General features: G+C 59.4%; 94 protein-coding genes and 2 pseudogenes (1 of these 96 cut by a window edge). 54 read left to right on the top strand and 42 right to left on the bottom strand.

Annotation, left to right across the window (positions count from 1 at the left end):
• The first annotated feature begins 21 nt into the window (after positions 1-21).
• The 5 genes from carB to HMPREF0326_RS12560 all read left to right on the top strand — a co-directional run bounded on the left by carB (position 22) and on the right by HMPREF0326_RS12560 (position 6,217).
• Positions 22-3,264, top strand: a complete 3,243-nt coding sequence (gene carB, locus HMPREF0326_RS12540; protein WP_008684869.1) for a carbamoyl-phosphate synthase large subunit — start codon at positions 22-24, stop codon at positions 3,262-3,264.
• A gap of 3 nt (positions 3,265-3,267) precedes the next feature.
• Positions 3,268-4,398 (top strand): glutamine-hydrolyzing carbamoyl-phosphate synthase small subunit, encoded by a 1,131-nt coding sequence (gene carA / locus HMPREF0326_RS12545; protein WP_008684867.1) that lies wholly within the window; start codon positions 3,268-3,270, stop codon positions 4,396-4,398.
• A 157-nt stretch (positions 4,399-4,555) separates the two neighbouring features.
• Entirely contained in the window at positions 4,556-4,990 is a 435-nt protein-coding gene (locus tag HMPREF0326_RS12550) for a hypothetical protein (protein WP_008684865.1), read from the top strand.
• 46 nt (positions 4,991-5,036) lie between these two features.
• Complete coding sequence (locus tag HMPREF0326_RS12555) at positions 5,037-5,279, top strand: glycine zipper domain-containing protein (protein WP_020990587.1); 243 nt, start codon at positions 5,037-5,039, stop codon at positions 5,277-5,279.
• Positions 5,280-5,437: 158 nt separating this feature from the next.
• Positions 5,438-6,217, top strand: coding sequence for a 4Fe-4S dicluster domain-containing protein (locus tag HMPREF0326_RS12560; protein WP_008684863.1), 780 nt, complete (start codon positions 5,438-5,440; stop codon positions 6,215-6,217).
• 163 nt (positions 6,218-6,380) lie between these two features.
• On the opposite strand, the gene HMPREF0326_RS12565 is transcribed toward HMPREF0326_RS12560, so the two are convergent.
• Together HMPREF0326_RS12565 and HMPREF0326_RS12570 are read right to left on the bottom strand one after the other, a co-directional pair.
• Positions 6,381-7,058, bottom strand: a complete 678-nt coding sequence (locus HMPREF0326_RS12565) for a nucleotidyltransferase family protein (RefSeq protein WP_008684859.1) — start codon at positions 7,056-7,058, stop codon at positions 6,381-6,383.
• A gap of 31 nt (positions 7,059-7,089) precedes the next feature.
• Complete coding sequence (locus HMPREF0326_RS12570; protein WP_008684857.1) at positions 7,090-7,941, bottom strand: class I SAM-dependent methyltransferase; 852 nt, start codon at positions 7,939-7,941, stop codon at positions 7,090-7,092.
• Positions 7,942-8,346: 405 nt separating this feature from the next.
• Between HMPREF0326_RS12570 and HMPREF0326_RS17625 the strand changes: the two genes are divergently transcribed.
• Complete coding sequence (locus HMPREF0326_RS17625) at positions 8,347-8,691, top strand: transposase (RefSeq protein WP_198012626.1); 345 nt, start codon at positions 8,347-8,349, stop codon at positions 8,689-8,691.
• Positions 8,655-9,506: an IS3 family transposase gene (locus HMPREF0326_RS12575; RefSeq protein WP_035073572.1), complete on the top strand. Its 852-nt coding sequence runs from the start codon at positions 8,655-8,657 to the stop codon at positions 9,504-9,506. Before HMPREF0326_RS17625 ends, HMPREF0326_RS12575 begins: the two co-directional genes overlap by 37 nt.
• Positions 9,507-9,896: 390 nt before the next feature.
• Here HMPREF0326_RS12575 and HMPREF0326_RS12580 read toward each other — a convergent pair whose 3' ends face one another.
• Together HMPREF0326_RS12580 and pyk are read right to left on the bottom strand one after the other, a co-directional pair.
• The gene (locus HMPREF0326_RS12580) at positions 9,897-10,946 is read right to left on the bottom strand and encodes an HD-GYP domain-containing protein (RefSeq protein ID WP_008684854.1); all 1,050 of its coding nucleotides are present in this window, start codon (positions 10,944-10,946) and stop codon (positions 9,897-9,899) included.
• A gap of 2 nt (positions 10,947-10,948) precedes the next feature.
• Positions 10,949-12,367, bottom strand: coding sequence for a pyruvate kinase (pyk, locus tag HMPREF0326_RS12585; protein WP_008684852.1), 1,419 nt, complete (start codon positions 12,365-12,367; stop codon positions 10,949-10,951).
• A 327-nt stretch (positions 12,368-12,694) separates the two neighbouring features.
• Between pyk and HMPREF0326_RS12590 the strand changes: the two genes are divergently transcribed.
• The 16 genes from HMPREF0326_RS12590 (at position 12,695) to HMPREF0326_RS12665 (ending at position 31,745) form a co-directional block, all read left to right on the top strand.
• Positions 12,695-13,093, top strand: a complete 399-nt coding sequence (locus HMPREF0326_RS12590; protein WP_332248507.1) for a division/cell wall cluster transcriptional repressor MraZ — start codon at positions 12,695-12,697, stop codon at positions 13,091-13,093.
• Positions 13,094-13,110: 17 nt separating this feature from the next.
• Positions 13,111-14,097, top strand: coding sequence for a 16S rRNA (cytosine(1402)-N(4))-methyltransferase RsmH (gene rsmH / locus HMPREF0326_RS12595; RefSeq protein WP_008684849.1), 987 nt, complete (start codon positions 13,111-13,113; stop codon positions 14,095-14,097).
• Positions 14,097-14,405 (top strand): hypothetical protein, encoded by a 309-nt coding sequence (locus HMPREF0326_RS12600; protein ID WP_009301482.1) that lies wholly within the window; start codon positions 14,097-14,099, stop codon positions 14,403-14,405. The genes rsmH and HMPREF0326_RS12600 overlap by 1 nt, the downstream gene beginning before the upstream one ends.
• Positions 14,406-14,475: 70 nt before the next feature.
• Entirely contained in the window at positions 14,476-16,599 is a 2,124-nt protein-coding gene (locus HMPREF0326_RS12605) for a penicillin-binding protein (protein ID WP_008684846.1), read from the top strand.
• Positions 16,600-16,633: 34 nt separating this feature from the next.
• Positions 16,634-18,100, top strand: coding sequence for a UDP-N-acetylmuramoyl-L-alanyl-D-glutamate--2,6-diaminopimelate ligase (locus tag HMPREF0326_RS12610; protein ID WP_008684844.1), 1,467 nt, complete (start codon positions 16,634-16,636; stop codon positions 18,098-18,100).
• A gap of 65 nt (positions 18,101-18,165) precedes the next feature.
• Entirely contained in the window at positions 18,166-19,563 is a 1,398-nt protein-coding gene (locus HMPREF0326_RS12615; RefSeq protein ID WP_008684842.1) for a UDP-N-acetylmuramoyl-tripeptide--D-alanyl-D-alanine ligase, read from the top strand.
• On the top strand, positions 19,553-20,629 hold the full coding sequence (mraY, locus tag HMPREF0326_RS12620; RefSeq protein WP_008684840.1) for a phospho-N-acetylmuramoyl-pentapeptide-transferase: 1,077 nt from the start codon (positions 19,553-19,555) through the stop codon (positions 20,627-20,629). The genes HMPREF0326_RS12615 and mraY overlap by 11 nt, the downstream gene beginning before the upstream one ends.
• 18 nt (positions 20,630-20,647) lie before the next feature.
• Positions 20,648-21,958, top strand: a complete 1,311-nt coding sequence (murD, locus tag HMPREF0326_RS12625; RefSeq protein WP_020990590.1) for a UDP-N-acetylmuramoyl-L-alanine--D-glutamate ligase — start codon at positions 20,648-20,650, stop codon at positions 21,956-21,958.
• The gene (gene ftsW / locus HMPREF0326_RS12630; protein ID WP_008684835.1) at positions 21,955-23,130 is read left to right on the top strand and encodes a putative lipid II flippase FtsW; all 1,176 of its coding nucleotides are present in this window, start codon (positions 21,955-21,957) and stop codon (positions 23,128-23,130) included. Before murD ends, ftsW begins: the two co-directional genes overlap by 4 nt.
• Complete coding sequence (gene murG / locus HMPREF0326_RS12635; RefSeq protein WP_020990591.1) at positions 23,112-24,188, top strand: undecaprenyldiphospho-muramoylpentapeptide beta-N-acetylglucosaminyltransferase; 1,077 nt, start codon at positions 23,112-23,114, stop codon at positions 24,186-24,188. Before ftsW ends, murG begins: the two co-directional genes overlap by 19 nt.
• Before the next feature lie 383 nt (positions 24,189-24,571).
• Entirely contained in the window at positions 24,572-25,945 is a 1,374-nt protein-coding gene (murC, locus tag HMPREF0326_RS12640; protein WP_008684832.1) for a UDP-N-acetylmuramate--L-alanine ligase, read from the top strand.
• Complete coding sequence (murB, locus tag HMPREF0326_RS12645) at positions 25,938-26,828, top strand: UDP-N-acetylmuramate dehydrogenase (RefSeq protein WP_008684829.1); 891 nt, start codon at positions 25,938-25,940, stop codon at positions 26,826-26,828. The genes murC and murB overlap by 8 nt, the downstream gene beginning before the upstream one ends.
• The gene (locus HMPREF0326_RS12650; RefSeq protein ID WP_008684827.1) at positions 26,813-27,703 is read left to right on the top strand and encodes a cell division protein FtsQ/DivIB; all 891 of its coding nucleotides are present in this window, start codon (positions 26,813-26,815) and stop codon (positions 27,701-27,703) included. Before murB ends, HMPREF0326_RS12650 begins: the two co-directional genes overlap by 16 nt.
• Before the next feature lie 35 nt (positions 27,704-27,738).
• Complete coding sequence (ftsA, locus tag HMPREF0326_RS12655) at positions 27,739-28,974, top strand: cell division protein FtsA (protein ID WP_008684826.1); 1,236 nt, start codon at positions 27,739-27,741, stop codon at positions 28,972-28,974.
• A gap of 44 nt (positions 28,975-29,018) precedes the next feature.
• The gene (gene ftsZ, locus HMPREF0326_RS12660; protein ID WP_008684825.1) at positions 29,019-30,338 is read left to right on the top strand and encodes a cell division protein FtsZ; all 1,320 of its coding nucleotides are present in this window, start codon (positions 29,019-29,021) and stop codon (positions 30,336-30,338) included.
• Between the two features lie 951 nt (positions 30,339-31,289).
• Positions 31,290-31,745 carry a DUF4822 domain-containing protein gene (locus HMPREF0326_RS12665; protein ID WP_020990592.1) on the top strand — a complete coding sequence of 152 codons (456 nt, stop codon included), beginning with the start codon at positions 31,290-31,292 and terminating at the stop codon, positions 31,743-31,745.
• Between the two features lie 743 nt (positions 31,746-32,488).
• On the opposite strand, the pseudogene HMPREF0326_RS17630 reads toward HMPREF0326_RS12665, so the two are convergent.
• Positions 32,489-32,584: pseudogene (locus tag HMPREF0326_RS17630) on the bottom strand ((2Fe-2S)-binding protein); the annotation flags it as partial.
• A 902-nt stretch (positions 32,585-33,486) separates the two neighbouring features.
• Between HMPREF0326_RS17630 and HMPREF0326_RS16930 the strand changes: the two are divergent.
• Positions 33,487-34,251 (top strand): hypothetical protein, encoded by a 765-nt coding sequence (locus tag HMPREF0326_RS16930; RefSeq protein WP_020990593.1) that lies wholly within the window; start codon positions 33,487-33,489, stop codon positions 34,249-34,251.
• Here the strand turns inward: HMPREF0326_RS16930 and HMPREF0326_RS16320 are convergent.
• Positions 34,243-34,997, bottom strand: a protein-coding gene (locus HMPREF0326_RS16320) for an IS5 family transposase (protein ID WP_147568323.1) whose coding sequence is annotated in 2 segments (ribosomal slippage) — positions 34,243-34,673 and positions 34,673-34,997 — 756 coding nt in all. Because the reading frame shifts where the segments join, the coding sequence is not laid out codon by codon here. The genes HMPREF0326_RS16930 and HMPREF0326_RS16320 overlap by 9 nt on opposite strands.
• 366 nt (positions 34,998-35,363) lie before the next feature.
• On the opposite strand from HMPREF0326_RS16320, the gene HMPREF0326_RS12675 reads away from it, so the two are divergent.
• The 5 genes from HMPREF0326_RS12675 (at position 35,364) to HMPREF0326_RS12695 (ending at position 42,014) form a co-directional block, all read left to right on the top strand.
• Positions 35,364-35,789 (top strand): hypothetical protein, encoded by a 426-nt coding sequence (locus tag HMPREF0326_RS12675; RefSeq protein WP_147568324.1) that lies wholly within the window; start codon positions 35,364-35,366, stop codon positions 35,787-35,789.
• 1,475 nt (positions 35,790-37,264) lie between these two features.
• Positions 37,265-37,843, top strand: a complete 579-nt coding sequence (locus HMPREF0326_RS16935; protein WP_147568325.1) for a hypothetical protein — start codon at positions 37,265-37,267, stop codon at positions 37,841-37,843.
• Between the two features lie 2,434 nt (positions 37,844-40,277).
• On the top strand, positions 40,278-40,874 hold the full coding sequence (locus HMPREF0326_RS12685) for a DUF134 domain-containing protein (protein WP_008684819.1): 597 nt from the start codon (positions 40,278-40,280) through the stop codon (positions 40,872-40,874).
• Positions 40,871-41,548, top strand: coding sequence for a hypothetical protein (locus HMPREF0326_RS12690; RefSeq protein ID WP_008684818.1), 678 nt, complete (start codon positions 40,871-40,873; stop codon positions 41,546-41,548). The genes HMPREF0326_RS12685 and HMPREF0326_RS12690 overlap by 4 nt, the downstream gene beginning before the upstream one ends.
• Positions 41,549-41,636: 88 nt before the next feature.
• Positions 41,637-42,014: a hypothetical protein gene (locus HMPREF0326_RS12695; protein WP_035060759.1), complete on the top strand. Its 378-nt coding sequence runs from the start codon at positions 41,637-41,639 to the stop codon at positions 42,012-42,014.
• A gap of 62 nt (positions 42,015-42,076) precedes the next feature.
• Here the strand turns inward: HMPREF0326_RS12695 and HMPREF0326_RS12700 are convergent, their stop codons facing one another.
• From HMPREF0326_RS12700 to lysA, 3 genes are read right to left on the bottom strand one after another with little or no spacing between them, the layout of a single operon-like run.
• Positions 42,077-42,970, bottom strand: a complete 894-nt coding sequence (locus HMPREF0326_RS12700; protein ID WP_008684817.1) for a DUF2156 domain-containing protein — start codon at positions 42,968-42,970, stop codon at positions 42,077-42,079.
• Positions 42,971-43,026: 56 nt separating this feature from the next.
• The gene (locus tag HMPREF0326_RS12705) at positions 43,027-44,415 is read right to left on the bottom strand and encodes an MATE family efflux transporter (RefSeq protein WP_008684816.1); all 1,389 of its coding nucleotides are present in this window, start codon (positions 44,413-44,415) and stop codon (positions 43,027-43,029) included.
• A gap of 38 nt (positions 44,416-44,453) precedes the next feature.
• Complete coding sequence (gene lysA, locus HMPREF0326_RS12710) at positions 44,454-45,734, bottom strand: diaminopimelate decarboxylase (RefSeq protein ID WP_008684815.1); 1,281 nt, start codon at positions 45,732-45,734, stop codon at positions 44,454-44,456.
• Positions 45,735-46,691: 957 nt separating this feature from the next.
• On the opposite strand from lysA, the gene HMPREF0326_RS12715 reads away from it, so the two are divergent.
• Both HMPREF0326_RS12715 and HMPREF0326_RS12720 read left to right on the top strand, forming a co-directional pair.
• Positions 46,692-47,114 (top strand): FKBP-type peptidyl-prolyl cis-trans isomerase, encoded by a 423-nt coding sequence (locus HMPREF0326_RS12715; RefSeq protein ID WP_008684812.1) that lies wholly within the window; start codon positions 46,692-46,694, stop codon positions 47,112-47,114.
• Between the two features lie 32 nt (positions 47,115-47,146).
• A complete protein-coding gene (locus HMPREF0326_RS12720; RefSeq protein WP_008684810.1) occupies positions 47,147-49,339 on the top strand; it encodes a glutamine synthetase III family protein in 2,193 nt (730 codons plus the stop codon).
• A gap of 189 nt (positions 49,340-49,528) precedes the next feature.
• Here HMPREF0326_RS12720 and HMPREF0326_RS17445 read toward each other — a convergent pair whose 3' ends face one another.
• Positions 49,529-49,795, bottom strand: a complete 267-nt coding sequence (locus HMPREF0326_RS17445) for a hypothetical protein (RefSeq protein WP_008684809.1) — start codon at positions 49,793-49,795, stop codon at positions 49,529-49,531.
• A 1,115-nt stretch (positions 49,796-50,910) separates the two neighbouring features.
• On the opposite strand from HMPREF0326_RS17445, the gene HMPREF0326_RS12730 reads away from it, so the two are divergent.
• From HMPREF0326_RS12730 to trpA, 6 genes are read left to right on the top strand one after another with little or no spacing between them, the layout of a single operon-like run.
• A complete protein-coding gene (locus HMPREF0326_RS12730; RefSeq protein ID WP_008684808.1) occupies positions 50,911-52,365 on the top strand; it encodes an anthranilate synthase component I family protein in 1,455 nt (484 codons plus the stop codon).
• Positions 52,346-53,938, top strand: a complete 1,593-nt coding sequence (trpD, locus tag HMPREF0326_RS12735) for an anthranilate phosphoribosyltransferase (RefSeq protein WP_008684807.1) — start codon at positions 52,346-52,348, stop codon at positions 53,936-53,938. Before HMPREF0326_RS12730 ends, trpD begins: the two co-directional genes overlap by 20 nt.
• On the top strand, positions 53,928-54,818 hold the full coding sequence (locus HMPREF0326_RS12740; protein ID WP_008684806.1) for an indole-3-glycerol-phosphate synthase: 891 nt from the start codon (positions 53,928-53,930) through the stop codon (positions 54,816-54,818). The genes trpD and HMPREF0326_RS12740 overlap by 11 nt, the downstream gene beginning before the upstream one ends.
• On the top strand, positions 54,808-55,437 hold the full coding sequence (locus HMPREF0326_RS12745) for a phosphoribosylanthranilate isomerase (protein ID WP_008684805.1): 630 nt from the start codon (positions 54,808-54,810) through the stop codon (positions 55,435-55,437). The genes HMPREF0326_RS12740 and HMPREF0326_RS12745 overlap by 11 nt, the downstream gene beginning before the upstream one ends.
• Before the next feature lies 1 nt (position 55,438).
• A complete protein-coding gene (gene trpB / locus HMPREF0326_RS12750; protein ID WP_008684804.1) occupies positions 55,439-56,617 on the top strand; it encodes a tryptophan synthase subunit beta in 1,179 nt (392 codons plus the stop codon).
• A 2-nt stretch (positions 56,618-56,619) separates the two neighbouring features.
• On the top strand, positions 56,620-57,387 hold the full coding sequence (gene trpA, locus HMPREF0326_RS12755) for a tryptophan synthase subunit alpha (RefSeq protein WP_008684803.1): 768 nt from the start codon (positions 56,620-56,622) through the stop codon (positions 57,385-57,387).
• 346 nt (positions 57,388-57,733) lie between these two features.
• On the opposite strand, the gene HMPREF0326_RS12760 is transcribed toward trpA, so the two are convergent.
• From HMPREF0326_RS12760 to HMPREF0326_RS16960, 6 genes are all read right to left on the bottom strand, one after another.
• Positions 57,734-58,069, bottom strand: coding sequence for a hypothetical protein (locus HMPREF0326_RS12760; RefSeq protein ID WP_008684802.1), 336 nt, complete (start codon positions 58,067-58,069; stop codon positions 57,734-57,736).
• Between the two features lie 519 nt (positions 58,070-58,588).
• Positions 58,589-61,234 carry a hemagglutinin repeat-containing protein gene (locus tag HMPREF0326_RS12765; RefSeq protein ID WP_020990596.1) on the bottom strand — a complete coding sequence of 882 codons (2,646 nt, stop codon included), beginning with the start codon at positions 61,232-61,234 and terminating at the stop codon, positions 58,589-58,591.
• 12 nt (positions 61,235-61,246) lie between these two features.
• Complete coding sequence (locus HMPREF0326_RS16950) at positions 61,247-61,645, bottom strand: hypothetical protein (RefSeq protein ID WP_147568326.1); 399 nt, start codon at positions 61,643-61,645, stop codon at positions 61,247-61,249.
• A gap of 183 nt (positions 61,646-61,828) precedes the next feature.
• A complete protein-coding gene (locus HMPREF0326_RS16955; protein ID WP_147568327.1) occupies positions 61,829-62,221 on the bottom strand; it encodes a hypothetical protein in 393 nt (130 codons plus the stop codon).
• Between the two features lie 17 nt (positions 62,222-62,238).
• Complete coding sequence (locus HMPREF0326_RS12770; protein WP_008684799.1) at positions 62,239-62,577, bottom strand: hypothetical protein; 339 nt, start codon at positions 62,575-62,577, stop codon at positions 62,239-62,241.
• A gap of 144 nt (positions 62,578-62,721) precedes the next feature.
• Complete coding sequence (locus HMPREF0326_RS16960) at positions 62,722-63,108, bottom strand: hypothetical protein (RefSeq protein WP_147568328.1); 387 nt, start codon at positions 63,106-63,108, stop codon at positions 62,722-62,724.
• 70 nt (positions 63,109-63,178) lie between these two features.
• Between HMPREF0326_RS16960 and HMPREF0326_RS16965 the strand changes: the two genes are divergently transcribed.
• A protein-coding gene (locus tag HMPREF0326_RS16965; RefSeq protein ID WP_147568320.1) for an IS5 family transposase occupies positions 63,179-63,936 on the top strand; the annotation gives its coding sequence in 2 pieces (ribosomal slippage) (positions 63,179-63,503 and positions 63,503-63,936; 759 coding nt in all).
• A 113-nt stretch (positions 63,937-64,049) separates the two neighbouring features.
• Here the strand turns inward: HMPREF0326_RS16965 and HMPREF0326_RS15620 are convergent.
• From HMPREF0326_RS15620 to HMPREF0326_RS12810, 15 genes are all read right to left on the bottom strand, one after another.
• Complete coding sequence (locus HMPREF0326_RS15620) at positions 64,050-64,397, bottom strand: chitosanase (RefSeq protein WP_147568329.1); 348 nt, start codon at positions 64,395-64,397, stop codon at positions 64,050-64,052.
• Positions 64,398-64,501: 104 nt separating this feature from the next.
• Positions 64,502-64,648, bottom strand: a complete 147-nt coding sequence (locus tag HMPREF0326_RS16970; RefSeq protein ID WP_156896233.1) for a hypothetical protein — start codon at positions 64,646-64,648, stop codon at positions 64,502-64,504.
• Between the two features lie 184 nt (positions 64,649-64,832).
• Positions 64,833-65,279, bottom strand: a complete 447-nt coding sequence (locus HMPREF0326_RS16975) for a hypothetical protein (protein WP_147568330.1) — start codon at positions 65,277-65,279, stop codon at positions 64,833-64,835.
• A gap of 8 nt (positions 65,280-65,287) precedes the next feature.
• Positions 65,288-65,719, bottom strand: a complete 432-nt coding sequence (locus HMPREF0326_RS17450) for a hypothetical protein (RefSeq protein ID WP_008684797.1) — start codon at positions 65,717-65,719, stop codon at positions 65,288-65,290.
• 130 nt (positions 65,720-65,849) lie between these two features.
• Positions 65,850-66,338, bottom strand: a complete 489-nt coding sequence (locus HMPREF0326_RS16985) for a hypothetical protein (protein WP_147568331.1) — start codon at positions 66,336-66,338, stop codon at positions 65,850-65,852.
• Positions 66,339-66,823: 485 nt separating this feature from the next.
• Entirely contained in the window at positions 66,824-67,267 is a 444-nt protein-coding gene (locus tag HMPREF0326_RS16990) for a hypothetical protein (RefSeq protein WP_147568332.1), read from the bottom strand.
• An 8-nt stretch (positions 67,268-67,275) separates the two neighbouring features.
• Positions 67,276-70,776 (bottom strand): hemagglutinin repeat-containing protein, encoded by a 3,501-nt coding sequence (locus tag HMPREF0326_RS12790; RefSeq protein WP_020990599.1) that lies wholly within the window; start codon positions 70,774-70,776, stop codon positions 67,276-67,278.
• A 527-nt stretch (positions 70,777-71,303) separates the two neighbouring features.
• Positions 71,304-71,942, bottom strand: a complete 639-nt coding sequence (locus HMPREF0326_RS16995; protein WP_009301313.1) for a hypothetical protein — start codon at positions 71,940-71,942, stop codon at positions 71,304-71,306.
• A 57-nt stretch (positions 71,943-71,999) separates the two neighbouring features.
• Positions 72,000-72,467 carry a hypothetical protein gene (locus HMPREF0326_RS12795; protein ID WP_147568333.1) on the bottom strand — a complete coding sequence of 156 codons (468 nt, stop codon included), beginning with the start codon at positions 72,465-72,467 and terminating at the stop codon, positions 72,000-72,002.
• Between the two features lie 29 nt (positions 72,468-72,496).
• Positions 72,497-72,931: a barstar family protein gene (locus HMPREF0326_RS16340; protein ID WP_008684795.1), complete on the bottom strand. Its 435-nt coding sequence runs from the start codon at positions 72,929-72,931 to the stop codon at positions 72,497-72,499.
• A gap of 159 nt (positions 72,932-73,090) precedes the next feature.
• On the bottom strand, positions 73,091-73,309 hold the full coding sequence (locus tag HMPREF0326_RS17000) for a hypothetical protein (protein ID WP_009301314.1): 219 nt from the start codon (positions 73,307-73,309) through the stop codon (positions 73,091-73,093).
• A gap of 75 nt (positions 73,310-73,384) precedes the next feature.
• Complete coding sequence (locus tag HMPREF0326_RS17005; protein ID WP_009301315.1) at positions 73,385-73,672, bottom strand: hypothetical protein; 288 nt, start codon at positions 73,670-73,672, stop codon at positions 73,385-73,387.
• A complete protein-coding gene (locus HMPREF0326_RS15625; protein ID WP_020990600.1) occupies positions 73,669-80,520 on the bottom strand; it encodes a hemagglutinin repeat-containing protein in 6,852 nt (2,283 codons plus the stop codon). Before HMPREF0326_RS15625 ends, HMPREF0326_RS17005 begins: the two co-directional genes overlap by 4 nt.
• A gap of 98 nt (positions 80,521-80,618) precedes the next feature.
• Complete coding sequence (locus HMPREF0326_RS12805; RefSeq protein ID WP_008685964.1) at positions 80,619-82,370, bottom strand: ShlB/FhaC/HecB family hemolysin secretion/activation protein; 1,752 nt, start codon at positions 82,368-82,370, stop codon at positions 80,619-80,621.
• A 400-nt stretch (positions 82,371-82,770) separates the two neighbouring features.
• Positions 82,771-83,061, bottom strand: a complete 291-nt coding sequence (locus HMPREF0326_RS12810; protein WP_008685961.1) for a hypothetical protein — start codon at positions 83,059-83,061, stop codon at positions 82,771-82,773.
• A gap of 124 nt (positions 83,062-83,185) precedes the next feature.
• Here HMPREF0326_RS12810 and HMPREF0326_RS12815 point away from each other — a divergent pair, with 124 nt between their 5' ends.
• From HMPREF0326_RS12815 to HMPREF0326_RS12865, 11 genes are all read left to right on the top strand, one after another.
• Positions 83,186-83,569 carry a NirD/YgiW/YdeI family stress tolerance protein gene (locus HMPREF0326_RS12815; protein ID WP_009301915.1) on the top strand — a complete coding sequence of 128 codons (384 nt, stop codon included), beginning with the start codon at positions 83,186-83,188 and terminating at the stop codon, positions 83,567-83,569.
• A 57-nt stretch (positions 83,570-83,626) separates the two neighbouring features.
• The gene (locus HMPREF0326_RS12820) at positions 83,627-84,016 is read left to right on the top strand and encodes a NirD/YgiW/YdeI family stress tolerance protein (RefSeq protein ID WP_009301916.1); all 390 of its coding nucleotides are present in this window, start codon (positions 83,627-83,629) and stop codon (positions 84,014-84,016) included.
• A 107-nt stretch (positions 84,017-84,123) separates the two neighbouring features.
• Positions 84,124-84,477 carry a NirD/YgiW/YdeI family stress tolerance protein gene (locus HMPREF0326_RS12825; RefSeq protein WP_009301917.1) on the top strand — a complete coding sequence of 118 codons (354 nt, stop codon included), beginning with the start codon at positions 84,124-84,126 and terminating at the stop codon, positions 84,475-84,477.
• A 65-nt stretch (positions 84,478-84,542) separates the two neighbouring features.
• A complete protein-coding gene (locus tag HMPREF0326_RS12830; RefSeq protein ID WP_008685952.1) occupies positions 84,543-85,259 on the top strand; it encodes a response regulator transcription factor in 717 nt (238 codons plus the stop codon).
• Positions 85,256-86,710 carry a sensor histidine kinase gene (locus HMPREF0326_RS12835; protein ID WP_008685943.1) on the top strand — a complete coding sequence of 485 codons (1,455 nt, stop codon included), beginning with the start codon at positions 85,256-85,258 and terminating at the stop codon, positions 86,708-86,710. The genes HMPREF0326_RS12830 and HMPREF0326_RS12835 overlap by 4 nt, the downstream gene beginning before the upstream one ends.
• Complete coding sequence (locus tag HMPREF0326_RS12840) at positions 86,707-87,909, top strand: MdtA/MuxA family multidrug efflux RND transporter periplasmic adaptor subunit (RefSeq protein ID WP_008685941.1); 1,203 nt, start codon at positions 86,707-86,709, stop codon at positions 87,907-87,909. The genes HMPREF0326_RS12835 and HMPREF0326_RS12840 overlap by 4 nt, the downstream gene beginning before the upstream one ends.
• 235 nt (positions 87,910-88,144) lie before the next feature.
• Entirely contained in the window at positions 88,145-91,312 is a 3,168-nt protein-coding gene (locus tag HMPREF0326_RS12845; RefSeq protein WP_232221563.1) for an MdtB/MuxB family multidrug efflux RND transporter permease subunit, read from the top strand.
• On the top strand, positions 91,309-94,575 hold the full coding sequence (locus HMPREF0326_RS12850; protein ID WP_008685939.1) for an efflux RND transporter permease subunit: 3,267 nt from the start codon (positions 91,309-91,311) through the stop codon (positions 94,573-94,575). Before HMPREF0326_RS12845 ends, HMPREF0326_RS12850 begins: the two co-directional genes overlap by 4 nt.
• A 152-nt stretch (positions 94,576-94,727) precedes the next feature.
• Positions 94,728-96,380, top strand: coding sequence for a diguanylate cyclase domain-containing protein (locus HMPREF0326_RS12855; RefSeq protein WP_008685938.1), 1,653 nt, complete (start codon positions 94,728-94,730; stop codon positions 96,378-96,380).
• Positions 96,367-97,518, top strand: a complete 1,152-nt coding sequence (locus HMPREF0326_RS12860) for an aminotransferase class I/II-fold pyridoxal phosphate-dependent enzyme (RefSeq protein WP_008685937.1) — start codon at positions 96,367-96,369, stop codon at positions 97,516-97,518. Before HMPREF0326_RS12855 ends, HMPREF0326_RS12860 begins: the two co-directional genes overlap by 14 nt.
• A gap of 5 nt (positions 97,519-97,523) precedes the next feature.
• A complete protein-coding gene (locus tag HMPREF0326_RS12865) occupies positions 97,524-98,768 on the top strand; it encodes a diaminopropionate ammonia-lyase (RefSeq protein WP_020990601.1) in 1,245 nt (414 codons plus the stop codon).
• 286 nt (positions 98,769-99,054) lie between these two features.
• Here the strand turns inward: HMPREF0326_RS12865 and HMPREF0326_RS12870 are convergent, their stop codons facing one another.
• The 4 genes from HMPREF0326_RS12870 to HMPREF0326_RS12885 all read right to left on the bottom strand — a co-directional run bounded on the left by HMPREF0326_RS12870 (position 99,055) and on the right by HMPREF0326_RS12885 (position 102,273).
• A complete protein-coding gene (locus HMPREF0326_RS12870; RefSeq protein WP_020990602.1) occupies positions 99,055-99,345 on the bottom strand; it encodes an HMA2 domain-containing protein in 291 nt (96 codons plus the stop codon).
• Positions 99,339-101,489, bottom strand: a complete 2,151-nt coding sequence (locus tag HMPREF0326_RS12875) for a heavy metal translocating P-type ATPase (protein WP_008685934.1) — start codon at positions 101,487-101,489, stop codon at positions 99,339-99,341. The genes HMPREF0326_RS12870 and HMPREF0326_RS12875 overlap by 7 nt, the downstream gene beginning before the upstream one ends.
• Positions 101,490-101,607: 118 nt before the next feature.
• Positions 101,608-101,877 carry a DUF6110 family protein gene (locus HMPREF0326_RS12880; RefSeq protein ID WP_009301925.1) on the bottom strand — a complete coding sequence of 90 codons (270 nt, stop codon included), beginning with the start codon at positions 101,875-101,877 and terminating at the stop codon, positions 101,608-101,610.
• 147 nt (positions 101,878-102,024) lie between these two features.
• On the bottom strand, positions 102,025-102,273 hold the full coding sequence (locus tag HMPREF0326_RS12885) for a FeoA family protein (RefSeq protein ID WP_008685932.1): 249 nt from the start codon (positions 102,271-102,273) through the stop codon (positions 102,025-102,027).
• 237 nt (positions 102,274-102,510) lie between these two features.
• Between HMPREF0326_RS12885 and HMPREF0326_RS12890 the strand changes: the two genes are divergently transcribed.
• On the top strand, positions 102,511-103,008 hold the full coding sequence (locus HMPREF0326_RS12890) for a hypothetical protein (protein ID WP_008685931.1): 498 nt from the start codon (positions 102,511-102,513) through the stop codon (positions 103,006-103,008).
• A 131-nt stretch (positions 103,009-103,139) separates the two neighbouring features.
• On the opposite strand, the gene acs is transcribed toward HMPREF0326_RS12890, so the two are convergent.
• The 4 genes from acs to HMPREF0326_RS12910 form a co-directional block, all read right to left on the bottom strand.
• Positions 103,140-105,197 carry an acetate--CoA ligase gene (gene acs / locus HMPREF0326_RS12895; RefSeq protein WP_008685930.1) on the bottom strand — a complete coding sequence of 686 codons (2,058 nt, stop codon included), beginning with the start codon at positions 105,195-105,197 and terminating at the stop codon, positions 103,140-103,142.
• Between the two features lie 671 nt (positions 105,198-105,868).
• A complete protein-coding gene (locus HMPREF0326_RS12900; RefSeq protein WP_198012630.1) occupies positions 105,869-106,525 on the bottom strand; it encodes a Maf family nucleotide pyrophosphatase in 657 nt (218 codons plus the stop codon).
• A gap of 80 nt (positions 106,526-106,605) precedes the next feature.
• Positions 106,606-107,166 carry a phosphodiesterase gene (gene yfcE / locus HMPREF0326_RS12905; protein ID WP_009301929.1) on the bottom strand — a complete coding sequence of 187 codons (561 nt, stop codon included), beginning with the start codon at positions 107,164-107,166 and terminating at the stop codon, positions 106,606-106,608.
• Entirely contained in the window at positions 107,166-107,417 is a 252-nt protein-coding gene (locus HMPREF0326_RS12910; protein WP_020990603.1) for a Trm112 family protein, read from the bottom strand. The genes yfcE and HMPREF0326_RS12910 overlap by 1 nt, the downstream gene beginning before the upstream one ends.
• A gap of 135 nt (positions 107,418-107,552) precedes the next feature.
• Between HMPREF0326_RS12910 and HMPREF0326_RS12915 the strand changes: the two genes are divergently transcribed.
• Together HMPREF0326_RS12915 and HMPREF0326_RS12920 are read left to right on the top strand one after the other, a co-directional pair.
• Entirely contained in the window at positions 107,553-108,410 is an 858-nt protein-coding gene (locus HMPREF0326_RS12915) for a PHP domain-containing protein (protein ID WP_008685926.1), read from the top strand.
• A gap of 146 nt (positions 108,411-108,556) precedes the next feature.
• Positions 108,557-109,573: a glycoside hydrolase family 3 N-terminal domain-containing protein gene (locus tag HMPREF0326_RS12920; protein ID WP_232224953.1), complete on the top strand. Its 1,017-nt coding sequence runs from the start codon at positions 108,557-108,559 to the stop codon at positions 109,571-109,573.
• A 118-nt stretch (positions 109,574-109,691) separates the two neighbouring features.
• Here the strand turns inward: HMPREF0326_RS12920 and HMPREF0326_RS12925 are convergent, their stop codons facing one another.
• On the bottom strand, positions 109,692-112,499 hold the full coding sequence (locus HMPREF0326_RS12925; protein ID WP_008685924.1) for an amidohydrolase: 2,808 nt from the start codon (positions 112,497-112,499) through the stop codon (positions 109,692-109,694).
• 219 nt (positions 112,500-112,718) lie between these two features.
• On the opposite strand from HMPREF0326_RS12925, the gene HMPREF0326_RS12930 reads away from it, so the two are divergent.
• Both HMPREF0326_RS12930 and HMPREF0326_RS12935 read left to right on the top strand, forming a co-directional pair.
• Positions 112,719-113,408 carry a DsbA family protein gene (locus HMPREF0326_RS12930; protein WP_008685923.1) on the top strand — a complete coding sequence of 230 codons (690 nt, stop codon included), beginning with the start codon at positions 112,719-112,721 and terminating at the stop codon, positions 113,406-113,408.
• 54 nt (positions 113,409-113,462) lie between these two features.
• Positions 113,463-114,680: a GNAT family N-acetyltransferase gene (locus HMPREF0326_RS12935; protein ID WP_020990606.1), complete on the top strand. Its 1,218-nt coding sequence runs from the start codon at positions 113,463-113,465 to the stop codon at positions 114,678-114,680.
• Here HMPREF0326_RS12935 and HMPREF0326_RS15630 read toward each other — a convergent pair.
• Together HMPREF0326_RS15630 and HMPREF0326_RS12945 are read right to left on the bottom strand one after the other, a co-directional pair.
• Positions 114,671-115,042: pseudogene (locus HMPREF0326_RS15630) on the bottom strand (Fic family protein); the annotation flags it as partial. The gene HMPREF0326_RS12935 and the pseudogene HMPREF0326_RS15630 overlap by 10 nt on opposite strands.
• Before the next feature lie 201 nt (positions 115,043-115,243).
• Positions 115,244-115,343 carry the 3' end of a hypothetical protein gene (locus HMPREF0326_RS12945; protein WP_008685921.1) on the bottom strand. The gene runs 113 nt beyond the window's last position, so the window shows 100 of its 213 coding nt (coding positions 114-213); the start codon falls outside the window, past its right edge — the gene reads right to left on this strand; its stop codon occupies positions 115,244-115,246.

The raw sequence follows: 115,343 nt of genomic DNA on the forward strand, positions 1-115,343 counted from the left end.
TAAAATCCGCAGGAATACCCCATGCCCAAGCGTACGGATTTACACAAAATTCTGGTTATCGGCGCGGGTCCCATCATCATCGGCCAGGGCTGCGAGTTCGACTACTCCGGTTCCCAGGCCGTCAAGGCCCTCAAGGAAGAAGGCTATGAGGTGGTGCTGGTCAACTCCAATCCGGCAACCATCATGACCGATCCGCAGATGGCCGACGCCACCTACGTGGAGCCCATTGAACAGGACACTCTGGCGGCCATCATCCGCAAGGAACGGCCGGACGCCCTTCTGCCCACCCTGGGCGGCCAGACGGCATTGAACGCCGCTCTTGGACTTGCCAAGAGCGGCGTTTTGTCGGAATGCGGGGTGGAGCTCATCGGCGCGCGCGCCGAGGTCATTGAAAAGGCCGAAAGCCGCGAACTCTTCCGCGAGGCCATGGAAAACATCGGCCTGAAAATGCCCGCCAGCGGCATTGCCCGCAATCTGGACGACGTGCGCCGTCTGGGCAATGTGCTGCCCTTCCCGCTCATTGTGCGCCCGGCCTTTACCCTGGGCGGTACGGGCGGCGGCGTGGCCTACAATCTGGAGGATCTGGAGGAGGTGGCCGCGCGCGGCCTTTCCGCCAGCCCCACCTCGGAGGTCATGATCGAGCAGAGCGTGCTGGGCTGGAAGGAAATCGAGATGGAGGTCATGCGCGACCAGAAGGACAACTGCGTGATCATCTGCTCCATCGAGAACTTCGACCCCATGGGCGTGCACACCGGCGACTCCATCACCGTGGCCCCGGTTCAGACCTTGTCCGACATGGAATACCAGAAGATCCGCGACGCTTCCATCGCCATCATGCGTGAGATCGGCGTCGAAACCGGCGGCAGCAACGTGCAGTTCGGCGTCGATCCGGCAAACGGCGACATTGTGGTCATTGAAATGAACCCGCGCGTGTCGCGTTCCTCGGCCCTGGCCTCCAAGGCCACGGGCTTCCCCATCGCCAAGATCGCGGCCAAACTGGCCGTGGGCTATACCCTTGACGAGTTGCGCAACGACATCACCCGCGAGACCGTGGCCAGCTTCGAACCGGCCATCGACTACTGCGTGGTCAAGATCCCGCGCTTCACCTTTGAGAAATTCCCCGGCGCCAAGGATGAGCTGACCACCTCCATGAAGAGCGTGGGCGAGGCCATGAGCATCGGCCGCACGTTCAAGGAAGCCCTGCAAAAAGGTCTGCGCTCCATGGAAATCGGCGCGCCGGGCCTGGGCTACAACTTCCGCGCCGAGCTGCCTTCGCGCGAAGCCATTCTGGAGGCCCTGCACCGGCCCAATTCGCGCCGCGCCTTCACCCTGCGCCAGGCCCTGGTGGCCGGGATCAGCGAGGAGGAGATCTTCGCGGCTTCGGCCATTGATCCCTGGTTTATCCGTCAGGTCAAGGACATCGTGGACATGGAGGCCCATATCCGCGATTTCGGCCTGGCCAATGACATGACCCCGGCCAATGCCGATCTGGCCGTGGTGCTGCGCGAAGCCAAGGAATACGGCTTCTCCGACCGGCAGCTTTCCGAAATGTGGAAGCGGCCCGAAGGCGATATCCGCCGTCTGCGCAAGGAAATGGGCATCGTGCCCACCTATTATCTGGTGGACACCTGCGCCGCGGAATTCGAGGCCTACACCCCCTATTTTTACTCCACCTACGAAACCGGCGACGAGCTGGCGGTCAAGGATTGCCGCAAGGTGCTCATTCTGGGCGGCGGGCCCAACCGCATCGGCCAGGGCATCGAGTTCGACTACTGCTGCTGCCATGCCTCCTTCGCCCTGCGCGATGCCGGGATCATGGCTATCATGGCCAACTCCAACCCGGAAACCGTGTCCACGGACTATGACACTTCGGACCGGCTCTACTTCGAGCCCCTGACCTTCGAGGATGTCATGAACATCGTGGAAAAGGAAAAGCCCGAAGGCGTCATTGTCCAGTTCGGCGGCCAGACCCCGCTGAACCTGGCCGTGCCCCTGATGCGCGCGGGCGTGCCCATTCTGGGCACCTCGCCCGACGCCATTGACCGCGCCGAGGACCGCGAGCGCTTCCAGGCCCTGATTCAGAAACTGGGGCTTTTGCAGCCGCCCAACGGCACGGCCATGGACCTGGAGGAAGCCCTGGAAGTGGCCGAGCGCATCACCTATCCCGTGGTGGTGCGGCCCAGCTACGTGCTGGGCGGCCGGGCCATGGCCGTGGTCTACGATGCCGCCGAACTGGCCGATTACTTCCGCGAACAGGTGCCGGAAAAGCCGGAACATCCCATCCTCATCGACAAATTCCTGGAACACGCCGTGGAAGTGGACGTGGACGCCCTTTCCGACGGCCGGGAAGTTTATGTGGCCGGGATCATGGAACATATCGAGGAAGCGGGCATCCATTCCGGCGACTCGGCCTGCGTGCTGCCTTCCTTCTCGCTCTCCTACGACCATGTGGCGCTCATCGCGGCCCAGGCCGAAGCCCTGGCCCGCGAACTCAGGGTCGTGGGTCTGATGAACATCCAGTTCGCCATCAAGGGCGACGACATCTATATTCTGGAAGTCAATCCGCGCGCCTCGCGCACCGCGCCTTTTGTCTCCAAGGCCACGGGCGTGCCCCTGCCGTATCTGGCAACCCAGGTCATGCTGGGCAAGAGCCTGGACGAACTGGACCCCTGGAGCATGCGCAAGGGCGGTTTCACCTGCGTGAAAGAGGCGGTCATGCCCTTCCAGCGCTTCCCCGGCGTGGACATTATCCTGGGACCGGAAATGCACTCCACCGGCGAAGTCATGGGCATGGGTTCCAACTTCGGCGATGCTTTTCTCAAAAGCCAGCTGGGCGCGGGCCAGGTGTTGCCGCAGGGCGGCAAGATCTTCCTCTCGGTCAACGACCGCGACAAACCCTTCCTGCCCGAAGTGGCGGCCATGTTCGCCAAGCTGGGCTTCCGGCTGCTGGCCACGCAGGGCACGGCAAATGTGCTGCGCGAGCATGGCCTTGAGGTGGAGGAAGTGCGCAAGGTCTATGAAGGGCGGCCCAATATCGTGGACCTGCTCATCAACCATGAGGTGGACCTGGTCATCAACACGGCCTCGGGCAAGCACACGGCCAGGGATTCCAAGGCCATCCGGCGCGCGGCCCTGACCTACAAGGTGCCGTACTGCACCACCATCGCGGCGGCCCGGGCCACGGCCACGGCCATCGGCTCGCGGCGGGACGAAACCCATGTGGAAAGCCTGCAGGAATACTACGCGCGGGAAGCGCGGGGGTAAGTTATGAAAGCATTGCTGGTGCTGGAAGACGGGTTCACGCTGGAAGGCAAATCCTTTACCGGCGATTTTGAAACCGGCGGGGAAGTGATTTTTACCACGGGCATGACCGGCTATCAGGAAGTGCTCACCGACCCTTCCTATTACGGGCAGATGGTCTGCATGACCTATCCGCTCATCGGCAACTACGGCATCGCCCGCGAGGATATGGAGTCCGCCGCAGTGCACGCCGGGGCCTTGCTGGTCAAGGAGTGCTGCAAAAAGCCCTCCAACTGGCGGGCCACCATGTCTCTGCCCGCTTTTCTGAAGCGCTATGAGAAGCCGGGCATGGAGGGGCTGGACACCCGCGCCCTGACCCGCCATCTGCGCATCAACGGGGCCATGCGCGGGGTTATCTCCACCCGCGAGTTCGATCCGCGGGCCCTGCGGGAAAAGGCCCTGGCCCTGCCCGCCATGAAAGGCCGCAACCTGGTGCCCTTTGTGGCGGCCCAAAAGCCCTACGCTTGGTACGACAACGCGCCCCGGGAGGCTGTGTTCGGCCCTGACGGCGCGTATGCCTGGCGAGGCACGGGCCTGCCCCTGCTGGTCTATGATTTCGGCATCAAGTGGAACATCCTGCGGCATCTGTGCGAGGCGGGCTTCGAACCCCTGGCCGTGCCGCCCACCTTCAGCGCGCAGGCGGCCAAGGCCAGCGGCGCGCGGGCGGTCTTTCTCTCCAACGGCCCCGGCGACCCGGCCTCGCTGACCGACGAAATCGCCGTGGTGCGGGATCTGATCAAGATCTTTCCGGTCACGGGCATCTGCCTGGGCCATCAGCTCATCGGCCATGCCCTGGGCGGCACCACGGACAAACTCAAGTTCGGGCACCACGGCTGCAACCATCCTGTCAAGGATCTGACCACCGGCCGCATTGAAATCTCCTCCCAGAACCACGGTTTCCATGTGGTGCTGGACGGCGTGCCCGATGTGGAAGCCACCCACGTCAATCTCAATGACCACACCCTGGAAGGCCTGCGCCACAAGACGCTGCCGGTCATGAGCCTGCAGTACCATCCCGAGGCGGCGGCGGGCCCGCGCGACGGCAATTATCTTTTCAGCCGTTTCCGGGAAATGATCGGCAATGCCGTGGGGGCCTGAGCCTCCGGCACTGGAAATCTCTTGATATGGCCTGGCCGTTGAGGCTATACTGAAATCTACAATGGGATAGCAGGATGCTCCCCCAGCGGCCGCAGGCAGCCGGAGAGCAGGGGCGGCCCCAAGGCCGCCGACGATCGCAACATAAAAGGAGCTTCGCGTGAAAAAATCAATTCTGAGCCTTGGGCTGGCTCTGGTTCTTGCCTTGGCCTGCGTCAACGTGCAGGCGGCCGAAAATAATGCTGCCGCGGGCATGACCGGCAATCCGGTGGACCAGTTCACCGGCGCTGTCTGGGAAAAAACCACCGAGTCCAACAAGGCCGCTTTTCTGTTTGGCGTGGAGTCGGCCATTACCGTGGAATATTTCGTCAACGCCAAGATGACGGAAAAGTCCGCCAAGGCAGGCAAACGTCCCGTGTATACGCTGTCGCCCTTTGAAAAGGGCTGGATGAAGGCCTTCAGGGACGTCAACCGCACTGAGATCATCAAGATGGTGGACGCATGGTACGCGGCCAATCCCAAGAGCCTTGACCGGCCTGTGTTGAGCGTTATCTGGAATGAACTTATCGCGCCGCGCGTTGCCGCCGCGAAGTAGCCGCCTGTAACTGACGTTCGCGTCAGCCTTTTTCAGGAGAAAAGTTATGAAAAAAGTTTTGATTGTGGGTCTGATGGCCATGATGTTCGCCACCGGCATCGGCTGCACAAATATGAGCCGCACCCAGCAGGGCGTCGCCAGCGGCGCGGCCCTGGGCGCGCTGGGCGGTGCGGGCATCGCGGCCATTTCCGGCGGAGCCGCCGGTTGGGGCGCGTTGGCCGGCGCCGGTGTGGGCGCGCTGGCCGGCGGCATTGTGGGACATCAGCAGGATAAAAATTACCGCTGGTAGTTGCGGATACTCGCCAGGGCAACGCCGCGCGGCGTATGCCTGAACAAAACTGAACAGCGGGCCGGATTTTCCGGCCCGTTTGCGTTTTACGGGCGGGAGCGGGGCGGCGTTTCGGCCATTCTTCCCCCCCCATCCCCGCTTCAGCCGCAGGAGGCAGCATGAACAGGACTATTCACACGCTTTTTTTCAGCCCCACCCACAGCAGCCGGGAGATCGCCCGGACCCTGGCGGACGGCCTGGCCGTCTCATTGGGAGGGGAGCAGAAAATCCGGGACCTGACCTTCCCGCCCGAGCGGGAAGAAAGCCTGGGCTGCGCGCCCGGCGATGTGCTGGTCTTCGCTTTTCCGGTCTATGCGGGGCGCGTGCCGCAACTTCTGGAAGCGCCCCTGGCCCGTGTGCGCGGTAACGGTGCGACGGCGGTCGTGGCGGCCGTGTACGGCAACCGGGATTATGACGATGCCCTGCTGGAAGCCGTGGATCTGCTCACGCGGCGGGGCTGTACGGTGGCGGCGGCCGGAGCCTTTATCGCCGAGCATTCCCTGGCCCCCGGCGTGGGCGCGGGTCGTCCCGATGCCGAAGACAAGCGCGTGCTGGCGGATTTCGCCCGGCGCGCCTCCGCCAAAATCGCGGCTGGCAATCCCGCGCCCGTGTCCGTCAAGGGCAACCGGCCTTACAAGGAGCGCGGTCCGGCAACGGATATCCGACCCAAAACCACGGATGCCTGTACCCAATGCATGATCTGCGTTCAGGGCTGCCCCATGGGCGTCATCAGCGAGGATGATCCCCATCAGGTGGCGGCGGGCTGCATCCGCTGTTGCGCCTGTGTCAAATTCTGCCCGGTGGAGGCCAAATATTTTGATGATCCCAATGTGGCGAAGATCCGGGCCATGCTGGAAAGCAGGTGTACCGCCCGCCGGGAGCCGGAGTTATTTCTCTAGAGGCTGTTTGACAAGCACCCGACAGACTGACACGCCCATAACGCCCGGATAGGCCATCGGGTTGGTGCTCCATTTGGGCCGGGTCAACAGACGGTCACGGGCCGGGGATATATATACCACGTATGTCCCCTGCTCCGTGGCCGTTTGTGGTAGCGTGGGCATTTCACACGCTTTCATTTCCGGTCAGAACTCCGCCGCACCAGCCGCGAAGCAGGGCAAAAGCCTGTGTTTCCGTATGGGCGGCCAGCCAGGCCGGGACATCCAACCCGGCCTGGAGAATTTCCTTTTCCGCGCCGTCCAGACAGGCGAGCAGCTCTTTTTTACTGCGGCAGTATTGTCCCGAGGCAAGGTAGTACACGACCTGCATGACGAAAAAGGCGGCCTTGTAGGCGTCTTTCAGAATAGCGGTTCTGGCTTCCGGCTCCGCGTAGAGATAGCTGTGCGTGAGTAGGTGTAGGAGAGCGGATGCGCCGATTTTGGCCCCTGCCCGCGCGTCCTCCTGTGACAAGGGCGGAAGGAAATCCTTCAGCCTGCCGTAATAATCGTCCGTGTCCATGCTGAAAGGCAAAAGCTCATGTCGCGGCCAGTGGAAAAATTCCTCGGTTCCGCTGCAAAAACCGCAGGCCTTATGCCCCTCGGGCAAGGCGTGCACGATGCTCCGGTAGATATCAAGATCGACCGGTTCCACTGTGTCCAGCAGCACGACAAGATCAATGTCGCTTGTTTCGGTGGCCTCTCCCCGGCGGTAGCTGCCCTGCAGCCCCAGATGCGCAAGGCGCGGGCCGAAGGCTTTTTTCATGCGGGCCAGTGCGTCGGCCACCCAGGTTTGTGGTTCGATCATCAGCGACTCTCATTGTTGCGGATACGCGGGTTCAGATTTTCCGGCAGATGAATGTTTGCAGCTTATTATAGAAATCCTGTCCGGAACTCCAGACCTTTTCGCTGAGAATCCGCTGTAAGGGCAGGGCCGCCGACGAGAGCATTTTCGTATAGCTTTCAAGTCGGTAGGCCTGCATGAAAGAAACGTATTGCCGTACTGCTGTGTCGGCTGCGTCAATAATGAAATAGCGCGAAAGCGCACTTGCTTCAGCAGCGTTCCAGCTGTTTTCCCGCAGACAGAGATGTGGTCCGGCGGAAAACAGGCCCGTTGCGTGACGCTGCCATGTGGCCGGGGCTTCATCTATGGCGCGAACCGCGTCATAGATGTGGGCTTCCAGTATGAACAGGCCGTTTTCAGTCAGCATTTCAGCGCAATGCTCAAGCAGGAGTGCGGCATCCTTTCTGATAAAGGCGTTGAACTCGCCAAAGGTCATGATGATGCAGTCAAATTTTTGATTGCTTCTGTAGTTGCGGATATCCCCGAGAATATATTCCGGCTTTGGATCACAGTCCGCGCTCCGTTGCCGGGCGTATTCTATGGAGGCGGGCGAAAAGTCCACGCCGACGCACTGATGTCCCCGTTCGGCCAGGGCCTGGGTATACAGGCCCGGACCGCAACCCATATCCAGTATCCGGGAAGGAACGGACAATTGTTCCGCAATCCAGGCCGCATGCGCGGCAATAATCGGGCCGCGTCTGCTGGCCCAATCGTGTTCCTGGTTCAGATGCTGTTCGAGCATTCTGCGGCTGAAGTCCGGTTCATCCCAGGGGATCTTGGCTCCCGCACCGCTGGCGTCGACATTGGCGCGGGAGGCGTTCCACAGGGTCAGTTCCATGAGGTCCATCAGTGCTCCTGAAAGATGTTGCCGATGATTGTCATGAGCCTGTTGATACTATGCCTTTTTGCCCGCTCGCTGCGCGCGGCAGCCGTTGTCCGAAGGCCTTGCCTTAGCCGTAGGCGAACTTGTGAGCTGTATGGCTAAAGCTCCTGCGTCGCAACGGGAAGCGAGCACCAAAAGAGTACACTCCCGCAAAGCGGGCTTATCTTCCTTGCGAGCGAACAAAAATTTTATAGTGTCGACAGACCCATGGGGATTTGAGGATCGGAAGGCCGGGCGGACACGCGGGATGCGCGAACCCGAAAACAAGGATGCCCACCGTCAGGCAGGCATCTGATATGCCCCCATCAAGGTAGACAAAGTAAAAAAGCCCCTCTAGGCTCAAACTTTAGAACCCTGATGGGGGCTTGCATGGCAAACGGAAAGAAGACGACTTATTTGCCCTCCTTCAAGGAAGAAGCTGTACGGCGCTACCTTGAAGGAGGGCGAAGCTATCAGCAGTTGGCGGATGAGCTTGGCCTGAAAGACAAGAAAATACTCCGTGAATGGGTAACCAAATTTCAGCGAGGCGAATCTCTCGAAGATGGACGCGGCAAGGCAACGGGTTCTCGCAGAGGGAGACCTCGCACTCAATTCGCATCTGTTGAAGAAGAGTTGTCCTATGTGAAGGCGGAACGTGATTACTTAAAAAAGTTATATCGCTCCCGATTCGGGCACGAATGGGGAGCAGACAAAAGTGGCAGCATTTCAGAATAATTGATGAATTGCAAACGCGGCATTCGTTGTCAATTTTGCTGTCTTATTTGGGATTATCCAGGTCTGGATATTATAAATGGAAGAAGAGTGTACCCAAGCAAGACAACAATGAAGATATCGTGGAGTACATTAAAGCGAATCACTCATTACGCCCCTTCTACGGATATCGTCGTATAACGACAACTTTGCATCGTGAAGGGCTTATCGTAAAACATAAGCGAGTTCATCGCTTGATGCAAAAACTTGGCATTCAATCGGTTATCCGTAAAAAACGCCGTTACGTTGGCAAATCGGGCAGTATTGTGTTTCCGAACCTCCTTGGCCGTGACTTCAAAAGCGATGTTCCCGGTAAAAAACTTGCGACAGATATCACCTATCTGCCGACAAGCTCCGGTTTTATTTACTTGTCGGCAGTGCAGGATTTGCACAACAACGAGATTATCGCATACAGCCTCTCAGCCAGAAATGACCTTGAACTGGTGCTTGCCACACTGTCTAGACTTCCGGCCATGCCTGGAGCCGTGCTGCACTCTGATCAGGGCTTTCAGTACACCCACAAGACATATCAGGAACGGCTTGGCAGTTTGCAGATTCTTGGCAGCCATTCCCGTAAGGGGAACTGCCTGGATAACGCCTGTGCGGAGTCATTCTTCTCTCATCTCAAAACAGAATTATTTACAGACAACCAACCGTTACCCAAGGATGAAACTATTGCCTTGGTAGAAGCATATATCCTCTTCTACAACAAGGAACGGTTTCAGAAAAGGCTCGGCCAGCTTTCCCCGGTAGAGTACCGAGAAAAGCTGGCCGCGTAATCGTTGCCCTGGGGGATTTTTACCTGTCTACTTGACAGGGGTCAGACCACATCCCGGAGCATTCTGTTTTTGAGTTTGCCGCCTGTCGACAGCGTGTGGCAGGATCTCTCGCCCGGCACTGCTTTGTCCGTCGGCCCCGCAGGCTCGTTTGCGGCGAACGGGCCGCGGCAATATACTGTGTGACGGTTCCAGAGCAGATTAGCTTTGAAATGCCGCACATTCCCCAATTAAAGATACGCTTACTCCGCCGCTCAGCTATGCTGTCCTCGTCCGTAAAGCTCGAAGATTCGCTAACGGGAGAAGGCAACAGCGCAAATAAATTGCGCTTACGGCATCGTAGCGCGAGGCTGTTCTCGCGGCCTCGTTAGAGCATTTCAACTTTGAAATGCCCTATAAGGGCTCGTCCGCGTTCTTGTCCATATCCACGAATTGGCCGAACCCCTCGGTGGCAAAGGCCGACATGAGCGAATTGGTCAGTTCCGGGTCATAGTGCTGCTGGGCCGCCGCCAGCTCCTTCGCGGCTTCCAGCGGTTCTTTGGCCTGGCCATACGGCTTTTCGCAGATCATGGCCGAGAAGGAGTCGGCAATGGCCGTGATCCGGCCCACCCTGCTGATCTGGGGGCCTTTGAGCTTTTGCGGATAGCCGGAGCCGTCCAGGCGCTCGTGGTGCTCAAAGCAGGCCCGCAACAGTTCTTCAAAGGTCAGGTCCATTTTCTGCATCAGCTTTACGCCCACCAGGGGGTGCAGAATCACTTTTTCCCGCTCTTCGGGTTTCAGGGGACCCTGTTTATTGAGCAGAAAAGCCGGCACCTTGCTCATGCCCACGTCGTGCAGCAGAAGGGCCAGGGCCATGCGGTCCAGATCCTTGCGGCGGAAATCCGAAACAATCTGCAGCCAGAGCCAGAGCCCCACGGACATGGTATTGATGGCGTGGCGGGCGGGCTGGTGGCGGCGGAAGAGGCGGCGCACAAAGGCGTTGACGTGGTGCCTGTCCTGCCAGAGATATTCGGTGACCACCATAATGTCGCGGTACAGCGGCTCAAACACCGCCTTGACCGGCTGGTCGCTGAAATCCGTATAGCGTATGGCCAGCGCGCGGATACAGATATCCGCGATTTCGGATTCCTTGAGGTTGTTGTCCTGGAGCACAAGGTCAAGTTGTTTGACGATGTGGCGGGAATAGATGGGGTGGTCGGAGCGCGACACGAAAAGATCGCCCGCGGCGCAGAGCCGGGCCACTTCCTCCACCTGCTCGTTGCTCAAGCGTACGCCCTTCTTGGAATAGGGGGCCAGGACCTTGATATCCTCACGAAAACTGAACAGATCCACCGGCGGGCGGTATTTGGGGAAACTCGCCAGAATCTCGGTGCTGATCTGATAGTATTCCTCATTGATGTTCTGAGGAATCTCGCGGGCCTGCCGGCTTTGCTGCTCAGCCATGGTTATTTCCAGTAGATTTTGACGAGATTGGTGCCGCGCGGCGTGGACGAGGACCCCTTGAGCTGACCGGCGGTGATCACCGCGCAGTCGTCGGCCTTGAAGTCCGGGCAATTATGAATGAATTCCTCGGCCCGGATCAGGTGGCTGGGCTCCACTTCCGGATTGTCCACGAACACGGGAGTGATGCCCCAGACGAAATTGAGGGCCTTGATGGTCACCGGGTCGGGCGTCAGGGCGTAAATGCGCTGCGGCGGCCTGCGCGCGGAAACCTGGCGGGCCGAACCGCCGGAAAGACTGTGCGAGACAATGGCCTGGGCATGAGCCTTGTCGGCCAGCAGGCAGGCTGAAAAGGCCAGAAATTCGGGGATGCCCTTGTCGGCGTCCGGTTCTTCCAGTTTGCGGTTGTCCAGCAACAGCTTTTCGGCCTCATTGGTGATCTTGCGCATATAGCGCACGGTTTCCACCGGGAAGTTGCCCATGGCCGTTTCTTCGGAAAGCATCACGCAATCGGCGCCGTCCAGTACGGCATTGGCGACGTCCGTGGTTTCGGCGCGGGTGGGCGCGGGGCTGTTGACCATGGAAAGCAGCATCTGCGTGGCCACGATGACCGGCTTAGAGGCCTTGTTGCAGGCGCTGATGATCCGCTTCTGCAGGGCGGGGAGCTGGGGCAGGGGACATTCCACGCCCAGATCGCCGCGCGCCACCATGACAATATCCGTCTCCTGAAGGATTTCGTCCAGGTTGTCCACCGCGCTCTGGCGTTCCAGCTTGACCACCACGGGCACATGGCGTCCGGCGGCCGCGATGAGCGATTTGGCTTCGCGCACGTCGTCGGCGGTCTGCACGTAGGAGATGGCCACAGCGTCCACACCCAGTTGCAGGCCGTCAGCCAGGTCTTTTTTGTCCTTGCCGGTGAGGGCGCGCACCTTGGTGGCCTTGCCGGGCAGGGCCAGGCCCTTGCGCGAGGTCACCAGACCGGCGTTGTCGGCCTCCAGCAGCACCAGTCCGTCGGAGCGGCGCTCCCGCACGATGAACTGCAGGCCGCCGTCGGCCAGCACCATACGGTCGCCGGGCTCCAGGCTTTCCAGAATAACGTCGTGGTCAAAGGGCAGGTAGGGCAGTTCGTCCACGCGCCGGGCGCTGGGGCCCAGCAGCAGCCGCATGCCCTTGCTGACCTGGATGGTGTTTTCCGGCACCACGCCCAAGCGGATCTTGGGGCCGGAAAGATCCTGCATGATGGTGATGGGACGCCCCAGCTCTTTTTCGACCTCGCGGATGTATTTGATGATGTTGACGAAGTCCGAAGCGCCGCCGTGGGAAAAATTAAGCCGGAACACGCTGACGCCCGCCTCGGCCAGCGCTTTGAGTTTTTCTTTACTGTTGGAAGCCGGACCGATGGTGGCGACGATTTTTGTTCTCATGGCGTTCCTTCCCGGGCGTCCCGGCAATGGCTTTTGAAATGGACGCAAAAGGCCCAAGGCGCATTTTTGCAGTAAATCATCCGGGTTTTCCAGGGTATTGTCAAGGGCGCGCGGCGGAATGGCCATCTCTGCATCCTGTATGGATTTTGTACATTTTTTCAATGTGGCGCGGTATGTACCGAACGTTTGAAGCGGGCTTGCTTGACACCCCCGGAGCCTTGGGGCATAAGTGGGAAAAAGTGGGAAAAACAAGTAAGAAAGTGGTAAATTGTGCAAAAACTCTTCACCAAAAGCCTCTCCCGCAGCCTGGACCCCAAAGGCCGGCTGATGCTGCCTCCGGAATACCGCGAGGCGCTCTGCGCGGGTGCGGCGGATGGTGAACAGGGCACTTTCTGGCTGACCTCTTTTTACGGTCGGCTGGTGGCCTATCTGCCCGCCGACTGGGAGGCCGTCACCGAACAGTTGAGCCGTATCCGCTTCCCCTCGCCCAAGCTGTCGCACTTTAAAACCAAGGTCATGGGCCTGGCGCAGGAGCTGGCCCCGGACCCGCAGGGCAGGGTACGCATTCCGCAGTCTCTGATGCGTGAAGCCGGTCTGCAGAAGGACGTCATGCTGGTGGGCATGCTCAGCAAGTTTGAAATCTGGGATCAGAACCGCTTTGACGCTCTGCAGCTTGAGGACGTGTCCGAAGAGCTGGCGGCCAGCGGCGTGGATATTTCTTTGTAAGCCGCGAGGGCGGAATTATGGCGCAGGTCATGCAGGATACGGAAGAGCGCGCGTCGACGCGTCATGTGCCGGTGCTTCCCGCCGAAACACTGGAGGCTCTGGCCCCGCGCGCGGGCGGTCGCTATCTGGACGGCACCCTGGGCATGGGCGGCCATGCCGCCGCCGTGCTGTCCGCCGCGCCCGGGAGCGAACTCTGCGGCCTGGACCGCGACGAGCAGGCTCTGGATCTGGCCCGTGCGCGTCTGGCCCCGTTCGGCGGGCGGGCGCATTTTTTCCACTGCCGCTACAGCCGGTTCGCCGAAGCCCTGAAAGAATTGCAGTGGGACAAGGTGGACGGCGCGCTGCTGGATATCGGCGTGTCCTCCCTGCAATTGGATGAAAACGAACGCGGTTTCAGTTTTTACGGCGACGGCCCGCTGGACATGCGCATGGACCAGCATTCCGGCGAGCTCTCGGCCTGGCACTGGGTCAACCGTGAAAGTTTCGCCCGGCTCAAGGAGTGCATAGCCACCCTGGGCGAGGAGCCGCAGGCCGGGCGCATCGCCAGGGTCATTGTGGAGGCCCGGCAGAAAGCGCCCATCGACAGCACGGCGGAGCTGGCCGCCCTGGTGGAAAAAGCCTATCCGCCCGCCTGGCGGGCCAAGGCCCGGCGGCATCCGGCCACCCGCACTTTTCAGGCTTTGCGCATGGCCGTCAATGATGAGCTGGGCGAACTGCGGCGCTTTCTGGATCAGATTCTGGCCTGGCTGCCCGTGGGCGGTCGCCTGGCGGTCATCACCTTTCATTCCCTGGAGGACCGCATGGTCAAACAGGCCATGCGCCACTGGGCCGAGGGCTGCCGTTGCCCCCGGCACGTACCGGTCTGCGTCTGCCGTCATCAGCCGGAAGTGCGCATTCTGCATAAAAAACCGCTGCAGGCCGGGTCGGAAGAACTCGCGGTCAACCCGCGCGCAGGCAGCGCCAAGCTGCGCGCCGTGGAAAAAATCGCCGAGGCGGCAGTTTGATGCTGAAGAAAAACGCCCCACTCAATCAGCAACGGGGTGGCCGGGGCTGGCTACTGGCTCTGGCCCTGGGCCTTCTGGCCTGCATGGTCATGGGCCTTGTGCTGGTCTGGAGCAATATCGAACGCATGGACACCACGTATTTCATCAATATCGCGCAGAACGAGCTGCGTGAGCGCCGTGCCCTGCGCGCCAAGCTGGAAGTGGAACGCGAACGCCTGCTTTCCCCCTATGAACTGCGCCGCCGGGCCGAGGAATTCGGCATGCGCGAGCCCAGGCCGGGGCAGGTAAGGCGTATGGAAATTCATTAGAGCATTCAAGTGGTAGTGCTCTGGCCGTTTACTGCCCCGTCTCAGGCCTTGTGTCTTCTTTGAGGAAACCATGTTCAAGTTCTCGTCACGCAAACGCAACCGATCCAGTTTTACGCCCCGGCGCGACAAGGCGCCGCGCGTCAACCGCAACGCCGGTGCCGGAAAAGGCCAGCGCACCCGTGCCGCCTGGATGGAAAAGGTGGACTGGGGGCGTCTGCGGATCAACGCGGTGGTCTGCATTTTCTGTCTGCTCTGGTTTGGCCTCTGGGGACGGGCCTGGTATCTGCAGATGGTCGAAGGGCCGCGTCTGGCCGACAGGGCCCGCCGCCAGCACATGGCTTCCGAACTGGTCACCGGCCGCCGGGGCATGATCTACGACCGCAACGGCCAGGTGCTGGCCCGCAGCGTCGAAGCCCGCTCGGTGTATGCCAAGCCGCAGGAAGTCGAGGACTTCCTGGTCATGGCGAATACGTTGGGGCCCATTCTGGGCATGGAGCCCCAGAAGCTCTATGACGAACTTTCCAAGACCAAGCGCCGTTTCGTCTGGCTCAAGCGCAAGGTGGACGACTATACCGCCGAGGCCGTGCGCAAGGCTAATCTCTCGGGCATCGGTCTGTCCAAGGAATACGACCGGGTCTATCCCTTCAAGCATATGGCCGGGCAGTTGCTGGGCTTTGTGGGTCTGGACGACAAGGGTCTGGAAGGCATCGAGCGTTCCCTGGAGGCCCGTCTGGGATGCATTCCCACCCGTCAGATCGTGCAGCGCGACGCCATGGGCCGCCGTTTTTATCTGCATGAGGAAGGTCAGACCGAGCCGCGCGGCCAGGATCTGACCCTGACCCTTGACGTGCAGATGCAGTTCATCGCCGAGGAAGCCGTGGCCCGCGCGGCCCGCGACTATGACGCCCGCTGGAGCGGAGCGCTGGTGGTGGACGTGCCCACGGGCGACATTCTGGCCTGGGCCCAGTATCCCTTCTTCAATCCCAACACCTACCGGGAATCCTCGCCGCTGGTCTACCGCAACCGTCTGGCCGCCGACGCCCTGGAGCCCGGCTCCACCTTCAAGCCTTTTGTGATGGCCGCGGCCCTGCAGGAACGCAAGGTCACGCCCAATACGCTCATCGACTGCGAACGCGGCAAGTGGGTCAGCAAAAACTTCACCATCCGGGATACGTCCAATCAGGGCATGCTGCCGGCCAGCAAGGTGCTGCGCTATTCTTCCAACATCGGCATGGCCAAGATCGGCCTCAGCCTGGGCGCGCCCATGTTTCATAAGTATCTGCACGCCCTGGGCTTCGGCGAGCGCACCAGCGTGCCGGTGTCCGAAAGCCGGGGCATTCTGCGCATCCCCCGCGACTGGAGTGAAGTGGACTTGATGTCCACGGCCTTCGGCCAGAGTATTTCCGTCACGGGCCTGCAAATGGCCCAGGGCTATCTGACCCTGCTGAACGGAGGCGTCTACAAGCCCCTGCAGCTGATCAGGGAAGACGGCAACGTGGAAGAAGCGCATGAACGCGTGTTCAGCGAAAAGACCGTGCGCGAAGTCATGGATATGATGCGCGACGTGGTGGAAGAGAAAGACGGCACGGGCAAACGCGCGCGCATTGAGGGCGTGGAAGTGGCGGGCAAGACCGGCACGGCCCAGAAGGCCGACCACCGCACGGGCACTTACGGCAGCAAGCGTCTGGCCTCCTTTGTGGGCTTTCTGCCCGCCGACAAGCCCCGCTACCTGATCCTGGTCATGGTGGACGAGCCCGCGCGAAACCAGTTCGGCGGCGTGGTGGCCGCGCCCGTGTTCAAGGAAATCGCGGGCCGGGCTCTGACCTATACCGGCATTCTTTCCGAAACCAGGCTGGCGGAAGCCTCCGGCACAAAGGACGCCGGTCCGGTCCGCCGTCAGCGCGGGCTGAAGCTGGCCGGTCTGGAGGTGCCCTATCTGGCCAGGACCGCCGATGCGCCGCAGCGCGCCACGGTCATGCAGCTGCCCGGCCATCTGGCCAAGGCCGCCAGCCGGGTGCCGGACGTCATGGGCAAATCCGTGCGCAACGCGGTGGAGCTGTTCGCCCGTGCGGGCGTGGTGCCCGAACTCAAGGGGTCGGGCAGCCGGGTAGTGCGCCAGAGCCCGGCCGCCGGAACGGCCTGGCCCGAGGACGGACAGAACGTGGACTATATTCTTTGGCTGTCGGAAAGATGAAGCTGTCGTCTTCGGCAAGGATAACGAGGTAAGCATGCAGCGGGATTTTGCGGCTCTTCTGGAGGCATGCCGTCGCGGCGGCGTGGAAGTGCGTTCGGATTCACGCGTCGTGGGGCAGGGCGACATATTTGTGGCCGTGCCCGGCGTCAATGAGGACGGAGCGCGTTTCATTCCCGCCGCCGTGGAGGCCGGGGCCGCCGTAGTGGTCTGCCGCCCCGGCGGGCCGGAGGATGCCGCGCTTCAGGCGTCCGTCCGGGCCGAAGGCTGCCGCGTGGTCTATCATGAAGATCCGCGCGAGGCCCTCTGGCGTCTGGCCGAGGCCCGCTGGCGCACGGGTGCGTCGCGCGTCAAGATTCTGGGCGTCACCGGCACCAACGGCAAGACCACCAGCACCTATCTGCTGGAACGCCTGTTCACGGACGCCGGGCACAAGGTGGGCGTGTTGGGCACGGTGAGCTACCGTTGGCCGGGCCACAGTGAAGCCGCGCCCCTGACCACGCCGGATCCCCTGCGCGTGCATTCCATGCTGGCCCAAATGGAGGCGGCGGGCGTGGACGTGGCCGTGATGGAAGTCTCCTCCCACGCCATCGACCAGCAGCGGGTCTGCGGCGTGCCCTTCGCAGGCGCGGCCTTTACCAACCTGACCCAGGATCATCTTGATTTCCACAAGGACATGGAAAGCTATTTCAAGACCAAGGCCAGGCTGTTTCTGGAGCTGCCCAGGGCGGAAAAGGTCATGGCCGTCAACGCCGACGACCCTTGGGGCCGCCGCCTGCTGGAGCTTTGCCCGCGCGCCCTGTCCTTCGGCCTGCAACAGGGCCCGCCCAGGCGGCGGCACCTCTGGGGCGAACTGTTGTCCGCCGGGACCGAAGGCTGCCGTCTGCGCATGCATCTGGAAGGCCGGACCTGGGAACTGCGCTCGCCCCTGGTGGGCGCGTTCAACGCCTCCAATCTGCTGACTGTGCAGGCCCTGGCTCTGGAAACGGGTCTGGACCCCGGGCAGTTCAAGGCCCTGGAGAGCTTTACCGGCGTCTGCGGCAGGCTGGAGCGGGTGGAAAATTCCCAAGGCCTGAACGTTTTTGTGGATTACGCCCACACTCCGGACGCCCTGGTCAATGTGCTCAAGGCTCTGCGCGGCGCGGGTTTCAAGCGGATTATCACGGTCTTCGGCTGCGGCGGCAACCGCGACAGAACCAAGCGCCCGCTCATGGGCGAGGCTGTGGCGCGCTATGCGGACGTGGCCGTGCTGACCTCGGACAATCCGCGCTTCGAGGAGCCGGAGGCCATTCTGCGGGACGTGCTGCCGGGCCTCAAGGAGGCGCGTGAAGTGCTGGTGGAGGTGGACCGTCACGCGGCCACGGCCAGGGCCCTGGACATGCTGGGCAAGGACGATGCCCTGCTGATCGCCGGCAAGGGCCATGAGGATTATCAGATCATCCAGGGTGTCAAGCATCACTACAGTGATCAGGAAGTGGTGCGGGAGTTGCTGCATTGCGCCTGAGCACTACGGAAATGGCGGCACATTTGGGCCTGATGTCTCCCCCCGGAGATCGGAACGGAGAGACAATGGTGACGTGCGTGGTTACGGACAGCCGTGAGGCCCGTCCCGGCGCGCTCTTTGTCTGCGTGCCGGGCGAACGGGCGGACGGGCATGATTTCGCGGCCAGGGCCGTGGAACAGGGCGCGGCGGCGGTGCTGGCCTCGCGGCCTTTGCCGGATGTGGCTGCGCCCGTGCTGCTGGTGGAAGATACAGTCAGGGCTCTGGGCAGCCTGGCGGCGCTCTGGCGCGGCAAAACCAGGGCCAAGGTGGTGGGCGTCACGGGCACAGCGGGCAAAACCTCGCTCAAGGAAGCCCTGGCCCAGGTGCTGGCCGTGCGCGGCAAAACCGCGCGCAACGCCCTGAACCACAACAATCAGATCGGCATGCCCTGCACCGTGCTGAACACGGACGGGGATGAAGATTTCTGGGTCATTGAGGCGGGCATCAGCCATGCGGGCGACATGGACGAGCTGGCCCCGGTGATTCGCCCGGATCTGGGCCTGATCCTCAATGTGGGCCCCGGTCACACCGAAGGCCTGGGCGACAGGGGCGTGGCCTGGCACAAGGCGCGGCTGCTGGCCCATCTGGCTCAGGGCGGCCTGGGCCTGGTCAGCGCCGACTATCCGGACCTGGTGCGCGAGGCCGGGGCCACGGGCGCGAAACTGCGTTTTTTCAGCGCCGGAGCGCATGAGGTCGAATACCGCGCGGACTATGTTGGCCCCGCGACCGAAGCGGGCGGGGAGGACGCGACCCGCGGCCTGTACCGGCTCTGGCTGGACGGCGTGCGCTGCGACGCGGTCACTCCTTTTCAGGGTGCCTACGGCGCGGAAAACAGCATTGCCGTAGCGGCGGCCGCGCATCTGCTGGGTCTGAGCCCGGCGGAAATAGCCGAGGGGCTCGGCAGGGCACAGTTGCCGCCACAGCGCTTCAACCGTGAGCGTGTGGGCGCGTGGGAGATCATTGACGATACCTACAACGCCAATCCCCTGTCCATGCGGCGCATGTTGGAGACTGCGGCCGGGCAGGCCCGCGGCCGGGCCTTTGTGCCCGTGCTGGGCGAAATGGGCGAGCTGGGCGCGGTGGCCGAAGCCCTGCACGAGGAACTGGGGAGGCTGCTGGCCGATCTCGGACCGTCGGCCGTGTTCTGGAAGGGCGGGCACGCGGACGAGGTGCGCGCCGGGCTCGCGCGCGGGGGCTATGACGGCCCCTGGTTGCCGGTGGACGGCCCCGAGAGTTTTATGGCGGCCTGGCGGGAGCTTGCGGAGCGCAAGCTGGACGGAAAGCGCGGCGGCCTGCTGTTTTTCAAGGGATCGCATTTCAACCGGCTGGAAACTTTGCTGACGGCATTTCGGGAAGGGATGACAACCATGGCGGCAACGGAAGCGCGGGGACGCAAGACAGGGGAGAGCGGACATGTTTTATAATTTTCTGGCCCCTCTCGCTTCGGAATGGACGCTGTTCAACGTCTTCCGCTACATCACCTTCCGCTCCATGGCGGCCCTGATTACGGCTCTGCTGCTTTCCATTCTCATCGGGCCGCGTTTCATCGCCTGGCTGCGGCGTCTGAAATGCGGTCAGTACATCCATGAGGACGTGGCGGCGCATGCGGCCAAGGCCGGTACGCCGACCATGGGCGGCCTGCTCATGCTTTTCACGTTGGGCGTCAGCCTGCTGCTCTGGGCCGACCTGACCAATCCCTATATCTGGCAGACCTTTTTCGTTTTCGCGGGCTTCGGGCTCGTGGGCCTCTGGGACGATCTTTCCAAGCTGCGCCACCACAAGAACAAGGGCATTTCCGCCAAAGCCAAATTCGGCGGCCAGATTCTGGTGGCTTTTGTGGCCATGTGGCTGCTGGCCGACAATCCTTCCTACAGCAGTAAGCTGATCATTCCCTTTTTCAAGGAATGGACGCCGGATCTGGGCTGGTTTTATGTGCCTTTCGGCATCTTCGTGATGGTGGCGGCCTCCAATGCTGTGAACCTCACCGACGGTCTGGACGGCCTGGCCATCGGCCCCTCCATTGTGGCCTGTCTGGTTTTTTCCATTTTCATCTACATCACGGGCAACGCGCGTTTTTCCGGCTATCTGCTGGTGCCCTACATGCCCGGCGTAGGCGAGGTGACGGTCTTCTGCGCGGCCCTGGTGGGCGCAGGTCTGGGCTTTCTGTGGTTCAACGCCTATCCGGCCCAGGTCTTCATGGGCGACGTGGGTTCGCTTTCCATCGGCGGCGTGTTGGGCTACCTGGCCTTGCTCTGCAAGCAGGAACTGGTTCTGGCCGTGGTGGGCGGCATGTTCGTGGCTGAAACCCTTTCCGTGATTCTGCAGGTGGGCTACTTCCGCTGGACGGGCGGCAAACGCATTTTCCGCATGGCCCCTCTGCACCATCATTTTGAACTCAAGGGCGTGCCGGAATCCAAGATCATCATCCGATTCTGGATTACGTCCATTTTGCTGGGCCTGGTGGCATTGTCGGTTTTGAAACTGCGGTAGTACGGCGAGGAAAAAGTCATGGCTCTGGAAAAGACGCGCGGCAGACGCATTCAGATCGGCGAATTGGCGGTGGTTGTGGGGGCCGGACGTTCCGGCCTGGCCGCGGCGCGGCTTTTGAGCCGGGAGGGCGCGCGCGTGCGCCTGCTGGACCGCAACGCCGACGCGCTTTCGACGGAACAGACCGCCGCCCTGCGCAAGCTGGGCGTGGACGTGCGGTTGGGCGAGCACAGCCCGGAACAGTTCGAACACGCGGCCTTTGTGGTGCCCAGCCCCGGCATGCCCGTGGCGAAGCTGGTCCGGTATCTGGGCGATGTCACGCGGCCGGGAGCCCCGGAAGTGCTGGCGGAAATGGAACTGGCCTGGCGCTATCTGGACGACGAGCCCGTGCTGGCCGTCACCGGCACCAGCGGCAAGACCACCACGGCTTCCTTGGCCGCCGCCATGCTCCAGGCGCAGGGCTATACGGTTTTTCTGGGCGGCAATATCGGCACGCCCCTTTCGGAATACGTGCTCTCCGGCCGCAAGGCCGACGTGCTGGTGCTGGAGATTTCCAGCTTCCAGCTCCAGGCCTGCTCCACCTTCTGCCCGCGCGCGGGCGTACTTCTGAACATTACGCCCAATCACCTGGATTATCACAAGGACATGGCCGAATACACGGAAGCCAAATTCCGTCTGTTCCGTTGCCAGGATGAGGGCGACTTGGCCGTACTGGGCGCGGATCTGCATGACCCGGCGCAGGGGTTCAATCTCAGGGCCCGCCGGGTCTGGGTGCGCGCGAGCGAGCGTTTTCCGCAAAGCGGCTTGCCGGGCGCGCACAACAAATTTAATGAGGAGGCGGCCTGGCAGGCCTGCCGCTTTTTCGGCGTCAGCGAAGCCAACGCCGCCCGCGCGGTGGCCCGCTTCAAGCCTTTGCCGCACCGTCTGGAGCTGGTGCGCGAGCGTTGCGGCGTGCTCTATGTCAATGATTCCAAGTGCACCACGGTTTCGTCCCTCAAAGTGGCGTTGCAGGCTTTTGACCGGCCGTTGCGGCTGCTCTGCGGCGGCAAGTTCAAGGGCGGCGATCTGGCGGCCCTGGGCGGCCTGATCAGGGAGCGGGTCAGGGAAGTGGCCCTGTTCGGCGCGAGCCGCGAACACTTTGAAACAGCCTGGCAGGGCCTTGCGCCCATAAGCTGGCATCCGGTTCTGGAAGAGGCCGTGCGCGCCCTGTCCGCGTCCGCCCAAGAGGGCGACGTGGTTCTGCTGGCTCCGGCCACCTCCAGTTTTGACCTTTACGACAATTACATGGCTCGTGGCGACGATTTCAAACGCATTGTGAGCAAACTGGCATGAAAAACAGTTTTACCGAAACCAAGAAGAGCAAAACCCGCAGCGCCTTTGCCAGGGCTACGGAAAAGGGTCCCGGCACCCCCTTTGACTGGTGGCTGTTCACCATCATGCTGACCATCCTGGCCATCGGTCTGGTCATGGTGCTCTCTGCCAGCGGCATTGTGGCCGAGCAGGTCAACGGCGACAAATACTACTTTTTCAAGCGTCAGTTGCTCTTTGCCGCGGGCGGCGGCGTGGCCCTCTGGGGCGCGGCCCTGCTGCCGCGCGAGTGGTTGTACAAATTGCAGTATCCGGCCCTGTTTTTCTCGCTGCTGCTTTTGCTGATCACCCTGTCGCCCTTTGCCCCGGCCATCAACGGCGCCAAGCGCTGGATTCCGCTGGGTCCCGTTTCCGTGCAGCCCATGGAGTTCGTGAAAATCGCCCTGGCGCTCTATCTGGCCTATTTCATGAGCTCCAAGCAGGAGCTGATCAAAACGTTCAGCCGGGGCGTCATTCCGCCTTTCGCGGTGACCGGCCTGTTCTGTTTCCTGCTTCTCCTGCAGCCGGATTTCGGCAGCGCCGTTGTCCTGGCCGGGATTCTCTTTTTCATGTGCGTGGCCGGGGGCACCCGCTTCATCTATCTCTTTTTCTCCCTGGCCCTGGCCTGCGCCGGAGCCATGGCCCTGGCCATTGCCTCTCCCTACCGGCTGCGCCGCCTGCTGGCTTTTCTGGATCCCTTCCAGGACGCCCACAATACGGGCTACCAGTTGGTGCAGTCCCTGCTGGCCATCGGCTCGGGCAGCTTTTTCGGCGTGGGCGTGGGAGCCAGTAAACAGAAGATGTTCTATCTGCCCGAAGCGCACAACGACTTCATCATGGCCGTGCTGGCCGAGGAAATGGGCTTTGTGGGCGTGACCGTGGTCATGATCCTTTTTGCCCTGCTGTTCTGGCGCTGCTACAAGATTATCATGGGACAACACAATCTGCGCGACCGCTTCACGGCCTTCGGCATCACCACCATTCTGGTCATGGGCGCGGTGATGAATCTGGCCGTGGTCATGGGCGTGGCCCCGCCCAAGGGCGTGCCCATGCCGCTGATGAGTTACGGCGGCAGTAACCTGCTGGCTACCATGCTCTGCGTGGGCCTGCTCATGAACTTTTCAAGGACGGCCGACTCGTGGACAAAATCCTCCTGACCACCGGGGGCACCGGCGGCCATATCTTTCCTGCCCTGGCCGTGGCCGAGGAAATCCGGCGGCGGAATCCGCGCGCGGACCTGCTGTTCGTGGGTTCGCTCTATGGGCCCGAGCAGCGTCTGGCCGCCCAGGCCGGGATTCCCTTTGCCGGGCTGCCGGTGCGCGGCTTTCTGGGCCGTGGACTGCGGGCCGTGGGCGCGGGCGCGCGTATGACCCTAGCGGTCTGGAAGGCTCTTGGCATTGTGCGTCGTTTCAGGCCGCAGGCCGTGGCCGGTTTCGGCGGCTACGCGGCCTTCGCGCCCATGCTGGCGGCCCGTCTTCAGGGCGTTCCCGGCATCCTGCACGAACAGAATGCCGTGGCCGGAACCAGCAACCGCACGCTGGCCCGCCTGGCAAGGGTGATCTGCCTGTCCCTGCCCGGCACCCGGGGCTTTGCGCCGGAGAAAAGCGTGCTCACCGGCAATCCGGTACGCCGGGCCGTGAGCGAGGTGGGGCGTCGGCCCCGAGAACGGCGGACGCGGCGGCTGCTGGTCATGGGCGGCTCCCAGGGCGCGCGCGCCCTGAATGCCTTTTTGCCGGAAATTCTGCCCGCACTGCGGGAGGCCGGAGTGGAAATCCGCCACCAGAGCGGCCTCAAGGATAAGGACGCCACGCGTGCGGCCTATGCCCAGGCCGGGTATGATCCGGCCTGCGTGACGGCTTTTATTGACGACATGGCCGAGGCCTATGCCTGGGCGGATCTGGCGTTGTGCCGTTCCGGAGCCAGCACTGTGGCCGAACTCTGCGCCGCCGGTCTGCCCGCTGTACTGGTGCCTTTTCCCCATGCCGTCCACGACCATCAGACCCGCAACGCCCAGGTGCTGGAAAAGGCGGGCGCGGCCCTGCTGGTGCCGGAAGGGGAGTTGCGGGACAAGGATCTGGAGCGCGTGCTGCCGCAAATGCTGGCCGACAGCGAAGGCCGCGCGCGCATGTCCTGCGCGGCGCTGGACGCGGCCCGGCCCGACGCCGCCGCGCGGGTGGCCGATGTGTTGGCCGAGGTGGCCGCCGGGCGAGCTTAGGGCCTGTTGACATTACGTTCTTTTGCCCGCTGGCTTTGTCGAACTTCGCCTTTTATTCCAGTCGAGTACCAGAAGAGTACACTCCTTTCATAAAAGGCTCGTTCTCCTTGCCAGCGAACAAAATCCCAGTAGCGTCAATAGGCCCCGGGGCTGTTTTTAAATAAGGATTTTCATTCTCTGCCAAGGAAGGTGAGTCCTGGGTGGAGGGAGTATATTCAAGCATATTCGACCTTATTACGGGGCGAGTCCGACGCAGGCAGAAGGCGAAAGGACAATTTAGAAATAGCTTCTGGAGTATTTTGACCGTTGCAGTTTGCCTGAAACATTTTTGAAGGCGGAGGTATCTCCGCAAAATATCTAGATTTTTTCTAAAGGCTTAAGATATGAACAGCAAAATCCGGCACATTCACATGGTGGGCATCGGCGGCGCGGGCATGAGCGGCATTGCCGAGGTGCTGCTCAATCAGGGCTACGAGATTTCCGGCTCGGATCTGAGCGATTCGGCGGTGGTCAGGCATCTGCGCGAGCTGGGCGCGCGCGTGGCCGTGGGCCACGCCGCCGAAAACGTGGGCGACGTGCAGGTGCTGGTCAAATCCACAGCCATCGGCGACGACAATCCCGAACTGGTGGAAGGCCGCCGCAGGAACATCGCCATCATCCCGCGCGCCGAAATGCTGGCCGAACTCATGCGCCTGCGGCAGGGCATAGCCATTGCGGGGACCCACGGCAAGACCACCACCACCTCGCTGACCGCCTCCATCTTTGACACCGCCGGGCTGGACCCCACGGTGATCATCGGCGGCCGCCTCAATGTCTACGGCACCAATGCCCATCTGGGCCACGGAGACTACCTTATCGCCGAGGCCGACGAATCCGACGGCTCCTTTCTCTGTCTGCTGCCCATCATCAATGTGGTCACCAATGTGGACGAGGATCATCTGGATCATTACAAAAGCCGCGAGGCCATTGACGCGGCCTTTGTGCAGTTCATGAACAATGTGCCTTTCTACGGCATCAATGTGGTCTGCGGCGACGATCCGGGCGTGCGCGCCCTGTTGCCGCGCGTCAAGCGTCCGGTGCTGACCTACGGCTTCGCAGCGGACAACCATTTGCGCGCCGTGCCCCTGGAAAGCGGGCTGCGCAGCCGCTTCGAGGTCTGGCGCGAAGACGAAAAACTGGGCGAGGTGAGCCTGCCCCAGCCGGGCCGCCACAACATCCTGAACGCCCTGGCCGCCATCGGCGCGGCCATGGAGGCGGACATCGCTTTTGAACGCTGCGCCCGGGGCCTGGGCGGTTTCGGGGGCGTGGGACGGCGTTTTGAGTTCAAGGGCGAAAAGGACGGCGTGACCGTGGTGGACGATTACGGCCACCATCCGGCGGAAATCGCGGCCACCCTGGCCACGGCCCGCCAGGTTTTTCCCGGCAGGCGCATTGTGGCGGCCTTCCAGCCGCACCGCTTCAGCCGTACGCAGGCCCATTTCGGCGAGTTCTGCAAGGTCTTTGATCAGGTGGATGAAGTTCTGCTGACCGAAATTTACGCGGCTTCGGAAAAACCCATTCCCGGCGTTTCCGGCCAGAGTTTGGCGCAGGGCGTGCAGCAGGTTTCCACCACGCCGGTACGGTATTTCCAGACGCTGGACGCCCTGGCCCAGGCCCTGCCGGAAGTGCTGCGGCCCGGCGACGTGCTGCTGACCCTGGGCGCGGGTTCCATCACCCGTCTCGGCCCGGCCTGGCTGGAGGGGCGCGGCCATGCGTGAAGTCATGCGCCCCAGCCTGGCGGAGCGGACCACCCTGCGTCTGGGCGGCACGGCCATTGCCGAGCTGGTCCTGGAAGATGCGGCGGATCTGGCGGCTCTGCCCGAACGGCTGCGCGCCCTGGGCGGCAGTCCGTTGATCCTGGGCGCGGGCAGCAACATTCTGGCCCGGGACGGTGACCTGCCTCTGGTGTTGCTGCGTCCGCGCTTTATGCGCGGGCCGGAAATCGCGGGTGAGAAGGATGGTAAAATTCTGGTGCGGGTCGGCGCGGGCGTGCCCTTGCCGCGCCTGTTGCGTTTTTGCGCCGGACAAGGCCTGAGCGGCCTGGAAGGGCTGGTGGGCATACCCGGCAGCGTGGGCGGGGCCGTGGCCATGAACGCCGGTTCCTTTGGTACGGAAACATGTAAAAATATCGAATCCATTCAGATAGTTAGCAATGAAGCAGTGCGACGGGTCACTGTTGATGCACTGCAATACGGCTATCGTAGGCTCTCCATTTCAGAAGAAAAAGAGGGATTCATGGTAGTTGAAGCCACTTTTGGCTTGACCGAAGACGCAAGGGATGGCATCTCTAAACGCATGCGTCACAACTTTTTTGAGAAAAAGTCTAAACAACCTGTGACGGCCTGGAGCGCGGGTTGCGTATTTAAAAATCCCGCACAGGATATGCCCGCCGGAAAGCTTTTGGAACTGACCGGCTACAAGGGAAAGAAGCTGGGCGGCATGGCCTTTTCAACCTTGCACGCCAATTTTTTGATCAATGAAGGCAGGGGCAGCGCGGAAGCGGCTTTGACCCTGCTGCATGAAGCCAAAGAGGCTGTGCGGCAACGTTTCGGCTATGCGCTTGAGCCGGAGGTCAGGATAGTGCCGTGCCGCTTGCCTTGAAGAAAAACGGCCGCAAGGCCCGCAATGCCTACACGAAGGAAAAGCCCTCAAAGGCGAAAGGAAGCCTGTTTCCTTCGGTCCACCTCCCGAAATTCCTTGCCGGGATGTTCGGCTGGCTCAAGCGCTTGGGCGGCCTGAAAAGCCTCGCGGTTCTGACGGGCCTGCTGCTGGCGGCGATGCTGGTACTGGCAGGAGTGGGCACGGCCTCCCTCTGGCTCTATAACAAAGCGGTCACCAGCGACTTTTTCATCACCAGGCATGTGGATGTGACCGGCAATGTGCGGCTTTCCCGCGAGATGGTGCTGCAATACGGCGGCATCAAAGAGGGCGACAACAGTCTGGCCGTGAGCATCGCCAAAGTGGAGCGGAATCTGCGCCAGACACCTTGGGTGGAGGAAGTTTCGGTCAAGCGCCTGCTGCCCGACAGGTTCGTGATCAAATTGAAGGAGCGCATGCCCTCCTTCTGGGTGCACAAGGACGGCGTCTTGTACTACGCCAATGAGCGCGGCGGGATTATCGCGCCGGTGGAGAGCAAAAATTTTCTCTCCCTGCCCACCCTGCGCATCGAACCGGGAGCCGAGGACGCCGCGCCCTACCTCTCGCGCCTGATGAAAGACATGCAGAGCGGCGCGCTGCCCATAGAGGCCGGGGCCATTGCCTCGCTGACCGTGAGCCCGGGCAGGGGCTTGGAGATTTATCTGGAAGACCGGGAAATGCGCCTTTCCATCGCCACTGACGACTGGAGCGGCAATCTGGCCCGGATGAGCGTGACGCTCGGCGACTTGGCGCGGCGGCACGAGCTGAAAAACGTGCGCGAAGTGCGCGCCGTCAACGGCAATGTCTGGGTCATTCTTAATCAGTCCGCGCAAAACTGAGCCGGCGCGTGACGGGCGGTTGTGAGGAGAACATAATGAATAAGTCCGAGCTCATCGTAGGCCTTGACATCGGCACCACAAAGATCTGCGCCGTGGTGGGCGAACTTTCGGAGTCGGGTCTGGTGGATGTGGTGGGCATCGGCACAAGCGTTTCCACCGGTCTGCGCAAGGGCGTGGTGGTCAACATCGAGCAGACCGTGCAGTCCATCCGCAAGGCAGTGGAAGACGCGGAGCTCATGGCCGGCTGCGAGATCCACTCGGTCTACGTGGGCATTGCCGGCAGCCATATCATGGGCATCAACAGCCACGGCGTCATTGCCGTCAAGGGCGGCGAAGTTGCCCAGCGCGACGTCGAGCGCGCTCTGGACGCGGCGCGGGCCGTGGCCATTCCGGCGGACCGCGAGGTGATCCACATCCTGCCGCAGGAATACATTGTGGACAACCAGCGCGGCATTGCCGACCCCTTGGGCATGGCCGGGGTGCGCCTGGAGGTCAAGGTGCATATCGTCACCGGGGCCGTGTCTTCGGCGCAGAATATCGTGCGCTCCTGCCATCGCAGCCAGTTAGAAGTGTCGGATATCGCCCTGGAATCCCTGGCTTCGGCCAAGGCCGTGCTCACCGAGGAGGAACGTGAGATCGGCGTGGCCCTGGTGGATCTGGGCGGCGGCACCACGGATATCGCGGTCTTTGCCAACGACGCTATCAAGCACACGGCGGTGCTGGCTCTGGGCGGGCAGAACCTTTCCAACGACATCGCCTTCGGCCTGCGCACGCCCATTGCCTCGGCGGAAAAGATCAAGATCAAGTACGGCTGCGCTCTCGCCGATCTGGTGCGCCACGACGAATTTATTGAAGTGCCCAGCGTGGGCGGACGCGAGCCGCGCCGCCTTTCGCGCCAGGTGCTGGCCGAAATCTGCGAGCCGCGCATGGAGGAGATCCTTTATCTGGTGGACCAGACGCTGGTGCGCTCCGGCTACAAGGACATGATCGGCGCGGGCGTGGTGCTGACCGGCGGCACGGCCCTGATGGAAGGTTGCCAGGAACTGGGCGAACAAATTTTCAATCTGCCCACTCGCATTGGTTATCCGCGCAATGTGGGCGGTCTCAAAGATGTGGTCAACAGCCCCAAGTTTTCAACGGCTGTGGGTCTGTTGCGCTACGGAGCGGAAAAGGAAATGTCCGGTCAGAAAAAGTTCACCACGCGCAGCGAGTCCGGCGTCTTTGACGGCGTACTCGCACGCATGAAGAAATGGTTCGCGGATATCTCATAAATCTCAAGCGGGCATTTGGGGACAGCAAAAACAGGAGAGGAAACATGGCTCAGTCAATCGTTGACGATATTGACACCTCCTTGGCCGGAAGCGCCAAAATCAAGGTTATCGGCGTAGGCGGCGGCGGTGGTAATGCCGTGAAAAACATGATTGATTCCGGCTTGCGCGGTGTGCAGTTCGTCTGCGCCAACACCGACGTGCAGGCTTTGAAAAAAAATACCGCCCCGCTCAAGGTGCAGTTGGGCGAAAAATTGACCAAAGGCCTGGGCGCTGGCGCCAATCCGTCCATCGGGCGTGAGGCCGCCGTGGAAAGCGTGAACGCCATCCGCGAGGCCATCGGCGATGCGGACATGGTTTTCGTCACCGCCGGTATGGGCGGCGGCACGGGCACGGGCGCGGCCCCGGTGGTGGCGCAGGCCGCCAAGGAAATGGGCGCGCTGACCGTGGGCGTGGTCACCAAGCCCTTCAGCTTTGAAGGCGTCAAACGCAAACGCGCGGCCGAGGCCGGTCTGGAGGAATTCAAGCAGCATGTGGACTGCCTGATCACCATCCCCAACGACCGCCTGCTGGCTTTTGCGCCCAAAAAAGCGCCGTTCTCCGAAATGCTGCAAAAGGCCAACGACGTGCTGTACTACGCCGTCAAGGGTATTTCCGACGTGATTGTGGGCGACGGCCTGATCAACCTTGACTTTGCCGATGTACGCACCACTATGGCAGAAGCGGGTCTGGCCCTCATGGGCACGGGCATGGCCTCGGGCGAGAACCGCGCCCGCGAGGCGGCCCAACGTGCCATCATGAGTCCGCTGCTGGAAGACGTCTCCCTGGAGAGCGCCAAGGCAGTGCTCTATAACATCACCGCACCCATGGACATCACGGCCGAGGAAATCGCCGAAATCGGCGACATTATCGCCGATGCCACGCCCGAGGACGCCAACATCATCTTCGGTGTGGTCTTTGACGACAACATCGGCGACGAAATTCGTCTGACGGTCATTGCCACCGGCATTGAGTCGCCCCAGGCCATGCAGCCCGTGCAGGCTCCCGCCGCCACGGTGACCAATTTCCGCCAGCCCGGCCCGGACGCCGTCATGGCCGAACCGCGCCGCCGCCAGCTCGGGCGCTCGCAGCAGGGCAACCTGGTGCAGGAGTCGCAGGAAGAGACGGAAATGCGCCTGCCCCGCGCCACTCGCCGTTCGGAAGTGGAGCGCTGGTACGACGAAAAGAGCAATCGTCCTCCCTATCTGCTCAAGCGCGAAGCCATGGGCCAGAGCCGCCGTCGGCCGCACAACCCCGGTCAGGACGACTTCACCTATGACGAGGACGATTTTGAAATTCCGACCTTTATCCGGACCCAGGCCGATTAGAGCAGTTTGCGTTTGAAATTATCGCTTACCGGCGAAGTAAATTCGCCTTGCGATAATTTCGCGGTGCGGATTTTCACGGAAAATCCGCACAGGGCGTTGAGATATTTTCAATATTAAAACGCTCTGGAAACAGCTCCTGGGGCGGCATAGTTTTTCTGTTTCACAATTTTCAGGGCTTGCCTCTTCGGCCCTGAAATGCCCGCCGGGAGCCCCATTGGGGGGCTCCCAGTGCGGGGCGTAAAATTTGTCAGATCAGAGCAGTTTCAGAATGAAATTACTCTGGCGGCTGCGAAAGCGACCGTCCGCCGCGAAGGCATAAGCGCAATTTATTTGCGCTGTTACATGCCGGAGCGGGCGTCCTCAATATTTTGAGATTGTAAAATCTCAAAGTTAATTTGCTCTAAAGTCCGCGATGCCGTTGGCAAAGCGGACTTTTACTAAAGGGCTTTAGCCAGTTGAGCGAGCGTTGCGAGCGAAACAGAAATCCACCCGCTATTGATATGCCCCCATCAAGGTAGACAAAGTAAAAAAGCCCCTCTAGGTTCAAACTTTAGAACCCTGATGGGGGCATATCAGGTCAGACCATATGCCGGGGGTTTCTTTGTGTGTATATGGAACCCTTTCCGCATGACGCGCGAGGATGGCTTGATTGTCCGGCTTTCGCCGGCCTGTTGTTCCGCCGGCCTTCCTTGGCGCGGACATACAGGGCGCGGCGGACGCCTTTCCTGCCGCGAGCGTCTCAATTTCGAGCCGGGTTTATAATCAGGTTGGGCGGAAAGCGTTTGGTCTCGTCCGGGTCCATGCGTAAACGTTCTCCTCCGCTCTGGAGCAGGGAGCGGGATCGACAACTATGGCGTGACTTGTAATCAAAAATGCTATGTATTAGACTTTATATCCGGATAAACCTGTAACCCTCTGTTTTATACAGACCATCTGAACAAGAGACTTACAATGAAGCATATATTCTGCCTGTTGCTGGCATTTTTTATACTCGCCGCAAACGCCTATGCGGCCGAAAAAGCCCCAAGTGCACCTGCCGCTCTGAATCCTTATGAACAAATAATGGTCGGAAAGGTGTGGATTACAACGGACGCCGTGGATCAGAAGGGTGCCAGCGTACCCGCCGAGGATGAAAAGGTGGCGGCATTCTTCGGTAAAGCGGAATATTTTCCCGACCACGCCTTCAAGATGGTCACTCTGGACGGCAAACCGAAGATGCACGGACTTTGGAACATGACGGCGGACGGGAAAACCAGGAATCTCACGGTGCGGGATGACACGGGCAAGACCCGTTTCGCCCGGGAAGTGGAAAACGTAAAAGTGACCGACGGCGAATACACCTACCGTATTTACCCGAACAGCGAGAATAAAGCCGAACACATCGATATCATACATAAGCCGCGATGATGCCGCTGCGTTAAGGGGCCGGGTCGGAAAACGCCGCAAAGTGCTTTTCCGGCCCGGCCACAGCCGCTTCATGCCCGGTTTCGACCGTGAACATGGAGCGTTTTTTTGCATGCAAAAAATCTCCAGGCGGGCGCGGACACGGTTACGGAAGGCATGATTACGGATCCTGTTTCAGCCCCGCCATCTGCGGTATGGTGTTCAGCTTCCATTTCCGTCATCTTTCACAATCGTCATTGCGGCTGCCATGGATCGTTGAGCGTTGGCGCTGGCTTTTCAGAGCGTCCTTTTCCGGGTACTCACGACGGCACTCTTGCCGTCGTGTCCTATCAAGAACAAATACTTTAATTTGAACCAGTTACAGCCGACAACAGCAAACAGCGCCGGAAAGCGAGGAAGAGAAGGGAACACGGTAAGGAAAACGGTTTTTTATTGATAATTTCACACAATAAAGAGGATAGAGAGCACCGAGACTATATAAAAATTTATATAATCGCGGCGTTCTGCATTCAGAAATTATGTTTACTGAGCACAAGTTGTCTTGTGTCAGAGCATTTACAAATTTTCAATGTGAAAATGCTCCGGTGGTAGCATGAGTTGACGCCCGCGCCCACAGCCTGCGGGCAATGCGAGAATGTCAATTCTCAAAGTTACTCTGTTCAGGAAGTGCTGCTCTTCTCGCCGAGAAGGATACGGATTTCCCGTAAACATCATCTGCCGCGCGGATTTTTTTCAGCACATCGCCCTTAAGTACATGCCCCTGTGACAGCGTGAATATCGTCAATCGTCTTGGCTCCCTGTTGAATGGCACGCAACACTTCTCCTTTGTTGATGCAGGAACACCAGCATACATATTCATCGTCTGGCGCGAATCAGATGTCACTTGTAAATTTCATAGATTATCCCCTTAGATGATACCTCATGCCCATACCCATGCAATAGCTGTTTGCGCGGCCGTGTGGGGATGGCGTACCGCTCCCACCTTGCTCACTGGCTCGGCTGGATACGATATGGTCATGTGCCCTAACCATATTATTCTGAACAATGTCCGACGCCGCGCTGCTCCGCCCATGATCGCGCAGAAACAAGCCCCTCAAAATCCGGGACCTGGCTGCCCATGAACGCAATAGTTCCGGGTACGCGCCGCACTGCCCGACAAAGCGTTGCCGGGCACGGTGAATGCGGGTATAAGGAACGGGCACGGCTACCCCCTTCCTGATCTGCGTCCGGCACGGCGCAAACCATCAAAGGGGGTGCCGCATGAGACGCTTTGTCGTCTTGGTGTTGCTGGTACTCCTCGCCCTGCTGCTGCGGGGCGATAGTCAGCCTTAAATGAGGTTGGCCCCGTGTCAGCTTACACCTGATACGGGGCCGAGAAGCGGGTTGCTGGTTCGGTAGCCGTGCACGGGGGCGCTAACCGCGCCGTGCCAGCCCCGGTTCCTGTTTGCGCAGGGGCCGGGGTTCCCTTTTTAGGTAACCCCTTCATGCCTGATTGGCAAGTGTCAGGGTCGAGCGCGGAGCAACTTTTAAGGCTCTTGCCAGACTGAGGACTCAGGATGTGAGGACAAAGCCACTTTTCAATGATACTGGATTGCACAACTTGAATCGTATCATCTCTGGGCCGCTGATGCCGCATGAAGCCTCGAAGCATAAGGTAGCTAAGATCGACGCTATGAACGGTTGCTGCGGGTGGGGTATGGCTGCAGGTGCAGGTAGAATATAAGTTTGATAAGAAAAGGTAGTTATGATTGACTTAACTAGTAGATATACTGTTTCAGGCTTTTGTAAAATAGAATTTGAGAATGGTAAAGAGTATAGCGATAATTTTGGAACATTACAATATATTCCAGATGATGGCTGCACATTAACCATCACATTCAAAAATAGAGATATACCTGAAGAATTACGTACGAGAAAAGGCCGTGTAATTGAAATAAGTAGGGTTGTTGGCTTAACTAATCTTGGTATTTGTTGTCTTTATGATGCTTTTAGCTTAGACTCAAGTCGTGGGTCAGAACTTGTGGAGTATCGTATCTACGCGAATTTAGTCTCATTTGCTACTAAATCTGACCAATTACTTGGTGAAACATATACGGTTTATGATCTTAAATCACCTAATGAAAAAATTTTTTATGAAGCTAATGTTCATTTCAGCGAATTGTTTCAATGGATTGAAGCCATGACAGTTAATTCTATGGTGAACGTAGAGGGGTATTCATTTTACAAGAAGTGTGAAAAGTGCGGAAACGTACGCTTAAAAGACTGTTATCAAAATTGGACAAGCCTTAAGCTTACACCTGATATCACTATCCATTTTGATATTTTTTCGATAACTCAATTTAAAAAATCAGGAAGAAAAGATGAAAAACCGAATATAAAGATTAGAATTGAGTCACAAAAGAAAAGCTTGAATGATTTCAAAATTATTGCATGGAGACTTCAAAATATTTTTTCAATATTTTTGGATAGTTCTGCAACGATTACTAGGCTCTGTCGACATTCATTTTAGCCAAAGTGAAATTGCTGCAAGCTGAACAAAAGCCAAAAATGAAACTGCCGTTTTACTGTATCTCGTGGCAATCCCACGAAAATGCTTCATCTTGCCAAACATTCTTTCAATAACATTCCGTTCTTTATACAAAAAAACATCGTAATTGCGAGGCGTGTTACGATTTAACTTTGGAGGAATAACCGCTTCGGCTCCCATTGCTTGTATAGCGTCGACTATATAGCCAGCATCATAGCCTTTATCCGCAAGAACGGCCTCGGCTCTTTGCTCTTCAAGCAGAGGGCATGCTTGAAGAAAGTCTGACTTTTCCCCGCCTGTCAGAATGAACCTCATCGGATTGCCCAAGGCGTCTGAAACTGCATGAATTTTTGTTCCAAAACCACCTCGTGACCGCCCTAACGCTTGGCATTGCTGCCCCCCCTAGCCCCGGCTGCATGCTGGTGCGCCCGGACTATGGTGCTGTCAATCATAAGCCACTCAGTGTCTGCATCGACGGCCAGAGTATTAAAAATCATTTGCCACACGCCATTTTTAGCCCAACGCATAAATCGTTTGTGGACATTTGACCACTTGCCGTACTCCGGCGGGAGGTCACGCCACGGGGCGCCTGTTTTAGCAATCCACATAACAGCTTCAATAAAAAGGCGATTGTCTTTGCTCGTTTGACCAGGATCGGTATCCTTGCCTGGCAAGGCTTCGCATATCCTCTCCCATTGATCATCTCGCAAGGCATGACGTTTTTGCACAACAACCTCCTGTGCTGCGCAAGTTTAACACACGTCAGCTTGAATGTCGACAGAACCTAGCATTACATGTATAACAGACTTGTATAATGAAACTCCCGCGAATAACTATTCTTATGAAGAATACCAACTTTTATTCTTGAAAAGTGAGAATAATAAAAAACTTAATAATTTTTTTGATGCTCCAGCAAAATTTACGAGTAGAGAGCAATTCAATTCTATGCTGATTAACAGCTATTCATTTTTTGATTTGATACCAGACTTTTTTGTTGGAATGCAAAAAATTGATAATGACGATTATGTCATTGGTTTGATTTCACTCTTAAAAATAATTGATAGCTCATACAAAATTTTATTTGACAAAAAAATATGCAACTACATAAAAATGAAGATTTAAAATGTAGGTTGGAATCTGTTTTAACAATTCCAACGTTTACTGAAGAAGAAATAAAAAACATCATACATGGTGCATGTTCCCCAACTATGAAAGAAAAAGTTATGCTTATAGTCGATAGTGCTATCGTAAATTTTTCACTTGAGCATCCTAAAAATTACGAAGAAATTATCGCCAAAGCAGTAAAATTGCGAAACAAAGAAAGCCACGGTGAGATTAGAAAAATGTTTAAAGACATAGGTATTACTTATGAAGAAATCGAAATAATCTATATGATATGCCGGACTGCAATATACGCTCAATTCCTAAAAATAATTGGCATGAACTCTGATTTAATCTCAAAAACGGTATATTCTTATTTTATGAATGGATTAATAGGGCGTTGTGACCCTATAGACTAGACAAAATTGTAATTACTATTTCTTTGCCGCGTTTGCAAGATTGGCTTTTGTTGGTGCACTATGTTCTGTCTTTATAGAAATAACAGAACTAAATTTGTCGCTCAAAAATCTTGCCACTGCGGCCATGAATCGTTTTCCGTTTTCCCTCGGCATGGGCTTCCTTCAAATTCGTGCTACCGGTCAAAATCGCCGCTCTGTGAAAATTCAGCACCTTAGCAATGTGGCCAACTTGGTTGCCGGCGTGATCCGAAAAGGTCATTCGTGTCGTAGGTCCGCGTCCGAATGTCTATTTATGGCCGGGCGCGGATCAAGAAGCGCGTAGCCATATTTACCGGGCGATTTTCGTTGTCCGTAGGCACGACGCGACTGGTATCAAGCCGTGTCCCCATGCTTCCTCCTCCGCCTACTCCCCGCTGATCTGAGTATCCCCGTGTCTCAAAGGCACCTCCACCATTGGAGCCAAAATGGTGAATCCCTCCACTTGTGATAGGGCGCAGGGCATCGCCCTGTACTTGCCCCAACGCCCCGGAGCTATGCGTGGTGGACGTAATGCCCACGGTGGAACCGTTGTTCTGGGCGTGGGTCTGCGAACCGTACCTCCGCAGAAAGAGCCCCCTCAGATCGGGCACATGGCCGCCGAGAAGCGCGGACAGTTCCGGGTAAGCGCGGCTCTGGCCAGAAAACGGCTTATGAGTGAGCGTGACCAGGACATGCATGGTCAATGCATCGTGTCGGGTACAGATGCATCAGGGGCAATCGTGCCGAAGGGATATAACAGGACAGCCCATAATCCAGAACCGTTTGCAGTTCCCGGCGGCAAGATGCCCCCCACGCAACCTACATTCACGACAGAGGGTAAAGACCTGTTGCCGAGAAGCTGAAATGACTCCCACAGGAGTTTCAGGTATAGACAGCTTATGAAGTAGGCTAAGTATGGCTGGGAAAAATTCAATATGGGGTCGGATTGAACTCGTCGATGTTGGTTTCGTATGAGTAACCAGTATACCGGGAACTATTTTGGGAACATGGTCTGCACCTACCTTGAGATATACTAGAACTCATTTCATAAATCGTTCATTGAACGATTTATGAAGACCACTTCGTCGAAAAACGTCGTTTTCGGCTCGTTCCCGGCGGCATTGCCGCCGTGTCAGACTTGCACCTGCCGTTAGAAGTCATTTATGAAATGACTTCTAGTCTAATGCGTAGATCAAAAGCTAAGGATATGTCAGCATATTTATCTGCTTTTTGGCATTTCTTGTTTTATATCTTTTAGTTGAATTTCAGTGATACGCCTTCCTGGCTATAGGGAAATAAGTATGAATATTTTTGAATATCCAAGGAAATATAGAAAATTGATTTTAAAGCACACTCATGTGCATCAGAATTTGAGGTTTGATGGAAAAGGATTTATATGTGCATTACTTACGTCATGATGTCACGTAGGATGTAGTCGTTGTATGTTTAGTGCAAATATGGATGAAGAAAAAAATGCATTTAATACAATGACAAAAGAAAGAGTGGATCGATTAATGGATCTTGTTACTGATTCAAATACCGGTTACTTACTCATCTCTGGAGGAGGGGAAATTTTTTTAGAACCAGAATTAATCTATCAAATTGTAGAAAAGACATCAGCTGATATCACATGGCTTGCAACAAGTGCATTCTGGGCTAAAAATTACATATCTGCAAGAAGTATATTAAAAAATATATATAATTCATATATAAAAGGTATTAAAAATAACTATAATAAAAAAATATATATTAGAGTAAGTGTTGATTCACAGCATATAAAACAAATTTCTAATTCTTCCTGTGATAAGTTTTTATACCTTATGAATGTAATTCATATATTTGAAAATGACTATAGCCAAAGTGAAAATTTTTTATTACAATTTCACTGTATTGGTGGTTCCGAATTTCAAAGTGCTGATAAACGCCCGACGCCGCGCTATTCCCCCCGACGCCGCGCAAATGCAACCCCCGGTAATCCGGCACTGTTGGCCCCACAAGAGCAACAGCTCCGGGTACGCGCGTTGACGGAGCTTTGACCTCCGTAAAGCGGGAATCTCAAGCGTAACATGCTCTAAAAAAGAGGGGCGGCCACCGGAGATAACCGGCGGCCGCAAAGAGGGGGATGTTCCGATGGTTAGAGGATTCTATTCAACGGAGGAGGTTTTTCGGGGGCTCCGCGCCGCCCCTGATGGGGGCTGGGGCGGTACGGAAATTTGTTTTATTCTTTCGTATATATTGACCGCCTGTCGGCAGATATTTTTTTACCCGGTGCCCTTATTGGGACGTCATTGCCTTTCTTACAGCAATGCTCGTGCCAAAGTTGGATAGTATAGTTAATATACTGTAATTTAATAGGATTTTTGACTGGAAGCCTGAAATGGAAGTGTATATTTTTTATGCAGGCCTGTACCAAGCCAGTATAAAATTTACACAGATGACTATATTTCACACAGAGGGCGATTGACGAGCAAGGCTTGTACCCACACTAAGGCCGGGCGCGGATCAGATGGCGGACGGCCTTAGTGACGGGGCGGTTTTCAATGCCTCCCTCTTCCACAGGGCCAGTCCTTGCGGGCGCATATTCCAACACTCCCCCGGTTGTAAGATAGCCTGATCCATCCGAAGCTCGATCCGTGTGATAGGATATGTGCACATGGTCTTTGATAAGATCGGCTTGAATTGTACCCCACTCAGCCGAATTCCCCCCGTGACCACGCAGAAACAGCCCACGAAGATCGGGCACCTGGCCGCCGACAAGCGCGAATAGTTCCGGGTAGGCACGGTGCCGGCGGAGCTTTGTCCGCCGTAAAGTGGAAATTTCAAGCGCAGCCTGCTTAAAAAAGAGAGGCGGCCGCCGGGGGCAACCGGCGGCCGTAGAGAGGGAGGATGTTCCGATGGTTAGAGAATTTTGTTCAAAGGAGGAGGTTTTTCGAGGGGGGGCTCCGCGCCGCCCCTGATGGGGGCTGGGGACGGCGCGGAAATCTGTTTTATTCTTTTTCGTATATATTGACCGCCCGTCGGCGGATAAACAAGTTGATGATGAAGCGGGTTGAAAATTCTGTTTTAGTCTTGGCCCATGCCATACCCTAACAACCTTGCCATTAGGATTAGTAGCATTTCTCTGGGGTCGTAGTTCTGTCGTTTCCGGTACACGGTATTTCGTGTGCTGTTGCCTTTAGCTGAAGCAATGCCCGTGCCAAAGTTGGATAGAACAGCTAATACTTTATAATTCAATAGGATTTTATTTTTCGAAACGATGAAATCCGAAATAAAGGCGTATATTTTTTATACAGATATGCTCCAGGCCTGTATAAAATTTGCATAGGTGGTCATATTCCACACAGGTGCGGTTGGCATGGAAAGCCTGTGCCCGTGCGGCGAAAAGCAGGCCGACGCGAGTGGGTGTTTCAGGGGCTGCATGGGCCAGTGAGTGCGTGAAAAGCGGGATGGCCCGTTTCCCCCCCTGGCGCATGCGTTCTTCCACATCCAGAAGCGTCATCCGCAGGACGTAGCGCGGTTGTTGCGGCTCCCGCCCAGACGGGGCAGCGTGTCCGAGGAGGTTCTGATCATATGAGGCGTTTCAGCTCCGCCATTTTCCCCGAGTTCCAGATATGCGCGGGGCCGGGCGCGAAGGAGCCTACGGCAAGGCCGGATGAGATATCGCACAGCACGGTTTGCAGGACGAGTCTCTAAGTTAGGGGCTTATGCATTTCAAGGGCGAACATATAACTTCGCGTGATTGCGTGTTGCATCTAAAAAGAGGGGCGGCCGCCGGGGGGACCGGCGGCCGCAAAGAGGGAGGATGTTCTGATGGTTAGAATTGTTCTATTCAGTGGAGGAGGTTTTTCGGGGGTTCCGCGCCATCCCTGATGGGGGCTGGGAGCGGCACGGAAAATCTGTTTTATCTTTTCGTATATATTTAACCGCCAGTCGGCAGATATTTTCTTTTGTTAACCAGTGCCCGATATTTCGTGCACCATGTCTTGAATATAGCAATGCTCGTGCCAAAGCTGGATAAAATAGGTAATATATTATAATTCAAGAGAATTTTATTCTTCTCGCGGAGTGGAGCCTTGAATGACAGTGTCTATCTTTTATACATACGTACTCCAGGCTTGTATAAAATTTGCACAGGCAACTCTATTTCACACAGAGTGCGGCTGGCGAGCAAAGTCTATGCCCGCACGGTGGAAAGTAGACCGCGATGGGAGGGGCGTTTCAGATATCCATGCGTCAGTGATCGGAGAAAGCGGAAAAGCGAGGCAGGCCATGAATCCTCCGTATTCGGTCCTTGGCCAGGGGCCGGATGCAATCAAGGTCCAGCGCTCTGAATCTCCGTGCTAAGCGGCGGAAAACAGCCTAATCCGTCCAGACGAAGCGTTTTCGGTCGATCCCTTGACAGGGGAAGGGGTGCTGCCTATATATGAAATATATTTCAAAACAAAACCGCATTGCCGCATGGAATAAAGAATGAGACCACAGAAAATCCGTATTATTGACGCCGTTCCCGGATGGCGGCGTTATCTGCCCGAAGGCCGCCCGAACGCGGCGGAAATAGTGGTGAGTCTTGATATGTTCGAGGCCATGCGCCTGGTAGACGCCGAGGGGCTGCCGCAGGACGCGGCGGCGCGCAGTATGGGGATTTCCACGCCGACCCTCTGTCGTCTGCTGGGCGAGGCCAGGCGGCGTATAGCCATGGCTCTGCGCGACGGCTGGGCTCTGCGCTGTGACGGCGGCAATGTGACGGTGCGCCCCTGCGGGCAACTCTGGTCCGGTGGGCCACTCGGTCACGGATGCCATGGGCGCGGGCAGGGGGGACCGGGTTCCGTCGCGGTGCTGGGCCGGGATGCGGCTCTTGCCGTGGAACACGATAGCATGCCGGACCCCTGCGCGACGGAGATGGGGATCACGGACGGCCGGGACGGGGCCGACTCCTGTGTACGCCCCGAGCATACCGGACGACGGCGCGGGCACGACAGTGGCCGGGGGCACGGCGCGGGACGTGCGGGAACCGGTTCGGAACAGGGAGTGCGAAGCCGCCGTGACGCCATGGAGGACATACAATGATGGGCAAAATGGGGTTGGGGCTGTTGGGTTTTGTGGGCAAGAGCCTGTTGAGCGGCGGCGGAGCGGCCGGGTCGGTGCTGTCGGCCGTGGGCAAAAAGTGTGCGGGCGGTGCCGGCAAGGGAGGCGGCGGCTCTTCCGTGCTTTCCCTGCTGGGCGGTAAGTCCGGCGGCGGTCAGGGATGCGGCGGAGGCCGTGGCGGGCAGGGCGGCAAGGGACGCGGCCGCAACCAGAACGCAGCCCCCCTGGAAGAGGCTTTTGCCGCCTTGCTGGACAAAGACCGGGCTGCAACCGGAGCGCGGCTGGAAACCGCCTCCCGCCCGGAGCTTGCGCCGTTCACCCCCAGTGCTGATCAAATCAGCGACGTGCGCGCCGAGGAAGCTTCCGTTGCCGGAGAAGGCCCGCTTGACGCCCGACGTGAAGCGGCACTGGAGGCGCTCATGCGGCATATCGCAAGCTTTACGGACGGGCGCGTGCGCCTGCGGCACGAAGCCTTCAAGGAACAGGCCATTCATGCGGCCTTGCGCCAGGCCCTGGAGCAAACGGGGCAGTTTACTGCGGTGGAATTCAAGGCGGCCACCGGCTCGGTACTTTTGCGCTATGACGCCGGACGTCTGAGCCGCGCCGATTTTTTGGAAGCGGCCATGCCGCTGGGGCTTTTCCTGGCGACGTGCTGAGGCTGTGAGCCCCTGCCGGGAGGCAGTATGCCCATCCCGGCTTTTCTTGAACAAGAATATGAAATATATTCCAAAAAGGAGCAATCTCGTGGAAGAACACATGGAAACCAAGCTGAATGGGAATGGCTGTGGACAGGCTGCGGATGAACTGACGGGACATCAGCGGCACGGCAAGCGACATGGCCGGACCGACGTCCGGAAATGCGGGCGCGTGCATGAGCGGCAACACGGCCCGGATGACAAGCGGGAAAGCGGTTGCGGACACGCGGCCGGGCATGGGCAGAAGAAGGCCCCGGGCAACGGCAATGCCCACGGTCATCAGGGCGGCCACGCCTGCAACGGCGGCCCTGGCCGCGACCTTCCGGATCAATGGGCGCGGCCCCGTACGGCAGGCATGAGCCCGGCCCACAGAGGCGGGATGCGGGGCCACTGCCATTGCCGCGGACCGGCCCGCAGGCAGGGGTAAGGCAAAGCCCCGCGCCATATGACGCGGGGCTTTGCCTTACGGACGTATCGCGTTCCGGCCTGTCAGGCCTTGCGTACGCGCACCTTGTATTTACGCAGAAAATCCGTGGGCATGTAGGTCATCTTGGCTTGGCGCAGCCCTTCCTCATCCAGATCCTGGGCCCGGTTGATATAGGTGAAGCCCGCGCCCGCATGCCGGGCGAATTCGCAGTTGATGGTCTGGTATACGCCCCGGAAGCCGTTGAGGCCTTTCTCGTAGTGCACGCCCAGGCTCAGTTCGTCCAGCTTTTCACCCACGCTGAAGGCTATCATCCGGCCATCCACATAGAGGGAACCGCCGTGGAGCCCGCTGAACCTGTCCCAGTGCGAGAGCACGCGGTTGATGGCGTCATTTTCCGCCTGCAGCGACGGAGAATCCTCGCACTCGTGCCATTGGCACCAGTCATCCTGCACGGCCAGCACATCCTCCACCATGGCGTCGTCCAGCGGGCGGTAGTCCGGTTTGCCGTAGGCCTTGATATAGCTGTTGATGTGATTTCTTTTCTTGTGGAAACGGTTGCCGGGCAGATCGGCCAGTTCCTCCTGCTTGTAGAGATATTCCCACTGGCCGCGATCTTCCTCGGGGTCCACCAGGCCGGGCAGGGCCTCTTGCCAGATGCGCAGCAGTTCCTCGGGCACGCGCACGAAATCATGCGCCGCCTCGCTGAACGCGGCGGGCAGGACGCGGCTCCAGTCCACGGCGCTCCAGTCGCCCACCGGAGCCCAGCAGACCAGCCGGGGACGGGTCTGGCGAATCCAGCAGAGCGCGTCGTCAAAGCACCATTCCAGGCCGTAATATTCCTGCCAGCCCCAGAGATTGGGCAGGGTGTAGTCCAGGGAGCGGCGCGGCGTGCGCTGCCAGAGACTGTAAAAATCCCGGCTGCCGTCCAGGCTTACCGGCGTGAAATTCTTGTCCATGAAGATGTTCTCCTTTTCAGGCCCCGCCGCGTAAGCGGGCGACGGCGTCCGGCCCGTCAGGCGGGCTTGCGTTCCGTGTGGTGCTCCCGCCAGCGCCTCATGGCGAAACGCGCCCAGTCGCGGTAAAGCACCACATAGAGCATGATGCAGGTTTGCAGACATTGTGAAAACAGCATGGCCGCGAAAACCCCCGAGGCCGTGCCCCAGAGCAGATGCCCCAGCAGCCAGCCCAGGGGCAGGCGTACCAGCCAGAAGGTGCCGCCGTAGACCATCAGATTGTACTGGGTGGCCCCGGCGCCCACCATGATGCCGCCCATGACCGTGCTGGCGATGGAAAAGGGCGTGGAGATCAGGTTGTAGGTCAGATAACTGATGATCTGGGCCTGGGTGCCGGGTTCCTGGGAAAGCAGTTCCGCCAGCTCCCGGCGGAAGGGCCAGAGCAGGGCCGCCACCAGACTCATGGCCAGGGCGGCCAGGCCCACCAGATTCAGGGCCAGGCGTTTGGCTTCCTCCGGTTTGCCCGCGCCCAGGCTGTTGCCCACCAGCACGGCCACGGTCATGTTGAAGGCCATGCCCGGCAGAAAAAGCAGGGCTTCCACCCTGAGTCCGGCGGTCAGTCCGGCCAGGGCGTTGACGCTGTCCGTGGGCAGCGAGGCCACCAGCACGAACAGGGTGAGATAGCCGGATTGCCAGACGATCTGGGCCGCGCCCGCAGGCAGGGCCACCCGCAACAGATAGGGCAGACCGGACTTGAGCCAGCGCAACGTGGGCAGGGCTCGGCGTTGCAGATAGCCGGAGTTGGCCAGCAGCAGGCAGTTGCAGAGGGCCCCCAGGCATTGCGCGCCCAGGTTGGCCCAGACCAGGCCCATGTAGCCGAAGGCGGGCAGGCCGAACCAGCCCAGACCGAAGCCCAGGCAGGCCAGCAGGTTGACCACGCAGACCAGGGCGGCCACCCAGAGCGGCGGCAATACCTGGCGCGTGGCACGAAACATGACCCCGGTGGCGGAATAGATGTACTGGGCGGGCAGGGCCAACATGGTGACCTGCCAGAGTTCGCGGGCGATGGGCAGAATTCTTTCCGGCACCATGAGCAGGCGCAATATGCCGTCGCCGAAAAACCAGCCGCCCACGGCCACCAGCAGGCCCAGACCCAGGCTGCCAAGCACGGTGGTGCCCACATAACGCTGGGCGCGGCGCATTTTGCGCGCGCCCAGAGACTGGCTGACCGCGGCCGTGGCCCCGCTGGACACGGCCATGATCACCACCATCAGGAAAATGGCGCACTGGGTCACCATGCCCAGGGCGGCCTGCACGTCGGCGCTGATCTGCCCGGCCACCCAGACCGTGTTGAAGCCCATGAAGAACACAAGGTACATCATGAGCATCTGGGGCCAGGTCAGCCGCCAGATGGCGCGCGGAGAAGTGCTCAGATCAGGCGTGGGCATGCGAACCGTCCCTGCGTTCTGACGCGACGCCCGTCGAGCTACAGCAGGCCGTCAAGGCAACGGGCCAGATCTTCCAGGGTTTCGCGGCGGCGAATCAGGCGGGCCGTGCCGTCACTCTGGATCAGCACTTCGGCGGGGCGACGGCGCTGATTGTAATTGGAAGCCATGGTGAAGCCGTAGGCTCCGGCATCAAGAATGCCCAGCACGTCCCCTTCGCGCATGACCGGCAGCAGGCGGTCTTTGGCGAGAATATCGCCGCTTTCGCAGATATTGCCCACAATGGTCTGGCGCATGGGTTCGGCATCCGCCGCGCCCTTCTCGCCACGGTAGATCTCCACATCATGGAAGGAATCGTACATGGCCGGGCGCACCAGCACGTTGAAGCCCAGGTCCGTGCCCACATAGCGCTTGTCGCCGTTGTTTTTCACGGCATGGACCCGGCCCAGCAGCACGCCGCATTCGGCGGCCACATAGCGGCCCGGCTCCACCAGAAAGCGCCCCTTGTAACCGGCGCTGGCGGCCCAGCCGCTGATCATGGCATGCAGGCGACGGCCCAGATCGGCCATGTCCAGACGCGCCTCGCCCTCATACTTGTGGTAGGGAATGCCGAAGCCGCCTCCGAAGTCGATGATTTCCAGTCTGTCCAGCGCGCCGTCGGGCAGGGTTTCGGCCAGATCCAGCAGCACCCGGGCCGCGTTCAGATAACCGTCGGGCTCCATGAACAGCGAGCCGATATGCTGATTGATGCCGGCCAGGGTCAGCTCATGCCTGGCGAGCAGGGCGAAGACTTCGTCCATTTTGTCCGGCGTGACGCCGAACTTGGTTTCCTTGCCTGCGGTGACCACCTTGGCGTGATGCCCGGCCCCGATGCCGGGATTGAAGCGCACCATGACCTTGCCGCCGCGATTGAGGCGGCCCAAGGTATCCAGCTGGGAAAGGGAGTCCACGCTGACCAGCAGGCCGTGCACCAGGGCGTTCTGCAATTCCGTGTCGGAATTGTTGTTGGAGATGTACAGGATTTCGGCGGGCGTAAAACCGGCCAGATCGTTCATGAACAGCTCGCCCGGGCTCATGGCGTCCACCACCAGGCCTTCTTCGCGGATCATCCGCAGCAGCACGGGGTTGGCGTTGGCCTTGATCGAATAGTTGACCCCGAAGCCGGGCTGGCCGGAAAGGGCCGTCAGGTCGCGGCAGCGCTGGCGCAGGACATTTTCATTGTAGACGTAGAGCGGCGTGCCGTAGGTCTCGGCCAACTCGCGGGGAGTGTGCCTGCCGTAGAAATGGAGGCTGTCGGTGTAAGCGGAGCGGATGTCGGACATGTGTACCTCGAAATAAGATTACTGCGGCCTTCGCTCTGCAAAGGCCGATGTGTGCGTGTAAAACGCCGTTCCGGCTGGCGCCGGGCGGCGGCGTGTTTAATCCCTGCCCTGACGTCAATATGGCGTTAGGAACAGTTTTCAATTATCCTTGGCAAAGCCTTTGCTGTCAAGCCGGACACGCTCCGGAGCAGGGCCGTGTCCGCTTAGGGCAGACGCATCTAAAAAGTCTTTATTTCCCGATAGATCGGGGAACAAGCAGAAAAGAGGAGAAGCCACCTACGGCTAAAGCTCCTGCGTCGCAACGGCTGAAGCAGGATTTTTGCGTGCCGGCAAGGAAAACGGCACTTTTTGCGCGGAAACCGACCGAAAGGCGGCCCAAAGGGCCGTGCCCGTTGGCGAGCCGTGCGAGCCTTACGGGCATCAAGAGCAGGGCTGTACTCAAGTACATGAGCGGCAAAAAGCGCCGGATGACGCAGCCGGCACACAAAAGGCTGGTTTTGACGGACCATCACGGCAAATAAAAGGCCTGTAAAGTCTGTAATTAGATGCGTTTGCCCTGCGCGTCCGCCGAAGGCGCATTGACATCAGCACCGCGCCGTGTTTTGCTTTCTTTTTATGCGACTGGCGGTTTTCCCCTCCTGACCTCATTCGACGCCAGGCCGGAACACGCCCCCACCTCACTAAAAATAAAGGAAGCACTGATTAATGAGGATTTTTGTTCTCTGCCAAGGGCGCTAGCCGTTGCCGCGCCGGCAGCTTGCTTTATTCGTACGGCTCACAAGTTCGCCTACGACTAAAGTTCCTGCGTCGCAACGGCTAAAGCAAGGTGAGCTGCGGGCGGAGGGGGGATATCCAAACCCGACCTTCGTACAGAGTGAGCCTGACGCGGGCAGAGGGCAAAAAGACCATTTCAGTGCTTCCTAAACAGCCCGCCACGCGGGTTTCAGGGAGTTCTCCATGCCCATTAAAAAAGGCGACACGGTGCGTGTGCACTACACCGGTACACTGGCTGACGGCACGGTTTTCGATTCCTCCAGGGAGCGCGACCCCCTGGAATTCACCCTGGGCAAGGGCATGCTGATCCCGGGTTTCGAGGCCGCTGTGGAAGGCCATGAAGCCGGGGAAACCGTCACCGTGACCATTCCGCCTGACCAGGCTTACGGCGACGCCGACCCTGAACTGGTCTTCACCGTGGCCCGCGCCCAGGTGCCGTCGCACATTCCCCTGGAAGCGGGCGTGCCCTTGCAGCTTTCCAACGAGCAGGGCCAGATGGACGTGACCATCACTGAAGTGGGCGCAGATGAAATCACGCTTGACGCCAACCACCCGCTGGCGGGCAAGGAATTGACCTTCGAGATTGAGATCGTCGAGGTAAAGTAAGCCGTTTTCGCCTTGACTTGCGAGGAGCACGCATGAGCAGCAATACCGCCCGTCACAGCGCCATCCAGGCCATTACCACCTACAAGCCGGACGCGGCTCCGCTCAATTTCGCGGACACCAGACCCACGGACATTTTCGGCAGCAATGTCTTCAATGACCGCGTCATGCGCGAGCGCCTGCCCAAAGACGTGTACAAGTCGCTGCACAAGACCATTGCCTTCGGCGAACGCATGGATCCCTCCATTGCCGACACCGTGGCAGCGGTGATGAAAGACTGGGCCATTGAAAAAGGGGCCACCCATTTCACGCACGTCTTTTATCCGCTTACCGGCCAGACCGCCGAAAAGCATGACAGCTTCCTGATGCCCGACGGCACGGGCGGCGTGATTGCCGAGTTTTCCGGCTCCATGCTGATCCGGGGCGAACCCGACGCCTCCTCCTTCCCCTCCGGGGGGCTGCGCTCCACTTTTGAGGCGCGCGGCTACACGGCCTGGGATGTGACCAGCCCGGCCTACATCATGGAAAATCCCAACGGCACCTTTCTGTGCATCCCGACCATGTTCCTGTCCTGGACGGGCGTGGCCCTGGACAAAAAGACGCCGCTGCTGCGCTCCGGCCAGGCCCTGAACCGCGAGGCCCAGCGGGTGCTGGCCCTGTTCAACATCCATACGGATCTACCGGTGATTTCCTATGCCGGTCTGGAGCAGGAATATTTTCTCATCGACCACAACTTCAACTTCGCCCGCCCCGATCTGCAAATCGCCGGGCGTTCGCTGTTCGGCGCGCGCCCGGCCAAGGGGCAGGAATTCAGCGACCAGTATTTCGGGGTCATTCCGCAGCGCGTCCTGTCCTGCATGATGGAAGTGGAGCGCGAACTCTACAAGCTGGGCGTGCCCGTGCGCACCCGCCACAACGAGGCGGCCCCCAGCCAGTACGAGATCGCGCCGCTCTACGAGCCCAGCAACCTGGCCGTGGACCACAACCACATCATCATGGCCACCCTGCGCAACGTGGCCAAGCGCTACGGCCTGAAATGCCTGCTGCACGAAAAACCCTTCAGCGGCATCAACGGCTCGGGCAAGCACGTCAATTATTCCATCGGCAACGCGGAGCTGGGCACGCTTTTTGATCCCGGCGAAACCCCGCACGCCAATGCCAAGTTCCTGGTTTTCTGCGCGGCCATGATCCGCGCCGTGCATAAGTTCGGCGGCCTGTTGCGGGCCACTGTGGCCAGCGCCGGCAACGATCACCGTTTGGGCGCGCATGAGGCCCCTCCGGCCATCATGTCCATCTTTTTGGGCGATCAGCTCACCGAGGTCTTTGAGGCTTTCCGGGCCGGACGCATCGGTGACGCGGCCAACGGCAAAAGCGGACGGGTCATGAATGTGGGGGTGGATACCCTGCCGCCCCTGCCCACGGACCCCGGCGACCGCAACCGCACCAGCCCCGTGGCCTTTACCGGCAACCGCTTTGAATTCCGGGCCGTGGGCTCCAGCCAGTCCGCCGCCGGTTCCATCACCGCGCTCAACGCCATGATGGCCGATTCCCTGGGCTTCGCCGCCGACTGGCTGGAACGGGAAATCAAGTCCGGCACGGCTTTCAATGCCGCCGTGGAATCCTTTATCAGCCACGTCATTGAGGAACACAGCGCCGTGATCTTCAACGGCGACGGCTATTCGGAAGTCTGGCACAACGAGGCCCGGCGGCGCGGTCTGCCCAACCTGCGCAACACGCCCGAGGCCCTGCCGGAACTCACCCGGCCCGAGGTCATTGCCCTGTACGAAGGGCAGGGCGTGCTGAACCGGGCCGAGCTCAAGGCCCGCCAGGACATCTATCTGGAGCAGTACTGCAAGACCGTGCGTACCGAGGCCAATCTGGCCATCCGCATGGCCCGCACCATCATTTTCCCGGCGGGCATGCGCTACCAGGGCGAACTGGCGGGCACGGCCGCGCAGATGCAGGCCATCGGCAAGGATTACAAAACCATGACCCTGGACGAGGTCACCGCGCATCTGCGCGGCCTGCAGACGGCCACGGCCCGGCTGGAGGACGTGCTGGCCGACGTGGGCCAACTGGGCGAAAGCCTGGACGCCGCCCAGCGCTACTGTGAAGAGGTGCTGCCTCTCATGAAAGAGGTGCGTCACTATGCGGACCTGCTGGAAACCCGCGTGGCCGACGATTTGTGGGCTTTGCCCAACTACCAGGAAATTCTGTTCGGCAAATAGCGGGCGTCCATGCCCTGAGTAGAGCGGTTCACGCATGAAATGCGTCACTGCACCAGCTGCGGAATAAAGAATAGAGCGTTTTGATATTGAAAATATCTCAACGTGAATTTACTTCGCCGTTAAGCGATAATTCTATGTGTAAACTGCTCTAGAAGGCGGCCCCGGAGATTTTCCGGGACCGCCTTTATCTTATGCGGTCGGAATCCGCCGCACATGCATCAAGTTATAATCGGCCAGGACGGAACCGGTTTGGCTCAACATCCCCAGCGAACGCGACAGCAGTTCTCCAATCTGGTAAAGAGTGAAGTTGGTTATCTTGCTGTCGGCGTCATAGCCCTTCATAAGAAAGACCGTGGCGAAAAACTCGTTGTAAATGGCGTCCAGGGCGGCGGCGATATTCTCGGCCTTATACTGCTCAAGAAGCTCGCCTTTTTCCGTGAGGGCATACGGCGGCAAGTGGTACTGACAGTATTCTCCCGGCTTATGGCCGTGCCCGGTGAGTTTCGCGCCGTCTTCCGTTTTTGCTGAATCCTTTTCAGTGCTCGCGTAACGGCAAAAGGCAGCATGGCTTCCGCCGTTTCCTGTCGCTTGCCGACCAGAGCGGTAATAGTGTCGATGGGGATGCCGATAGAATGAGGGGTTGGACCTGATATAAAAACTCTATGTAGTTAGTTGCGTCGGCATTTTTAAATGAGAAATGCCGGGACTCAACTACGCTACATGGAGCGCTGCTCTTATTTCCCCGAGGGGTTTTGTATTAGGAGCTATCGACCCGGCAATAATGCTGATATGGGTGCAAACCCAAAAAGAAACCCGGCATAAAGCCGGGCAGAGCACACCACTCCGTTGCCGTTTTGGGCGTCTATCGTTGCTGTCGGCATCCATAATGCGGCAAGCCGCAAACGGCTTCCGCCTCCCTCCGCGTCGCGCAATGCCATCCGCTGACGGTCGTTGAGAAGGAGATGTTCAGCCGCTGAATGTTGGTACGCGGCGATTTCGGGGCGCAGCGAGCCACGCGAGCAAGACCCGTGGGACGCCGCGTTCAAGCATTACAATGCCCAGCGGGGGCAGGGGCTTGTAGGGGGTCTGGGGGCAGCTTCGCCCCCGGCCCCCTGCCGCGCGCCTCGAGCTTTAGCCGTAGGCGAGCTTGCGAGCCGTACGGATAAAGACAGCAACGATAACGATAGGCGGCCCAGACGCCGGAAGGCATAAAGTCTACTTGCCGAAGGGCACACAAAACCTCATCCATGCGACAAGCCCACTAAAATAATTACCGAGGAAGCGTTTGCCGGAATGCCCCTGATAAACATCGCCCGGTCTTGACAAGCTCCGGCACTTTGTGTAGAGCCTGAAAACACAACGGATTTTGAAAACAGCCAAGGATTTTGCGATGCACGCTTTCCCGACCACCTTCTTTGCTGACAGCTTTATGGGCTGGTGGTGGCGCATCAACATGCGGGGGGGAGACGTGCGGGCATAAGAGTTCCGTTCGTTCAGGTCAGCTATTGTGAGCGCCGTCTCCCCGTGAGACGGCGCTTTTTTTGTTTCCACCACACACAAGGACAAGGAAGATGAAAGACACAGGGAATGCGCGGCCGCCGCTGAAAGTGCGGCAATCCGCACGCTGGCTGCCGGCGGATATGGACACGCCCATCAGCCTGTTTATGGGCATGGTAGGCGCGGGCAACGGCATCTTGCTGGAAAGCGCCGAAGTGGACGGACGCTGGGGCCGGTACAGCATTCTGGCCTGCGACATGGCCCTGTTCATCTCCTGCCGGGAGGGCAGGCTGGCCCTGCGCGTGGAGGACCAGCGCTTCGCGCCGCTCGGCGACCTGGAGGGGCAGCCCTTTGTGGAAGGCCTGCGCGCGCTCATGCGTCGCCTGGAGATCACGCCGCCGGAAAACATCGCCGGTCTGCCGCCTATCACCCGTGCCCTGTACGGCTATCTGGGCTTCGGCATGGCCGGGCTGTTCAACGCCAAGCTGGCCTCCGTCATGCCCCCGGAAGAGGCGGACTGCCTGCTGACCCTGCCCGGCACGGTGCTGGTTTTCGACCATCTCTACAATCGCCTCTGCCAGATCAGCCTGGGCGAGCATCGTCCCCTGCGCAGCGCCCATGAGGCGGTCGAGTCCGCCGCCAACGGAAACAGCGGCACGGGGCTTGATCCGGACGCAATCAGAGCGGAACCCGGCGAGGCGGGCTACAAGGCCTATGTGGAGCGGATCAGGGAGATGCTGCGCCGGGGCGAAGCCATTCAGGTCGTGCCGTCGGTGCGGTTTTTCACGCCTTTCGCGGGCAATCCCTTTGAGCTTTACCGGCGCATGCGCCGCTTCAATGCCTCTCCCTACATGTTTTACATGCGCTTCCCGGATCTGACCCTGTTTGGCTCCTCGCCGGAGGTCATGGTCCGCTGCACGGAAGGGCGTTTGCAGCTCTCGCCCATCGCGGGCACACGGCGGCGGGGCAGGGACGATCTGGAAGACGCCCGGCTGGCCGCCGAATTGCGCGACGACCCCAAGGAGCGGGCCGAGCATGTCATGCTGGTGGATCTGGGCCGCAACGACCTGGGCCGCGTGGCCCGGCCGGGCAGCGTCAATCTGGAACGCTACATGGAAGTGGAACGCTACTCCCACGTCATGCACCTGACCAGCCGGGTCACGGCGCGTCTGGCCGACGGACTGGACGCTTTGGACGTGCTGGCCGCTTCCTTTCCGGCGGGCACGGTTTCCGGCGCACCCAAGGTGCGGGCCATGGAAATCATCCGCACACTGGAAGGCCGGGCGCGCGGGCCCTACGCGGGCTGCATCGGCTGGCTGGGCCTGGACCGGGGGAGCGTCAACCTGGACACGGGCATCACCATCCGCAGCATGTGGGTGCGCGACGGCAAGCTCTTCTGGCAGGCGGGCGGCGGCATTGTCCATGATTCCGACCCGGAACTGGAATGGAAGGAAGTGTGCAACAAATCAGCCATCATGCGCCTGGTCTTGCGGGCGGAGGACGAAGAATATGTTTCTGCTCATCGATAATTATGATTCCTTCACCTACAATCTGGTGCAGGCTTTTTACGCCCTGGGGCATACGCCGCGCGTGCTGCGCAACGATGACCCCGCCGTGCTGGAGGCGGCCTCGGACCCGGGGTTGAGCATGGTCTGCATCTCGCCGGGGCCGGGACATCCCGCCGACGCGGGCCTCTGCCCGGAATTCCTCAAGCGCGTCGATCCGCGCGTACCGGTGCTCGGCGTCTGCCTGGGGCATCAGCTTCTGGGTCTGCACGCCGGGGCCGGAGTGGAAGTGGGCCCCTGCATCATGCACGGCAAACAGTCGGAAATCGTGCACGACGGCACGGGCCTGTTCAGCGGCCTGCCCAATCCCATGAAGGTGGGGCGCTATCACTCTCTGGTGGTCCGCGCCGACGAGGACGCTGCCAATCCCCGCTTCACGGTCACCGCGCGGGCCCCGGAAGGCGAGGTCATGGCCCTGCGCTACAATGACCGGCCCTGGGTCGGCGTGCAGTTTCATCCCGAATCCGTGCTCACGCCCGAGGGGCTGCGCCTGCTGGGCAATTTCCCGCGGGCCGTCCTGAGCAAGGATAACGAGGCCGCCAGCCTCACCGCCATACTGGAGTGCCTGGCCCGCAAGGAGGATCTCACGGCTGAAATGGCCGCCACGGGGTTTTCTTCGCTCATGGACGGCAAGATGAGTCCGGCCCAGGCGGGCAGCTTTCTCATGGGCCTGCGCATGAAGGGCGAAAGCGCCCTGGAGCTGGCCCACGCCACCCGCGCTGCCCTGGCCCGCGCCGTGCGGGTGGACGGCATTTCCGGTACGAGCATCGACGTGGTGGGCACGGGCGGCGACGGGCGCAATTCCTTTAATTGTTCCACAGCCACCTCCCTGGTGCTGGCGGGCATGGGCTACAAGGTGGTCAAGCACGGCAACCGGGCCGTGTCCTCCAAGTGCGGCAGCGCCGACGCGCTGGAAGCCCTGGGCATCGCCCTGGACGAAAATCCGGCTTCCGTGGCCGAAATGGTGCGGCGGCGCAATTTCGCTTTTCTCTTTGCCCCGCATTTCCATCCGGCTTTCAGGAACATCGGCCCGTTGCGCAAGGAACTGGGCGTTCGCACGCTCTTCAACATCCTGGGCCCCATGATCAACCCGGCCCGGCCCAGCCATCTGCTGATGGGCGTGGCCCGTCCGGAACTGGTGCCCCTGGTGGCGGAAACCCTGCTTCAGTCGCCGCTCTACCGGGCCGCCGTGGTCTGCGGCGCGGGCGGCTACGATGAGCTGACGCCCATGGGTCCGGCTGAAATCTCCCTGCTGCATAACGGCACAATCAAGCCCCTGGCCCTGGACCCGGCGGATTTCGGCATCCGCTCCTGCACGCCCGAGGATCTGGCCGTGCACAGCAAGGAGGAAGCCGTGGATGTGCTCAAGGAACTGCTGGAGGGCAACGGCTCCCGCGCCATGCTGGACATGGTGGCGCTGAACGTGGGCCTGGCCGTCTACCTGCTGGAGGAAAACATGGATATGGCCCTGTGTATGGCCCGCGCCCGCGAAGCGGTCAGCGCCGGTCTGGGCAGGAAGGTGCTGCATGCGGCTTGAACGTTTTCATCAGGCCAAGCAGGCCGAAGTGGCGGCCCTGCGGCTGGCGGCGGAGAGGGGGACCCTGCCCGAACCGCTGACGTCCCCCCGGCCGGATTTTGCAGCGGCTCTGAGCCTGCCCGCCTCGGGAGCTCCCCTGGCCGTGGTGGCCGAGTACAAGCGGGCCTCGCCCTCGCGCGGGGGCATCCGCGAGGATCTGGACGTGGAAGAGGTGGTCCGCCAGTACGCGGCGGCCGGGGCCGACGCCCTGTCCATCCTCACGGAAGAAATCTGGTTTCACGGCAGGCTGGATTTTCTGACGCGGGCGGCCGCGCCCGGCCTGTATCCGGCCGCGCCTCTGCCGCTGCTGCGCAAGGACTTTATCTTTGATTCCCTGCAGGTCCGGGCCACGGCGGCCACCCCGGCTTCAGCCCTGCTGCTTATCGTGCGGCTCACGCCAGAGGCCCGCCTGCTGCGGCAATTGCGGGAAGAGGCCGAAGGCTTCGGTCTGCACGCCGTGGTGGAAATCTTTGACGCGGCGGATCTGCGCCTGGCCCGCGAGAGCGGGGCGCGCATCATCCAGGTCAATGCCAGGGATCTGCAGACTTTTGCCGTGGACCGCGCGGCCTGCCTGTCTCTGGCCCGTTCCTGCCCGCCGGAAAACGGCGAAATCTGGGTGGCGGCCAGCGGCATCAGCCACGCGGAACATCTGGTCCAGGCCGCCGAAGCGGGCTACCAGGCCGCCCTGGTGGGTACGGCTCTGATGGAGAAGGGGAAGCCCGGCGCGGCCCTGGCGGCCCTGTCGGACCGTCCCCTGTCCGGCGACAAACTGGGCCATTGTTCTGTGTCGGAGGCAGTGGACAGCGACGAACTTAGGGGAGAGAATAGTCATGCTGAGTAAAATCTGCGGCCTGACCCGTCAGGAGGATGTGGATGAAGCCGCGCGTCTGGGCGCGCGTTTCTGCGGTTTTATTTTTCACCCCAAAAGTCCGCGCTCCATCGCTCCGGAACAGGCCGCGCGCCTGCAAAGCGGCTCCATGCAGCGGGTGGGCGTGTTTGTGGAGCAGAACGCCGGTGAGATCGCGCGCATCATGCGCGAAGCCCGGCTGGATCTGGCCCAGCTGCACGGCGGACAGAGCGTGGCCTGCGCGCGGGACGTGGGCGCGGAGCGGGTCATCCGGGTGCTCTGGCCGGACCGCTACATGCATCGGGCCCTGCTGCACAATGAGCTGCAAAAGTATGCCGAAACCTGCGCCTGGTATCTGCTGGACGCGGGCCTGGCCGGGGGCGGCAGCGGCAGGCGTCTGGAATGGCAGGACCTGTACGGGCTCAGAGCTCCGCATCCCTGGCTGCTGGCCGGAGGGCTTAACGCGGACAATGTGGAACGGGCGTTGAAGCAGTGCGCGCCTGACGGCGTGGATTTCAATTCCGGCATCGAGGATGCGCCGGGCCGGAAAAATTTGCGGAAAATGGCGGCGGCGGTGAGAGCCGCGGCACAACCAAAGGCAACGGGTAAGTGAAATGAAAGACAGTTATTTCGGTGAATTCGGGGGCTGCTTTGTGCCCGAGCTGCTCATGCCGCCGCTGCTGGAAGTGGAAGCGGCCATGCGCGAGATCATGCCCACGCCCGAATTTCAGGCGGAGCTGGACGACCTTCTGCGCAATTACGCCGGTCGGGCCACGCCTCTGACCCTTTGCCCCACGCTTTCGGAGGAACTGGGTTTCAACCTCTGGCTCAAGCGCGAGGATTTGCTGCATACCGGCGCGCACAAGGTCAACAATACCCTGGGCCAGGCCCTGCTGGCGAAATACATGGGCAAGACGGCCCTGGTGGCGGAAACCGGCGCGGGCCAGCACGGCGTGGCCACGGCGGCGGCCGCCGCGCGTCTGGGCATGGATTGCGTCATCTACATGGGCGGCGAGGATGTGGAGCGTCAGTCCGCCAATGTCCGGCGCATGAAACTGCTGGGCGCCGAGGTGCACGCCGTGCAGAGCGGCACCCGCACGCTCAAGGACGCCATCAACGAGGCCCTGCGGGCCTGGATCGCCAGCCAGCAGACAACCCATTACTGTTTCGGCACGGCCGCCGGGCCGCACCCTTTCCCTACCCTGGTACGCAGGCTGCAAAGCGTCATCGGCCGGGAAACCCGCGCCCAGATGCTGGAAAAGACCGGCAGGCTGCCGGATGCCGTGGTGGCCTGCGTGGGCGGCGGCTCCAATGCCATCGGCATGTTTCATCCTTTCCTGGAGGATGCCGACGTGCGGCTTGTCGGCGTGGAGGCAGCGGGCACCGGCGAGACGGGCTGCTTCAATTCCGCGCCGCTGAACCTGGGCACGCCCGGCGTGCTGCACGGCAATTACAGCATGCTGTTGCAGAACAATGACGGCCAGATCGAGCCTTCGCACTCCATTTCCGCCGGTCTGGACTATCCCGGCGTGGGGCCGGAACACGCCTTCCTGCACAAAAGCGGCCGCGTGCATTACGGCATGGTCAAGGACGCCAACGCCCTGGCCGCCTTTTTGCGGCTCTGCCGGAGCGAGGGCATACTGCCCGCCCTGGAATCCTCGCACGCGCTGGCCTGGGTGCTGGACCATCCGCAGGAATTCACGCCCGGCAGCCACGTGGTGGTCAATCTCTCGGGCCGGGGCGACAAGGACATGGACATCATTCGCGCGGCGCTTGCCGAAAAAGAGGTATAGTCATGCATGTGCTTGAAGAAAAAATCCGCAAGGCCACGGCCGCCGGACGTCCGGCGCTGGTCCCCTTTCTGACCGCGGGCTTTCCCGACAGCGCCCGCTTCTGGCCCACGCTGATGGAACTGGATGAAAACGGCGCGGACGTCATTGAAATCGGCGTGCCCTTTTCCGATCCCGTGGCCGACGGCCCGGTGGTGGAGGAGGCCTCGCGCCGCGCCTTGAGCGACGGCGTCAACCTGCGCGACCTTCTGAAGGAGATGGCCCGGCGCAAGGGTCTGATCAAGGCGGGCGTGGTGCTTATGGGCTATCTCAATCCCTTTTTGCAGTATGGTCTGGAAGAACTGGGCCGCGACGCGGAAAAAGCCGGGGTGCACGGCCTGATCGTGCCGGACCTGCCGCATGAGGAGTCCGCGCCCATGCGGGCCGCGCTGGGCAAATACGGCATCGCCCTGATTCCTCTGGTGGGGCCCAATACCAGCGAGGAGCGCATGGCTCTCTATGCCGCCGAAGGCCAGGGCTATGTCTATGTGGTTTCGGTCATGGGCATAACGGGCGAACGCGGCGGCCTGGCTCCACAGGTGGCGGCCACCATGAAACGGGCGCGCAAGGTTTTTTCCCTGCCGCTGGCCTTGGGCTTCGGCCTGCGCGAGCCCTCGCAGCTTTCGGAACTGCCCACCGAGGCCTGGCCCGACGCCGTGGTCTTCGGCAGCGCTTTGCTGAAACACGTGGATGCCGGTGAAAGCGCGGCGGATTTCCTGGCCCGCTGGAAATAGGGGAGGGCTTTTGTGAGGCGTTGACGGACCCGGCCAGCCATTATGGCGGCCGGGTCCTAACAGCGGCCTGATGCTGGTGGAGGACAATGAAGCGGTTGGGTAAAAAGTGATTGTCGGCCTGCTTGCTCTTGAAGGCTTGCGACGGGTTGCGATTCAGCCTGTCCACTGGTCGGGATTATCACGCACAGTAATTTCTTCCTTTGCTGCCACCGTGGAAAAAGGTATTTTATATAAATATATTATTATATAAAAATAAACTTATGTTATGACCGCTTCCTGCAAAATTACCGCCCTCTACAAAATGAGCAAGGCCTCCCTTCGCCGGGAGGCCTTGCTCATTTGCGCACTATTTGTGGACCAACTCGCTGATCTTTTCTACAAGGCATTCCCTGATCTTCCCCTTGCTGTCCGTGGTAAAATTCAGCGCAATGGCAAAGCGTTCCGTAATCAACATGAACGTGTCGCCATAGTAGTAATAAATCTGGGCATAACGCATATCTCCATCTTGCAACTGTTTGACAGCGAAAGCTCTCTCTTTATCAAATGCCGGATCGGTTATGGCCGTGCCGACATCTTTTTGCCCCAGGCAACGTGAAATCTCCGTGGCCGCCTGTTCCGGGCTTATCTCACTCTGCGGCGCATCCTGTGGAGCCCAAGCCACAGCAAACAATTTATTGTCCACAGTCTTTCCGCCACATGCAGCAAGGAGACAGCAAAGTGCTATGCTGAAAAAAATTCTCATCTTTTTTCCCTGGATCATCTATATTAAACATATAGTTTCTTTCAAACTAAAACTTCAATACGCATACCCCATTGTCCTCTGTGCCTTACATCCATATACAACACCCTGTGAATTATATTTTATATTAAAGACTGCAATCCATGGAATATTATTTCCACCTCCATCGTCTAATTCATATTCATAATAATATGCACACATTGTTTTTCCATCTTCTATTGATTTACAAGTTTGTAGTTTTCTTCCATCCATATTATGGATTGAAAATCCGATATAATATCCATCCCGACAACGTTTCCATTCTGTAAGTGCCCGTATATCTCTTTCACCATACATACCTCTTGTTTCAGGAGGAAACCATATTTTTGCAAAATCTTGCTGGGTAACGCTTCCTATGCTGCGGCAACCGCAAAGCAAAGCAAAGCAAAGAAAAGCAAAATGGTGTCAAAAACATGCGCATGTCTAGCCTCCCTTGCCCTGCTGTTGCGGATTATTGCCAATAGGCGGCGTTGGTTGGGAAGGCTCCAACTGTTCCTTTTTTCCACTCAGTTTATCCCAAAGCTGGCTGAAAGAAGTTTTTAGGCCAGTAAAGGCATTCTGGACGTTCACCCACTGGTTCCCCAAAAAATTCTTGGGATCCTCCCACATTTCATTGGCATCCTTCAGGGCATAGGGAATGCCTTGCATGGCAATAACATCATCTACATAGGTGAAGGCTGCTTTGTAATTGATATTGGTCACGCTCTGGCTTTCACTGGTGGTCTTGTTCTGATCGCGGTTCAGTCCACCCAGAGATTGGCCGGGATTGTCACGCACAATGATTTCACCCTTGCCGATGGTGGCATAGGCGATCTGAGTTTTCTCCGTGCTCTGGTGGCTGTATGCACCAGGCGAGAACATGAGTTTTTCTTTTACCTTTTTCCAGCCACTTTGCAACGCATCTTGACCATTTAATATTCCATCTACCCATGCAAAATGCGGAATTTCTATCTTACCATCATTACTTTCTGAATTTTTTTGCGGATTCAAAGTTGCAGATCCATCTTCCTTTCCTACATCTTCAGATTGTCCATTCTTTTCATTCCACTTGAACTGGTTCACCCAATTGACCCCCCACGAGGTGTTGGACGAATTATCCACACCGTGGAGGTTCGCATAACTCAGGGTACCGGTATCCAACTTGAGGTTGTCATTAAGCGCGGCAATGATGGCGCCCGCCACATGGGTATTTTTTTCCGTGCGGATAGTTACGCTGTCCGTGCCCAGAATGGAGGACTGCTCCGTGACCCAACGCTTTTCGGCGCTGCCGTTGCCGACAGTGAGTCCGGCTTTGGGGGTGATGGATTTGGCCGCATCGACGGCATTGGAAAGGCCGGGCAGCTTCAGATCGGCCCCATAGCCAACAGTAGCCCCGGCGCTGACAGTAAACTGGCCGGACGAGCCTTCGCCGGTGTCCTGCTTGCTGGCCACTGTGAGATTGCGGCCCACGGTCATGTCCACGTCCTTGCCCGTAAGATTGCCCCCGGCCACAGTGGTGTCCTGACCGGAGACCGTCGTCAGCTTTTCCCCGGCGGTCACCTTGGCGTTGTGATAGAACGTTCCCTCATTGTCGCTCCAGCCCATGCCCAACTGGCCGTCGGCACTGAGACCAAAATCCGGGCCGTTTTTACTGACGGTGGCTTTCAGCCCCACGCTCGCGCCCCAGGAACTGTTCTGAGAGTCACTGTCCGCCGTGGAGACGGCGGCGTGGATATTCAGATCTCGCCCGGCGACCAAGGTCATCTCCTTGCCCGCCTGGGCCTGGGTGCCCTGCATGGTCAGGTCCTGCCCGGCGGTGAGGTTCATATCCTGTCCGGCGGCAAGTTCTGTCGGCACTGCTGTAGTGGCATGGCTTTCGCTGCTGCTCTGGCTGGCATTCACACCCAGCGTCAGACTGGCGGAAGCGCTGGAGTTGGTCAGAGTCTGGCCCACCCCGTTGACGGCCTTGAAGCCGCTCTGCGCCGAATCCAAAAGGCCGTTAGCCTCTACGGCGGTCTTGGCATTCTGGTAGACCTGCTGGGCGTTGCTGGTCAGATTCTGTTCCAGGGTCAGGCTCAGGCCCGCGCGCAGTGTTTTTTCATAGGCGCTGGCGCTGGCCGTGTCCGTGGCTTGGAGGAGGTTGATATCCTTGCCCGCGGCCATGTTCAAATCCTGGGCCGCAGCCAGCCGGGAACCGGACATGTTGACGTTCTGCCCGGCATTGACCGTGATGTTGTTATTGGCCGTGATCTGGCTGGCCGCATTTTGCGTGTTGGCCTTGGCGTTGCCCTTGGCCGTTTCCTGATAACCCATGAAGAAGCTGGTCTTGTCCAGGCCCAGGATGCCTTCCACGCCGAAGCCGGAGGCAAACTTCTCCTTGCTGTGGGAGGAGGTGTTGGCGCCGCCGAGAATGTTGGCATCCCGTCCGGCATTGATGGTCACGTTATTGCCCGCGTTGAGGCTGGAACCCACAATGGCCGCGTCGCGTGAGGCCGTGAGCGTGATGTCCTGTCCGGCGGCCAGTGCCGAGCCCTTGCTGGTGCTGCCCGCGCTTTGCTCCTTTTTGCCCTCGGTGCCGTAGAAGCTCGTAAAGGAGCCGCCCCCGCCCAGGCCGAAGCCGGTCTGCTTTTTGTGATACCAGGACGTGGACTGGTTTTTGCCGTCCACAACGGCCACGTCGCCGTCGCGGGCCGTGAGGTTGATATTGTCCACGGCGGCCAGGTTGGAGGCCGTGACGCTGACGCTCTTGCCTGCGTCCAGGGTGACATTCCGGCCGATGAGGTTGGATTCCACCTGAGTCACGGTGGCCTTACCTTCCTTTTTGGACGAGGAACTCAGTCCCAGCGCGCCGGTGGAGGATTTGGAATAACTGTAAAAGTAGGTGTCCTGGGCCGAGGCCACGTTGACGTTGCCGCTGGCGGCCACGGTAAGGTCCTTGCCGCTGACCAGATTGGAGCCCACCACCGAGGCGTGGCCGGTCTGCGTGGATGCGCCGGGCGTCAGGCCCGAAACTCCGGCCAGCAGGCTGAGATTGCCCTCGGCGGCCACAGTGGAGGATTTACTGGTGACGCGCTCCCCATTGCGGTGCAAGGAATGCCATTCCTATTCCCATTTCGAGCATAGCCAACAATCAACAACTTTTTCTCCAATGCTGTTTTGAGTCATGCCTTGAGCATTCACCGTAACATTAAAACCAAGAGATTTTTTACAACAAGTAAAGGCACTAACCCATTCGCAATAATATTCCGCATAGTATAGCTTCTCTCCATTTTCAAAATCAAGAAAGGAGAGGTTTTTCCCTTCAAATTTCTCATCCGTTATTTTTATGTTATTATAATATCCATTCAGGCAACGATCTACCTCCACATCAATTTGAGCGCAAGGCATTTGTTGCTTTTGCACGCTTGCAGGCAAGTGCGCAGCATAGAATTGACTTTGTATTGCCTCACCACATCCAGCAAGGAGGCAATAGCATATAAGCGCAAAAAATATTTTTTTCATATCTACTTAATGGATGTACTATATCATGTGTATTGGGGCAATAAAAATTATCCTAGCGGCCACGAGGCTGCATCGTGCGTCTAAATTCAATTTATTGCAGGATAAAATAGAATTGGCGTTGAAAGTTGACACAATTTCAACACAATTTGTTTGAATATTTCAAAATTTGAATTCTCTAGTCAATTATGGGTAGCCTATTGTTCTTTGCCCCTTGCACCAATAGACAATTTTTTGTGAATTATATTTTATATTAAATACAGCAGTCCATGGTATGGAATTTTCATACGCATCATCTATTTTATACCAATAATAGTATGTGCATATTGTATCTCCATTTTCTATTTGTTTACATTTTTTTGTTTTTCTATGATCCATATTATTGATTGAAAATCCTATATAATGTCCATTTCCGCATAGCCTCCATTCTCTATTTGCATCAAGATCGCTCTCGCCATACATGCTTTCTGCCTCTGGTGGAAACCATACACCTGGAAAATCTTGCTGGGTAACTGTTCCAACGGGACGGCAGCTGCAAAGTAATACAAAACAAAGGACAAGGGCGTTAACTATGCGCATGACTGACTCTTCTTGCTTTACTGTTGAGGAGTATTGTCAACAGGCGGCATCGCTTTGGGTTGCTCCGACTGCTTTTCTTTGCCGCTCAAGGTATCCCAAAGCTGGCTGAAAGAACTTTTTAGACCAGCAAAGGCATCTTGGACATTTATCCACTGATTCCCCAAAAAACCTTTAGGGTCTTCCCATATTTCATTGGCATCCTTCAGAGCATAGGGGATGCCCTGCATCGCCACGACCTCATCCACATAAGTAAAGGCCGCTTTGTAGTTGATATTGGTGACGCTCTGGCTTTCACTGGTAGTCTTGTTCTGGTTGCGATTCAGGCCATCCAGGGACTGGCTGGGATTGTCGCGCACAATAATCTCGCCCTTGCCGATGGTCGCGTAGGCAGTGACAATAATATAAATTATCTGTTTTTCCTTTCCTGAAAATTATCGCTCCCCTATAAAATGAGCAAGGCCTCCCGCGATGGGAGGCCTTGCAAGAATAGGTTGTATTTTTCAACGCGGTGGATGAATATTCGGATTAATTCCATCGGATGTACTATATTTTGATCGATAGCTACTTGGATATTTATCCCAGACACAGCCATAAATTTCCCCATTGGAGTGCGCATAAATATTAAAAACTGTTATATACCATTTTGTTGTTGTAAATCCAGGAATATCTTCCCCGTAATAATAATAGGCCCATATTCTATCACTATTTGGCAATATTTTATAAATACTACGTTGGCTGGGGAAAAGTTCCCAATCATTTTTACCCAAGTAGTGCCCGTTGGAGCAGCGTGCTTCCTCGCCTCTAGCCTGAAATGGCCAAGCAGCAGTTTGGCGCATATCGTCAGGCATCCATATTTTAACCACTTCCCCTGTTACAGGATTGTGCAAAGCGTCCTGCTCTGTCCTAGGGCCTGTTAACACTATTTGACAAAGAGCGAGTATTCCGTAAGAATGTCTTATGCAAATTACTCGCGAACAATATGAGAGAATCGCTGACTGCTTCCCGCGCCAAAGAGGTAATGTCCGTTTTGACAATCTCCAGGTGTTGAATGCGATTCTGTACGTTGCGGAGCATGGGTGTAAATGGCGTGGACTGCCGAAAAATTTTGGCTGTTGGCACAGCATCTACACGCGCATGAACCGCTGGAGCAAGAACGGAGTTCTTGACCGTATATTTGAACGCCTTCAACAAGAGCAGATACTCCGCCTTAAAATAGAAGCAGTTTCTCTCGACAGTACTATTGTTAAGGTTCATCCCGATGGAACAGGGGCCTTAAAAAAACAGGTCCGCAGTCCATCGGAAAGTCCAGAGGCGGCTGGACGACCAAGCTTCATATGGTTGCCGCGAATGCTGAATGCGCGTTGAATTTCAGCCTCACTCCCGGCAACGCCGGCGATGCCCCCGAGGGGCGCAGGCTGCTTGTCCAGTTGGGGCCGATGCCAGCGCCGTGCAGCTTGCTTATGGATGGCGCATATGAGGGTAATGAAACGACTCGCTTGGGACGTGAGTTGGGCTTCACTCCGGTGGTGCCGCCCAATCCCAACCGACTGAAACCGTGGGAGTATGACAAAGAGCTATACAAAAGACGTAATGAGGTAGAACGGCTTTTCAGGAGGCTCAAAGGCTTCCGCCGTGTTTTTACTCGCTTCGATAAGCTCGATGTCATGTTCCTGGCCTTTGTCGTCTTTGCGTTGATTGTTATAGCTCTGAAATAGTGTTAACAGGCCCTAGGGGAAGCGGTTTTGTCGCTTCCAAATATAACCTCTTTCAAGCAACCAGAAAGTAGACCGCAGACAGCCAGCAACAAAAGAAGGTTACGCATATAAGTCTACCTTTGTACGGCGCCCGGCGCTGCGGGAACAGACGGCGTTGCCTCGGAATTTGGCGCTTGGGCCGTGGGCGTTGATGGGCTTTCCTTTTTCTGTTCTGGTCGTTTCAATAAAGGAATACTTTTAGCTAAGTTATCCTGAATATCATTCAAAAAGCCCTTGGGATCGGCAAAGAAATCAAAAGTGCCAGTAGTCAGAGACGGGACGCCCCAACCGTCCAGCATGGTTTTCACATAGTTGAAGGCTGGTTGCCAGTCGATGTTGACATTGGCGGTCTGCTCAGTTTTCAATGCCTGGGATGGATCGCGGTTCAGACCGTCCAAAGACTGGCCGGGGGTGTCGCGCATAATGATCTCCCCCTTGCCGATGGTGGCATAGGCAGTGGCAATAATATAAATTATCTCTCCCCTATAAAACGAGCAAGGCCTCTCCGTGAAGAGAGGCCTTGCGGTCATGGCCGAATGCCGTCAGATGTTCCGTGCTCCAGGCGATATTCACTCGGAAATTTTGCCCAATAACAAGCATAAATCTCTCCATGCGGATAGGTATAAATATTAAATACAGTTAGATACAAATCTATTGTGTCAAATTCCGGCATATCCTCTCCATAATAATATGCCTCAATTTTATCTCCATGACTGGGATACCAGTTCCCAATCTTTTTTATCCCAATAATGGCCGCTGGAGCAGCGAACCTCTTCGCCTCTGGCCTGGAATTCCCACGATTAGGTAGGGTTTCACATATTAGCCCAGAACAAATTCATATGAATATGCATGATTTTTTAAATTCGTATTCTCATGCATTTACATCCTGTTACTATGCCGTTTTTGTCGACAGTTATATTAAAAATAACCTTATAATATACTTTTATCTGTGTTGGTGTTAAATTAAATGCAGGAGCATTAACGCCAACATCTACATCCTCGTCATAATAATAATATGCATATACGCGTGAGCCATTAGGAAGATTTTTATATACATCACCCACTTCTTCATATTTCCCTCCTTTGAAGTCGCCATTTCCACAATAATTCATTTGACGTTCGACGACATAGGCATACATCCCTTGCCTTGCATGCATGTTTTTGGGCATCCAGAGAGTAAATCCATCTGTATCTACAAAATTTTCTGGGAATCGGCCAAAAAGGCCACTTTCATTCCGCACTGGTAAAGGACCGCAGGCACAGAGCAGTACAAATACACAGAGCAAGGCAATATTTTTGTACATATTGTCTCCTACCTTCCGGCATTAGATGTCGGCGTTGCAGGAGCGCCCTTTTGGGCCGGAGGTGTGACAAACATATAACCTAAGGCTTCATGAAGAAAAGCCATGGGGTCATTGCCTAGCCCCTGCAAGGCTTGTTCAGCCGCTGTGGGTTTCTTCTCTCCAGTCGGTTGGGAAGCCCCGTCTTCCTTTTTATCTTTGCCTTTGTTCTTGTCGCCGCCGAACAGACCCGTAAAGATTCTTTTAAAGAAGCCGCCGGGGTCTGTGGAGAGTTCATTCAAGGTATTCAACACATTGGTTGTCCTATTCGGGTTTAGTATGGTGTCCACATAGGTAAAGGCCGGATCCAGATTGATGTTTACATTAGTTGTCTGCTCAGTTTTCAAGGCTTGGGACGGATCGCGGTTCAGACCGTCCAAGGACTGGCTGGGATTATCGCGCACTATGATTTCCCCGTTGCCGATGGTGGCATAGGCAAAGACAATAATATAAATTATCTGTTTTTTTCTTTCTTGAAAATTATCTCTCCCCTATAAAACGAGTAAGGCCTCTCCGTACGGAGAGGCCTTGCGGTCATGGCCGGATGCCGTCAGATGTACCGTGTTTTACACGATAATCGCCTGGAAACTTCCCCCAATAACAACCATAAATACGGCCATTTTTATCTGCGTAAATGTTAAATACTGTTATATACCAATCTGTAGTATCAAAACCAGGCATATCTTCTCCATAGTAATAATAATACGCCCATATTCGATTCCCATAATTAGGTAGAACCTTATAAATACCGCGCTGTGTGGGGAAAAGATCAGCGATATTTTTCCCTATATAATACCCATTAGAGCATCTATCTTCTTCGCCTCTGGCTTGAAACGGCCAAGTGGACAAGCTGATCATCTTTCGGGGAACCCACATTTTAATAATTTCCCCTGTCTCTGTGTCACGCAGAGGCTCGCGTGGAGGGCTAGGAGGAGGGCCGTTGACGCATTTATCCACGAACCCTCCAAAACCACAGCCAAAAAGTAGGCAATAGACAACAGCCAAGAAAAAAATATTGCGCATGATTATTTCCTAAAGTTGTGTTCTAGCTTGCGCATCGGGAGTCGGCGGCATTGACGTGGGGGATGGCGTTTGTGTATCTGGTAGCGCCGTATTGTCCCCATTTTGCTTCGGCCGTTTCAGCAACGGAATACTCTTGGCCAAATTGTCCTGTAGCTTATTCAAAAAGATTTTAGGATCGTCAAAGAAGTTTTAAATGTCCCTGTAAGGATAGAGGGGACGCCCCAACCGTCCAGCACGGTATTCACATAACTGAATGCTGGTTTCCAATCGATATTGACATTGGCGGTCTGCTCAGTTTTCAATGCCTGGGATGGATCGCGGTTCAGACCGTCCAATGAGTGGCCGGGGTTATCGCGTACGATGATCTCGCCCTTGCCGATGGTGGCATGGTTATTTATATAATATTCTATATAAGTTATTTTTTCTCTAAAAACTATCTCTTCCCTATAAAACGAGCAAGGCCTATCCGTGCAGAGAAATTATACTCAATTTCTTATTCGCATATACTTACACCTAGTAATTTTTTCATCTTTATCTACATAAATATTGAACACAACATCATATCCAATATTCATCTGCATTGGCGTTAAATTGAATGCTAGTGCATTAACTCCAACATCTGTATCTTCGTCATAATAATATGCATATATTTTTGTTCCATCTTTGAGTATTTTGTAAACGTCTCCAGATGGTTCATATTTCCCTCCAATATAATCTCCATTCATACATTCATCTATATATCGTTGAACAACATATGCATACATTCCTTGTCTGGCATGCATATTTGAGGGCATCCAAAGTGTAAAACCATCTGAATCAACAAAATTTTCTGGATATTTACCCCATAATCCACTTTTATTATATTTCGGTAAAGGGCCGCAGGCACAGAGCAGTACAAATACACAGAGCAAGGCAATATTTTTGTACATATTGTCTCCTACCTTCCGGCATTAGATGTCGGCGTTGCAGGAGCGCCCTTTTGGGCCGGAGGTGTGACAAACATATTACCCAATGCTTCATGGAGAAAAGCCATCGGATCATTACCTAGCCCCTGCAAGGCTTGTTCAGCCGCTGTGGGTTTCTTCTCTCCAGTCGGTTGGGAAGCCCCGTCTTCCTTTTTATCTTTGCCTTTGTTCTTGTCGCCGCCGAACAGACCCGTAAAGATTCTTTTAAAGAAGCCGCCGGGGTCTGTGGAGAGTTCATTCAAGGTATTCAACACATTGGTTGTCCTATTCGGGTTTAGTATGGTGTCCACATAGGTAAAGGCTGGATTTAGATTGATATTTACATTAGTTGTCTGTTCAGTCTGCATGGCCTGAGAAGGATCACGATTCAGGCCGTCTAAAGATTGGCCGGGATTGTCGCGCACGATGATCTCGCCCTTGCCGATGGTCGCGTAGGCGGTCTGGGTCGTTTTCTTGTAACTGTAAGAAAACTTGTCCGGTGAGATATTGTGCAAGCTTTCTTCCTTAAACCCCTTCCACCACGTTTGCAGGTTCTTTTGCGTTTCCACTAAATTTTTCATCCAAGGCTTAGCATCAGGATACAACTCATTATTAGGCAAATTACTAGGATTTTTTCCCCCTTGAGATAAGGTATTATTATCCCCCTTATCAATCGGAGCAGATGATGTCCCTCCGGGCTTAAATGTCTGTCCCCATTTGATACCCGCGCTCATGCTGGTTTCCGTAGTCTTGCTGACGATATTCTCATAGCTCAGAGTGCCGGTATCCAGTTTGAGATTGTCGTTGAGAGCGGCAATGATGGCTCCGGCCACATGCGTATTATTTTCCGTGTAGATATTCACGCTGTCGCTGCCCAGGATGGAAGTCTGCTCGCCCACGGCCTTGCCGTTGCTGTTCTGGAAGCCAAAGCCCAAGTTGGCTCCCTGAGTCACGCTGACGTCGGCCCCGTAGCCCACTGTAGCGCTGGCCCCGGCGTTGTAGCTGTTGGTATGGGACGAGCTGGAATCCTGTAAGCTGGCCACGATAAGATCGCGACCCACAGTCATGTCCACATCCTTGGCGGTGAGGTTGGCTCCTGCCACGGTAGTGTCCTGCCCGGACACGGTGGTCAGCTTTTCTCCGGCCACCAGTGTGGCATTGTCATGCTTGAGCCCGCTGCTGTCCCCTTGCTCGCCGTTCAGGGCAAGGGAACCATTAACGCCCAACGTATAGCCGCTTTTATTTACTGATGCGCTTACACCCAGACCGGCATTAATACCGCCCTTGTCGCTGGATGAACTTTGCGAGGAATGTGCGGCGTGAATGTTCAGGTCGTGCCCGGCGACCAAGGTCATGTCCTTGCCCGCCTGGGCCTGGGTGCCCTGCATGGTCAGGTCCTGCCCGGCAGTGAGGTTCATATCCTGTCCGGCGGCAAGTTCTGTCGGCACTGCTGTAGTGGCATGGCTTTCGCTGCTGCTCTGGCTGGCATTCACACCCAGTGTCAGACTGGCGGAAGCGCTGGAGTTGGTCAGAGTCTGGCCCACCCCGTTGACGGCCTTGAAGCCGCTCTGCGCCGAATCCAAAAGGCCGTTAGCCTCTACGGCGGTCTTGGCATTCTGGTAGACCTGCTGGGCGTTGCTGGTCAGATTCTGTTCCAGGGTCAGGCTCAGGCCCGCGCGCAGGGTTTTTTCATAAGCGCTGGCGCTGGCCGTGTCCGTGGCTTGGAGGAGGTTGATATCCTTGCCCGCGGCCATGTTCAAATCCTGGGCCGCGGCCAGCCGGGAACCGGCCATGTTGACGTTTTGCCCGGCATTGACCGTGATGTCGTTATTGGCCGTGATCTGGCTGGCCGCATTTTGCGTGTTGGCCTTGGCGTTGCCCTTGGCCGTTTCCTGATAGCCCATGAAGAAGCTGGTCTTGTCCAGGCCCAGGATGCCTTCCACGCCGAAGCCGGAGGCAAATTTTTCCTTGCTGTGGGAGGAGGTGCTGGTGCCGCCGAGAATGTTGGCATCCCGTCCGGCATTGATGGTCACGTTATTGCCCGCGCTGAGGCTGGAACCCACAATGGCCGCGTCGCGCGAGGCCGTGAGCGTGATGTCCTGCCCGGCGGCCAGTGCCGAGCCCTTGCTGGTGCTGCCCGCGCTTTGCTCCTTCTTGCCCTCGGTGCCGTAGAAGCTGGCAAAGGAGCCGCCCCCGCCCAGGCCGAAGCCGGTCTGCTTTTTGTAATACCAGGACGTGGACTGGTTTTTGCCGTCCACAACGGCCACGTCGCCGTCGCGGGCCGTGAGGTTGATATTGCCCACGGCGTTCAGGTTGGAGGCCGTGAGGCTGACGCTCTTGCCCGCGTCCAGGGTGACGTTCTGGCCGACGAGGTTGGAGGCCACCTGGGTCACGGTGGCCTTACCTTCCTTTTTGGACGAGGAACTCAGTCCCAGCGCGCCGGTGGAGGATTTGGAATAACTGTAAAAGTAGGTGTTCTGGGCAGAGGCCACATTGATGTTGCCGCTGGCGGCCACGGTGAGGTCTTTGCCGCTGACCAGATTGGAGCCCACCACAGAGGCGTGGCCGGTCTGCGTGGGGATGCCGGGCGTCAGGCCCGAAACCCCGGCCAGCAGGCTGAGATTGCCCCCGGCGGCCACAGTGGAGGATTTACTGGTGCGGTAGTCCTGGGTATAGGTGGACTTGGAGCTGGAGGAGAACAGGCCGCCCTTGCCGGACTCGGCCTTGACAAAGGAGCTGAACGTATCCTGCACGGCCACCACGGACAGATCGCCGCCCGCCGCGAGTTGGGCGTCGCCGCCCGCGCCCACCTGGGAACCGGCCACGGTCATGTCCCGCCCGGCGGTCATGTTCAGGTTGCCGCCCGCCGCCACGTTGGAGCCGGTGTGGGTGACGCGGTGCTCCCAACTGCGCGAGCCGCCGTCAAGGTGAAACTCCTCGGTAACGGTGCCCACAGTCATGTCCCGCCCAGCGGCCAGGGTCACGTCGCCGCCCGCGCTGAGCGTGGAGCCCCGGATGGCCAGGTCGTTGCCCGCCACGGCCGTCACAGTGCCCGTGGCCTCGATGCCGCCCTGGGCCAGCACGTGCTGGTGGGCGGCATTGCCCGCGTCGGGGCGGGTCAGGGTTTGCGAGACGATGTTGCCCCCGGCCTTCAGGCTGATGTCCCCGCCCTGGAGGAAGCCGCTGTTGTTGGCAATGTCGTTCAGGGCCGTGAGGTTCAGGCTGCCGCCGCGCAGCAGGCCGCCGGTGTTTTCGATATTGACCGAGGCCAGGTTCACGTTTTCGCCGTTGATGCGGCCTTCGTTCAGAATGCCTTTACCGGCATTGATGTAGACGTTTTTGGCCTGCACGCCGCCGCCGGGCGCGATGTCCTGCTGGGTGGCCGAGGCCAGGTAGAGGTGGGGCACAAGCACCTTCCGGCCCATGTGCTCTTCTTCTTCCAGCCAGATGATGTCCTGGGTCAGGGCCGCCACCTGGGTCGGGGTGAGGGCCATATAAGATAGAAATCCTTATTGGAATTATTTATTGTACTAAGACAAAAAAATCTGTTTCCTCAAAATATTAAACTCCCCATTTATATCCGCAGAATGAAGTATTTTCATGACATTTTCCTTATCTTCAACTAAAAAAATTGGTATAAACATATGCCGATAAGAATGTTTTTCCCATGTTAATACAGCGGTAACCAGGCATGATAAATATATAGATAATATTTTATCATCTATTTCAATTTTATCATGCATAACTATAATTTTTTTTGTTTAATATGTTCTAGATCGCATACTATGCATCATTTAAAGCATCCCAATTCTGGGAATTTAAATTGCTTGTTAAGGAAATAAAATAAATTCTTCTTAGTTTTCATAGTATTTTGTACAAAACAAAATGCTATTGATGCATACGACAGTTTTTGGGGATGTTGTACGAAATAAAAAAATTCTCTATTTTCATGTATCTCACTATCTAATATTGCAAAAAATGTATTTCATGAAATATGCCTCACAGTAAGATTATCTACAAATTATATATAGTTAGATATATTTTTTGTTTTGGATCTTTCGCGCCTTTTAGTATTTTTAATTTCACGATTTTCGTGTTTTGTCTTTGTAATCATCCAGCTAAGTAAAGGAATATCAAATGTGCTAAATCGCCAATACATAGATTTTTTGCAGTATGGCGGACTATTTTTATACCAATAAAGATCTTTAGCACCATCAGCACAAGGGCTGTAAAAATAAAAGGAAACTCTTGATCCTGGATCTGTTGTCCGTATAGGCTCTGGAGCCGGATATGTTATTAATTGCGCCTGTATTAGCGCTACAAGAATATATTCTGGATATTCTTTTGAAAATCCACAAAGTATCCTATATGCAAATGTAAATGCAGCAGGTAGATAATTTTTCTTGCGCATTCCCTTCCAAACAATATGCTCATGCGTATCAAGGTCCATATTAAATTGGAATTCACTTATCTCTTCATAACTTTTCGAAGAAAAAAATCCCCTACTCTTTAGGTAATGGATATTTTTAGAGAAGTTAAACACTCCTTTTTTTTTAATAAATGCATCCTCTATATATTTTTCATATTCAATTGGTAGATCAAATGGATATGTACATAGGGTATAGTCAAGTTGTTCAATAACATTTTCTGACATATCCATGCTATTCTCCTAAATAATGAAGTGCTTTTTTGATTGCACTTAACATTTCTGAATTATTCAAAAAATTTCTATTTTTCGATGCAGATACAGGTATAAACATACCTGTATCTGCATCTCTAGTATAAAAATAATTATTTGTTGGATTAAAGAAATATTGTTGCTATCCCCAGTTAGTTGAAGATGGAGTCTTGCTGGCCGTTCTCCGGGATTAGTATTTTCAATATCAATACGCCAGTTACCTTTTTGCATGATTGTTTTTGATTCCGGTAGATACACTCCATTGGCTCCCAGCAAGCGCCCTTCAGTTAAGCCCGGAATCGTTGGGATGGGATCAACTTTGACAGACTTAATCCCCCCGGCCAGAACTCCTACCCCGACACCGAGGCCGAGATCAAGAAAGAGTTGCGTGGCTTTGATCTCTGTCGCCAAGCCTTCCGGGGTTGTTTCTATTTGGGCGCTCTGCGACCCGCCATGGAACTTGTCGACTATAAGATATGAAGCCAGTTCCTGGGTCGCGGCCCCCATCAGCTCGCCACCAACCACATTTCCGTATATTATTCATTCAAATGCAGATCCTTACCAATAATTTCAAAACGCCCCTGCAATTTATCAGAATAAAGAATTTTTATAATTTTTTCTTTATCATTTTCTGAAAAAATAGGTAAAAATACATGTTCATTTGAGTATTTTTTCCATGTCAATGCTGCCGCCATAAGGCAAGACAGATAATAAAAAAGTATATTATTATTCATAGATGTAGTTTCGTGCATTATGATAATATATTTTTTTTTTACATCTTCAAAATCACATAATGTATCCATCAATGCATCCCAATTCCCTTCAAAGACCTGCAAGCTTAGTTGTTGATTAAGGGAATGAAATAGCTCATCAGTCGTTTTTATATTCTTTTTTATAAGGCAAGATGCTATTGATGCATACGACAGTTTTTTGGGGCGCTGTACGAAATAAAAAAGATTCTTCACTTTCATATCTGTATTTTTTCGTTTTTACTAGCTATAGTGTAATAATGAATTACATGATACATTTATATTTTTATCAAAAATGAAAAATAAGAATAGATGATGTTTTTAAATAGAATGCCAATTGTTAGAGGTTAGGTATGCTGCATGATTATTTATATATAATTTCTAAATTGATTCTCCTTTTTTAATAAGAAGTTCCCAATCTTTACACATCAATACAAGCTTGTTTGAGGTTTCAAAGAAATTATATACTATTTCTCCATTTTCGAGTTTTTTTATTAAAACAATAGGTAGATTTTCATGTTTAAATGCTATTATATAAGGTTTACCTACTTCATCAATGAACCTATTGAATTTTAGTTGTAGATATCTATCTGAGCTCATATTTCCTCCTCCGTTGGTGACCATTGCCAAGACTGAGAGAACTTCTTAACTATAGGAAGTATATAATATAAATTTTTATATATCTATATACGATCCTTCTTCTTCAGGAAAGTTTTTTTCATCTTCTGAAGCTACAAGTAGTTCTTTTTCATAGAATTCGAATGCATTTTTTAAAGATGTTTTCATGTCTGATAAGTTGAGAACAAATTTACTTCTAGGCCATATAATAAAAACAAGCTCTTTTTTTAATGTTATAGTGATTTCAAATAAATCATCTCCTTTATCTCTGTATACTGGCATGTATTTATATTTTGATCTAATATCAGAGGCTAAATCAAATAATAATTTTTTCGTTCCATTCATTTTTGAACTCCTCTAAATCCAATAAATTCTCCAGAACTTGTCCAGCTTGCTGCTCTACCATCAGGCAGAGTATAAGTTACCCATCCTTCTTTCCATCTTCCACCTGCTCCTGTAGTCATACTGCCACTCTCTAGTATTTCTTTAATAAATGATTCTCCAAGTGCATTTCTCTGTGCCTCAGTCCTATATACCGCTTGTAACTCTGTTTGAGAGCTAAAACCGAAATATTCAGGATGCTTCATTACAGCTCGCCCCGCAGCACTCATTCCCTGCCCGTTATAAGGCTTGCTCGCTGAAGCAAACAATTCGTTTGGAGAAAAATCCACTGGTTTAGCAGGATCTTTACCAACAGACTTAATCCCCCCGGCCAGAACTCCTACCCCGACACCGAGGCCGAGATCAAGAAAGAGTTGCGTGGCTTTGATCTCTGTCGCCAAGCCTTCCGGGGTTGTTTCTATTTGGGCGCTCTGCGACCCGCCATGGAACTTGTCGACTATAAGATATGAAGCCAGTTCCTGGGTCGCAGCCCCCATCAGCTCGCCACCAACCACATTTTTGATGATGCTTATCGGGCCCGCGCATATCGCCTGTAGCCCCATGAGGGCAACGGAAACTGTATCTTTATATGGAATAGTTTCTAAGTACTCGTAAACTTGCACCATCTGGCCAACCAAATATGACGCGTCACCGGGGGTTATGTTAACCCTCCAGACTCCATTTTCTCCTTTCTGAATCTGTCCAGGAGCAGAATCAGAACCTTCAGGGCGTGCAGATCCGAGGCCCGTGATAAGCCTTTGAAACTCCGGATCGCTCATTAACTGCTCCACCTGTTCGGAAGACGCGCCGCCGCGGAGCATGGCCTGCATTGCGTCCAGGCCCGCCTGACCAAGGCCTTTGGCGTTCTCGGGCAAGGCGGCGGTAATGGCTTTCCATTCCCTGACGATCTGCTGGAGGTTTTCCCCCAACTTTTCGACGCCTTCTATGGTTCCTTCAAAGCCGCTTGCCAGTTCTTTGATCGACGTGCTGTCCACATAGACCGTGACGCTGACTTTTTCGTTTTTAGTCAGTTCCTGGGCCTTGGCGATATCTCTGTTCAGGCCCTCCAATCCCTGGGTGGGATCAGAGCGGATAATCACCGTCCCCTGACCCACTGTGGCGCGGTTGATCTGCTCCTGATCCGTTTTGCCGTAGTCTCCCGAAAGAGAAGCGTTCTCCAATTGACCACCGAGGCCGATATTGGCGGAGATATTTTCCTGCTTGTTTTTGTCCTGAATATCGGAATACGTCAGGCTGCCGGTGTTCAACGTCAGATTGCCGTTGTCCGCCGCGATGACCGCGCCCTTGATGTCCGTATTTTTTTCAGTGTAGATATCCAGGTCTTCTTTGGCCGTAATGCTGGTCTGGCCGTTGACCCAGGCCATGGAACCGCTGCTGGTGCCGCCGCCGATGTTCAATCCGGAGCCGTTGCTTCCGGTCACCGGTATTCCCATGATTTTGTCGGGTACAAGACCCGTAGCGTCAAAGCCGATGCTGCCGCCCAGGGACCAGGAGTTGCCGGAGCTCTGGGCCGTGTCTTGCAGACTGTGCACATTCAGATCGCGACCCACGGCCATGTCCACCGTGTTGCCCTGCACCTGCGCGCCCTTGACGTTGGTATCGCGTCCGGAAGTGGTTTCCAGATGATTGCCCGCCGCTACCAGGGCATTGGTGTAGCTTGTGCCGCTGCTCTTGCCCTGGCTGCCGGACGCGGAGGCGGACACGCTGCCGGAAACGGCCATGCCGCTGGAGCCAAAGCCCAAGCTCACGCTCACGCCGCCCGAGGCGGATGAGGCGGATTGTTTGCTGTCGTAGGTATTGGTGGCTGCGACGATGTTCAGGTCACGGCCAGCCCCCAAGGCCATGTCATGACCGGCCTGCACGCGGCCGCCTTCAATGGTGATGTCCCGCCCGCTGACGGCCTCAAGGTCGCGCCCGGCCAGCAACGTGGAGGGGGAAGCCGTGCTTGAGGATGAGGAAGACTTTTGCTGGGACGTGGAACCGCCGACAGACAATGACGCGCTGACCACCTGAAAGATGGAATTATAGACGCTGGTGACGGCTTTCAGCCCGGCGCTGGCGGCGGTGACGCCCTGATATCCCAGACCGCCCTGACCGCTGCCCATGGCTTGCGGCAGATCGGCCACAGCCTGCACGGCGGAAGAAACATTCTGCTGCAAGGAAAGCGCGATTCCGGCCTGCACATCCTTCCGCCAGGCCGATGCGCTCTGGGAATCCTGACCGGCAAGCATGTTCCAGTCGCGCCCGATGTTCAGGTTCACATCGCGTGCGGCTTCAATGTGCGATGCTATCTGGTTGATGTCGCGCCCGGTCGTTATGGAGATATCGTTGCCTGCCTGTACCAGGCTACCGGCATTCTGGGCCGCGTTCTGTTTGCTGCCCTTGGCCGTGCTCTGGTAGCCGAGACTGAGACTGGCCCCGCTGGAACTCAGCGCCGCGCCTATGCCGACTTCGCTCTTTTTGCTGGACTCAAACGCATATGACGTATCATTGCCGGGAAGCAGATTGACGTCGCGCCCGGATTGTATCTGGACGTTGTTGCCGGCGGAAATCAACGACCCCACAGAGGTAACGTCATTTTGGGCCGTCATTGTGATATCTTCGCCCGCCATGATGGCGGAACCAATATTTTTACCGACGCCTGCGCCTTTTTGCTTTTGTTTGCTGCTGGCAAATGAAATTCCCGAGCTGCCGCCAAAAATTCCTGCCCGAGATGAACTGGATTTATAGTATGACGATTGCGTATTCTGCGCGGCATCAAGAAGAATATTCCCCTTTGCAGCGTTCAGTTGCACATTTTGCGCGGCAAAAATATTGCTTGCTGTGGCAGTAATATCGTTACCGGCAGAGATTTTTACATTTTCTCCACTCAGGGTGGATCCGACCTGGGTAACAGAGGATTTTTCCTCCCTTTTGGAAGAGGAACTGAGGCCCAGCGCGCCCACAGTGGACTTGGTGTGGCTGAAATAGGAGCTGTTCTGTGCCGAGGAGACGTTGACGTTGCCGCTGGCGGCCACGGTGAGGTCTTTGCCGCTGACCAGATTGGAGCCCACCACCGAGGCGTGGCCGGTCTGCGTGGATGCGCCGGGCGTCAGGCCCGAAACTCCGGCCAGCAGGCTGAGATTGCCCCCGGCGGCCACAGTGGAGGATTTGCTGGTGCGGTAGTCCTGGGTATAGGTGGACTTGGAGCTGGAGGAGAACAGGCCGCCCTTGCCGGACTCGGCCTTGACAAAGGAGCTGAACGTATCCTGCACGGCCACCACGGACAGATCGCCGCCCGCCGCGAGTTGGGCGTCGCCGCCCGCGCCCACCTGGGAACCGGCCACAGTCATGTCCCGCCCGGCGGTCATGTTCAGGTTGCCGCCCGCCGCCACAGTGGAGCCGGTGTGGGTGACGCGGTGCTCCCAACTGCGTGAGCCGCCGTCAAGGTGAAACTCCTCGGTGACGGTGCCCACGGTCATGTCCCGGCCAGCGGCCAGGGTCACGTCGCCGCCCGCGCTGAGCGTGGAGCCCCGGATGGCCAGGTCGTTGCCCGCCACGGCCGTCACAGTGCCCGTGGCCTCGATGCCGCCCTGGGCCAGCACGTGCTGGTGGGCGGCATTGCCCGCGTCGGGGCGGGTCAGGGTTTGCGAGACGATGTTGCCCCCGGCCTTCAGGCTGATGTCCCCGCCCTGGAGGAAGCCGCTGTTGTTGGCAATGTCGTTCAGGGCCGTGAGGTTCAGGCTGCCGCCGCGCAGCAGGCCGCCGGTGTTTTCGATATTGACCGAGGCCAGGTTCACGTTTTCGCCGTTGATGCGGCCTTCGTTCAGAATGCCTTTACCGGCATTGATGTAGACGTTTTTGGCCTGCACGCCGCCGCCGGGCGCGATGTCCTGCTGGGTGGCCGAGGCCAGGTAGAGGTGGGGCACAAGCACCTTCTGGCCCATGTGCTCTTCCTCTTCCAGCCAGATGATGTCCTGGGTCAGGGCCGCCACCTGGGTCGGGGTGAGGGCCACGCCGACGCTGAGATCAAGCCCCTGGGCCTGGGCCGCCGCCGCGTCCATGAGCCCGCGCATCTGGTCCGCGTCCGAACTGTAGCCGTTGAGGAAGCGCTGACCCGTGGCGGCCAGAATCTGCTGCTGCACAAGGCGCGTTTCATAAAAGGCGTCGCCCAGCAGGACCACCTGCTGGCGGTCCTGGTCCAGGCCGATGCGGCTCAGGAAATAATCCGAACCGTAAAAAAGGCCCATATTCGTGAACATGGGGTTGGTTTCAATGAGGTAATGATGGCCCGGCGACGTGGACGGGCGGAACATGGGACTGCCCGCAAAAGGATAGCCCGCGCTCTCCGAATTGCCGTTGGGCAGCGAAATGCCCTGGCGGTCGCTGTAATTGTTGAAGGTATCCGCAACGTCCATATACAACCCGGACTTGGCGGAAAGCACGACGGGGGAACGTCCGATCTCTTCGTAGGTTTCATTGTAGGACCGGAAATATTCGCCGGTGAAGTCATCATCGGAGTCCCAGCCCTTCATGGTTTCCCTGACCGTGCGCGTCCGTTGCAGCACGGCGTCCTTGTTGTCGACGTTGGTCGCCTTGACGGCGAGATTATTTCCGGCGGCAATGGTGCTGTAGTGGTTTTCAAGCAGATCCGCGTTGATGAGAATGTCTCCGCCCGCAAGCATCTGGGCGGACGGCGAATCCTTCAGGATGTAGTCTTCATAGACGTTGACGTAATACCACAATTGCCTTCTGTCGCAACCGTGACCGAGCAACGGCTTGTTGCATTCATACCATTCGTTGTATGAAATGTGCTTGCCTCGTTCCGCCACTTCAAATTCGCGTTTTTTGTTTTCCACGGTTTTTGCGCTGATGGAAAGCTCGTTCCCGGCGGAGATCGTGCCCGAGAGATTGCGCACGGCGTTCTCTCCCTTGCCGTCGGCGTCGGCGATCAGAATGTCGCGCCCGGCGTAAATTTCGCCGCCGTCGTTGAGCAGCAGGCCGGATGTGTACAGGCGCTGGTCCCGCGCCGCGTACAGGACGCCGTTCATATTGCTCAGGCTTTCGCCGGAATATTCAAGGTCCTGCCCGGCCGCCAGAAATGCGCCGTTCAGGGTTACATCCGTGCCGCGCAGGGTCAGGTCATTGCCGGAAGAAAGGCTGCTTTGAACGTCAAAGAGGGCTTTTCCCACATCCAGAAGCAAGTCGGAACCGGCGCTCAGGCTTGCGTCGTTCAGCTCCGCTTGGGCCACCCGGAAGGCCAGATCCGTGACGGCTTCCGCCTTGGATTTTTCCGTCAGTTTCACGTGCTCCAGGTCCAGCCCCACGCGTCCGCCCTGTACCAGGGTGTTCAGAAGGGCGAGCTCCCCGCCGGACAACACAACGTCGCCCCGGCCCGCAATGGTTGAAGAGGCGGCATCGGCCGTGGCGGCCGCGATGTTGATCGATCCGCCGGACAAGACTTTGGCCCGCTTCGCCTCCATTGTACCGGCGGCGATAGTTGTGTTGCCGTCTTTTGTCAGGCCGCCGGAACTGTCCACCCCGGACGCCGCCTGCGCGTCTTCGCCGAGAACCAGGGTATTGGCTTTGATCGACAGATTGCCGCCCGCATAAAGTCCGGAGGATTTTTCCGGTTCCGGCACCGGCGTCGGGTCTGTCAGACCCGACGCCGGTGCGGAAGCCGCACCGGCGGTTACGCTTCCGGCTTGTTTTTTGGCCTTGCGGGCTTCATATTGCGGTTCAAATACGCCCTTTTCCAGGCGCAGGTTGTCAGCCGTCACCGACAGGTCACGCGCCGCCGTGACGGTGGCTCCGGTCAGTTCGATATCCCCCTTGCCGACCAGCACCGCGTCGCCGCCCGAGATGGCCTCGCGCAGGCGCAGCTTGCCGTCGGCGGTGATCACCATCTGGTCCGCGCTCTGTACCGTGCCTTCCAGGTTCACGCCCACGCCCTTTTCCGTGGCGATAAGGGTAATGCGGTTGGCGTACATGCCGCCCAGGGCCGAGGAGTCAATGCCCACTTCCGGTTTTTCCTCGGCGGCGGGGGGCAGGGAGGGATCGCCGGGATCAGCCGGGGCAGGGGAGGGATCGGCCAGGGGCGTCACCGTGCCGTCGGCGGCCACGCTGTTTTTGCCCGTGACCACGGCCAGGCTGCTGGCGCGTACCTGGGCCTCCACATGGGCCGTGCGCGCCAGCAGGGTAAAGGCGTCCGTGTTGTCGGCGTTGATGCCCGCACCTTCAATGCGGATGTCGCCCTGGCGCACCTCATAGCCGCGCAACGCGCCGCCGGGGTCCACCTCCGGCTTGCCCGTGGTGATGGTGGCGCGCGGCACGTTGATGAAGCCGCCGCCGTTGACCGTCACGCCGTTGGGGTTGGCCAGAATCACGTCCGCCGCCCGGCCGTTGACTTCGATATAGCCTTCAATACGCGAGCGGTTGGCGCTGGTCACCTCATTGAGGATGGTGCGCGCCTCGGCCCCACGGTTGCCGTGGAAGTTGGGATTGCCCGCCACAATGCCGCCGAGCTGCGAATTGGCGGCCCCGCTGCTGTTGTTCAGGATCAGGCCCTGCTGGTGGACGTTGAAATCATGGTACTGGTTGTGCGACAGCCCCGAGCCGTTGGCCGCCGTGATGTTGACCACCGGCACGCCGTTGGGCGCGGTCTCCATGCTCGGGCGCTTGTTGGCCGCCGCGTTGGGGTCCGGCGTCACACCGGCGGCCCGGACGTTGGCTCCCAGTACGGGCAAAAGGATCAACTGCGCCGCAAGCACGGCACACAGCAGGACATTGCGCGCTTCCCCTTTCCTCTTCATGATTCCCTCCCTTGAGCCCGGCAAAACGCGCTCCTTGCCCTGAGCGCTTTACGCCCCGCGCGCCGGAATTGGGGGCCGACGCGGCGGAAGATTGTGTGTCAGAATGTGTATCGCAGGGTCAGGTACCAGACATCGTCCCGCTCCTTGACATAATCCGGCGCGCCCAACGGGTGCGACCAGGCCGCCTGCACCGAAAAATCCCCGCTGGTGCGCAGCCCCAGCGCCATGCCGTGCATTTCGCCCCATTCGTAGGGATCTTTGCCGTCACGGGCGATGCCGCCGTAATCATAGGCCGCGAAAAGCCGCACCTGGCCGAGAGGCGCTTTTTTGAGCGGGCCCAGCCATTGTTCCGGCACGGTCCAGGCCAGCTCATTGCGCACGTAACCGCCGCAATCCCCGCCCACGGGCGTCTCCTTGAAGCCGCGTACCGTGTAGGAAGAGCCCAGGTACAACCGCTCGGAGCCGTACATGGTCTGTTCGCTGGTCTGCCCGTATGCCGAGAGCGACCAGGCCCACTGCTGTTCTCCCACGTTGAACGGGCGGTACCAGCCCAGCGTGCCCGTGGTTTTGCTGAAATTGGTGTGCGGCGTGGTGGAGCCGATGGGGCCGGGCACGCTCCAGGACATGGTGGGCAGGCCCCAGATCTGCTCGGCCTGGAGGGTCAGCACGCCGCCCAGCATCCGGCGCACGTAGCTGGCGGCCAGGCCGCTGGTGGTCAGGCGGTAGCTGCTGGCCGCCAGGCGCACGTCCTCAAAACGGTTGACCACGTCCCGGTACTGAATGAATGTTCCCAGCGAAAGTTTGCTCGCCGCATCGCGCCAGATCACCCTGTCCAGGGCCAGGCGGGCCGCCGTGGTGGTGCCGCTGCTGGTGTAGGCCTGATTCAGGCCGTAAATCTGCGTGGTGTAATTGAAACGGCTGACGCTGCCGCTCAGCAGCCAGTAGCCGAACGGCACGGAAAACAGGCCGGAAATGCTGTCGCTGTACCCCTCCCAGGGATTGCCGAACTGCCCGGCAATGCGCGGCATGGAACTTGTCCAGTACAGGGCGAACTGGTCGTTGCAGCCCAGGAAGTTGTCTTTTTCAAAACCGAGGGTGTACTCGGTAAGGCCCGTGGTTTCCTGCCCCAGGTTGTCCACCCCGGCGGAAAGCCGCCAGGTGCGTTTCTGCACGTTGTTGATCAGTACCCGGCTGGAGCCCGCTTCCGCGCCGGGTTCGATGCGCATGGTGGCGTTGTTGGAGGGCAGGCGGTTGAGCTGGTCCAGGCCCTGCTCGATATCGCGCAATTGCAGCACCGAGCCCTTGACGCCGGGAAAGATGGTCAGAAACTGTTTTGGCTGCATGGTGGAGGCCGCGTCCGGCCCCACGCTTTCCACCCGGCCCTCGATAATTTTGATGACCAGCACGCCCCGGCTGAGATCCTGCGGGCCCAGAACCGCCCGGGAGGTGACGTAGCCGCGCTCCACATAGGCGTTGGTCAGGCTTTGCAGCACCGCGTTGATGCCGTCCAGGTTCAGGCACTGGCCCTCATACGGGGACACCAGTTTGCGCGTTTGCGCGTCGGACAGCAGGCGCGCGCCCTCCACCCGGATAGAGCGTATCGTCACGCAGGGGCCACCGGGACGCAGCGTCTCGGTTCCTTTGGGCGCGCTCTCCGTTTCCGGCGGCGGCGTCAGCAATTGTTGACGCTGCCGGGCCTCCTGTTCACGCAGGCGCTGCTCATATGGCTGGGCCGCGCGGGCGGGCAGATCGAACGGCGCAACGGGTCCGGCGGCCTGGATAGCTGATGCCGGGAAAAGCTGCGACGCCAGCGCTGCCAAAACAGCTGCGGCAAGCAGAATTTTATTCATGATTCTATTTAATGGGTATGAAAATAAATGTAAATATAGGTGAATAATTTTGGTTTTTCATGCTGTAAAATCTAATTATCATGACAGGTTACAAGGCCACCTCGACTACTGTTGTCTGAGAGCAGGCGCGGGGCGTTGTTCTTTTTCCAGCCGTGAAGAGGCTCTGGAAAACAGGGAACATCGCGAAATAACGGGTGATTTTACTATGCAATGGAAGGAAGTGCGTCAGAAAGCCCGGCAAAAAGGCCGGGCTCTTGCGACGGATTGAGGACGCGGCGGGGCTGGCGGCCCCGCCTGCGCATCCGGCAGGCGTGAGAAATAAAAAAAGACACAGCATGCGGCCATTCGTTTTACGGCGGCGCTGCGGGGCGGAAAAATCCGAAAAAGAGGGGAGGCCGGGCTAGCTCTTCAGATGGCTCTGGGGCGTCATGCGCTCCTTGGACAGAGAGGCCAGATCGTTTTCCTGGGCCAGGTTGCGGTTCCAGGCGCGGATGGCCGCTCCTTGGGAAACCGACCACTGCTGCGAAGTCTGGCCGCAGGCGCAGACCACGCGCCAGACTTCCTGCCGACGGCCCGGCGGCAACATGGATTCCAGATGGGCATTGGTGCCCCCGCAGGCGAGGCAGGGACGGATAGTATGCGGATCAAGCTCTTTCATGCCGGGACGATAGCAGTTTTGCCCCGGCTCCACAAGGGCGCATTCCCGCCTCGGGACGCCGCGTGCTGACGCTTTGCTGACGCCTGCCGGAGCAGAGTATTTTCGCGGGCGGCAACGGATGTTGCCGAGAAGCAAGCCCGCACCGCAGGAGGAAACTATGCGTTATCTACTTTTCCTGGCGCTGGCGGTCATGCTGGCGGTTCCCGTATACGCGGCTGAGACGGCGGCCCCGGCCCTGCCCGGCGGCGGCTTTCAGGGCCCCGGCGGGACCGTGAGCACAGACACTGTTGCCAAGGCCCTGGTTGCTCCCAACAAAACTCCGGTGGTGCTGACCGGACATGTTGTGGAACGCGTGGCCGGCAAGGACGACAAATACCTGTTTCAGGACGAAAGCGGCAAGATCATGGTGGAGATTGACCACAAGGTTTTCGCCGGGCGGGACATCACCCCCGAGAGTAATGTCCGTCTGTTCGGCAAGCTGAAGAAGTATCCCAACAAACCGTTGCGGGTGGACGTGAAGGTGCTGCAACTGTTGCAGTAGGCTCTCTCCCCGCCGACAATATACTTAAAACCTGTCAAACAAAATATGGAGGAAACTATGCGTTATCTGCTTACCTTCGTCATGCTGGCCGTGCTTGCCGTTCCCGCCTATGCGGCGTTCGAAGGCCCTAATTCCGGCGGTCAGAGCATGGGCGGCTTCCAGGGTCCCACCGGCGGCGTGCAGGCCGATACGGTGAAAAAGGCTCAGAGTTCCTGGGACGACGCGCCCGTGGTGCTCACCGGCAACATTGTGGAACGCCTGGCCGGCAGCGACGACAAATATCTGTTCAAGGACGCCACGGGCCAGATCATCGTGGATATCGACCACGAGATTTTCGCGGGCCGTACCGTGACCCCGCAGACCAAGGTGCGCCTTTCCGGCAAGGTGGACAAGGACATGATGGAGCCCGTCAAGATTGACGTGAAGGTTCTGGAAATCCTGAAGTAAAGCATTTCAACTTTGAAATTGGCACAACTTCAAAGTAAATCTGCTCTAAAAGAACGGCGGAACGCGGGGCGGGCTTATCCCGCCCCGGCTTTGCCCGGAGTATGCCCATGCGTGTATTGGCATTGCTGCTTTTCTTCCTGTGCGTTGCCGTTCCTGTGCGCGCCGCCGGTTTTGAGGGGCCGGGCGTCTCGCCCACGGTGACCCGGGCCGCGGATGTGCTGGACGCCCAGGACGATGCCCCCTGCGTGCTGGAAGGGCATATTTTGGAAAAAATCCCCTTCCGCAAAAACAGGTACCTGTTCGGTGACGGAAGCGGCCGCGTGGTGGTGGAGATCGAGAATGACATTTTCGGCCACCTCACGATCACGCCGCACGACCGGGTGCGTCTTATGGGCCATGTGAATTGGAGCCGCAAGCGCTCCAATGAAGTGGAAGTGGACGCCCTGGCCCTCATCGACTAAGCTGACGGTCCGGAGCGGATTAACTTTGAAAAGTTACCTTGCTCTAACTTCGCCGCAGGTGCGTCATGCCCGTCTCCCTTCTGCTCATTGAAGACAATGAGGACATCCTGGCCAATCTCTATGCCTACCTGGAACCCCTGGGCTATGAGCTGGATTGCGCCCGTCACGGCCGGACCGGCCTGAGCATGGCCCTGGAAGGGCGTTTTGACTGCATTGTGCTGGACGTCATGCTGCCCGGACTGGACGGCGTGAGCCTGTGCCGGAACCTGCGCGAGGAACACCATTCCGCTGTGCCCGTGCTGATGCTCACGGCCCGCGACACCGTGGCCGACCGGGTACGCGGCCTGGAGGCCGGGGCCGATGATTACCTGGTCAAGCCTTTTGCCCTCAAGGAACTTGAGGCCCGCATCCGGGCCCTGCTGCGGCGGGGCCGTCTGAACGCCGTGGGCGGCGGTCCGGCGGCGGAAGCGGGCGTCTGGACCTTTGCCGATCTCAGTCTGAACAATGCCGAGCACCGGGCCGTGCGCCAGGGCCGTGAGCTGCGCCTGAGCCCTTCGGGCTTCCGCATCCTGGCCGAACTGATCCGCTCGGCCCCGGCCCTGGTCCGGCGCGAGACCCTGGAACACCTGCTCTGGGGCGACGAAGCGCCGGAAGGCAGCGCGTTGCGCACCCATATCCATGAGCTGCGGCGCGAGCTGGACAAGCCCTTTGCCGTGCCCCTGCTGCAAACCGTGCCGCATGTGGGTTACCGCCTGAGCCTCGCCGGGGAGACTCAGGCGTGAGGCAGGGGGCCAGCATCCGTCGGCGCATGCTGGCGGCCTTTGTGCTGCTGGCGCTGGGCATGGGCCTGACCCTGGGCCTGGTGGGCCTGTTTTCCTATGACCGGCTGGGTGCGTATCTGGTGAGCTGGCATGCCCGGCCCGTCATGGAGGCGCTTATCGAAGCCGAACGGCGCGCCTGGGAAGCCGAGGACCGGGGCCGCCGCAATCTCTATTACGGCGAGGATCTGGCAGCGGCCATGCACTGGCGTTTTCTGGTGGGCAAGCAGATTCCCCCGGCCTGGGAGGAATTGCCCGACGGCCTGCATTTCTTCAAACAGATGGAGGAATTTGTCCTCCTGGTCCGGCGCAACGGCGTGGTCTACGCCCTGAGCGGCCGGACCGGCGCGTTCCAGGCCCTGAAGGCCCGTCTGGGCGGGCTGCTGCTGCTCTGCGCAGCCGCCGGGCTGGCCGTGGCCGTGCTGCTGGCCGTGCTGCTTTCCCGCAGGCTCACCCGTCCGCTCAGTCGCCTGACCGGCGCGGTGGAGAGCCGCGATCCTCGGGACCCCGCCGCGGTCACGCCCGTGCCGCCGGATATCCTGGGGCTGGAGGACGAGGTAGGCGTGCTGGCCCGCGCTCTGGCCGCGCGGGAGGCGGATTTGCAGCGTTTCGTGCGGCGGGAGAGTTTTTTCACCGGCGACGTAAGCCATGAACTGCGCACGCCGCTCACGGTCATGCAGGGCGGTCTGGAAATTCTGGAACTGCGTCTGGCGGCTCTGTCCGAGACATCCGGCAACGCGGAACTCATGGCCGTGGTGGAGCGGCTTTCGCGCACCACGGCGCGCATGTCCGCCACGGTGCGCACGCTCTTGCTGCTGGCCCGGCGGCCCGAAGATATTGAACGCGGGCCCCTGGATCTCAGCGGGCAGATGCGGGGCCTGATCCGGGGGGGCGAGCGCGGCGGGCTGCTGCGTTTGGCCGGGCCGGAGGCGGACGGGCCGGAAAAAGGCGGGGGCGAGCGGGGTGCCGCGTCCCTGCCGGTGGACGGTGGTCCGGCGTTGCTTTTCGCGGATGTGGCGGACGGCGTCCAGGCCGTGGGCCAGAAGGAACTGGCGGCCATTGTGTTCAAGAATTTGCTGGACAATGCTTGTCGCTATACGGAAAATGGCCGCGTTTATCTGCGTTTGACGCCGGAAATGCTGGAGGTCCGCAACAGCGGGCGCATTCCCGGAGATCTGGATATTTTCGCGCGCGGCGTGCGCGGCCCGCAAGCGAACTGTGCCGGTGATCCGGCCCGGTCCGGGCACGAACGCGCCGCCGGTTCGGCGGGCAGCGGCCTGGGGCTCTCCCTGGCGTTGCGGGCCTGCGAGCATCTGGGCTGGCGGCTGGAACGGGACAGGGTCGCGCCAAAGGAAGAAAGCATGTTTCGTGTGTTTTTTCCGCCGTTGCGCGCTGAAGAAGGAGACAGAAAGTGAAGGCATGGGCTCAACGCACTACGGGCCGCCGTCGCATATACATCTGGCTGGCGCTGGCCCTGGCGGCCGCGCTGATCATCTGGCGTCTGTTTTTCGCGGGCGGCGGCGCCCGGCCCGGCATGAGCATGGACGCGCCGCCGGTGCGCGTGGCCACGGCTCTGGCCCAGAACGTGCCGCATTTTCTCAACGGTCTGGGCACGGTGATCCCTTCCAGTGACGTGCTGGTCAAAAGCCGGGTGGACGGGCAACTGGTCCGCCTGCACTTTCAGGAAGGGCAGCGCGTGAAGGCCGGGGATTTGCTGGCGGAAATCGACCCCCGGCCCTTCCAGGCCGCGCTGGACGAGGCCCAGGGCAATCTTGCCAAGGACCAGGCCCAGTTGGACAACGCCCGCCGCGACCTGGCGCGCTATGCCAAGCTGGCCAAGGGCGACTTTATCGCGGCCCAGCAGTATGAGACCCAGCGCGCCCTGGTGCGCCAGTATGAAGGCACGGTGGAGGCGGACAAGGCCGCGGTGGACTCGGCCCGCCTGCAACTGGACTACAGCCGGATCACCGCGCCCGTGGGCGGGCGGCTGGGCCTGCGCAACGTGGACGAGGGCAATCAGATCAAGAGTTCGGACAGCGACGGCCTGGTGCGCATCACCGAGGTCAGCCCCTGTGACGTGCTTTTCACGCTGCCCGAGAGCCAGGTGCCCCTGGTGGCGCGGGCCCTGCGCGAGCGTGAGGAAAATCCCTCTCTGCCGCCCCTGCCCGTGCAGGCCTGGGACAGGGAGCAGAAACATCTGTTGGCCGTGGGCAGCCTGCTGTCCCTGGACAACCAGATCGACGCGGCCACGGGCACGGTCAAGCTCAAGGCCCGTTTTCCCAATCAGGACGGCGCGCTCTATCCCAACCAGTTCGTCAATGCCCGGCTGATGGTCCGGATGCTCAAGGACGCCGTGACCATTCCGGCTTCGGCGGTGCAACTGGGCTCGCGCGGCTCGTATGTCTATGTGGTGAGCAAGGACGACAAGGGCGACAAAATCGCCCATGTGCGCGAGGTGACGCCGGGCATCAGCACGGACCGGCTCACGGTCATCGACAAGGGCCTGAAGGCCGGGGAAGTGGTGGTGGTGGACGGCCTGGACCGCCTGCGCGACGGTATCACGGTCAAGGTGGCGGCGACCGTGGAGACGCCGAAGGCGGAAGCCGTGGAGTAGCTTGCGGCTGTCGCTGATCAGTTTTTAGGGGCTTGTCACACGGGTGACGTTTTGTGTGCCCTGCGGGCATAGAGACTTAACGCCTCCCGGCGTTTTGGCCGCCTTACGGATGAAGACAGCAACGATAGGCGGCCCAAGCTCAAGCGGAGCGGAGAATCCCGTGCCCGCAGGGCGGAAGGAAGACTATCTGAACGACAAGCCCGTTCTTCTTTTGAGCGGGCAAGGTGCATATACCATGAACCTCTCCCGCATCTTCATTCTCCGCCCCATCGCCACCTCCCTGTTGATGGTGGCCCTGCTGCTCTCGGGCCTGCTGGCCTACCGTTCCCTGCCGGTGGCGGCCCTGCCGCAGATCGACTACCCCACCATTCAGGTGCAGACCCTCTATCCCGGCGCGTCGCCGGACGTCATCGCGGCGGTGGTCACGGCCCCGCTGGAACGCCAGTTCGGGATCATGCCCGGCCTGGTGCAGATGAGTTCCCTGTCCTCGGCCGGGGCCTCGGTCATCACCCTGCAATTCGACCTTTCCATCGCCCTGGACGTGGCCGAGCAGGAGGTGCAGGCGGCCATCAACGCGGCGGACAATCTGCTGCCCAACGACCTGCCCAATCCGCCGGTCTACAACAAGGTCAATCCGGCGGACCCGCCCATCGTCACCCTGGCCGTGACCAGCGACGCCATGCCCCTGACCCGCCTGGAAGACCTGGTGGACACCCGTCTGGCCCAGAAGATTTCGCAACTGCCCGGCGTGGGCCTGGTCACGCTGTCCGGCGGGCAGCGCCCGGCCGTGCGCGTGCAGGTCAATCCCAAGGCCCTGGCCGGGGCGGGCCTGACCCTGGCCGACGTGCGCTCGGCCATTGCCTCGGCCAACGTCAACGACGCCAAGGGGAGTTTTGACGGGCCGGAGCGGGCCAGCACCATTGACGCCAACGACCAGCTCTCCTCGGCGCAGGAATATGCCCGGACCATCATCGGTTACAAGGACGGCGCGCCGCTGCGCCTCAAGGATGTGGCCGACGTGCTGGAAGGCGCGGAAAACGCGCGCCTGGCCGCCTATGTGGCCTCGGCGGGCGCGGACGGCAAAGACGCCTTTCGCCCGGCCATAGTGCTCTCGGTGCAGCGCCAGCCCGGGGCTAACGTCATCAATGTGGCCGACAGCGTGACCCGCCTGCTGCCCGTGCTGCAACAGACCCTGCCCGGCAATGTGGAAGTGCGCGTGGTCACGGACCGCACCACCACCATCCGCGCCACGGTGCACGACGTGCAGCTGGAACTGCTCCTGGCCGTGGCCCTGGTCATCTGGGTCATCTGGCTCTTCCTGCGCAATGTGGAGGCCACCATTATCCCGGCCCTGGCCGTGCCGCTTTCCCTGGTGGGTTCGCTGGGCGTCATGTATCTGGCCGGATTTTCCCTGAATAACCTCACGCTCATGGCCCTGGTCATCGCCACCGGCTTTGTGGTGGACGACGCCATTGTGGTCATTGAAAACATTTCCCGCTACCTGGAGCAGGGCGAGCGACCCCTGCAGGCCGCGCTCAAGGGCGCGGGTCAGATCGGCTTCACCATCATCTCCCTGACCATCTCCCTGGTGGCCGTGCTCATTCCGCTGCTGTTCATGGGCGACGTGGCCGGGCGGCTGTTCCGCGAATTCGCCGTGACCCTGGCCGTGACCATATTGATCTCGGCGGTGATCTCCCTCACGCTCACGCCCATGCTCTGCGCGGTCATGCTCCGGCCCGAGCGCCACGCCGGGAAAAAGGAAGAGGGCCGTTTCTTCAGCCGCCTGCTTCTCTGGTACGAGCACAGGCTGGACTGGGTCTTCGCCCATCAGCGCCTGACCCTGGGCGTGGCCCTGGGCACGCTGGCGCTCACGGTCGTGCTGTACATCGTGGTGCCCAAGGGCTTCTTCCCGGTGCAGGACACGGGCGTGATTCAGGGCATTGCCGAGGCCCCGCAGGACACGTCCTTCACGGCCATGGCCGAGCGGCAGCACCAACTGGCGGATCTGATCCTGCAGGACCCGGCCGTGGAAAGCGTGGTTTTTTTCGTGGGCGTGGACGGCATCAACCAGAGCCTGGGCACCTCGCGCCTGACCGTGGAACTCAAGCCCCTGTCCGAACGCGACGCCCGCGCCCCGGCCATTGCCAAGCGCCTCATGGAGCGGGCCGCGAGCCTGCCGGGGCTGACCCTCTACATGCAGCCCGTGCAGGATCTGACCATTGAGGACCGCGTCTCGCGCACCCAGTACCAGTTCACTGTTGAAGCCCTGAGCCGCGAGCAGTTGCAGGAATGGGTGCCGCGCGTGGTGCGGGCATTGTCCGAGCGGCCCGAACTGGAGCACGTGACCAGCGACCTCCAGAAGCCGGGGCGCATGGCCTGGCTGAACATCAACCGCGACGCGGCCGGGCGGCTGGGCATCAGCATGTCGGACATCGACAACGCCCTGTACGACGCTCTGGGCCAGCGCCTGATTTCCACCATCTTCACCCAGACCAACCAGTACAAGGTGGTGCTGGAAGTGGCCCCGCGCTTCCGTCTGGGCCCGGCCGCCATTGAGAATATCCACGTGCGCGGCTCCACGGGCGATCCCGTGCCCCTGACCAGCATCGCCACTCTGGAGGAACGCCCGGCCCAGCTTTCCGTGGCGCGCCAGGGTCAGTTCCCGGTGGCCACCATCTCCTTCAACGTGGCCCATGACTCCTCGCTGGGCGCGGCCGTGAACGCGGTTCTGGCCGTGGAAAAGGAGCTGGGCCTGCCCCCGGCCCTGCGCACCCAGTTCCAGGGCGCGGCCCAGGCTTTTTTGTCCTCCACGGACAACCAGATCTGGCTGATCCTGGCGGCCATCGTGACCATGTATATAGTGCTGGGCGTGCTCTATGAGAGCTACATCCACCCGGTGACCATCCTTTCCACCCTGCCCTCGGCCGGAGTGGGGGCCCTGCTGGCCCTGATGCTGGCGGACATGGAACTGGGCGTGGTGGGCATTATCGGCATTATCCTGCTCATCGGCATCGTCAAGAAAAACGCCATCATGATGATCGATTTCGCCCTGGAGGCCGAGCGCAAGGAGGGCAAGCCGCCACTGGCGGCTATCCGCCAAGCCTGCCTGCTGCGCCTGCGGCCCATTCTGATGACCACCATGGCCGCCCTGCTGGGGGCCCTGCCCCTGATGATCGGCTGGGGCATGGGCGCGGAGCTGCGGCGGCCTCTGGGCGTGACCATGGTGGGCGGCCTGGTCGTCAGCCAGGTGCTGACCCTGTTCACCACGCCGGTGATCTATCTCTGGTTCGACCGTATGAGCCTGCGCCTGCGCCATACATCCACGCGCGGCACGGAATCCTCGGAGTCCACGGATTCCAGGGAATCGGGAACAGGGGACACGCGGGCGGAGGAGGGCGCATGAGCGCGTCCGGCAAGCCCGGCGCGTCGGACAAAGGCGGCGGGACGGGCACGGAAAAGCGCCGCCGTTTCGGGCCGGAATTCATTCCCCTGAATATTTCCGCGCCCTTTATCCGGCGGCCCGTGGCCACCACACTGCTGACCATCGCCATCGCCCTGGCCGGTATGGTGGCCTTCGGCCTGCTGCCCGTGGCCCCGCTGCCGGAAGTGGATTTTCCCGTGGTGGTGGTGCGCGCGCGCATGCCCGGCGCCAGCCCGGAAACCATGGCCGCCACCGTGGCCACGCCGCTGGAGCGGGCCCTGGGGCGCATCGCCGGGGTCACGGAAATGACCTCCTCCAGCAGCCTGGGTTCCAGCAATGTGATTTTGCAGTTTGATCTGGACCGGGATATCGACGGCGCGGCCCGCGACGTGCAGGGGGCCATCAACGCGGCCCGCTCCACCCTGCCGACCATGCCGTCCAACCCATCCTACCGCAAGGTCAATCCCTCGGGCGCGCCGATCATGATTTTGTCCATCACCTCGGACGTGCTGACCCGCGCCCAATTGTATGACGCGGCCTCCACGGTGCTGGCCCAGAAAATTTCGCAGATTCCCGGCGTGGGCGAGGTGACCGTGGGCGGCGGGGCCCTGCCCGCCGTGCGGGTGGAGGCCATCCCTGACGCCCTGAACCGCGCGGGCGTGAGCATGGAGGACGTGCGCAAATCCCTGGCCGCGGCCAATGCCTTTTTGCCCAAGGGCATGTTGGAAAACGGAGAAAATTTCTGGCTGGTGGGGGCCAACGACCAGTTGCAAAAGGCCGAGGACTACAAACCGCTGATTGTGGCCCAGAAGGACGGCAAAACCATCCGGCTCTCGGATGTGGCGCGCGTGGAGGATTCTTCCCAGGACGTGCGCAACATGGCCGTGGCCAACGGCAAACCGGCCATCCTGCTGATCGTCTTTCGCTCGCCCGGAGCCAACATCATTGAGACTGTGGACCGGGTCAAGGCCATGATCCCGCAACTGCGCTCCTGGCTGCCGGAAAGCGCGGATCTGGAATTGCGCATGGACCGCTCCCTGACTATCCGGGCCTCTTTGCGCGAAGTGGAAAAAAGCCTCATGCTGGCCATGGGCCTGGTGGTGCTGGTGACCTTTCTGTTCCTGCGCAACGCCAGGGCCACCAGCATTCCGGCCGTGGCCGCGCCGGTTTCGCTTATCGCCACTTTCGGGGTCATGTACCTCTGCGGCTACAGTTTGGACAACCTCTCGCTCATGGCGCTCACCGTGTCCACGGGCTTTGTGGTGGACGACGCCATCGTGGTGCTGGAAAACATCGTCCGCCGCCTGGAAATGGGCGAAAGTCCCCTGCGCGCGGCCCTGCGCGGCGCGCGCGAAGTGGGTTTCACCGTGGTGTCCATTTCCATTTCCCTGGTGGCGGTGTTCACGCCCATTCTGTTCATGGGCGGCATTGTGGGCCGTCTGTTCCGCGAGTTTTCCGTGGTGCTCACCACGGCGGTGCTGGTCTCCATGCTGGTTTCCCTGACCACCACGCCCATGATGTGCGCCAAGCTGCTGCGGCCTTTTGACGCGGATCTGGCCCGGCGCAAGGAGCGCCTGCTGCAAGCCCGGGGCGGCTTTCTGAAACCGCTGCGGCAGTGGTGTACCCGCGTTGGGCAGGCCTGGGGGGCCATGCTGGCGGGCATGCAGCGCGGCTACGCGGCCAGCCTGGCCGTGGTGCTGCGCCATCCGCGCCTGACCATGCTTTCCCTGCTTCTGATCATTGCCGGAAATGTCTGGCTGTATATTATAGTGCCCAAGGGCTTTTTCCCCCAGCAGGACACGGGCGTGATCATGGGCGGCATCCGGGCGGACCAGAGCGCTTCCTTTCAGGCCATGCAGACCAAGCTGGCGAAGCTGGTGGACGTGATCCGCGCGGACCCGGCCGTGGAACAGGTTTCGGCCCATATTTCCGGCGGGCGCGGCGGGGGCGGGGTGTTCATCTCGCTCAAGCCTCTGGAAGAGCGCAAAATCGGCGCCCAGGCGGTCATCGGGCGGCTGCGCGGCAAACTCTCATCCGAACCGGGCCTGCAGATTTTCCTGCAACCGGCCCAGGACATCATGATGGGCGGGCGCAGCGCGCGCTCCCAGTACCAGTATACCCTGCAGGCCGACAATCTGGACGATCTGCGCACCTGGGGCCGCCGCCTCCAGCAGGCCCTGGCGGCCCTGCCCCTGTTCAAGGACGTGGACAGCGACATTGAGGAGCGCGGCCTCCAGACCATGCTCACGGTGAACCGCGACGCTCTGGCCCGCCTGGGCCTGACCATGCGGGATGTGGACGCGGCCCTGAACAATGCCTTCGGGCAGCGCCAGGTGTCCACCATCTACCAGGACAAAAACCAGTACCGCGTGGTGCTGGAATACGGGCCGGACTGGCTGGAAGGCGCGCAGGCTCTGGACAAGGTGCGCCTGCCGGGCAAGGACGGCCTGGTGCCGCTGCTCAGCGTGGCCGGCGTGGGCCCGGCCTTCGCGCCGCTCTCCGTGGCGCATCAGGGCCAGTTCGCCGCCGTGACCATTTCCTTCAATCTGGCTCAGGGGGCCTCTCTTTCCCAGGCCCAGGCGGCCATTGCCGAGGCGCGGGTCAAAATCGGCATGCCCTCCACCATCGTGGGCAGTTTTCAGGGCACGGCCAAGATATTCAGCGACACCATGAGCAGCCAGATCATTCTGATTCTGGCGGCCCTGGCCGCGCTGTACATTGTGCTGGGCGTGCTCTACGAGAGCCTGATCCACCCCCTGACCATCCTTTCCACCATTCCCTCGGCGGGCGGCGGGGCCCTGCTGGCCCTGATGCTTTTCAAGATGGAGTTCAGCGTCATCGCGCTGATCGGCGTGCTTTTGCTGGCGGGCATCGTCAAAAAGAATGCCATCATGATGATCGACTTTGCCCTGGAGGCCTCCCGCACCCGCCATCTGCCGCCGGACAAGGCCATTTACGAAGCCTGCCTGCTGCGCTTCCGGCCGATTATGATGACCACGGCGGCGGCCATTCTCGGCGCGGTGCCCCTGGCCATGGGGCAGGGCGACGGCGCGGAGATCCGCCAGCCTCTGGGCATCACCATTGTGGGCGGCCTGTTGGTCAGCCAGCTGCTGACTCTCTACACCACGCCCGTGGTCTACCTCTGCCTGGACCGCGCCCGCCTGCGCGCGCGGCGCTTCTGGTGGCGGCTGCGCTACGGCGATGCCAGAGCCGCGCGCCTGGCCTTGCTCAGCCGCCGTTCCTGAGTTGATTTATCCCTGATATCCCGTATAGTTTTCAGAAACATGTTATTCCGTCAGATTGGAATGCTTGCTTAAATCCTACTTTTGAGCGAAGAAATATACTAGACGGTGCGCCGTCCGGCGGAACCTGCTCCGGCGAAGGAGGCTAAGGCGGCATGTACCAGTGTACATTACGGATCAGAATTTGCGGCGCTGATGCGGAGCTGGAAAATATTCTGCGTTCCGTGCCGCCGCGTGAGCGCTTCGAGCATGTCTTCGTCAGCGGCGGCCCCGGTCCGGACTGCCGCGATCTGGAACAGGACGACGTCATTTTTCTGCAGGCCGGGCAGATTTCCTGCCTGCCCGAAATACGCGGCGCGGCCAAAGCGGGCGCGCGCATCATCCTTCTGGTCCCTGATCCGGCGGAAGCCGCCGGGCTGCCGGACGGCATCTGGGACCATATCGACGATCTCTGGGCCGGGCCGTGCGGCGCGGCGGCGCTTGCCGCCCGTTTCGGAAGGCTGCTTGACGGCCTGAAGCTGCAACGGGATTCCCGCCTCGCGCACTACTATCTGGATACGGTCATCAACGCCACGCCCTCCCTGATCTGGTTCAAGGACGCGGCGGGCGCGCATCTCAAGGTCAACGACAGTTTTTGCCGGACCGTGGGCAAAAGCAAAGCTGATATTGAGGGGCGGGGCCATTATTATATCTGGGATCTGAAGAAGGAAGAATACGAAAAGGGCGAGTATGTGTGTCTGGAAACAGACACCGTGGTCATGAAAGAGGGCAAGACCCGCATTTTTGACGAATTCGTCAAGAGCAAACAGGGCATGCGCCAGTTCAAAACCTGGAAGTCGCCTCTTTTCGACGATGACGGACGGATCATGGGCACAGTGGGCGTGGCCCATGACGTGACCAATCTGGCCACCATGAGCGCCGAGCTGGAGCTGCTGTTGGGCAGCCTGCCTTTTGCCGTAATGATCACTGACGCGGAGGATCACGTCGTCAACATCAACGAAAAATTCAAGGAATTTTTCGCGGTGGCCGACAGCGATGTGCTGGGCGGCGATTGCCGGATGTGGCGGGAAAACGCCTTGTCCGGAGGCCGGCTGGTCCGGGAGGAAGCGCGCGCGGAACTACGCTGGACGCTCAACGGCCGGGAGATTGTCCTGGATGTCCAGGAACAGGATATTCTGGATGTTTTTTCCAACAGAATCGGGGCCATCGTGATTTTTCGCGACGTCACGCTGGAACGGGAGTTCGAGCGGCGGCTGTCGCGCCACGCCAATACCGACGTCCTGACCGGGCTGTACAACCGGCGCTATTTCTATGAGCATGCGCAGCCCGGAGGGACGAACGGGGCTGAAAGCCTGCTTTATGTGGACCTGGATCATTTCAAGAGCGTCAATGACCGCTGGGGGCATCAGGCGGGCGATCAGGCCCTGGTCACGGTGGCGGAGCTTTTGCGCGCCTCCTGTCCCCAGGCCGTGGTGGCTCGCCTGGGCGGCGACGAATTCGCCCTTTACTGGGGCGACCGGCCTCTGGATTTTCTGATCCGCAAGGCGCAGCTCCTGGTGAAACTGGTGCGTGAAGCCTTTCGCTCTTCAGAGGCCTTGCGGCTCATTGCCCCCAGCATCGGCATCGTGCGTTGCGACGAAGCCGGCCTGACCCTGGACGAGCTGATCCGCCGGGCGGATGTGGCCATGTATACGGCCAAGCGCGGCAAACTGGGCTACTGCGTCTACGAACCGGGTCTGGAAAAGCGTTCGGACGAAGCTCTCCGGAGCGGCGCGCCGGGCGATGAGGGAGCGCATGCGGATTCCTGATTTTGAACTGGAAGTGTTTTTCGGCAAGCATGAATTTTCCGCGCCCCATCTTCTGGCCCAGTCCGACTGCGAGGCCTTGAGCATCGCGGAACTGTTGGCCCTGGAGCCGGACCCGGCCGGAGCGCGCGAGGCCTTTCTGCAAACTCGGCTCGGCTATGCCGAAAATGACGGCAAACCGGAGCTCAGGCGGTCCATAGCCCGTCTGTACCGGAATGAGGACAGCGGCCGGGTGTTGGTGCAGACCGGCGCGCAGGAGGGCATTTTTTCCTGCCTGAACGTGCTGCTGGAAAAGGGCGATCACGTGATCTGCATGTTCCCGGCCTACCAATCCCTGTATGAGGTGGCGCGGGCCGTGGGCTGCGAGTTGTCCTTCTGGCGCTTCCGCCAGACAGGGCAAGGCTGGGCCTTGGATTTCGACGCATTGGAATCCCTGCTCCGTCCCCATACCAGGGCCATTGTCGTCAACACACCCCACAATCCCACGGGCTACGCCCTGAGTGAAGCGGAACTGCGCGCGCTCTGCGCCCTGGCGGCCGGGCGCGGCATCCATGTGATCGCCGATGAGGTTTATAAAGGCCTGGAAGACCCGGACGGCTCGGATGAAAACGCCTGGCATGCCCGTCCCGCGATCTGCGAGCTGTATGAGCGGGGCGTTTCCATCGGCGTGCTCTCCAAGGCCTACGGCCTGCCGGGCCTGCGCATCGGCTGGGCCGTGAGCCGCGACCGGGACCTGCTTACGGCCATGAGCCGCTTCAAAAATTATCTGAGCATCTGTTGCGCCGCGCCCTCGGAGGAACTGGCCCTGGTGGCCCTGCGCCACGCTCCGGCCATTCTGGCGCGCAACCGGGGCATTGTCCGGGCTAATCTGGCTCTGGCCGACGCTTTTTTCGCCCGGCACGCGGGCCTGTTTACCCACAACCGCCCCCCGGCCGGGCCCATCGGCTTCCACAAAATCCATATCGACGGCCCGATGGAGGGCTTTTGCGAGCGCCTGGCGCGTGAGGCCGGGGTATTGCTCCTGCCCGGCAGCGTCTACGGCATGGACGAACCCTATTTCCGCATGGGCTACGGCCGCCGCAACTTCGGGGAGAATCTGGCGCGGTTCGAGGCCTGGCTGGCCGAAGCCAAACTGGATTAAAGCCCGTGCGTCGCGTGGAATTGGCGCTCAACGCCCGCTATGCCGCACAGCCGGATGCCGCCGTTCCGGTTCTGCCGTCCGCTTTCGGTCCGGTGCGGGCACGTAATGTCCGTGGTTTTCACGCCGGCTTCCCGGAATATAGCCCCACGCCCCTGTGCAGTCTGGCTGGCCTGGCCGCCCGGCTCGGTCTGGGCCGGGTCCTGGTCAAGGACGAATCCCGCCGTTTCGGCCTCAAGGCCTTCAAAGGGTTGGGCGCGTCCTGGGCCGTGGCCCGGATTCTGGCTCGCCGTCTGAATCTGCCGCCGGATGGTCTCAGCCGCGCGGCCCTTTGCGGGCCCGAGGCACGGGAGCGGCTGGGAGAGATCACTCTGGTCACGGCCACGGACGGCAATCACGGGCGGGGCCTGGCCTGGGCCGCCCGGCAGTTCGGACAGCGGGCCGTGGTCTTCATGCCCAAAGGCTCGGCCGAGGCCAGGGCGGCGGCCATCCGTGCCTTGGGCGCATACTGTGAAATTACGGATCTGGCTTATGACGACGCGGTGCGCCACGCCGCCGCGCATGCGCGGGCTACGGGCGGCGTGCTGGTGCAGGACACGGCCTGGGACGGTTATGAGGAAATCCCGCGCTGGATCATGCAGGGCTACACGACCCTGGCTCTGGAAGCGCGGGAGCAGATGCGCGCCATGGGGCTCACGCGGCCCACGCATCTGCTGTTACAGGCGGGCGTGGGTTCCTTTGCCGCCGCCGTACTGAGTTTTTTCGCCGTTGCCGGCGCGGAAGAGGGCGGTCCTGCCCCGCTGGCCGTCATTATGGAGCCGCACAGCGCCGATTGCATTTTCCGCTCCATTCGGAGTGGGGACGGCCGCGCCCATGCCGCGGCCGGGGAGATGCGCACCATCATGGCCGGTCTGGCCTGCGGCGAGCCCAGCAGCCTGGCCTGGGGGATTCTGCGGGAGCACGCTTTCGCGGCCGTGGCCTGTCCGGACGGCTTGGCGGCCAACGGCATGCGCATGCTGGCCGCGCCCCTGCCCGGCGATCCGGCGTTGGTTTCCGGCGAATCCGGAGCCGTGGGCGTGGGCCTGCTGGATTATCTGGCGCGCGCGCCGGAGGCGGCCGCCATGCGTTCGGCTCTGGGCTTGAACGAATCCTCGGTGGTGCTGCTGATCAGCACCGAGGGCGACACCGAACCGGACATGTACCGGCGGGTGGTCCAGGATGGCGCTTGCGCCTTTGATTTTCAGAGCCGTTAGAGCATTTCAACGTTGAAATGCTCTAACGAGGCTGCGAGAGCAGTCTCGCGCTACGAAGCCGCAAGCGCGATGTATTTGCGCTGTTGTCTCTCCCATTAGCGAGTCTTCGAGCTTTACGGCGAGGACAGCAGAGCTAAGCGGCTGAGTAAGCGTGCCTTTACCTTTGGATGCGCGGCATTCCAAAGGTAATCTGCACTAAGACTCGGCGACCTGCCTTTAACAACGGATTGCCCCGCGCGGAACCATACCATCCGCGCGGGGCAATCCGCTTCAAGCCTGAAGGGCCTCAACAGTCCGGGACATGCGCCGGGCGGCCCGCCTGAACCGCGTCCAGATAATCGGCCCAGGCTTCGCCCACGGCGAAAAGCCGCTCCTTGGGCAGGCGCGCGCTGTCGTAGAGAATCAGCACCGAGCCGCTGACGGTATTGAAGTCCACGGAAAGCACGCCGTCAATGGCGGCCAGTTTTTCCCTGGCCGCGGCGGCCACGGCTTCACGGCGCAGGGCCGGGTGACGGATGCGTACCCGGCCGTCCGAAAAACTGGTCACGTATTTGAGCAGGCGCAGGCTGTTCAGCATGGGCTGTCCTCCACAGGGGCAACGGCTTCGGTGCCCCGCAGGTGCGGGCGCATGGCGTTGAGCGACACGCCCAAGGTGGTCAGGTTATGCAGCAGGGCCGAGACGCCGGGCTGCAAGAGCATGAACAGGCCGCCCGCTAAAAAGAGGCTGTTCAGGGTCAGGGTGGCCGCGAAGTTCACGTGGATGCGGCGCAGGGTGCTGCGGGCCAGCCGCCGCGCGTCGATGAGCCCGCCCAGATCAGGCCTGGTCAGCAGCACGTTGGCAACTTCCCGCGCCAGATCCGTGCCGTCGATCATGGCCACGCCCACATGGGAGGCCGAAAGGGCCGGGGCGTCGTTGATGCCGTCGCCCACCATGAGCACCTTGCAGCCGTCGGCCGTCAGTTCCTGCACCACCTTGGCCTTGTCCGTGGGCAGGACCTGGGCGCGGAATTCCGTAATGCCCGCTCGCTCGGCAACGGCCCGTGCCGTGCGCTCATCGTCGCCGGTGAGCATCAGCACGCGTTTGAAGCCCATGCCGCGCAGGGTTTCCACCACTCCGGCGGCCTCGGGGCGCAACGGGTCTTCAATGGCCAGAATGCCGGCCAGTTTGCCGTCCTCGGCCAGATAGAGCAGGGAACGTCCTTGAGCCGCCTGGCAGGCGATCTCCGCCTCCATGGGCGAGACGTCCACGCCCTCGTCGTGCTCAATATAGTGTCGGCTGCCCACCCGCAGCTTTCTGCCGTACAGGGAGGACGCCACGCCGTGGGCCACCACGTATTCCACCTGGGCGTGCTCTTCCTCATGCTGGAGGCCCTCTTCCTGGGCCTTGCGCACCACGGCGCGGGCCACGGGATGGGGAAAATGTTCTTCCAGGCAGGCCATGATCCGCAGGACCTCGTCCCGCTCATACCCGGCGGCGGGAATGACCGCAACCACCTTGGGGGTGGCGTTGGTCAGCGTGCCTGTTTTGTCGAAAACCAGGGTATCCGCATCGCTCAGGGCTTCCAGATAGCGACCGCCCTTAATAGCCATGCCGTGGCGCGCCCCCTCGCGCATGGCGGCCAGCACGGCCAGGGGCGTGGCCAGCTTGAGCGCGCAGGAATAATCCACCAGCAGCACCGAAGCGGCGCGCATGGGATTGCGCGTGATCAGCCAGACCAGTGCCGCCAGGCCGAAGGTAAAGGGCACGGCCAGATCGGCCAGCCGTTCGGTCTTGCCCTGGATGCCGGCTTTGAGCGCCTCGGACTGTTCAATGAAGGTGACCACCTGGCGCAGGCGGGTGCCGTCGCCCACCTGGCTGACCCGGATCACCAGACGACCTTCCTCCACCACGGTTCCGGCAAAGACCGCCGCGCCCTTGCCGCGCGGCACGCCCAGCGGTTCGCCGGTCATGGAGGATTGATTGACCAGCGCGCAGCCGTCCTCCACAATGCCGTCCACTGGGATGGAGCCGCCGTCGCGCACCACCACCAGATCGCCCTCGCGGACCTGGCCCAGAGGCACGGAGACTTCCGTGCCGTCCTCGCCGAGCAGCCAGGCGCTGTCCACATTCAGGGCAAGGCTTTCGGTCAGACTGTCCAGAGAGCGGCGGCGGGTCCAGTATTCCAGAGCCTCGCCCAGTCCCAGCAGCAGTGTCAGCACGCTGACCGTGCGGAAGTCGCGCATAAGCAGCGAAACGGTGATGGCCGCCGCATCCAGCACCTCCACGCTGAGCCTGCCGCGCAGCAGGGAGCCGAGACCCTTGAGCAAAAAAGGCACGGCCGTGGCGACGCTGGTGACCATGCGCCAGACCGTGGGCAAAAAGGGGCGGATGATAAAAAAGCGTACCAGCGGCAACAGGCCGCCCGCAGGCGGCTCTTCAGGCAGAAGTTCCGCTGTGGTGGCCGGGAGATCCGCGCGGCGCGCGTCGCCCACGGCGTCCACGGCATCATGGGCGGCCAGCAGGCGCAGGGCCGACACACGGCTTTCCTGATCGGCGTAGAAAAAAAGCAGGCTGCCCACGCGGGGGTTGACGTGCACCCCACTGATGCCGGGCAGTTCTTCCAGGTTTCGGGCCAGCTCGGCGGCCGGAACCGGGGGCAGGGGACGGCTGGCGCGCACGCGCATCCTGCCGGCGGCGGCTCCGTCGAGACCCTGAAGTTCATGGACGATGGAAAAAGACATGCGCGCTCCAGTCTGAAAAAGAAAGCCCTGAACCGGGCCGGGAAAAACGGTCCCGGCCCTGAGGCGCATGCGGGAGACGCCGCAAGGCCGGGAATGGAATGACTGCGGGAGGTTCCGATTAGGCCTGGGCTTGCTCGGTTTCTTGGCTCTCTTTGGCCGCTTTGCGCTTTTCCGAAGCCTGACGGGCTTCAGCGGCAAGGTCTTCCATGTCTTCCTTGACCGCTTCCACCTTGCTCATCAGGGCGTCTTTCACATCCATGCCCCGGCTGATCAGATCGGCGGCCACGGGCTTGAGATTCAACTTGCCCTTGCTCAGGGCCACGGCGCCCAGCGCGCCAAGGGCTATGCCGCCCAGGAAAAACAGTCCGAATTTGATGCCGCTGTTCATAACTCCTCCTTTTGCTTGACAGTCCGTATGACGAATGCCGACGGACGATACTCCCCGAATGAAGACAACACATCCCGTCCCCCGCCGCACGGAACAGCGACGGAGGCGAGATTGGACAAAATTGTCCAGCTGATGTGGGATAAAAACCTAGTGAGCCGCGCCGGACACATCGACCTTGATGTAGTCCGCCTCGCTGTTGCGCAGGGAAATGGTCACCCCGGAAAGGCGCAGGGCAACCGGATCTTTGAGCGGCGCGCGTCCCACCACGGAAACGGTGGTGCCGGGAATCAGGCCCATGTCGCGAATGCGCCGGTTCATTTCGCCCAGCGCTTCCACTGTGGCGATTTTCCCCTGTTGGCCCACGTGCATCTGACGGAGACTGACAATCTGACTCATGCGCGTTCCCTCTCGTCGGCATTGTGCCGGTTGACTGTGATGGTGCCGGGCGCTGCCGGTCCGGCGCGGCGCCCCGTGGCGCGGAGAACCCCGCGCGCCGTTTGGGGGTCGGTCTTGATGGACGCCGCGCCGGAATATGGATCCCGGCACGGAAGAGAGCTTGCACTAAATTTAATTATGGGTCAAGAAAAAAGAAAGTCATTTTCAAATAGCTCCTGAAGTTACAAAGGGGGACTTATGTCGACATACCTTGTGCATGCTATGGAAGGCCGGGCGCGGCTGCGCCATCCGGCCCTGGCCGGGACCGCCGGGCGGGAACGGGCTTTGGCTGTTCTGTCCGGCAAGAGCGACGTGCTGGAAGCGCGTTGCGGTTCGGGCTCCATTCTGCTGCTTTTGACGCCGGACGCGGATCTGGGCGGCATCTGCCGGGATCTGGAGGCGGCCCTGCCGGAGTTGTGTGGCCCGGCAAAGGCCTGTCGGGGCGCGCGGTCCGGCGCATCCGCAAACGGACCCGCAGGCGGCCCCATGACCGTTTTGTCCGGTCTGTTGCGGCGGGGACAAACTGTCTCCTTGGGACTGAGCCCGCGTAAATTGGAGCTGCGCGCTCTGCTGGCCGCCTGCGGCCTGAGCATCGCACTTGGCTTCACGGGTAACGGGCGCGCCCATCTGGTGGCCGGGACGGCCTTCGGCCTGCTGGCCGCGCGTCATGTCTGGACCCGGCGCAAGGCCTTGTAGCATATCCGCGCTGCGCGAGGCTGTCGGTCGGCCGCCGGAGTGCGTATCAACGACGGATTTGCGGCAGTGAAAAAGGGTCGGCAAATGCCGACCCTTTTGGAGTTGGAGTTCCGCAACAGTATGAGAGATAGTTATGCGCCCGCCGGGGCCGCTTCCTTGGCGTCCGGAGCCGGTTCATCCCCGGCCGGAGTGGCGGTTTCATGCTGGCCCTGGAGGAGATTCTGGTGGCCGATGATGATGGCCTCCAGCACATGGGGATCGGCCAGGGCCGTGGTATCGCCCAGATCCTCATACGTGTCGCCGGCGATTTTGCGCAGCATGCGGCGGATGATTTTGCCCGAGGTGGTCTTGGGCATGGCCTCCACAAACTGGATGTATTCGGGGCTGGCCAGCGCGCCGATGTCGCGTCGCACGGTGTCGCGCAGTTTCTTGCGCAACTCCTCGCTCCAGGGCACCTCGTCGCGGGTGACCACATAGGCGTAGATGGCCTCGCCCTTGAGCCGGTGGGGCATGGGCACCACGGCCGCTTCGCCCACTTCGGGGCAGGCGGCCAGCACGGCTTCGATTTCCGCCGTGGACAGACGGTGGCCCGAGACGTTGATGGAGTCGTCAATACGGCCCAGAATCCAGAAATAACCGTCCGCGTCCACCTGCGCGCCGTCGCCGGACTCGTAGCAGCCGAAGCGCGAGAAGTAGGACTGGTATTTTTCCTCATCGTTGAATACGCCGAGCATCATGCCGGGCCAGGGTTTGCGGATCACCAGATGGCCCGCGCCGGTGGTTTCCTCGCCGTCGCGTCCCGCGCTGCCCATGACGGCGGCGTCGATGCCGGGCAGGGGCTTGCTCGCCGAACCGGGCTTGAGTTTGGTGGCGTAGGGCATGGGACTGATCATGGCTCCGCCGGTTTCGGTCTGCCACCAGGTGTCCACAATGGGCAGCTCGCCCGCGCCGATGTGCTTGTGGTACCACTGCCAGGCTTCGGGGTTGATAGGTTCGCCCACTGACCCCAGAATGCGCAGGCTGCGCAGGTCATAGCGCTCTGCCCAGGCTTCGCCCAGGCGCATCAGGGAGCGGATCACCGTAGGCGCGGTATACAGGATGTTGACCCGGAAGTTTTCCACAATGCGCCAGTAGCGGTCGGGCTTGGGCCAGGTGGGCACGCCCTCGAACATCATGGTGGTGGCTCCCAGGGCCAGGGGGCCGTATACGCCGTAGGTGTGGCCGGTGATCCAGCCCATGTCGGCGGTGCACCAGTAGACGTCGTCGTCGCGCATGTCGAAGCACCACTGGGTCGTGTGGGCCGCATAGGTCAGATAGCCGCCCGTGGAATGCATGATGCCCGTGGGTTTGCCCGTGCTGCCGCTGGTGTGCAGCAGAAAGAGCGTGTCGTTGGCGTCCATGGGCTCGCAGGGATAGTCGGCATTGAGGGTGAAGTCGTCGATAAGGTCGTGCCACCAGATGTCGCGGTTGGGTTGCATGGTGACATTGTCCAACCCGGCGCGCCGCACTACCACCACATGGGCCACGGAGGGGCATTTTTCCAGAATGGGATCCAGATTGGCCTTGAGCGGCTTGAACTTGCCCGCGCGCACGGTGGCGTCGGCGGTGATCACTACCCTGGCCTTGGAACCCTGGATGCGGCTGCGCACGCCGCCCTCGGCGTATCCGGAGAAAATGGCCGTGTGAATGGCCCCGATGCGCGCGCAGGCCAGCATGGCGATGACCAGTTCCGGAATCATGGGCATGTACAGGGCCACGTGGTCGCCCTTGCGGATATGCAGGGAGCTCAGGGCGTGGGCCATGCGGCAGACTTCGGTGTACAGCATCTGATAGGTGTAACAGCGCACGTCCATTTCATCTTCGCCCTGCCAGATCAGGGCGGCCTTGTTGCGGCGGCCTGAAATCAGATGGCGGTCGATGCAGTTGAAGGAGGCGTTGAGTTTGGCGCCGGTAAACCATCTGTACTTATGCCGTTGCTCGTCGGCATCCAGGACTTTGTCCCAGCGCTTGAACCAATGTATCAACTGAGAGGCGCGAGCCCCCCAGAAGTCGCTGGGGTCTTCCAGTGCGCGGCGGCACAGGGCGTCGTACTCTTCCTGGCCACAGATCCAGGCTGAGGATTTGCCGTGTTCCGGCGGCAGATAGCTGCGCTTCTCGGTCAACAATGTGGTGATGCGTTCCTGGGACATGGTCGCGCCCTCCCTCCTAGTGTGGACGTTATGAAAAAAGTTGGCACACCAGCCATGTTACTGGCGTAAAGGGATTCTCTTTGCGCGTCAAGCACCCGTAATTGTTTGTTCTTTCAGTCATGGCTGTGCAAAATGGCACAAGCGTGAGGCGTAGGCGTTGTTTTTCATAGAGAAATCGTTGGTTGGAGGCGGTGGAGTATAAGGAATTTTTTCACAAAAAGTTGAAAAAATTTTTTATCGGGACGTGCCGGGAGATTCGGCAAGAGCTCCGTATGGCTGAAGAGAGATGGAGCATGGCTTTGTTCCGTCCACATTCCGTCCGTGGAGCAGATTACCTTTGAAACGCTTTGCGTTTCAAAGGGGGCATTCCGGAAAACGCGGTTATCGCTGCTGTCGATCCCCGTATGGCTCCGTTGTTGCCAACGGGGACAGCCCTTCGGGCTGCCTTCGGTCGCTTTGCCGGAATCCACACAGCGTTGCCCTCGATGCCTGTACGCCCTTTGGGCTACAGGCACGGCCCTACGGGCCGCCCGTCGGGTCGGTTTTCGCGGCGCGCCGCACCGTGTGCGGCGTTAGAGCATTTCAACTTTGAAATGCCTATTGAAAGGTTTGTCCCGCGTACTCAGCGGAAAAGCTGATCAGAGCAATCCACGTTTGAGATGTGTAACATTTCAAACGCAAAATGCTGTGGGAAGCGGATTGGCGTCCGCCGGAGACATCAGGCCCCGTTCCAGCAGGATTTGGACCAGGGGCGTCACGGGCAGGCCCACCACCGTGCTCCACGAGCCTTCCACCCGCTCCACCAGAAAGGCCCCTTGCCCTTGAATGGCATAAGCCCCGGCCTTGTCGTCCGGCTCGTGGGTGCGGGCGTAGGCGGCCAGCACGGATTCGGGCCAGGCGTGGAAGAAAACCCGGCTCACGTCGCTGAACAGTTCGCCGGGGAGGCCGGGCCACCCCTGAGGCAGCAGCAGGCAGACGGCGCTGATGACCTCATGCCCCCGGCCCGCAAGGCGCGTGAGCATGTCCAGAGCATGAGGGGTATCGCGCGGCTTGCCCAGAATGTCGTCGTCCACGGCCACCACCGTGTCCGCCGCCAGAATCAGGCTGCGGGCGCGGGCAGTCGGGGAAAGGGCGCTTTCCACGGCCCGGGCTTTGGCCTGCGCGGCACGGCGGGTATAGGACGCGGGGTTTTCTCCGGCTTCGGGGCGCGGTTCCACGCCCCGCGGCCGGGCCGTGGCAAAGGGCAGGCCCCATTCCGCCAGAAACTGCCGCCGTCGGGGCGAGGCCGAGGCCAGAATCAGATCCAGATCCGGCGCAAGGCGGAACAGAGGCGTGAATTGGGTCGCGAATTGAGGGCAAAAGCCCGTTTCCGGCGCGGGCGTGGGGGACTGGATGGCGGACACGGGCTTTACGCTCCGCCCGGCTGATGCCGCAGAACTTCGCGGCCGTGCGTGTCCAGCACGCGAAAGACGCCGTCCTCGCACAGGCCGTAGCTGCGCGGCGAACCGCCCTTGGGCAGGGAAAGGGAACCGGGGTTCCAGAAATGCAGTCCGTCCAGGGTTTCGCCGCGCGGCACATGGGTGTGCCCTCGCAGGATCACCGTGCCCTGGGGCATGCCCGGCAGCGGCGGGCGCTCGGGCAGATGGTGGCCGTGGCTGGCGAAAATGCGCAGGCCGTCGGCGTTGATCCAGGCGTTTTCCGTCACCGGAAAGGGCAGCAGGGCCAGGTCCACCTCGGCGTCGCAATTGCCGCGCACCGCCGTGATGGGGCAGGGCAGGGCGTTGAGGTCGGCCATTTCCTTGAGGACCGTGGGCGTGTTGTAACTTTCGGGCAGGGGGTTGCGCGGACCGTGATAGACCAGGTCCCCCAGGAGTACCAGCAGGTCCGGTTGCAGTTCGCGGGCTTTGCCCAGCAGAAAGCGCAGGCTCTCCAGCGAGCCGTGCAGGTCGGAGGCGATGAGCAGGCGCATCAGTCCAGTTCCCCGGCCCGCTCCCCGACATGTTCCGAGGCTGATTTTTCCCGTGCGCCCTGATCCCACTGCGCGCGGGGCACGGCTTCCTCAATCAGCATGACCGGGATGTCGTCGCGTACCGGATAGACCGTCTGGCAGGCCTGACAGGCGAAGCCTTGGGTCCGCCCGTCCCGCGTCAGGGCTTCCAATGTGCCCAGGCAGCGCGGGCAGGCCAGGATCTGCAATAATTCTTCGGTATTCATGGGCATGGTATTTTCCTTTTGATAAAAACGGTCCCCAGCATACCTTGATGCTCCCCAGGCTTCAAGGGGCGGCCGGAGGTCCGGCCGCGCTTGCATTTTTCAGGCACTGGCTTACCTTGGAAAGAAGAGATGAATTCCCCCATGAAACTGATCGACCTGCATACTCACACGCTGGCTTCGGACGGCACGGACAGCCCTTCAGCCCTGGTGCAAAAGGCCCATACCGCTGGTCTGGCCGCCGTGGCCGTTACCGACCACGACACCGTTTCCGGCCTGGACGAGGCCGAGGAAGCCGGGCGTGACCTGGGCATCAAGGTGATCCGGGGCTGTGAACTTTCGACCCATACCGAGTACGGCGAGGTGCACATCCTGGGGCTCTGGCTGCCGCGTGACGCCGCCCCCCTTCAGGATCAACTCGGCTATCTGCGTCGCAAACGCTGTGAGCGTAACCGGGCTATTGTGGAGAAGCTGCGCGCCCTGGGGCTGGACATCAGCCTGGAAGAGGTGCGCGCCATCGCCAAGGAGAGCGTGGGACGGCCGCACATCGCGGCGGTGCTGGCATCCAAGGGCTATGTGCGCGACGTGGGCGAGGCCTTCCGGGAATATCTCGGCTTTTACGGCAAAGCCTATCTGCCCAAGGAAGTGCTGGAACCCGAAGCGGCCGTGCATCTGCTGGCCGGTCTGGGGGCCACGGTGAGCTTGGCCCACCCCCTCTTGCAGAAATACCCCCTGCCCTGGCTGGAAGGTTTTGTGGAGCATCTGTCCGGTTGCGGGCTCACAGCCATTGAAGCATGGCACAGCGAGCACTCGGACGCGGATACGCGCCTCTGCGTGGAATGGGCCCGGCGTTTCGGCCTGGGCCTCAGCGGCGGTTCGGACTACCACGGCGGCAACAAGCCCGGCATCCGTCTGGGCGTGGGCCGAGGCGGTCTGCGGGTGCCCCTGGATGTGCTGGAAAAGCTGGAGGCGCAACGCCGGGCGCAAGGGCTGCCGTGCTAGCATCCGGCGGTCTGCGGCGGAGGCTGCTCCGTCGGTTGTTTTTTCCGTTCTGCTGCCTGCTGGTTCTGGCTTGCGCACAGTTTTGCCCGGCCGGTCCGGCACGCGCTGCCTCGCCCGATCCTGCCGATTCCCCCTCTCTTGAGCGCATGCTCGGTTCCATGCTGATGCTGGGCTTTCGCGGCGCGGAACTCGCGCCGAGCGATCCTTTTCTGGCGGCGGTGCGCTCCGGGAAAGTGGGACATGTGCTGCTTTTTGACCGCGATCTGCCCGGCGGAGGCGAGCGCAACATTCGCTCCCCGGAGCAGCTCCGTCGTCTGACGGCCGTGCTGCGGGCCGCCGCGCCCGGCCCCATGTTCATCGCCGTGGACCAGGAGGGCGGGCGCGTTCGGCGGCTCAAGCCGCGGCAGGGCTTTATGGATCTGCCCTCGGCCCGGCAGATGGGGCAGGGCAGCCCGGCGGCCACCGGGGCACTGGCCGCGCGTCTGGGCGCGGAGCTGGCTTCACTGGGCATTTCCGTGGATCTCGCGCCCGTGGCGGACGTGGACAGCAATCCGGACAATCCGGCCATCGGCAGACTGGGGCGCAGTTTCAGCCCGAATCCCCGGCTGGTCGCCGAACACGCCCTGGCCTTCGGGCAGGGGCTGGCTCGCGCCGGAGTCATTCCCGTACTCAAGCACTTTCCCGGTCAGGGCGGCGCGCGGCGCGATTCGCATCTGGGCCTCACCGACATCAGCCGTTGTTGGGACGGCGGCAGCGATCTGCTGCCCTATGCGGAGGCCTTCCGCCGGGGCTGGCCGGGCATGGTCATGGTGGGACATTTGTTTCACGCCGGGCTTGACCCTGAGCATCCGGCCACGCTGTCCACAATGGTGGTCACCGGCCTGCTGCGCCGGGGCCTGGGCTGGCAGGGCGTGGTCATCAGCGATGATATGCAGATGAAGGCCGTTACCGACCACTACGGCCTGGAACAGGCCATTCTGCTGGCCGTGCGGGCCGGAGTGGACATTCTGGTCTTCGGCAACAATCTGCAATGGGACCCCGATCTGCCGGAAAAAGCCCACGCGGCCCTGCGCCGTCTGGTGGACAGCGGCAAGATCACGCCCGAGCGCATCCGGGCTTCCTGGGAGCGTATCGCCGCCCTGCATGCGGCCTATGCGGATTAAAAATCTGCATAAAAAGCGGAAGAGGGAAGTCTCAGGGCTTCCCTCTTCCGCTTTTTCAGGTTTACCGGGGTGATGCCTCCGGCAGCCAAGGGGGCGCGGCCCCCTTGGAACCCCATTTTTAAAGTTGGGCTTTAGCGGCGTTGGTTGCCGCAGGCCCCAAGACGTATCTTGTTGTCCCGCTGTTGCCCGGCAGAGGGCCGTCCGTGAGCAGAACCACCTGGCCCGCCAGGCCGCCTCTGGCCGCGTCCTTGTCGCGCGGGCCGTTATCCTTGAGCACGAAGAAGGCGGCGTACATCTTGTCCGCAATCAGGGCGTCGTCTGCCTTGAGCGGCAGCATGGGCGCGTCCAGAGCCGCGATCCACCAGTTGCCGTCGGCCATGGCTGCCTCGGGACTGTAATGCAGCGGGCGCGTGCCCGACGCTCCGCTGCCGCCGTCCAGCAGGGTCATGTCCCGAACCGGCCCGCCGTTGCCCAGAAAGCGCATCTGAAAAGCGGCCAGCTCGCCGTTGCGCACATCCGCCTTGAAGGCATATGCGCCCAACGTTTTGTCCCGCGTTTCGTTGCGGCCCTCGGCGGGCGTCATGGGGCCGGTTTCGGTCACCAGGGCCACCACGCTTTCCGTAGGCTGAATATAGGAACCCCGAGGCGCGTCGGCCAGCGTTTTGGAGCCGGGCGCAAAGCCGTAGACCGGCGTGTCGCCCACGATGGTCGTCATCACCCGCATCTCCGCCAGGCTCTGCGGCCGGGCGGCGGCCACGGCCAGCGGGTCTTCGGCCAGAATGGTGAAGTCCGCCAGCTTGCCGGGAGCTATGGAGCCGATCCGGTCGCTGAGCTTGTTCTGCCAGGCGGGCATGAGGGTGACCGCATGCAGAGCCTGCAGGGCGTTGACCCGGTGGTCATAGTTCCAGAAGGCGAAGGTGGTTTTGTCGCCGGTTTCCTCGGGATCGCGCGGCGGGAAGAGCGCCTTGGCCCCGAGATCCTGCCCCTGGCCGCTGAGCAGGGTGCCGCCCTCGTAAATGGCGGAATGGGCGCTGGTGCGCGTGACTGCGGATTGCAGGCTGCGCAGCGGCGAAATGGGCGTGATGTAGGTGTCGTTGTGGAAGCTGAACGGCTGGTTGTAAGCCACGCTCCAACCCACGGGGCTCATGTTCCGGGCCCGGCCCGGCCCGAAGAAGATCTGGTTGTGGCGGTCGCCCCAGAAATAGGTATGGGGCACAAAATAGGAATTGAAGAAGTGCTGATCGCGCATCAGGCGGCTCAACTGCCCGATGTCCCTGGCCCCCACTTCCGCCGGGGAAAGCCTGCCGTCCTTGAACGCGCCGGTCAGCTCCGTGTACATGGGGCCTGTGCCCGTCAGGTCCTGATAGTTGCCGGTCAGACGCTGGATGTGCTGCAACTCCATGGTCTGGGCGTGGATGGACGTGTCGCGGGTGTCCCTGACCTCGGGATGCCGGACCACGGCTTTTTCCAGGGCCGTGACCCAGCGCTCGGCGGCGGCGCTGCCGTTGGTATGCGTCTGAGTGCTCTGGCCGTTGCCGTGGTACATGGCGATCAGCGTTTCCAGAGCCGCCGGGGGCATGTTGTCCGTGCCCACGGCTCCGTTGAAGAAACCGGCCTGATTGAAGCTGTCCGCCGCCGTGTACTTGCCCCAGCGGTAGAAGCCGGGCTTTTTCATCCAGGCGGTATAGCCCTGGGGCGAGCCGTCAAAAGTGAACTTCCAGGCGCCGAGGAAGAGCCGGTTGTCCGCCGACAGCCCGGCAGGCGGCGCGACAGTGCCTTTGTCCGCCGCTGCGGGCGAGCCGTCGGCGTCCTTGTCCGCCGCGTAGGCGGGCATGGACAGCCGGGTGATGTCGCTGCCGCCGGCCACGGCCTTGCGGCCGTCGGCAAAGGGGACGTTGTTTTCGGTCATGACCGCTGTTTCGGCCCCGGCCAGCGAGAGCCCGGCGCTGGACCAGCCCAGGGCCGCGCGATTGATCCAGCCCGCGCTGTCCACGGTTTTGCCCGAGGCCAGGGTGGTGGGATAATAGCCCAGAGGATGCAGCACCACGCGCAGGTTCAGATTGTTGCGCAGAATGCCGTTCTGCATCTTGGGCAGCTCCGTGAGCATGCGGATATTGGAACAGTCCGCCGTGGTCACGCCCGCCGCCGCGTAAACCTCATTGGCGCGGGCCAGGCCGCGTTGGGCCGCCTCGGGCCCGGCGGGCGGGAAGTGGCGGCTGACCACCTGCATGGCGCGGGGTTCGGTGAGCTTGCCGCTCCGCTCGTCCACGCCCACGGTGCTGAGCTCGTCCCTGGAGGCTTTGGCCAGGGCGGCGGAGTTGACCACCGCCATATGCCCGGAGACATGCCGCACAAAGACGGGATTGCGCGGGCAGGCCGCGTCCAGATCGGCCCTGGTGGGGTGGCGCATTTCCGTGACCAGGGTGTCGTCGTAACCCCAGCCCAGCACCCAGGCGTCCTTGCCCGCGCTTTGGCAACGCCGGGCCAGGGCTTTCTTGTAATCCTCAATGGAGCGCATTTCGCCCAGGGGGAAGCTGTTCAGATTGACCTGAAAGAGGTCATAGCCGCCCTGGAGCGGGAAGTGGCCGTGCCCGTCGATAAGGCCGGGCAGCATGGTTTTGCCGCGCAGGTCCACAATGCGGGCCGCGTTGGCGAAGAAACCCTGTTGCCGCGCCGTGGCGGCGGACCCGGCAAAGATTATTTTGCCGTCCCTGGTGGCGACGACTTCCACTGTGTTGGCTTTGCGCGGGTCTTTGGCTTCGCGCATGCTCTCGGTGAGAGTGTAGATTTTGCCGTTGTGGTAGAGCGTGTCCACTGTGGCGGCGGCCAGGGGCCGCGCGCCCCAGCCAGCCCCCAGTATCATGGCCAGTGCCAGGATTGGCGTGGCGAGCCTTTTGTACAGACGGATAAGGCCGTGTTCGCGCATCGTCGCTCCCCTTTGCAGTGTGATCCGGCGTTTCCCGGGATTGCCGTACTCCCTCTGCTCCCAAGGCAAAGCAGCTTTGAAAAGTTATTTTGCTCCGGATGCCTCTATGCAACACCTTGCATCCCCGCACCGGCTTGTCAAGCATGCCGTGCCGCGCCTGTTGACGATGGGTTTTTCCGGCCCTATCGTGAAAAACAGCGAGAAGAGGAGCGCAATCCCATGCCTCATTTTTTATATCTTTCCGATGTGTTCTGCCCGTGGTGCTACGGCTTCGCACCCGTCATGCAGCGCCTTGCCGCCGAACATCCCGAACTGCCGGTACGGGTGCTCGGCGGGGATCTGATGGACGAGCCCACGACTCTGGCGGAAATGAAAGCCCATTCTCCGAACATCCGGGATTTTTTCATCCGCCTGGCGAAAACCACCGCTCGGCCGGTGGACGGTTTTCTGGCGACCCTGGACGCGGAACGGCCCTTGCGCATGTATTCGCCGGACATGGCAGTGCTGCTGGCGGCCCTGAAGCGGCTTGCGCCGGGGCATGAGCTGGCCCAGATAGAGATCTTGCAGCAGATCCTCTACGGCGCGGGCCGGGACGTGTTTTCCGCCGAGGTGCGCGAGGAAATGGCGACCCGCTGGCAGGTGGACCCCATCCGATTGGAGCGCGCCCTGGCCGATCCCGCCGTGCGGGAAGAAGCCGGAAAAGAAACGCGCGAAGCCGCCGCCCTGATGGGCGAGTTCAAGCTCTATCCCACGCTCTATCTGGTGAAAGGCGACGAGCGCCGCCTGCTGGCTCGGGGCTATGCCTCCTACGCCTCGGTGTCCGCCCGGCTGGCGGCGGCGCTGAGCGGCAACAGCGACGGTTTCGCCTCGGGCGGGGCCTGCTCCCTGGACGGAGCCTGTGACGCATAACGGGACGCGCGCGGATTGCCCGGCATGGCGGCAAGGCGCAAGGAGTACATCCGGATGAAAAACAACGAGCAGTTTGAATTCAAAAAACTGGATGCCGACGACTTCGAGGAATTTGAAGCCCTGCTGCGCTATGCTTTTCAGGTCAGTTCTTATGAAATGTCGCGGATCGGCTGGTCGGACAAGGAGATGAAGCAGTCCAAAAAGCCGATTTTCGACGCCTCCTACGTGCTGGGCTGGTTCTACAAGGGGCATCTGGCTTCGCAGATCGTGGTCTATTCCATGGAAGTCAACATCCGGGACCGGATCTGCAAGATGGGCGGCGTCACCGGCGTGGCCACCTACCCGGAGTATACGGGCCGTGGCCTGGTGCATTCCCTGATCAAGAAAAGCCTGGAGCACATGCGCCGGGAGCAGCAGTATATTTCTTTTCTCTGCCCGTACTCCATTCCCTTTTACCGCAAGCAGGGCTGGGAGATCGTGGCGGACAAGATGACCTTTTCCATCAGGGACACCCAGCTGCCCAAGCACCATGTCGTGCCGGGCCAGATTGAGCGCGTGCCCGTGGAGCATGAGGATATTCGCCGGGTCTACAAGTATTTCGCCCTGCAACAGCACGGCGCGCTGATCAGGGGCGATCTGGAATGGGAGGAATACTGGCGCTGGGAATCCGACGACATCATGGCCGCCGTGTATTACACCGCTGAAGAAAAGCCCCTGGGCTACGTTATTTACTACATTGAGAATGAGGTCTTTCAGATCAAGGAAATGATCTGGCTGACCCAGGAGGCCAAGTACGGCATCTGGAATTACATCAGCGCGCACTTTTCCATGATCACCAAGGTGGAGGGAGCCAACTACACAGGCGAATCCATTGCCTTTCAGTTCGAGGACAGTGAAATCGACGAAACCATCAAGCCCAATGTCATGGCCCGCATCGTGGATGTGCAGCGTTTCTTTGAGGAATATTCCTTCCAGTTCGAGGACGAGAAACTCAAGCTCTATTTCCGGATCAGCGATCCGGCCGCGGAATGGAACAACGGCATCTTCCATGTCACCTGGAAAGACGGCAAGACCTTCTGCGAAAAGGTGGACAGCCACGGCGCGGCTCCGCTCATCGAAATGGACATCCAGACGCTGACCACCATGCTTATGGGCTACAAGCGGCCCACCTATCTGTACAATAATGACCGTATTCGCATGGAATACTATCTGCTGCCCACCTTGGAGAGCCTGATCCCGCCGGAGAAGCCGTATTTTTCGGATTACTTTTGATCCGGGACGGGCAGGGGGTGGAGCGCCTCATGGAGAAGAACTTCCAGAGCGTGATTGTTGCCTTGAAAAACCAGGATTGACGCTTCAGTCCACAGAGCGGGGGTAACGGCGGTCAGGTCGAAGGCATGGCCGCAATCCTCGGCCAGCAACAGCGCAATAGCCCGGATGGTACGGCCATTGCCTTCACGGAAAGGATGCACGGCATTGAGCTCCGAGATCATCTCCGCCAGCGCCGCGGTGAAACGGTCGACAGGCGCTGTACGTATCTCGGCTACCGCGATCCGCCCCAGAATTTTCCGGGTTTCCTGTTCGATATACTGCGGTTGCGCAAAGCGGCTTGCGCCCTTTGCCATGGGGATGGTTCTGAATTCCCCGGCCCAGCCCCATAAACATCTTGGAAAAGATGCTTATGAATGGCCTTGAGGTGTGCGACATCATAGTGCCCGGTAGGGAGCGACAGCGAACGCCACGCCACCGCGTTACGTTCAAATGCGGCTAATTGCTCCGCCTCGTCGAGGCCGGGAATGTTTTTAAGGACGGCGCTTCCCGGCAGGATATAGGGATCAGGCGCGACCGCATACCTGTGCATCGGCAATGCCCAGAGTTTTTTTTAGCACAGCGATTCCTTCATCCGGGGCCAGCCCGTCGCGTATCATACGTTCC

Origin of the sequence: Desulfovibrio sp. 3_1_syn3 (genome assembly GCF_000145315.2) — a bacterium.
GTDB lineage: Bacteria > Desulfobacterota > Desulfovibrionia > Desulfovibrionales > Desulfovibrionaceae > Desulfovibrio > Desulfovibrio fairfieldensis.

Coding starts and splice junctions, on each gene's coding strand:
- carB (WP_008684869.1), top strand. CDS start 22: ATGCCCAAGCGTACGGATTTACACAAAATTCTGGTTATCGGCGCGGGT.
- carA (WP_008684867.1), top strand. CDS start 3,268: ATGAAAGCATTGCTGGTGCTGGAAGACGGGTTCACGCTGGAAGGCAAA.
- HMPREF0326_RS12555 (WP_020990587.1), top strand. CDS start 5,037: ATGAAAAAAGTTTTGATTGTGGGTCTGATGGCCATGATGTTCGCCACC.
- HMPREF0326_RS12560 (WP_008684863.1), top strand. CDS start 5,438: ATGAACAGGACTATTCACACGCTTTTTTTCAGCCCCACCCACAGCAGC.
- HMPREF0326_RS12565 (WP_008684859.1), bottom strand. CDS start 7,058: ATGATCGAACCACAAACCTGGGTGGCCGACGCACTGGCCCGCATGAAA.
- HMPREF0326_RS12570 (WP_008684857.1), bottom strand. CDS start 7,941: ATGGACCTCATGGAACTGACCCTGTGGAACGCCTCCCGCGCCAATGTC.
- HMPREF0326_RS17625 (WP_198012626.1), top strand. CDS start 8,347: ATGGCAAACGGAAAGAAGACGACTTATTTGCCCTCCTTCAAGGAAGAA.
- HMPREF0326_RS12575 (WP_035073572.1), top strand. CDS start 8,655: ATGGGGAGCAGACAAAAGTGGCAGCATTTCAGAATAATTGATGAATTG.
- HMPREF0326_RS12580 (WP_008684854.1), bottom strand. CDS start 10,946: ATGGCTGAGCAGCAAAGCCGGCAGGCCCGCGAGATTCCTCAGAACATC.
- pyk (WP_008684852.1), bottom strand. CDS start 12,367: ATGAGAACAAAAATCGTCGCCACCATCGGTCCGGCTTCCAACAGTAAA.
- HMPREF0326_RS12590 (WP_332248507.1), top strand. CDS start 12,695: ATGCTGCCTCCGGAATACCGCGAGGCGCTCTGCGCGGGTGCGGCGGAT.
- rsmH (WP_008684849.1), top strand. CDS start 13,111: ATGGCGCAGGTCATGCAGGATACGGAAGAGCGCGCGTCGACGCGTCAT.
- HMPREF0326_RS12600 (WP_009301482.1), top strand. CDS start 14,097: ATGCTGAAGAAAAACGCCCCACTCAATCAGCAACGGGGTGGCCGGGGC.
- HMPREF0326_RS12605 (WP_008684846.1), top strand. CDS start 14,476: ATGTTCAAGTTCTCGTCACGCAAACGCAACCGATCCAGTTTTACGCCC.
- HMPREF0326_RS12610 (WP_008684844.1), top strand. CDS start 16,634: ATGCAGCGGGATTTTGCGGCTCTTCTGGAGGCATGCCGTCGCGGCGGC.
- HMPREF0326_RS12615 (WP_008684842.1), top strand. CDS start 18,166: ATGGTGACGTGCGTGGTTACGGACAGCCGTGAGGCCCGTCCCGGCGCG.
- mraY (WP_008684840.1), top strand. CDS start 19,553: ATGTTTTATAATTTTCTGGCCCCTCTCGCTTCGGAATGGACGCTGTTC.
- murD (WP_020990590.1), top strand. CDS start 20,648: ATGGCTCTGGAAAAGACGCGCGGCAGACGCATTCAGATCGGCGAATTG.
- ftsW (WP_008684835.1), top strand. CDS start 21,955: ATGAAAAACAGTTTTACCGAAACCAAGAAGAGCAAAACCCGCAGCGCC.
- murC (WP_008684832.1), top strand. CDS start 24,572: ATGAACAGCAAAATCCGGCACATTCACATGGTGGGCATCGGCGGCGCG.
- murB (WP_008684829.1), top strand. CDS start 25,938: ATGCGTGAAGTCATGCGCCCCAGCCTGGCGGAGCGGACCACCCTGCGT.
- ftsA (WP_008684826.1), top strand. CDS start 27,739: ATGAATAAGTCCGAGCTCATCGTAGGCCTTGACATCGGCACCACAAAG.
- ftsZ (WP_008684825.1), top strand. CDS start 29,019: ATGGCTCAGTCAATCGTTGACGATATTGACACCTCCTTGGCCGGAAGC.
- HMPREF0326_RS12665 (WP_020990592.1), top strand. CDS start 31,290: ATGAAGCATATATTCTGCCTGTTGCTGGCATTTTTTATACTCGCCGCA.
- HMPREF0326_RS16930 (WP_020990593.1), top strand. CDS start 33,487: ATGATTGACTTAACTAGTAGATATACTGTTTCAGGCTTTTGTAAAATA.
- HMPREF0326_RS12675 (WP_147568324.1), top strand. CDS start 35,364: ATGCAACTACATAAAAATGAAGATTTAAAATGTAGGTTGGAATCTGTT.
- HMPREF0326_RS16935 (WP_147568325.1), top strand. CDS start 37,265: ATGGATGAAGAAAAAAATGCATTTAATACAATGACAAAAGAAAGAGTG.
- HMPREF0326_RS12685 (WP_008684819.1), top strand. CDS start 40,278: ATGAGACCACAGAAAATCCGTATTATTGACGCCGTTCCCGGATGGCGG.
- HMPREF0326_RS12690 (WP_008684818.1), top strand. CDS start 40,871: ATGATGGGCAAAATGGGGTTGGGGCTGTTGGGTTTTGTGGGCAAGAGC.
- HMPREF0326_RS12700 (WP_008684817.1), bottom strand. CDS start 42,970: ATGGACAAGAATTTCACGCCGGTAAGCCTGGACGGCAGCCGGGATTTT.
- HMPREF0326_RS12705 (WP_008684816.1), bottom strand. CDS start 44,415: ATGCCCACGCCTGATCTGAGCACTTCTCCGCGCGCCATCTGGCGGCTG.
- lysA (WP_008684815.1), bottom strand. CDS start 45,734: ATGTCCGACATCCGCTCCGCTTACACCGACAGCCTCCATTTCTACGGC.
- HMPREF0326_RS12715 (WP_008684812.1), top strand. CDS start 46,692: ATGCCCATTAAAAAAGGCGACACGGTGCGTGTGCACTACACCGGTACA.
- HMPREF0326_RS12720 (WP_008684810.1), top strand. CDS start 47,147: ATGAGCAGCAATACCGCCCGTCACAGCGCCATCCAGGCCATTACCACC.
- HMPREF0326_RS12730 (WP_008684808.1), top strand. CDS start 50,911: ATGAAAGACACAGGGAATGCGCGGCCGCCGCTGAAAGTGCGGCAATCC.
- trpD (WP_008684807.1), top strand. CDS start 52,346: ATGTTTCTGCTCATCGATAATTATGATTCCTTCACCTACAATCTGGTG.
- HMPREF0326_RS12740 (WP_008684806.1), top strand. CDS start 53,928: ATGCGGCTTGAACGTTTTCATCAGGCCAAGCAGGCCGAAGTGGCGGCC.
- HMPREF0326_RS12745 (WP_008684805.1), top strand. CDS start 54,808: ATGCTGAGTAAAATCTGCGGCCTGACCCGTCAGGAGGATGTGGATGAA.
- trpB (WP_008684804.1), top strand. CDS start 55,439: ATGAAAGACAGTTATTTCGGTGAATTCGGGGGCTGCTTTGTGCCCGAG.
- trpA (WP_008684803.1), top strand. CDS start 56,620: ATGCATGTGCTTGAAGAAAAAATCCGCAAGGCCACGGCCGCCGGACGT.
- HMPREF0326_RS16950 (WP_147568326.1), bottom strand. CDS start 61,645: ATGAAAAAAATATTTTTTGCGCTTATATGCTATTGCCTCCTTGCTGGA.
- HMPREF0326_RS16955 (WP_147568327.1), bottom strand. CDS start 62,221: ATGCGCATAGTTAACGCCCTTGTCCTTTGTTTTGTATTACTTTGCAGC.
- HMPREF0326_RS15620 (WP_147568329.1), bottom strand. CDS start 64,397: ATGCGCGACACCCCCGGCCAGTCTTTGGACGGTCTGAACCGCGATCCA.
- HMPREF0326_RS16970 (WP_156896233.1), bottom strand. CDS start 64,648: ATGCCGGAATTTGACACAATAGATTTGTATCTAACTGTATTTAATATT.
- HMPREF0326_RS16975 (WP_147568330.1), bottom strand. CDS start 65,279: ATGTACAAAAATATTGCCTTGCTCTGTGTATTTGTACTGCTCTGTGCC.
- HMPREF0326_RS16985 (WP_147568331.1), bottom strand. CDS start 66,338: ATGCGCAATATTTTTTTCTTGGCTGTTGTCTATTGCCTACTTTTTGGC.
- HMPREF0326_RS16990 (WP_147568332.1), bottom strand. CDS start 67,267: ATGTACAAAAATATTGCCTTGCTCTGTGTATTTGTACTGCTCTGTGCC.
- HMPREF0326_RS12790 (WP_020990599.1), bottom strand. CDS start 70,776: ATGGCCCTCACCCCGACCCAGGTGGCGGCCCTGACCCAGGACATCATC.
- HMPREF0326_RS16995 (WP_009301313.1), bottom strand. CDS start 71,942: ATGGATATGTCAGAAAATGTTATTGAACAACTTGACTATACCCTATGT.
- HMPREF0326_RS12795 (WP_147568333.1), bottom strand. CDS start 72,467: ATGGGGGCCGCGACCCAGGAACTGGCTTCATATCTTATAGTCGACAAG.
- HMPREF0326_RS16340 (WP_008684795.1), bottom strand. CDS start 72,931: ATGAAAGTGAAGAATCTTTTTTATTTCGTACAGCGCCCCAAAAAACTG.
- HMPREF0326_RS17000 (WP_009301314.1), bottom strand. CDS start 73,309: ATGAGCTCAGATAGATATCTACAACTAAAATTCAATAGGTTCATTGAT.
- HMPREF0326_RS17005 (WP_009301315.1), bottom strand. CDS start 73,672: ATGAATGGAACGAAAAAATTATTATTTGATTTAGCCTCTGATATTAGA.
- HMPREF0326_RS15625 (WP_020990600.1), bottom strand. CDS start 80,520: ATGAAGAGGAAAGGGGAAGCGCGCAATGTCCTGCTGTGTGCCGTGCTT.
- HMPREF0326_RS12805 (WP_008685964.1), bottom strand. CDS start 82,370: ATGAATAAAATTCTGCTTGCCGCAGCTGTTTTGGCAGCGCTGGCGTCG.
- HMPREF0326_RS12815 (WP_009301915.1), top strand. CDS start 83,186: ATGCGTTATCTACTTTTCCTGGCGCTGGCGGTCATGCTGGCGGTTCCC.
- HMPREF0326_RS12820 (WP_009301916.1), top strand. CDS start 83,627: ATGCGTTATCTGCTTACCTTCGTCATGCTGGCCGTGCTTGCCGTTCCC.
- HMPREF0326_RS12825 (WP_009301917.1), top strand. CDS start 84,124: ATGCGTGTATTGGCATTGCTGCTTTTCTTCCTGTGCGTTGCCGTTCCT.
- HMPREF0326_RS12830 (WP_008685952.1), top strand. CDS start 84,543: ATGCCCGTCTCCCTTCTGCTCATTGAAGACAATGAGGACATCCTGGCC.
- HMPREF0326_RS12845 (WP_232221563.1), top strand. CDS start 88,145: ATGAACCTCTCCCGCATCTTCATTCTCCGCCCCATCGCCACCTCCCTG.
- HMPREF0326_RS12850 (WP_008685939.1), top strand. CDS start 91,309: ATGAGCGCGTCCGGCAAGCCCGGCGCGTCGGACAAAGGCGGCGGGACG.
- HMPREF0326_RS12855 (WP_008685938.1), top strand. CDS start 94,728: ATGTACCAGTGTACATTACGGATCAGAATTTGCGGCGCTGATGCGGAG.
- HMPREF0326_RS12860 (WP_008685937.1), top strand. CDS start 96,367: ATGCGGATTCCTGATTTTGAACTGGAAGTGTTTTTCGGCAAGCATGAA.
- HMPREF0326_RS12870 (WP_020990602.1), bottom strand. CDS start 99,345: ATGCTGAACAGCCTGCGCCTGCTCAAATACGTGACCAGTTTTTCGGAC.
- HMPREF0326_RS12875 (WP_008685934.1), bottom strand. CDS start 101,489: ATGTCTTTTTCCATCGTCCATGAACTTCAGGGTCTCGACGGAGCCGCC.
- HMPREF0326_RS12880 (WP_009301925.1), bottom strand. CDS start 101,877: ATGAACAGCGGCATCAAATTCGGACTGTTTTTCCTGGGCGGCATAGCC.
- HMPREF0326_RS12885 (WP_008685932.1), bottom strand. CDS start 102,273: ATGAGTCAGATTGTCAGTCTCCGTCAGATGCACGTGGGCCAACAGGGG.
- HMPREF0326_RS12890 (WP_008685931.1), top strand. CDS start 102,511: ATGTCGACATACCTTGTGCATGCTATGGAAGGCCGGGCGCGGCTGCGC.
- acs (WP_008685930.1), bottom strand. CDS start 105,197: ATGTCCCAGGAACGCATCACCACATTGTTGACCGAGAAGCGCAGCTAT.
- yfcE (WP_009301929.1), bottom strand. CDS start 107,166: ATGCGCCTGCTCATCGCCTCCGACCTGCACGGCTCGCTGGAGAGCCTG.
- HMPREF0326_RS12910 (WP_020990603.1), bottom strand. CDS start 107,417: ATGCCCATGAATACCGAAGAATTATTGCAGATCCTGGCCTGCCCGCGC.
- HMPREF0326_RS12915 (WP_008685926.1), top strand. CDS start 107,553: ATGAAACTGATCGACCTGCATACTCACACGCTGGCTTCGGACGGCACG.
- HMPREF0326_RS12920 (WP_232224953.1), top strand. CDS start 108,557: ATGCTCGGTTCCATGCTGATGCTGGGCTTTCGCGGCGCGGAACTCGCG.
- HMPREF0326_RS12925 (WP_008685924.1), bottom strand. CDS start 112,499: ATGCGCGAACACGGCCTTATCCGTCTGTACAAAAGGCTCGCCACGCCA.
- HMPREF0326_RS12930 (WP_008685923.1), top strand. CDS start 112,719: ATGCCTCATTTTTTATATCTTTCCGATGTGTTCTGCCCGTGGTGCTAC.
- HMPREF0326_RS12935 (WP_020990606.1), top strand. CDS start 113,463: ATGAAAAACAACGAGCAGTTTGAATTCAAAAAACTGGATGCCGACGAC.